The organism is Actinoplanes sp. NPDC051861 (assembly GCF_040681145.1).
Lineage (GTDB): Bacteria > Actinomycetota > Actinomycetes > Mycobacteriales > Micromonosporaceae > Actinoplanes.
The window spans coordinates 1-115,343 of record NZ_JBFAYE010000022.1; the positions used below are offsets into that span (position 1 = coordinate 1).

The window sequence follows — 115,343 nt, forward strand, 5'->3', positions numbered from 1 at the left end:
TTGGTCGACTGCTGTCTTACCGGGAGCCTCGTCCTATGTCGACTCCCGGGCTCTGCCCCTGCCGTGACCTGCACCGTCACGATGAAAAAGGCTCACTATAAACGAGATCGAGATCGAAAACAGGAACGCCCCTGATCCGGCCGAGGGCTGGCCGAGTCGGAAATCGAGATCACTGCGCAAGAACATGCAATCACTCTCGGGCTCCATCGATCGTCTGGCGCGCCGGACCGAGCGGAGCGACGCAGGGAATCCGGTGGTTGAGATATACCACGCCACAGCCGATATGACTCGGCAATTCTTGAGATCCAAGGAGTCGTTGAACGGTTCCACTCCCCCTCAACTGAGGAGCCTGTACACCGGCATCGCCGCGACACTCGTCGGATGCCGCCCCAGTTTGTACGAAATACTGTCGACGGAGTCAGGCGCTCACGGCGAGGTGGCTGACAATCTTTCTGGACGGCGCTCAAGCCGCCTACGGAACCGCGTCGGAAGAGTCTTCGCATCCATCGGGCAAAATGCAGACCCGGTGGACAAAGTAGTGTCCACATTACTCAAGGCCACCGGCGTAGTCATCGCCCTGATAGCCTTTTTCTGGGGCGAATCGCCGCTCGCGGAGTTGTTGGCGCAGTTCAAATGACTCCGGCACCGCCGGAGGCCCGGCGGGGGCCGTCACCGCACGCCTCAGGAGACGCCGAACTCGTCCTGCATGACCTTGGCGAGCGGGGTGTCGGGGCGTTTTCGGGGGACGCCGTCGACGATCACGTCGACCACCTCGTCGAAGAAGGCGACCAGGCCGGTCAGCGGGGACGCCTCGGGAAGTGGGTCCGAGTAGGTCCAGGCCAGGTTCTCGCCCGCCGCGAACGACAGGTAGGTGGCGCGGCCCTTGTACGGGCAGGCCGTCACCATGTCGCTGGGCAGGACCTCCGCTGTGATGTCCTCGCGGGGCAGGTAGAAGCGCGGGTACAGCTTCGTCTCGAACACGAGGGTCGGGCTGTGTGACTCGGCGAGCAGCACGCCGTTTCGCTCGATGCGCACGTGCCGGCTGCTGCGCCGCGCGTCGACGCGGGAGAACGGGTCGCGGGGATGGGAGAACACGGGTTCGTCCTCCTCCGTCCAGTCGAGCGCGCCGAAGTCGAACACGATGTGACCGGCGAGGTCCGCGTCGTCGGGGCGGAACGCGGCGCGCTCGCGGAGGTCGTCGCCGAGGCGCACGTGGTACGACTGTCCGGCCGTGGAGTGCGCGGCGAACGGGATGCCGGGGTGCAGCACCGGTTCGTCGCTGCCCGGGGCCGGCTCGGCGGGCACGAGGTCGGCGAGCACATCGCTGTCCGGCACGGCGTACGTGGGCACTATGCGGCGTGGTTCCCACAGCAGCAGTGCGGCGCGGCTGTCGACGACGAGCCGGCCGCCGAGCCGGCCACGGATCCACTTGTCCGTCGGCTGGTGCCGCAGCATGCCCGACAGCCTCATCATCTCGTCACCGACGTGCAGACTCATGCGGCAAGTCTTACCGCTGTACCCGGGCGAGGTCGCCTTTCATCGGATTCGCGACTGCCGGCGCGCTCAGAGGTCCAGGGTGAGGGAGGGCCCGGCGGCCCGGGAGACACAGATGAACATGGTGTCGTTGGCAGCCTGCTCGTCGGGAGTCAGCAGGGTGTCCCGGTGGTCGACGGCGCCGGCGAGGACCGGGGTCTCGCAGGTGCCGCAGGTGCCCTCGCGGCAGGAGAAGATGACGTCGATGCCGTTGTCCTCGAGGACTTCCAGGATCGACCTGTCCTCCGGGACGGTGAAGACCTCGCCGCTCCGGGCCAGGCGGATCTCAAAGGCGTGCACGTTCGGCGCCCTTCGGTGGGTGGGCGGGGTGGGCGAGCAGCCAGTCCCACATGGCGACCGGGTCATCGGCCTCGGTCTCGGCGCCGCAGCGGCAGCGCCCGCGCAGGCGGTCGGAGCCGGGTATCCAGGTCACTGACGTTCTCATCGCATGCGGGCCATCATCCGGCGTGCGGCCAGGCCGCCCGTGTCGATGTTGATGGAGAGTTCCTGGTAGCCGTCGGGTTCGCCGGCGATCACCCGTTCCAGGGTGTCGAGCGCGGCGACGTCCTGGAGGACGACGGTGCGGTTGCTCTTGGCGAGGTAGTCGCTCACGTCCTCGTCGTCGAGGGCGAAGTCGCGGGCCACCGCCCAGAAGTCGTGGGTGGAGTGCTCGGTCTCGGGCGTGATGGCGTACACGACCTCGACGTGGAAGGCGTCCGGGTCGGTGCCGTCGTCGTTCGGCAGTACGCCGGCCGGCGCGATCCGGCTGTGCAGGAGGTAGAGGCAGGGCGGCGTGAACTCGATGTCCTGCCAGCGGGTGATCCGGCCGGTGATGCCGGTGGAGTTGGCGTAGAACGGCGGGCACGCGGCGTCGGCCATCCGGCGGGAGACGTACACGATGCCGGCGGCCTCGTCGACCTCGGTGGTGATCGGTGTCTCGGCGACCTCGGGCGTGCCGATCCAGCCGCCGTGCAGGTACGTCTCGTGGGACAGGTCCAGCAGGTTGTCGACCAGCAGGCTCGCGCGGGCGGCCAGTGGTTCCATCCCGGAGACCGCGGTCCAGCCGTCCTTGCGGAGCCAGGGTGCGCGGGGGATGCGTACGGTTGCGGCGACGGCCGGATCTCCGATGAACACCCATATGAACGAGTCCTGCTCGACCACCGGATAGGTCCGCAGCCGCGCTGTCCGCGGCACCCGGGTCTGGCCCGGCACCGCGACGCACACGCCGTCGGCGCCGTAGGTGAAGCCGTGATAGCCGCAGACCACGGTGTCGCCGACCAGGTGGCTGGGCTTCTCCGACAGCGGGAAGCGGCGGTGCACGCACCGGTCGGACATCGCGGTCACCGCGCCGTCCGACGTACGCCAGAACAGGATCGACTCCCCGCACACCGTCCGCGAGAACAGGTCCCGCCCGACCTCGGTGCCGTACGCCGCCACGTACCACTGGTTCCGGATGAAAGCCGTCATGCTCCATGGAGTCTGTGACCCGGGTCGCATCCGGGCATCATGGGTTTCCGTCATTCGGAAGGAGCCGCGTATGAAGCGGGCGGTCACCGGTCCCGTTCTCAGCCGGGCCCTGCGGATCTTCGAGGCGTTCGGGCCCGAGCGCTCGGCACTCACCCTCACCGACCTGGCCCGCCGCGCCGGGCTGCCCCTGTCGACCGCGCACCGCCTGGTCGGCGAGCTGCTGACGTGGGGCGCGCTGGAACGGGACGCGGACGGGCGCTACGTCGTGGGGCTGCGGCTGTTCGAGATCGGCTCGCTGGCGCCGCGGGGGCTGGGACTGCGCGAGCGCGCGCTGCCGTACATGGAGGACCTGTCGCAGGTGACCCATGAGAACGTGCAGCTCGCGGTCCGGGAGGGTACCGAGCTGGTGTTCGTCGAGCGGATCGCGGGCAGTCGCGCGGTGCCGGTGCACACGCGGGTCGGCGGGCGGTTCGCGCTGTCGGCCACCGGGGTGGGGCTGGTGCTGCTGGCGCACGCGCCGCACGAGGTGCAGGAGGAGATCGTCGGGTCGGCGATCCGGCGGTTCACGGCCCACACGGTGACCGACCCGAGAGTGCTGCGGCGGATGCTGGCCGACGTGCGGCTCAACGGGTTCGCGGTCAGCGACCGCCAGGTGACCGAGGACGCCCTGTCGGTGGCGGCGCCGATCCGCGACCCGCAGGGAACGGTGATCGCGGCGCTGTCGTTGGTCGTCCGGTACGGGACGTTCTCGCCACACGCCCTGTCACCGCTGGTCCGCGCCAGTGCCCGGGCGATCTCCCGGGCACTGGCGTGAGAAATCAACGCAGCGTGTCGACGTCGATGACGAACCGGTAGCGAACGTCGGACTTGAGCACCCGGTCGTACGCCTCGTTCACCGCGTCGGCGTCGATCACCTCGACCTCGGAAGCGATGCCGTGCTCGGCGCAGAAGTCGAGCATCTCCTGGGTCTCGGCGATGCCGCCGATGCTGGAGCCGGCGAACGAGCGCCGGTTGCCGAACAGCGTGAACACCTGCACCGGCAGCGGCTCCGGCGGCGCGCCCACGGCGACCAGGGTGCCGTCGAGGCGCAGCAGCCGCAGGTAGGACGCCATGTCGACGGGCGCGCTCACGGTGTTGATGATCAGGTCGAAGCTGTTGGCGAGTCTGTCGAACGTGTCCGGGTCGCTGGTCGCGTGATAGTGCGCGGCGCCGAACGCCAGCCCGTCGTCCTTCTTGCCGAGCGTCTGCGACAGCACGGTGACCTCGGCACCCATGGCGGCAGCGATCTTGACCGCCATGTGACCGAGACCGCCCATGCCGACGACGGCGACCTTCTTGCCGGGACCGGCCTGCCAGTGGGCCAGCGGCGAGTACGTGGTGATGCCCGCGCAGAGCAGCGGCGCGGCAGCTTCGAGCGGGATCGAGGCCGGCACCCGCAGCACGAAGTCCTCGTCGACGACGATGTGCGTCGAGTACCCACCCTGGGTGACGGTGCCGTCGCGGTCGACTGCCGCGTACGTCCCGGTGTTGCCGTTCAGGCAGTACTGCTCCTGGCCGGCGCGGCAGTTGTCGCACTCGCGGCAGGAGTTGACCATGCAGCCGACACCGACGCGGTCACCGGCGGCGTGCCGGGTGACCTCGGTGCCGACCTGCGTGACGTGGCCGACGATCTCGTGACCGACGGTGAGCGGGTAGGGCACCCTGCCCCACTCGCCGCGCACCGTGTGGATGTCGGAGTGGCAGATACCGGCGTAACTGATCTCGATGAGGACATCGCGCGGTCCCACCTCGCGCCGCTCGATCGTGGTGCGCACGAGCGGGTCGGTGGTGGACGTGGCGGCGATGGCGTTGACTGTGCTACTCACGGCACCGACGTTACGTCGGAGCACTCCGACCAGGGAGTTACTGTGAGTACCCCCTAGGGCAGCCGCCACGAGCGGATGTCTTGCTTGGAGGTGACGTGGCCGGTGGAGCCGGTGAACCCGATCCAGGCGCGGCCGGTGCCCAGCTCGGCGGCCAGATCGACGGTCGCGTTGAGCGCGGGCTGCCCGTCGAGGTCGACGAGTAGTCCGTTCAGCGGGGCGTCGTAGGCGACGCGTACGGTGAATGGTCTTTTGAAAAGAGGTTTCTGCACGGTGGCGTAAGCGGTGTTGAAGTCCGGGTTGCCCCGCAGGCTCACCGCGACGTGATCGCCGGCCGGGTCGCCCACGTTGTGGTAGTCGTCGAACTCGACGGCGACGCTGGGCCGGATGCCGCGGTAACCGAGGCCGCCACCCCATCCACCGAGCGCCCTGGGCCCGACCGACTGCACGACGAACGCCAGGCCGTCGGCGCCGCGGACGCCGGAGTGCAGGTACACCTCGAAGGTGGTCTCGAACGACTCTGTCACGTCGATCCGCTCGGTCGACCAGACCGAACCGGCCTGCCGGTATCCGCCGCCGGTCAGGCGCAGCACCTCGGCCTTCGACGGCTTCACGGTGTAGGTCTGCGCCGTGCCGTTGAAGGCGAGATCATCGTTGCCGGGCAGGCCGGCCAGCGCAGGGGCCGGCGCGACGGTCACGGCAACCGTGATGGCCAGAGCGGCAGATAGAACACCTTTTAACATGATAAATCCCCCCGATTTGGTCAGGCGCCTATGGGGCGATCCTGCCACCTACCGGTCACTTCCGCGGCGAAGCGGCCGGTGGGGGCTCGTCGTCGGTGCGGTCGCCTGCCGGCAGCCACAGGACGAAGGTGCTGCCCACGCCGAGTTCGGAGAAGGCGGCCACCTGACCGCCGTGCGACTCGACGATCTGCCGCACGATGGCCAGGCCGAGGCCGGTGCGGCGTTCCCGCGAGTCTCCGGCGCCGTTCGCGGCGCGCCAGAACCGGTCGAAGACCCGGGGCAGGTCCTCGGGGGCGATGCCAGGCCCCTGGTCGGCGACGGCGAGCCAGAGCCAGGAGCCGGTCCGGCCGGTCGCGAGGGTCACTGTCGAGTCGGTGGGTGCCAGGCGTACGGCGTTCGACAGCAGATTGCCCGCCGCCCGCCGCAGCCCGTCCGCGTCGCCGATCAGGTGCAGCCCGCCGGTCAGCTCGTTTCGCAGGCGCAACGGGCGTTCCGGCAGGAACGACTCCTCGCCGGCCTCGCGGGCCACCGCGCTCAGGTCGACGTCGGTGTCGATCAGCGCGTCGGCGTCCCGGCGCGCGGTGGCGAGCAGGTCCTCGACCAGCCGGGACATCCGGGTGGTGGCCCGGTCGACGACCGCGGTGGAGCGGCGGCGCTCGTCCTCGGTGGCGTCCGGTGCGTTGAGGGTGGCGTCCAGGTGGGTCCGGATGATCGCGAGGGGGCTGCGCAGTTCGTGTGAGGCGTCGTCGACGAGTTGCCGCTGGGCGCGGAACGCGTCGTCGAGGCGGTCCAGCATGGAGTCGATGGTGTCGGCGAGGTCGCGCAGCTCGTCGCGGGGCCCGTCCAGCCGGATCCGCCGGGTCAGGTCGGTGGCCTGGATGTCGCGTGCCGTCCGCGCGATCGCGCCGACTGGCCGCAGCACCCGCCCGGAGAGCACCCAGCCGATCCCGAGGCTCGCCACGAACAGCGCCGGCAGCGCGATCAGCGTGTAGCGGCGCAGGTCCTGCAGGGTGTTGTAGTTGACCGCCGCCTCGATCTGGCTGACGTCGGCAACGGTCATCGTCCCGACGTACCCCTCGGCGTTGTAGACCTTGGCGGTCCGCTCGGTGACCGGCTGCGGCGAGGTGGCCTGCTCGACGGCGAAATACGTGACCACCAGGGTGACGCCGGCCAGCGCGAACAGCAGGATCGAGTAGATGACGGTGAGCCGGAACCGGATGGACCGGAACACCTCCGGCGCTCTCACGGCGTCACTCCGGCCAGCCGGTACCCCCGGCTGATCAGCGTCTCGATGGAGCCCTCGCCGAGCTTGCGCCGCAGCGTGCCGACGGTGACCCGGACGGTCTGGGTGAACGGGTCGACGTTGGCGTCCCACACGTGCTCGAGGAGCTCCTCGCTGGAGACCACCCGCCCGGGTCGCGACATCAGGTATTCCAGGACGCCGAACTCCTTCGGCGTCAGGCTCACCGGCTCGCCGTGCAGGGTGACGGTGCGCCGGGCGCTGTTCAGCACGAGGCCGCCGACGGTCAGGGTGGCGGTGCCGCCGTTGGTGTCGCGGCGCAGCAGCGCCCGGATCCGCGCCAGGAGCTCGGCCAGGTGGAACGGTTTGACCAGGTAGTCGTCGGCGCCGCCGTCGAGGCCGCGCACCCGGTCGGTGAGGTTGCCACGGGCGGTCAGCATGAGCACCCGCAGCTCGCTGTCGCCGGGCGTGTGCACCTCACCGTCGCGCAGCGCCCGGCACAGCGCGAACCCGTCGCCGTCGGGCAGGTTCACGTCGAGCAGCATCAGGTCGTACTCGTTGACGGTCAGGCGGTCCCACGCCTGGGCCGTGTCGGCGGCCACGTCCACGGCGTAACCGGTGCGGGAGAGCCCGACCCGCAGGCCCTCGGCCAGATCTTCTTCGTCCTCCACCACCAGCAGGCGCATCTGTCGACTATCCACGGCCGATGAGGCCGGCGGCCACCTCGCGGGCGCGGTCGACGGGTACGGCGAACCCGATCCCGATGCTCCCGCCCCCTTCGAGAGTGGCGATCGCCGTGTTCACCCCGATCACCTCACCGCGCGCGTTGATCAGCGGCCCGCCGGAGTTGCCGGGGTTGATCGACGCGTCCGTCTGCACGGCGGATTGCCTGGTGGAGCCGCCGAGACGGACCTGCCGGTCGACCGCGCTGACGATCCCGGCGGTGACCGTCCCGGACAGTCCCAGCGGCGAACCCACCGCCAGGACCGGCTCGCCGACCCGGACGCCGCGGGGGTCGGCGAGCACGAGCGGCTGCAGCGCGGGGCCGGGTGTGACACGGAGAACAGCGATGTCGCTGCCCGGATCGGTGCCGACCACCTCGGCGGTCAGGCGCCGCCCGTCGGAGCCGACGACGCTGACCGAACCGGCGCCGGCCACCACGTGGTGGTTGGTGACGATGTGGCCGCGGTCGTCGAGGACGAAGCCCGACCCGGACGCGCCGCCGGATCCCGTGCGAACCTGCACCGAGACGACTCCCGGCAGGGCTCGTGCGGCGGCCGCGACCAGGTCGGACGGCACCCCGGCTGGCGGCGCCGGAACAGGAGCCGGGGCGGCATCAGAACCGCGGCCGGCCAGAAAACCGGCCGTGCCGCCGGTGACGGCCGAGGCACTGATGCCGAGGAGCCCGGCCAGCGCCAGCAACCGCCAGCGCGGCCCGACAGACTTATCCGATATATCAGGCAAAAGCGGATGAGGTGGCGGCGAGATGAACTCCGGCCCGCGAGGCGAACCACCCAATCCAACGGTCGACATGAGAATCTCCCTCCTACGGCAGCCTGGCGAACCAGAACATCGACGCCAGCGCCGCGATCAGAGCCAGCACCAGCCCGACCCCGATGAACCGCGCCGACACGTCCTGAACCTCGGTCTCATAACCCACCGAGCTGCCGATGTCCGCGTACGCCGCCCGCAGCTCGTCCGCACTCCCGGCCTCGAAGTAGTTGCCCCCGGTCGCCTCGGCGACCGCCTGCAGCGTCTGCCCGTCGACGGGCACCGCCTGCCCGCCCTCGATCGTCCCGGCCGCCGTCCCGAACGAGATCGCGTCCACCGGCACCCCGAGCTCGGTGGCCAGCCGGGCGGCCTCCACCGGGTCCTGCCCGGAGGTGTTGGCGCCGTCGGAGAGCACCACCACCCTCGCCGACGGTGCGTCCTCGCCCCGGAGCAGGTCGAGTGACGTCGCGATCGCGTCACCGATCGCCGTGCCCGCCCGGCCGGCCGCGCCCTCCGACAGCCGGGCGATGCCCGCGTTCACACTGGCCCGGTCGGTCACCGGCGGCACGAACACCGAGGCCGAACCGGCGAACCCGACCAGACCCACATTGAACTGTTCCGGCAGGTCACCGACGAACTCGACGGCCGCCGCCTTGGCCGCGCTCAACCGGTCCGGCGCCACGTCCGAGGCCAGCATCGACCGGGAGACGTCCACCGCGACCAGCACGGTCGCGCGCTCCCGGGGCACCTGCACCTCGGCCTGTGGGCGGGCGAACCCGACGATCAGCAGGCCGAGCATGGCCAGGAACAGTCCGGCCGGGACGTGGCGGCGCCAGCCGGGACGCTTCGGCGCGACCCGGTCGAGCAGTTTCAGATTGGTGAAACGGACGGCGTACCGGCTGCGGCGCCGCTGCGCGATCACGTAGGCGGCGGCGAGGGCGGCGACGGCCAGGAGCAGCCAGAGCCGCTCCGGGGAGAGCCAGGTCATGAGGTCACACCCTTTCGGTGGGCCCGGCCGAGACGGCGCTGGGCGTGCACGTGGCGGACGATGTCGGCGACCCAGTCACGGTCCGTGCGCAGCCTCAGGTGGGCCGCGCCGGCACGCCGGATCGCCCGGGACACGGTGTCCTGCTGCTGACGTGCGGCGGCCGCGTACCTCTCGCGCAGCCTGCGGCTCGCGGTCGGCACCTCGCGGCGCCGCCCGGTCTCCGGATCGACCAGGGTGAGCAGGCCGACGTCGGGAAGTTCGTGTTCGCGCGGGTCACCGACGTGGACGGCGAGGACCTGGTGGCGGGTGGCGAGCCGGCGCAGCGGTTGCTCCCAGGCCGGTGCGCCGGGCCCGAGCCCGTCGTCGTCGAGGCCGTCGAGGAAGTCCGAGACCACGACCATCAGGCCACGCCGGGGAACAGCGCGGTGCATTCCGTCGATCGCGGCGGAGAGCGCGATCGAGTCGGTGGTCACCCTCGCGCGAGGCGCGGCGAGCAACGTTCGCAACATTCCCAGCAAATGTGTACGCCCACCGCGCGCTGGATACCGTCGGACACCGTCCGGAGTCATGAGGTGTGCGCCGAGCCGGTTCCCCGCACCCGCGGTGAGGAAGCCGACCGCCGCCACGGCCGCGATCGCCAGTTCCCGCTTCTCGAACTCGGCCGTACCGAAGTCCATGCTCGCCGTCGAGTCGACCAGCACCCAGGTGGCGAGTTCCCGGTCCGCGTCCACGGTCCGCACGTGCGGCACTGCGGTGCGAGCGGTCACCGCCCAGTCCATCCGGCGCACCTCGTCCTCGCCGGGCCGGTACTCGCGGCTGCCCGACGGCTCACTGCCGGCACCGGGCAGCAGACCGAGGTATGAGCCGTGCAGCAGCCCGTCGAGCCGCCGGGTGATCGTCAGCTCGAGGCGCCGCAGCCGTCGTTCCGGCGCCAGTTCGTTGATCGTCGCGCCGTCGTTCACGCCGCCACTCCCAGCCCGTCACCGGTGTGCTCCTGCGCCGGTGCGATCACCGGCGGGGCGACGATTTCGAGAATCCGGTGCACGATCGACTCGGGCTGAACACCGTCGGCGACCGCGTCGAAGGCGAGCACGAGCCGGTGGGCCAGGACGTCCTCGGCCACACTGACGATGTCGGCGGGCAGGACGTACTCCCGTCCGCGCAACAGTGCGAGAGCCCGAGCGGCCGCGACGAGGCCGAGAGTCGCGCGCGGGCTCGCACCGTACGCCAAAAGCTCTTTGGTCTCCGGCGAGCCGAACCGGCCCGGATCGCGCGTCGCGGCAACCAGCCGGACCACGTACTCGGCCAGCGCGTGATGGACGAAGACGTCACGGGCCTTGGCCTGCAGGGCCGCCAGCCGCACCGGATCAAGCACCGGCGCCGCGTGCGGCCGCACACCGCCCATCCGATAGAGGATGCCCAGCTCGTCCTGGTCGGTGGGATAACCGACGACGACCCGCATGAGGAACCGGTCGCGCTGCGCCTCGGGAAGCTGGTAGACACCCTCGCTCTCGATCGGGTTCTGCGTCGCCAGCACCAGGAACGGCTGCGGCACCGGATAGGTGCGCCCACCGAGCGACACGTGCCCCTCGGCCATCACCTCGAGCAGCGCCGACTGCACCTTCGCCGGCGCCCGGTTGATCTCGTCGGCCAGCACGATGTTGGCCATGACCGGCCCGAGCTCCACGTCGAAACTCTCCCGGCCGGCCCGGTAGATACGGGTGCCGACGATGTCCGACGGCACCAGGTCCGGAGTGAACTGAATACGGTGGAAGGTGCCGCCGACCGCGACCGCGAGCGTCTCCGCAGCCAGCGTCTTCGCGACACCGGGCACCCCTTCCAGCAGGCAGTGCCCACCGGCGAGCAACGCGGTCATCAGCCGCTCGACGAGCCGGTCCTGCCCGACGATGACCTTTTTGACCTCGAACAGCGTCTGTTCCAGCAGCCGTGCGTCAGTCATGAATCTCCCTCGATGGCGTGTACTGCCCAAGAGCGGGCGCCCGGGAGATCGGGGGCAACGCCGAACGCCCGCTCAGGCCACCCATGACACCAACGCCCCCCGAAAACCGGCCGAAGGGTGGGGCGCAGCGGTCTCTCAGAATCGGAGCGGAGGTCGTCCGCGCTCACAGCCGCCACCTCGTCGCACCAACGGCTGCCGGGCTCGTTTGCGCTGCTCGAAGCGGATCGTGGACGCCATCGCCCCGGCCCGGACGACACCCAGGTTCCGGGCCGGAACTACCAGGTCAGCCCCAGCTTGCAACCGGGGCCGCCGGCTATGGTTTGCGGCCGACGGCGCCGTACTGGTCGATGTCGGGGTGGTCGGTCTCGGGGTGCCAGCTGGTGACCGGGACCAGGCCCGGGTCGACGAGTTCGAGGCCCTCGAAGAACCGGGCCAGGCGTGTCCGGCTGCGCAGGTGGTACGGCAGCGCGGCGGACTCGTTCCAGATGCGGGCGGCCTCGACCACCTCGGGTGTGTCGTCGGTGCTGTCGCAGATGGCCAGATAGCTGCCGGGCGGCATCGGGGCCATGGCCGCGCGGGCCAGGTTCTGCGCTGCGGTGTCGTCCTCCACGTGGCCGAGGACGCCCATGAAGAGCACGGCCACCGGCTCGTCGAAGTCCAGGGTGCGGCCGGCCTCGCGCAGGACGAGATCCATGTCGTGCAGGCTGGCGTCGACATAGGCCGTGACGCCGTCCGGGTGGCTGGTCAGCAGCGCGCGGCCCTGGGTGACGACCAGCGGATCGTTGTCGACGTAGACGATGCGGCTGTCCGGAGCCACCGCCTGGGCGACCTCGTGCGTGTTGTCGGCGGTCGGCAGTCCGGCGCCGATGTCGAGGAACTGCCGGATGCCGGCCTCACCGGCCAGGTAACGCACCACCCGGGTGAGGAAGGCGCGGCTGAGCCGGGCGTTCTCCGCCAGCGCGGGCTGGCCGATCAGCACCTGCTCGGCGACCGCCCGGTCGACGGCGAAGTTGTCGGTGCCGCCGAGCAGGTAGTTCCAGATGCGCGCGGTGTGCGGGACGGAAGGCTCGTCACTGGCCACGGCCACAGTCTAATCGATGACATCAAATATCTATCGCGGTCAGGCCGCCGGGGCCGGCGAGGAACACCGCGCCGGGTCCGGCCGCCAGGTCGTGGATGGGTGCGCCGGTGTCCAGCGTACGAGTGGCGGCGCCGGAGAGCGGTTCCCAGATCCGCAGGGTGCCGTCCTGGCCGCCGGAGGCGAGGCGTGCGGGGCTGCCGGGCACGGTCACCAGCGCGTGCATCCGGCCGGTGTGGCCGGAGTCGGGCTCGGCGACGAGGGCTCCGGTCCAGGGGTTCCAGATGCGAACGGCGTTGTCGCCGTTGACGGCCGCGAGCAGGACGGTGCCGTCGTCGGCCGGAAACGCGGTGAGCAGGCTGGGCGCGCCGGTGAACTGGACGGTGAGCCGGGTAGCCGGTACGCGGATCCGGGCGCCGGTGACGCCGTTCCACAGCCGGACGCGGTCCGGGGTGCAGGCCGCGATGAGACCGGGGCCGCACACCGCGATCGCGTGCACGTCCTTGGGCAGGCGGAACCGGACCGGGCGCCCCCAGCGGCGCAGCGCCCTGCCGGTGGTGGCGTCCCAGATCCGTACGGACGACTGGTGGTAGGTGTGCGAGAAGACCGTGGCGAGCAGGCGCCGGCCGTCGCGACCCGTGAACGTGACCGCGTCCCTGGCACGGCCGGGAGCCCGGCCGAGCGGTGCGCGCCCAGGCCACCGCACGGCCTGCCCGGTCCGCGCCGACCAGCGGTGCAGCCCGCCGAGATAGGTGCCACACGCGACACCGGAGTCACCACTCGGTGTGTCGATTTCCGGTGTGTGGATTTCCGGTGCGCAGCGGGGCCGAACTCCACACGGAACGTCTGAGGGCAGGGGAACTCAGGCCAGGCTCGCGTCGACCTTCGAGGTGAGGCGCCGGTCGTTCACCATGATCGGCTCGCCCACCTCCTCGCCGGTGGACTGATCCCACCGGCGGACGGTCTGATCGCCGTTGCCGTAGGTGGCCACCATGTCGGGCGACGCCCGGACCGTGACCCGGCCGCTGTGCCCGGACGGCGGTAGAGCGGTGCCGTCCTCCGGCGGGGTCAGGTCCCAGACGCGAACGGTGTCGTAGTAGCCGGCGGCGAGCATGGGCCTGCCGTCGGGATCGCGAAAGGCCGTAAGCGTCTCAGCGTGTTCGGGCGGGCCGAACAGCGGTTGCCGGGCGGGGCGGCCGGTCGCGAGGTCCACCAGCCGGACCGTGCCGTCATAGCCGCCGGCGGCCAGCCACGGTGTGCCGTCCGGCCCGGCGAACACCTCGACGGCGCCGACGTGGCCCAGGTTCCAGCGCGGGCGGTGCACACTGCCGTCGCGGGTCTCGCACACCTCGACCTCGACCTCGGCGAAGACCAGCCGGACCGCGCCTCTCGCGTCGCTCCACCCGGTGAAGTCCCGCTCGGGCCATCTCGCGGATCTGATCAGGTGCCCCGACGGGAACACCGTTGCGGACGGATCCCAGAGGCCGGCGTTGACGTCGACGATCTCGTCCTCGCCGTCGGACCGCACGGAGAAATGGCTGAACGCCGTCCGGGTGGTTCCGTCGGGCGCGAACACCGTGCGCAGCTCGAACGACGGGGTGTAGCCGTGCGGTTCCCGGACGAGCCTGGCCGGGCCGTCGTCGTCCACTCGCGAGACACGGACGGAACCGTCATGAGCCGCAACGCCCAGCGAAGCGCCGGCAAGCGCGACGATCGAGGACACCCCGCGGCCGTGACCGGTCCGTGGGGCGGCCACCTCGGCGCCGCTCTCGACGTCCCAGATCCGCACGGTGCCGGCCTTGTCACCGACCGCCAGCCGTTCGACTCCAGCGGCGCCGGCCACCGCGGCCAGCGCCGTCGCCCCCTCGACCGGCAGCGGCTCGCCCCACGACCGGCCGCTCAGCGCATCCCAGAGCTGAACAGTCCGCCCGCTTGACGGCGTGGTCGCGAGAACCACCCGCCGATCGGGCAGCGTGATCGCCGCGACCCTCTTGGCCGGGGCGGACCAACTGAGACCGACCTGATTCCGCCGTGACCAACGAACCCGCAACGCGCCACCCGGCCCCTCGACCACAGGGCGCACCAGCCGAGCGCCGCCACCATTCAACACGACGGTCGCCAGGTCCGCCTCGGAGTGGTCCCGACGTAGGCTCGGGGCATGGTGACGTTGCGGGATGTGCGGGACGCGGCCAAGCGGATCGAAGGCGTCGCGCACCGGACGCCGGTGATCCAGTCTCGTACGCTGAATGACCGCGCCGGAGCGCGGGTGTTCCTCAAGGCGGAGAACCTGCAGCGGATGGGCGCCTTCAAGTTCCGCGGCGCCTACAACGCGATCTCCCGGCTCTCCGCCGAGCAACTGACCCGGGGCATTGCGGCGTTCTCGTCCGGCAACCACGCCCAGGCGGTCGCGCTGGCCGCCCGTGAGCTCGGCAGCACCGCGGTGATCGTGATGCCGGCCGACACCCCGGTCTCCAAGCTCGACGCCGTCCGGGAGTACGGCGCGGAGATCGTCACCTACGACCGGTACACCGAGGACCGGGAGGCGATCGCGCGACGGCTCGCCGAGGAGCGCGGGCTGGCGCTGATCCCGCCGTACGACCACCCGGACATCATCGCCGGTCAGGGCACCGCGGCGCTCGAACTCCTGGAGGAGGTGGGCGAGCTGGACGCGATCGTCGTACCCATCAGCGGTGGCGGCCTGATCGCCGGCAGCGCCACCGCGGCGAAGGGGGTCCAGCCGTCCATCCGGGTGGTCGGCGTCGAGCCGGAGGCGGGCGACGACACCCGGCGGTCCCTGGCGGCCGGCGAGCGCGTCCGCATCGACGTGCCCCGCACCATCGCCGACGGCCTGACGGTCTCCACGCCCGGCGAGCTGACCTTCCCGATCAACAGGGCGCTCGTCGACGAGATCGTCCTGGTCAGCGACGATGAGTTGCGCGACGCGATGCGCTTCGCCGTCGACCGCCTCAAGCTGGTGATCGAGCCGAGCGCGGCCACCACCCTGGCGGCGCTGCTCAACCACCGGCTCGATCCGGTACCCGCCCGGATCGGCGTCATCATCTCCGGCGGCAACGTCGGGGCGGCGCGTCTGGCCGAGCTACTGGGATAGGACCGACGCGATCGCGGCGTGCGGGCGGTGCGTGCCGTCGAACGGCCGCTGGTCCCGCTCCACCTCGGTGAAGCCCGCCTCCGCCAGCCGCGCGGAGAACTCGTCGACCGGCCAGAACCAGGCGGTCGTGACCTTGTGGTCGAAGGGTTCCACCGCCTCGCCGTCGAAGAAGCCGGTCACCAGCGTGGCACCGGGTTTCAGAACGCGCCGGAACTCGGCGAGCGCGGAGCCGAGTTCCGGCGGCGGGAGATGGATCAGCGAGTACCAGGACAGGATGCCGTCGGCCGACCCGTCCTCGACGTCGAGGTTCCGCATCGACCCGAGCCGGTAGTCACCGTCCGGGTGCGACGCCCGCGCGTACGCGATGAACTCCGGAACCTGATCGATCCCGGTCGCGTCGGCGCCGCGCGACCGGAGGTAACCGGTGATGTGGCCCGGGCCGCAGCCCAGATCCAGCACCCGGCCCGACAGGTTGCGCCCGATGAACGCCAGGTCACGCGGGTCCACCTGCTCACTCGTGCCGAACAGGCTGATGTAGAGGTCGGCGACGGCGGAGTACGCGTCTCGAACGTTCACCGCGTGACTATACGAAGCGCCGTCAGGCGACCTGCTGCCACCAGGCGTCGATCTCCGGCGGGCAGTCCACGTCGATCCGCTCGCCCGGCTTCGGGATGGCCAGCCGTACGTCGCGGGCCTTCGCCTCGCGCCAGGTGCGCTCGGCCGGCTCGGCCCACCGGTGCGGCGCCAGGTCGAACGTCGCCCAGTGCACCGGGATCATCAGGCCGCCGCGGACGTCGAGGTGGGTGGCGACGCCGTCCTCCGGCTTCATGTGGATGTCGGACCAGTCCTGGCCGTAGGCGCCCACCTGCACCAGCGTCACGTCGAACGGACCGTGCTCCGCACCGATCTCGGCGAAGCCGGGGAAGTAGCCGGTGTCGCCCGAGTAGAACGCCTTGCGGGTCGGTCCGTTGATCACCCAGCTGGCCCAGAGGGTCTCGTCGCGGCTGAACCCGCGGCCGGAGAAATGCCGCGCCGGGGTGGCCACGAGCTCGAGCTCGCCGACCCGGGTGCTCTCGTTCCAGTCCAGCTCGGTGATGCGGTCCTCGGGTACGCCCCAGCGCTCCAGGTGGGCGCCGATGCCGAGCGGCACGACGAACATCGCGTCCTGGTGCTCGCTCAGGTACCGCACGGTCGCCATGTCCAGGTGGTCGTAGTGGTCGTGCGAGATCACCACGACGTCCACCCGCGGCAGGTCGCCGAGTGCGATCGGCGGTTCGTGCAACCGGCGGGGGCCGGCCAGGCGGGACGGCGAGCACCTCTCGCTCCACACCGGGTCGAGCAGCACCCGGTGCCCCTCGATCTCGATCATCGCGGAGGAGTGGCCGAACCAGGTGACGTGCAGTCCCCGCGCGTCACCGGCGATCCCGGCCACCAGCGGGACGGGCTGATGCGGGCGGCGGGCGTCGCCGCCGGTGAACACCTCGGCGGCCACCCGCGGGATGGCGGAGAGGGAGATCCCGGTCGACGTGGGCACGTTGTTGCGGAACTTGCCGCCGGAGAACTGCGGCGAGGCCTCGACCCGGGCCAGACGTGCACCACGAGCCTTCCCGCCCAGCTGAGCCGCGATGCTTCCGGTGGTCGTCACGGTGTTCGTCATGCTCCCAATGTAGGCACTGATAACAATGTAGTCAACGCCTACTATGTGGTCGTCGCTCACATCACTGTAGGGTGGGCCCATGAAGACCCGGCCCTACCACCACGGTGACCTCCGCGCCGCACTGCTCACCCGCGCCGAGCAAACCCTGCGTGAGAAGGGCCCCGCCGAGCTGTCGCTGCGCGAGCTGGCCCGCGAGACCGGGGTCAGCCCCGCCGCGCCGAGCCGGCACTTCCGCAGCAAGCAGGCCCTGCTCGACGCGCTCGCCCTCGAAGGGTTCGATCGGCTGACGACCGCGATGGTTGAGGCTCACGACCGGGCCGGCGAGTCGTTCGCCGACCAGTTCGCCGGGCTCACCCGCACCTACGTGTCCTTCGCCACCGCCAACGCGGCCCTGCTCGAGCTGATGTACGCACGCAAGCACGAGGCCGGCGCCCCCGACGACCTGATCGCCTCCATGCACCGGCTGGCCGACCTGGCCATGAGCCTGATCACGGCCGGTCAGCAGCGCGGCGAGATCCGCGAGGGCCCGGTGGAGCGCCTCGCGGTGCCCCTGTTCGCCATGCTCCAGGGCCTCACCGCCCTGATCCTCAGCGGCGCACTGCAACCGGACCAGGTCGAGGAGAGCCTCGACGAGACGATCGCCCTCCTGCTGCGCGGTTACGCACCCTGACTAGGGTCTTGCCATGCTCAGCCTGATGGAACGCGCCAGCCTCTGGGGGTCCGGTCTCGGCGCGGTCGTGTCGGCCACCGCGCTGGGCCGGGAACCGCTGACGGCCACGCTCTGCATGACGTTCTTCGGAGGCTGCTGCGCGTTCCTGATCTACGAGTCGCGGAGACGGGCCACCGACGAGACGATCAGCGCGGTCGGCGGCTTCCTGCGGGAGCGCCGGCTCGCCCGGCACGACATCGACGGATACCAGCAACTTGTCGAGATCGCGGCGCCTCTGCGCGGCCGGGCGGGCGTCTGGGCACTCACCGAGCTCAGCCACGATCCCCGGCTGATGGACGGCCTGTTCTTCCACGCCCGGCGCCGCGAGATCGCCGGGCTCCCTGAGCCCGGCACCGAGCCGTTGAGCTGGGCGTTGGCCAGCCTTCACCCCAATGGGTACGTGCGTGAGGCCGCGGTTGCCGCGATGGGCCGGGCACCCCGCTTCGAGTTCGTCCCCTTCCTCGTCGAGCGCGCGGTGGAGCGTGTCGACGCGGTGCGATCGGCGGCGCTGGCGGCCCTGCGGCAGATCCCGGCCGGCGCCTCCGCCGAGTCCTTCGCCCGCGTAGCCGCCCGCCGCCACGCCGGCGACCTGGCCGAACTCTGGGCAATCCCGGGCCACGAGGATTCCTGACGAAGGGCGGACGGAATCGGATGAAACGAATCAGTCTTTTGTTGTTTTCGCATGTCGGCGGTGGTTTCTCGCGCCAGATTCCGGAACCAGGTGTGTGCGGTGTCGTGTTCACGGGAGGCGTGCCACCACAGTGCCATCCGGACCGGGGCCGCGCCGGGCGGGGCGGGCACGCTGCTCAACCGGCTGCGCGTCCATCGCCCGGCCGAGTTCGGCTCCCGCACGCCCACCCGGAACGGACTGCTGGGCCCGGTCACGATTCGTCAATGAATTTGACTCTGCGCGACAAGCCTGACAACCTTCCGCGCGTGTCGCTCGTCCGCTCCGCCGGCCTCCAACGGTTCCGCGAGACGGTCGAAGGGCTGGGCGGCGACCCGGTCTCCTTCGCCTGGCAGGCCGGGCTCCCCGTCGACGCCCTCGACAGCCCCGAGCTGCTGATCGAGGACACCGCCCTGGCCGCGGTCCTGGAGATCGCCGCGGTCGGCCTGCGCTGCCCCGACCTCGGCCTACGGGTGGCCGCCGCACAGGACCTCAGCATGCTGGGTCCGCTCGCGGTGGCCATCCAACACTCACCGTCGGTCCGCGACGCGCTCGAGTGCACCTCGCGATACATGTTCGTGCACGCCCGCGACCAGCACATCGTGCTGATCGACGACCCGCGCGGCGCACCCGGGGTCAGGGGCCTGCGCTACGTCTTCGGCGCCGGGGTGCGCCCGCTGCCGCAGGCCACCGACATGGTCGTGCTGTTCCTGCACCGGGCCGTGACGTTCCTGGTCGGCGGTGGATACGGGTTGCGCTCGGTCGACCTGCCGCACGAGCCGGTCGCACCCCGCAGGCGTTATGAGGAGGCGTTCGGCACGACCGTCCGGTTCGGCCGTCCCGAGGCGATGCTCCGCGTGCCCGCGAGTCTGCTGGCCCGCCCCCTGGAGGGTGTCGACGCGACCCTGCGCGGCCTGGCGCTGGCGTTCCTGTCCCGGCAGGCGCCCGGACCGGGCACACCGGCCGCCGCCCGGGTTCGCGCCGTCCTCGCCCAGGCGCTCGGCACCGGCTCCACCGACCTGGCCGGCGTCGCCCGCGCGCTCGCCGTGCATCCACGCACCCTGCAACGGGACCTGGCCGCGGAGGGCAGGTCGTTCGCCGAGATCCTGGACAGCCTGCGCCGGTCGCGCGCCCGCACCTATCTGACCACCACCGACATGCCCGTCGCCCAGGTGAGCCGCCTGCTCGGGTTCGCCGAGCAGGCCGTGCTGACCCGCTGCGCGCGGCGGTGGTGGGGCAGGAGCCCGTCATCCGTACGCCGCGAGGCCCGTCAGCGGTAGGTCAGCAACCGCTGGTCGGCCTCGACGTGGGAGTGCTCGTTGTACGTCGACATCCACAGTCCACGCCGCCCGGAGACCAGCTTCGTGACGCCGGTGTTGACCGCGACCCGGTTCAGCGAGCTCCACACCACCGCCAGCGTCGCCGCGTCGGCCGTCATCCCGGCGGTCAGCATCGCGACGGCCAGGGCGATCGGCCCGCCCGAGCTGACCACGACGATGTCCCGGTGCTCCCGCAGCAGCTCACCGGCCCGTTCCAGCGCGCCGGTGACCCGGTCGCGGAAGGCCGGAAACGACTCGGCGTACTCGGCGTCGAACCCGCCGGACGACCATCTCCCGGTGGCCGCCTCGAAGATCTCCTGGAAGGCGCGGCCCGGCTGCTCGTGACCCGCGATCTCCTCGCGGTAGAGCGGCCGGTGGATCGCCACCACCTGCTGGAAGTCGAACTCGTCCCAGCCGGCGTCGACGGTCACCGGGATGCCCGGTTCGCCGAGCCCGGCGAACAGTCCGGCGACCGTACCCTCGTGGCGGCGAAGTGACCCGCGCAGCACCAGGTCCGGTTTGACGCCGCGCCGCGCGAACGACTCGCCGAGCACCCGCGCCTGTTCGGCGCCGAGCGTGGACAGCGCGTCGTAGTCCTCCGCGCCGAACGACGCCTGACCGTGCCGGACCAGCAGAAGCCGCCCCACCGTCTACCTCCCTGCCCGCGACGAAGCCCGCGACGAAGCCCGCGACGAAGCCCGCGACGAGGCCCGCGACGAAGCCCGGCGGATGATCCGCCGGCATCGCGCCTCGAGCATGAGGCACGCTACCCAGTAGTGCCGGAAGGCCGGGTTGGTGGTCTGCCGGTGGTGGTATCGGTAGTAGATCTGCTGCACGATCACGGCAAGCCGGAACAGCCCGAAGACCTCGTAGAACGCCCACTGCCGATCGGACAGCTGGATGCCGCGGCGGGTGCGGTAGTAGTCGACCACCTCGCGCCGGCTCAGCATGCCGGGCGTGTGCGTGGGCTGGCGGCGGAACGCCCGGAACAGCGGACCGTCGTCGGCCTGCACCCAGTACGCCAGCGCGCCCCCGAGATCCATCAGCGGGTCGCCCGGCGTGGCCATCTCCCAGTCCAGCAGGGCGACCGGCCGGGTCGGGTCGTCCGGGTCGAACACCACGTTGTCGAACCGGAAGTCGTTGTGGATCAGGCAGGTGCCGGAGTCGGCGGGCTGATTCTCGGTCAGCCACGCCATCACCTTCTCGAACGAGCCGACGTTGCGGGTACGCGCCGCCCGGTACCGCCTGCTCCAGCCCTCGACCTGACGGGACACATATCCCGCGCCCCTGCCGAGGTCGTCGAGGCCGGTCGCCGCGGGGTCGACGGAGTGCAGGTCGATGAGCAGGTCGAGGACCCGGGTACACAGCTCCCGGGTCCTTTCCACCGAGAGATCGGCACCGAGCTCCCGCCGCGGAATGCTTCCGGCCACCCGTTCCATCACATAGAACGGCGACCCGATCACCGACTCGTCCGGGCAGTACGCCACCATCTCCGGGACGTAACCGAAGACCGGCTTCAGCGCGGACTGGATGCGGTACTCGCGGCCCATGTCGTGGGCGCTCGCCGCCTTCGTCCCGGCGGGAGGCCGGCGCAGAATCAGGTCGCGGCCGGGGTATCGCAGCAGGTACGTCAGGTTCGACGCGCCACCGGTGAACTGCTCGACCTCGGGAACGCCCTGCACACCGGCGTTCTCCGCGAGCCAGGCCGCGGCGGCCGCAACGTCGAAGGCGTCCTCGGCGCGAACTCTCACACCATCCTCCGCACCGCCGACAGCGGCAGCGCCCGCATCGCCCACCCGATCGGCACCCACGGCCACGCGGGCACGTACGCCTTGATCTTGCGTTTCTCGATCGCCGTGACCATCGCGCGAACACCGGTGGGCGTGTCCACCATGAACGGTGTCTTCTGCGTGACGTGCTCGTTCATCTCCGAGCGGATGTAGCCCGGGAAGATCACCGACACGTCCACACCGCGGATCCGTTCCGACCGGACCCCCTCGGCGATCGCCGCGACGCCCGCCTTGGTCGCCGCGTAGGTGGTCATCGACCGGCGCATGCCCCGCAGCGCCGACATCGACGAGATCAGCACGAGATGCCCGCGCTGCTGCGCCCGGAAAATCTCCAGCGCCGCCTCGGTCTGCGCGAGCGCGCCCACGAAGTTCACCATCGCGGTGGCCCGGTTCGCGTCCCATCGCCCGGAGCCCAGCGGCGCGCCCTTGCCCAGCCCCGCGTTCACGATCACCCGGTCGATACGGCCGAACTCCTCGGCGAACTCCCGGAACACGCCGAACACCGCCTCATCGTCGGTCACGTCCAGTTTGCGAACGCTGACCCTCGTCCCGGTCAGCTCGCTCCGCAGCGCTTCCAGGCGGTCGGTGCGCCGGGCACACAACGCCAGGTCGTAGCCGAGCGCCGCGAACTGCCGCGCCATCTCCTCGCCGAGCCCCGCGCTGGCTCCGGTGATCAGGACGACACCCTTGCTCATCACTTCACCTCGTCCAGCTCGCCGCGGCGGATCTTGGCGCCGAGCGCGAACATCTTGCGGTCATAGAGCGCGCGAGCAAAGCGTTTGGTCCATGCCGCGACGCGGCCTGCTCTGTCGGGCGTTATCAAAAATGTACGGGAATCCAAGCTCTTGATGACGTTGGCAGCGATCTCGTCGGCTCCCAGTGGCGCCTTGTTGATCAGCCGGGCGGCGACCTGCTCCATCATCGGGTCGTCGCCGGACATCGACGCCGCGAGGTTCGTCCGGAAGAACGTCGGGCAGACCACTGACACGTTCACACCCCACGGCCTCAGCTCGTGCCGCAGCGTCTCGGAGAGCGCGACGACCGCCGCCTTGCTCGCGTTGTAGGAGCTCATCGCGGGCGGGTGCAGCAGCCCGGCGGCGGAGGCGACGTTGACCAGGTGGCCACTCCCCTGCTGTTTGAACAGCGGCGTGAAGGTGCGGCACCCGTTGACGACGCCGAGCACGTTGACGCTCAGGACCCGCTGCCAGTGGTCGGCGCTCAACCGGTCGATGCGGCCACCGGCGGCGATGCCCGCGTTGTTGACCAGGACGTCGAGGCCGCCGAGGTCGTCGCGTACCCGGTCCAGCGCCAGCGACCAGTCCTCCTCGGCGGTGGTGTCCAGTCGCTGGAAGACCGCGCCCGCCGGCAGTGACTCCGGCTCCTTCAGGTCGGTGACCAGCACCCGGTCGCCGCGGGCGGCGAAACGGGCGGCGAGGGCGGCGCCGAGGCCCGAGGCGCCGCCGGTGATCAGGACTCGGCTCATCGGGTTGCTCCATGCTGTGCGAGTTCGATCCGCGCGATGACACCTCGGTGCACCTCGTCCGGGCCGTCGGCGAGGCGGATCGCGCGGGCGGCGGTCCAGGCGGCGGCGAGCGGGAAGTCGCTGGAGAGCCCGGCGCCGCCGTGTATCTGCATGGCGAAGTCGATGACCTGCTGAGCGACGTTCGGCGCGGCCACCTTGATCTGGCTCACCTCAGACATCGCGGCTCCCTCGGTGTCGAGCTTCCATGCCGCGTGCAGGATCAGCAGCCGCAGCGAGTTGATCGCAATGCGCGCCTCGGCGATCCGCTCCCGGTTGCCGCCGAGGTTGGCGAGGGGCTTGCCGAACGCGGTCCGCGACAGACCGCGCTCGCAGGCCAGGTGCAGCGCCCGCTCGGCGAGCCCGACCAGGCGCATCGCGTGGTGGACCCGTCCCGGGCCGAGGCGACCCTGCGCGATCTCGAACGCCCGCCCGGGCCCGTCGATCACGTTGCTCAGCGGGACGCGTACGCCGGTGAACGACACCTCGCCGTGCCCGAACGGCTCGTCGAAGAAGCCCATCGTGTCGAGCATGCGCTCCACCCGCACACCGGGGGCGTCGATCGGCACGAGAACCATCGAGTGCCGGGCGTACCGGTGCGCCTCCGGGTCGGTCAGGCCCATCACGATCAGCACCGCGCAGTCCGGGTGGCCGACGCCGGTGGTCCACCACTTGCGCCCGTCCAGCACCACCTCATCACCGTCGACCACGGCGGTGAGCTCCATGTTCGTGGCATCCGACGACGCCACACCCGGCTCGGTCATGGCGAAAGCACTGCGGATCCGCCCGTCCAGCAGCGGATCCAGCCAGCGCTCCCGCTGCTCCTCCGAGCCGTACTTCAGCAGCACCTCGGCGTTGCCGGTGTCGGGGGCGTTGCAGTTGAAGACGTACGGCGCGAGGTGCGACCACCCGGTAGCCTCCGCTACCGGCGCGTAGTCGACGTTCGACATCCCCACGCCGTACCTCTCCTCGTGACCGGGCGGCAGGAAGAGATTCCACAGCCCCCGATCCCGCGCCTTGCGCTGCAACTCACGCACCTCATCGGGTACGCGCCACCGGTCGCCACCGGCCCCCCGCAACTCCCGCTCCACCGGCTCGATCTCGTCACGAACAAACGCCCGCACCGCCTCGGTGACCGCCGCGGCACGCTCGGACAGGCTGAAATCCATACGACCAAGCTAGGCCGTCGGGCCGCCGCCGAATTGATCGCACACGACAGCCATTTGATCCTCGACGACGCCCGACCTGTTCCGGGCCGTCACCCGGCCCGGCGAAGCATCTCGTCCAGCCGCGGATCGGCCATGAGTTCCCGCACCTCCTGAGCGGTACGGCAGCCACCGGCAATCTTGGCCGCCCACTTCAGCGCCTCCTCCCGCGAACCCACCTCGACGACCACCAGCCCGCCGATGACCTCCTTGGTCTCCGGGTAGGGCCCATCCGTGACCACACCGTCCACGCCCACGATGCTTGCCCGCTGCCGCTCCAGCCCACCCGCGAACACGAACACCCCGGCGTCGACGGCCTCCTGGACAGCCGCATGCGCGGTCTCGGCCACATCGGGCAGATCCTCCGCGGAGATGTGATCCATCGCCCCGTCATCGAACGAGATCAGAAAACGCGCCATCCCAGGACTCCCTCATCCCGGCGGCCTCAACGGCCGCCCCTGACCCACTCCACGAACGCCAGTCCCCGAATCCGACACCGGACCGGAACAAATTACCCACCCAGCGCCTCCACTCACCGCACGGCGGCGCTTCTTCCCCGGCAGGGATACTGGCGGGCATGGATACGGCGGCGCTGATGCGGGCGAGACGTGCGGGCGAGGCGCTCGAGTACATTCGCGCGCACGCCGACGACGGTGAGCTCGCATCCGAGCACTGGGTGGCGCGACTCGTGGCCGCCGAAGGTGACCTGCCGCTGCTGACCCGGCTGGCGTCGGCAAGCCCTGTCTCCGCCGCCTATCTGGCGGAACTTCTGGTCGGCAGGTATGGACCCGGCGACGCGGAGACCCGGCTGCGTGCGGCGATGGCCGGCGCGAGCTGGCCCGCGGCCGAGCGGATGGCGCAGGGCTGGCGGGCGCCGCTGGCCAACGGGCTCTACGCCTGCGGCTACCGCGACCGGGCCATGGCGCTGCTGGACGACATCGCCGCCGAAGGGCGGGTGCTGGAGGCGTTCTGGGCGACCGCGCTGTTCCGTGATCGCTGCGTGCAGGACCCCGATCCGGCCATGCTGGACCGGTTCGTAGCGGTGTTCCACGAGCTCGAGGAGTACGCGACCCCGGCGCTCCTGCTCGCCGACTCCGGTGACGTGGCACGACTGCGGCAGATGACGTTCACCGAAGGTCAGGCCGGCTGGTTCGCCGCCGTTGCTCTGCGCGACCTCGTCGGCGACGAGGGCCTCGCCGAACTCGCCGTCCAGGGCAGCGCAGGCGCCGCGACCAAGCTGGTGGAGGACCTCTGGCGCAGGAGGGACGTCGCGGGCCTGGCGCGGCTGAGCGAGGCCGGCGTTCGCGAGGCCGCGGAACGGCTGGAACGGTACGCGAATGAGCAATCGGTACACGGTCCGATCTCCGGGATGCCCACCGAGGCTCTCGAGTGGGTGGCGGTGGCGATCGGCAGTGGTGTTCTGGGCAACGCCGCCTACCAGGGACTGACCGAGCTGGTCACCCGCACCTGGAAACGCCTGCGCCCGGCGGTGCCGGAGGCCGCGCCGGCACCGGCGCCCGCACCCCGGCTGCGCGGCGAGGCGGAGGCGTTCCTGCTGGCCTGCACCGCTGTCCACGACTACTGCGTGCGCAGCGACGCCGCGATCCCCGATTTCGGGACCGTCACCTACGACGCCGTCCACGGCGGCGACGACCGATGGTCGTTCACGATCCGGGAGCGCGCGGGCCGCCGCTTCCAGGTCCGGGTCCCGCCGCTCGCCGGCGACGACACCACCCCCAATGTCGTGATGGTCGCCCTCCGGCGCTAGGCTCGGCGTACGAGTTGATGTCCCAGTCCGACCTGTCTGGCGGCTCGCGGTGTTCTCACCGTCGGAGTTCTCGCCTTGCGTACAGGTCAATTGCTCGGTCTTCCGGGCGCACTGAGGTTCTTCGTTCCCGCCGCTGTCGCCCGCTTCGGTGTGGCCATGAGCGGTCTCGCCGTGTTCTGGGCGGTTCTCGGATCGTCCGGGTCGTTCGCCGGAGCCGGTGCCGCCACCGGCGCGTTCGCCGTCGCTGACGCGGCGGCCGGGCCGCAGGTCGCCCGGCTCGTCGACCGCTGGGGTCAGCGCCGGGTCGTTCCGTTCACCGCCGGCCTGTTCGCCGCCGCGGCGGTCGCGCTGGTCCTGGCCCGCGGGTCGGCCACGGCCGGTGTCCTCCTGGCCGCGCTGCTCGGCGCCACCGCCCCGCCCGTCGGCGCCCTCTCCGCAGCCCGCTGGCGCACGCTGGGCGGCGGTACCGCGGCGCTCTCGCTCGAAGCCGCCCTCAACGAGGTGACGTTCCTCATCGGACCGGTCCTGGTGTCCGCGCTCAGCGCCACGCGAGCCCCGTGGGCCGGCCTCGTCCTGGCCGTCTCCCTGACGGCGCTGGGACTGGCCGGCATGCTCACCGCCAGGGCCACGGAGCCCGCGCCCGGTGGCCGGCCCCGCGGTGCCGTCGTGGACCGCCGTCTGCTGACCCGGCCGATCGCCGTCCTCTTCGCCGTCAACCTCACCCTCGGCTTCTTCTTCGGCGGTATCGGCGTGGCGATCACCGGGTTCGCGCTGGCACACGGCGCCGGCTCGCTCGCCGGTCTGATCACCGGGGCCGGAGGAGTGGTCAGCCTGGTCGCCGGGATCGCCTACGGGAACCTCCGGACCGCGCCGCCGGTGGCGACCGGCGCGAGCCTTCTCATGACGGCCGGATGTGCGGCGCTGGCGTTGACCCCCGGCGTGCCGGCCATGTTCGCCGGCTACGCCGTGGTCGGCGGGTGTGTCGCCCTGGTCCTGATCCCAGCGGCCGTGCTGCTGCAACAGGCCACCCCGGCCGAGGTCTACACCCAGGCGATGACCTGGATGAACTCGGCCAGCGCCCTCGGCATCGCCACCTCCGCGCCGCTGGTCGGTGCCGTCGTCGAGCACCATGGCTGGGCGGCCGGCTTCGTGGTGCTGGCAGCACTCACCGCCGGTCTCCCGCTAGCGTTGCGATATGCAAGATCGTGAGGATGAGGTACGGGACCGGATCCACCGAGGGCTGCTCTACACCGAGTCCGAGGCCTCCTTCCAGAATCCGCTGCGCCGCGCCGATCTGGTCTTCGAGTACAACCAGACCCGCCCCGCCGACACGGAGCGCCGCCGTGAGTTGCTCGAGCAGATCCTCGGGTCGGTGGGTGCCCGGACGGTGCTGCTCTCGCCGTTCCACGCGGGGTTCGGCAGCAACGTGCACATCGGCGACGACTTCTTCGGCAACGTGAACCTGACGTTCGTCGACGACGTCGAGATCCGGATCGGTGACGGTGTGATGATCGCGCCGAGCGTCACGCTGACCACGACCGGGCATCCGATCCACCCGGAGCTGCGTGAGGACTTCCGGCGCTTCTCCGAGCCGATCGTGATCGAGGACCGGGTCTGGATCGGCAGCAACGTGGTGGTGCTGCCGGGCGTGCGGATCGGGTACGGCGCGGTGATCGGCGCCGGCAGTGTCGTCTCCCGGGACGTCCCGCCGATGACCGTCGCCGTCGGGGTGCCGTGCCGGGTGGTCCGGGAGATCACCGACGAGGACCTCAGGACGCGAGTGGCGGGCGCGGCGCGAACGAGCTCTCCGTGAGGAACGCCGCGCTGCCGTCGAACCGGTCCAGCCACAGGTCGTCACCGAGGTGCCGGACGAGGAACCCCGGGTAGTTGTGCGCCTCCAGCAGCACCGACCCGGGAACCGTCCCGGCCCGGGCGCAGAACGTGGCGTCGCGCCGGAACAGCTCGGTCCCGTCGTCCGGGCTCAGCCGCAACTGGAACGACATGTGCCGCAGGTAGCGGCCGTCCGCCGCCCGGAACGTGTAGCAACCCGGCTCGGCGAGCCCGCGGATCACCCGGAACGTGGCCGCCCGGCGCCGTGACACCGGGCCGGCCACGGTGATCGCCCGCAGCGTGCCCGGCTCGTCCGTCACCGTGACGAAGCGGCCGGGCGCGCTCACCGCCTCGAGCGACATCGCCGTGAGAGGAACCGCTGAGAAGCCGGCGACCGGGGGAAGGCTGCCGGCACCGGGGCGCGACGGAACCACGGCCGGCGCCGACCGGTCCCCGGCGCCGGTGCCGGCCGGCACCCAGTGAGCCCCGGCGCCGGGCGGCCGCGACTCGGGTGCCAGACGCGGCACCACAAGGACGACGGCCGCGACGGCCACCCCGGCGGCGAGGACCGCTGCGGCTCTCATCGGCGGCGGTCAGGCGACCCGGACGAGACGCCAGTTGTTGTCGGCGCTGCCGTTGTCGCTCTCCTGGACCACCTGGGTACCCCAGGTGGTGGAGGCGTTCAGCACCGCCAGCACCTTGCCGCTGTTGACGTTGCGGATCCGGTAGGAGCCGTCGCTGTTGGCGACCAGCGTCCAGCGGTGGTCGGCGGTGCCGTTGTCGGCCCACTGCAGGACACGGGCGTTGTCGGCCGTGGACATCTGGTCGACGCCCAGCACCTTGCCGCTGTTGACGTTGCGGAACCGCACGGCGCTGCCGTCGGCGACCTGGACCCACCGGTGGTCGGCGGTGCCGGTGTCACCCCAGACCACGGCCAGTCCGCCGTCCGCGGTGGACATGTCGCGTACGCCGATCACCAGCCCGGAGGCGGCGTTGACCAGCTTGTAGGCGACCTCGGCGGCGCCGGTGTTCCAGTAGACGGCGTAGTTGAAGCCCTGCGCGTCGTGGAACGGCCCGAGGTTCACGGTGGCGCCGTTCGCGGTGGCGGTGAAGGCCAGGCTGCTCGTGCTGGTCCGCGCGATCGACGAGACGGTCAGCGACGGGTTCGCCGACAGCGCCGTGTTGCCGTAGTTGCCGCACAGCACCACCGGCCCGTACGTGATCGCCTGCACCGCGGCGTTGTCGTTCGCCGCCTGCATGATCACGCGCATCGGCAGGCGTACGGTCAGCACGTCCCCCGCCGCCCACGTGCGCGTGAGGGTCGCGTAGCTCCCCGGCGTCGCCGTGACGCTCTGCGCCACCCCGTTGACCGCGAGAGTCGCGCCCGACGTCCAGGACGGGATCCGCACGCGGATGCTCCACGACCCGCTCATCGTCCCCGAGAGCGTCAGCGTCGTCGTGTCGCTGACCGGGTACGACGTGGACTGCGTGACGGTGATGCCGCGCTGGGTCCACGACAGCACCGACGGCGCGAACAGGTTCACCGTCAGCGTGGTGCCGCTGTAGAAGTAGATCGAGTCCATCAGCTTCGTGTTGGTCTCGACTCCGGTGCCCTGGCAGCACCAGAAGCTGTTGTAGTCGGTCGACCAGGTGCCGCCGCCCCACGCCGGCCCGACCCCGCGCCGCCCGCCGGCCCTGAGCGGGGTGAAGTACGTGACGTGTCCGTGGCTGTCGGCGGGGTTCTGCGCGCCGATCAGGTGGTTGATCAGCGCCCGCTCGTAGAAGTCGAAGTACGCCGCCCGGTTCGGATCCGTCAGCCACAGCTCGCGGGTCAGCTTGAGCATGTTGTACGTGTTGCAGTGCTCGCACGTGTCGTTCGTGAGGTACCCGGCGATGGCGTTCGGCGCGCGGAAGTGCTCGGCCTGGCTGTTCCCGCCGATCGCGTACGTGTGCGCGCCGGTCGTGATGTTCCACGCGTTGAGGGCGATGTCCCGGTACCGCGTCGTGCCGGTCGCCTTGTACTCCCGCGCCGCGCCGATCCACTTCGGCACCTGCGTGTTCGCGTGCAGGCCGTTGAGCTGGTCGGAGTTCGAGGCGAGCGGGTTGAACACCGCGGCGTGGTCGAACCGCTGCGCCGCGGTGAGCCACCGGCTGTCCCCGGTCTGCTGGTAGACGTCGGCGAGAACCTCGTTCATGCCGCCGAACTCGGTGCCCAGCATCGCCTGCATCTGGCTGCTAGTCAGCCGCGCGGTGCGGGTGTCGACCCACCCGGCGAGCCGCAGCAGCACGTCACGGGCCTGGGTGTTGCCGATCAGCCGCCACACGTCGAGCAGGCCGGCGAGCGTCTTGTGTACGCAGTAGTACGGCACGTTGCCGTTGGACAGCGTCCGCGCTTCGAGAGCGGTGAAGTCCGACTCGGGGAACCCGGAGAGATATCCGTTCGAGGCCTGGCACTTGGCCAGTTCGGCGACCATGTAGTTCGCCTTGTCGCGGCAGGCGGTGTCGCCGAGCACGGCCCACGCCTGCGCCCACGCGGTGAGGAAGTGTCCCTGCATGTGTGTACGGAACGGGAACGACGGCGCGTCCCAGCCGCCGGTCGCCGCGGCGCCGCCGGTGGACAGGCCGTGGTTGGCCCGGAAGTTGTAGAGCAGCCGGTCGACGTCGACGAAGCGCAGGTAGCTCAGGGTGCGGCTCTGGTTGTCCATCCACCGCCCGGCGCTCAGGCGCACCTGGCCGAGGTCGAACGCGTACGCCGAGACGCCCAGGTCGGCCCGGACCGGCGGCACGACCGCGGCCTCGGCCGCGCCGCCGCTGATCGTCGTGACCGTGGTGGCGAGCGCGCCCGCCCCCGCCGCCTGCAGGAGGAGGCGACGGCTGATCGGATGCGAAGTCATGAAAACCCCTCTGTTAGCGCTAACAATTGATGCGCCGGGCCCGGGCAGGCATTCAGATGCGGCTATGTTGCCAGATCGTTTCGATCAGCTCAAGGGGATGTTTCTCGTCGAAAAATCGGTTATGCGGGCGCGCATCGCGGAGTCTTGTTCACGACCACATGCGCCGTCCCGCGCCAGGTTCCGGAACCGCAGTCACCTGGCCCGGCCACCCTGCCACGTGGTGGACTGGACTCCCCGCTCCGCCCGTCCCCCCGGAGCCGCTCATGAGAACTCGCCGCGGATTTTTCGCGCTCTTCGCCGTACACATCATGGGTTTGATCTTCATCTGGCCCGGACCGGCCGTCGCTGCCCGGACCAGCCTGCGCGCCGCCGACCCCAGCGTCCTGCGTGTCGGCGGCACCTACGTCGGGGTGCAGGCGGTCGGCAGCGGCATCGTGGTCCGGCAGGCGACCTCGCCGGACGGGCTCGCCACCGCGACCACCCGCCAGGTCTGGACGGACACCGGCAACCTGGGCGAGGTCTGGGCGCCGGAGATCCACGTCGACGGTGGGCGCTACTACATCTACTTCACCGCCGGGCGGGGCGCCGCACACCGGATGTACGTGATCAGCTCGGCCACCGCCGCCTCCGGATACACCGCGGCTACCCGGATGGCGCTGCCCGACGACAGGTGGGCCATCGACGGCACGATGTTCGTCCTCGACGGCCGGCGCTGGTTCGTCTGGTCCGGATGGGCCGGCGACACCAACGTGGAGCAGAATCTCTACATCGCCCGGATGAGCAGCCCGACGGCCACCACAGGACCGCGTTTCATCATCTCCCAGCCCCGCGAGAGCTGGGAGCGCGTGGTCGGCAACCCGTTCATCAACGAGGCGCCGGAGGCGATCCGCGACCCGGACGGGCGGCTGCACATCGTGTACTCCGCGAACGGCAGTTGGAGCAACCAGTACTGCCTCGCGGAGCTGCGCCTGCGAGCCGGCGGCGACCCGACGTACGTCTGGGACTGGTACAAGTCGAACGGCTGCCTGTTCGGCTCGAACCGGGCCACGATGATGTCCGGCTGGGACCCGACGCTGTACGCCGACGGGCCCGGGCACCACACGTTCGTGCTGCTCAACGGGGATATCGCGACGAGCCCGCCGGCCGGCCCGCGCTTCCCGTTCATGTACCACGCGGTGGCGAAGGGCACGCCGTACGCCTGGGCGAACCGCTACTGGTACACCGGGACGTTCGTGTGGTGGGGTAACACGGCCTACACGCGGGCGAACGTGCCGGGGCCGACGAGTGACACCGGGTTCAGCCTCAAGTTCCTCGAGTAGGCGCCGATCGGTGTGCGGTGCTCCTCCGCGCCTATGCCATCGCCGCCGGCCTCCTGGTGGCGACGTACCTGGCGTGGCCGTACGACCTGCGGCACTGGCCGTTCCTGATCGTCACGCTCGGGACCCAGGCCGCGGTCGTGGCCGGGCTGCGCCAGGCGCCGCGCGGCGCGCACACCCTGGTGGATCATGTTCGCCGCCATGGTGTCCTACAACATCGGCAACGTGATCTGGATCTGGCTCGTCACCGTCGAGGGCCACGCGACCGGAGACGGGTCCGTCGCCGACGTGTTCCTGAGCGGGGCCGGAGTGCTCGTTCTCGCCGGCGCCGGCACGCTGGTGATCCAGCGCGGCCGGCGCGACGTCGGGGGCCTGATCGACGCGGTGATCACCGGCATCGCCCTGTCCGGGCTGCTCTGGACCGCCGTGCTGCTGCCGGTCCTGGACGCCCGTGACGCGCCGGACAGCCGGAAGTTCGCCGTCTTCCTGAACCTCTTCGTGCTCTCCGGCGCGCTCGGCGCCCTGGTACGCGTGTCGCTGCTGGCCGAGGAGAAACTGGCCTCGGTCCGGCTGATGACCGCCGGCCTCGGTCTGGCGATGCTCGGCAACGTGACGGGCGAGCTGGCACTCGACGCGAACGGCGTCCGCGCCGACTGGACGAACGGCGTCTACCTGGCCGCGTACGCCGCCTTCGGCCTCGCCGCGCTGCACCCGTCGGTGGGCGCGGTGACGACCCGCAGCCGCCACCCCGACGACCACCTGACCCGCGCCCGGCTCGCCTTCCTCGGCCTGATGCTGGCGATCCCGTCCGTGGTCGGTGGCGGTCGCGCCCTGCTGCACCTGCCCGTCGACGGCGTGCTCATCGCCGTCTCGGCGGCCGCCCTCACCCCGCTCGTCATGATCCGCATCGCCCGCCTCTCCGCCGCCCGCCGCGCCGCCGAGCAGGCCCTGCACCGCCTGGCCACCCGGGACGCCCTGACCGGCCTGCCCAACCGGGCCTCCTGCCTGGACCGGCTCGCCGCGGAACTGGCGGCCGGCGCGGACGGCCTGGCGGTCCTCTTCGGCGACCTGGACGGCTTCAAACCGGTCAACGACCGCCTCGGTCACGCGGCCGGCGACGAACTGCTGGTAGCGGTCGCGTCCCGGCTGCGCGGCTGCGTCCGGGAGGGCGATCTGGTGAGCCGCTTCGGCGGGGACGAGTTCGTGATCGTCTGCCGGGGCGCGGACGCCGTGGAGACGGTCGCCGAGCGCATCCGGGAGATGCTCGCCGGCCCGCTGACGGCCGGCGGCGAACAGGTCCGGGTCGGCATGAGCATCGGCGTGGCACGAGCCCGCGCCGGCGTCACGACCGACGAGCTGATCGGTCTCGCCGACGCCGCCATGTACGAGGCGAAGAAGGCGAAGTCGATCGGCGCGCTCAGCCTGGTGTCAGCCGCCTGAGGCGCCCTGCCGCGCTTCGAAGAAACGCCGGACGTCCTCGACGGACTCGCGCCGTACCCGCATGTACTCGTCATCGATGATCGCCCGTACGTCGGCCAGGACATCGGTTCGGGGCGCCGACTCCTCGGAGTTGACCAGGCGGGCACGCGCGACCAGGAAGCGCTGATCGATCTGCAGCAGCGACTCGTAGACCGTCGGGCGGCGGAACGGGAAACTGGCGATCAGCAGGGACGGCATCAGCCAGACGGACGCGAGCAGGAGCAGCAGTGTCAGGTGCACGGCCCCGACCGACCGATATCTCTCGCCGAGTGCCGACAGCGCGCTCAGCCTCGTGAACAGGCTGATGTCCCGGTTGCCGGCCTCGAAAGCCGCGAGGTCGGCGGCCTGCCGGGTGTGAACCTGCTCCAGTTGGGCGCTCGCCGCGTCGAGACGGGTCTGTGCCGCCTCGGTCTGCCGATGGAGCAGGGCCGCACGGGGACCGTATCCGGCTGCCCCGGTCGGGCCGACTCCGGTGATCTCGGCGGCGAGGTCGCGCTGCGCCTGGGCGAGGATGACGTTGCTCTCGTCGAAGTTCTCCGTCGCCTCCACGAGAGCGGGTTCGGCCTGCTGCTTCTGCTGGTACTCGATGCGCTGGGACAGCTGGTTCGCGGCGATCTCGGCGTTGATCTCCGTTGTGAAGACGCGCAGCACCAACGGGGTCGCGACCAGCAGGGCCAGGATCGTTCCGAAGACGATGGCGGGGACGGTGCGCAGGATCCGCGACAGGGGCGACAGTGTCGACGAGACGTTGATGACCTGCAGCCGCTCGAATCCGACGATGAGCGCGGCGAAGGCGACCGCGATCAGCCCGCGCATGACGTTCTGGATCCCGGCGGCGCCCGCCGCTTCGAAGGTGGCGATCCCACCCATCACGCTGGTCAGGAAGATGGCGGCACCGAGCGTCCGGTACCGCAGCTTCTCGCTCCGCGGTGACTGCCGCAGGACGGTCGCGTCGGCGCCCGCCAGCCACCACAGGACACGGCTGAGAACGGACTCCCGGTCACTGCGCGGCGTGTCCGCGGGCCGGCCGGCGTCGTTCGACGGGCCGGGCGGATCCTCGTTGTGCCACACCATCGCGTCGGGCTCAGTCGTGCCCCGGGCCTCAAGCCTGGCGACGAGGGCCGGCGAGCCGCCGAGCAGCCGCACGGCCTCGACGAATTCTCCCGAGATGGGTTCGCGTTCGCTCATGTCCACCCTGCCCTAGTCGTGGCTGTACTGTCGCCAGCCGACCGGGGGCGACCCCAGCGCGTCGACGGATCTGGCGAGGTCGCGAAGTATCTTCTGGACACTGGGATCGCCCAGCTCCGCCTCCGTCAGCGGCGCGTCGATGCACACGCAGCCGGTCAGCCTCCCGCCGCGGTCGTAGATCGGGAACGCCGTGATCCCGGCATAGTTCTCGGTCCTTATGAGCTCACCCCACGACAGCCCGAACCGCTCGTCGGCGGGTAGCGCGGTCCAGGCCCGCTCGCCAAGCCGTAACGCGTCGTCGAAGGTGGTCGTCCAGTGCACGGTGCGGCCCTGCCGCTGTTTGACCGCCATGCCGACGACACCCTTGCCGGGCTTCCACGACGGATTCACCATCGACGGCACCGAGCCGATCCGGATACCGCCGATGTTCGTCAGGCGCCGCCACCGCCAGAACCCGCGAAGCTGGAAAGCGTGCGCGCCGACGCGTTCCCACGGCGGGCTGTACTTTCTGACGAGGATGATCAGCGCGGCGCTGAGAACAGCCCGCATCTCCCCTTCATAAGCACGTATCTTCCGCAGCTGCACCAGGCCCACTGTGGCGCGAACGGACTCATCCACCGCGACCAGGGCCAGCAGGAGAACCGCGCCGTAGAGGACGAGTGGCGCCTCGTCCCAGGTCTTCTTGTCGGGAAGATCGAGCTGGGCAAGGGTCACCGCGGCCACCGCCGCGGAGACGGCCAGCGGCCGTATCAGTCTCGCAGCCAGGAGCACCACGTCATCCTGGCGTGCGCGATCGTCTCCGGCCAGTGGCTTCTCCGCCTATAGAGGGAAGCTGATCGGTCAATGATCCCGGCGCCTCACCACCGTCACCGCGAGCGCGATCGAGACGGCGGCCCACACGGCGTAGACGGTCCATCCGCCGGCGGGGGTCCACGGGTAGGGCTGGTCTCCGAATTGGATGTCGGCGATGCGCAGCCACGCGCGGTAGGGGGTCGCGTGGGAGAGCAGCGCGGTGGCGTAGAGGTCCTCGCCGAGGGCGAGCGGCAGCAGCATGAAGGCCAGGACGAAGGCGGTCAGTGTGCCGATGCTGTGGCGTACGAGGATGCCGAACGCCATGGCGACCAGCGCGGTCAGCGGCGCCAGCAGGACGGTGGCGAGGACTTGCTCCGGCACGCCTGGGTCGGACAGCTCCAGGCCGGCACCCTTGCCGTCGAGGATCGTCTGGGTGGCGAGGAAGGAGCCGACGCCGACGATCAGGCCGTATCCCGTCGTGACGGCGAGCAGGACGAGGAGTTTCGCCGCGATCACGGCGGCCCGGGAGGGCACCGCCACGAAGGTGGTGCGGATCAGGCCGGTGCTGTACTCGCCGACCACGACGCCGGCGCCCAGAGCACCGATGGCCAGCATGAGCGCCAAACAGGACGAGGGGGTGAAGGCGTCGGACATCGCGTACCTCGTGAAGTCCGCGCGGGCGTCGGCCGAGAACCTCTCGAAGTTGGTGAGGTCGTTGTAGGCGGACCAGCAGTTGACGGTGAGAATCGTGAGCGCGCTCAGCAGCAGCGTCCAGGTGGTCGAGCGCAGCGACCACCATTTCATCCACTCGGCGACGAGAAGGTCACGGAAGTGCGCGGTCACGGATTCTCTCCTGTCGCTCGCATGAAGGCGTCCTCCAGGGAGGCGGTCAGCGGGGACAGCCGGTGCAGCGGGACGGAACTCGCGAACGCCAGGTCGCCGATCTCCTCGGCGCTCATCCCGCTCACCGACAGCTCGCCGTCGTCGCGACGCCGCACGGTCCCGCCGGCCCCGATCAACACCTCGGCCAGCGTGCCGGGGTCGGGCGTGCGCACGGTGACGGACGAACGTGTGCCGCGAAACCGCTCCAGCGTCTCGGCCGCGATCAGGCGTCCCCGGCCGATGACGATCAGGTCGGTCGCGGTGTGCTCCATCTCGGACATCAGATGGCTGGAGACGAACACGGTGCGCCCCTCGGCCGCCATCCGGTGGAAGAGCCCGCGCACCCACTTCACGCCCTCGGGGTCGAGACCGTTCAGAGGCTCGTCGAACAGCAGCACGGGCGGGTCACCGAGCAGCGCGCCGGCTATCCCGAGCCGCTGCCGCATCCCCAGCGAGAAACCCTGGACGCGCCGCTTCGCGACATCGCCCAGCCCCACCTCGTCAAGAAGATCGCGTACGCGAGTCGCGCCGATGCCGTTGGTGCGGGCCAGCGCGGTGAGGTGGTCGAGGGCACTGCGTCCCCCGTGCACGTCGCGCGCGTCCAGCAGCGCGCCGGCGTGCCGCAGCCCGCGGGGAAGCTCCCGGTAGCGCCGGCCGCCGATCGTCGCCGTGCCGCTGCCCGGCTCGCACAGACCCAGGAGGATCCGCAGGGTCGTGGTCTTCCCGGCACCGTTGGGACCGAGAAAGCCGGTCACCCGCCCGGGTCGCACCGTGAACGTCAGGTCGTCGACCGCCACGGCGTCCCCGTAGCGCTTCGACAGCTTCCTCACCTCGATCATGTGACGAATTCTCGGGATCGGGGCGGCACGGCGCGTCCAGCCAGGGTTGTACAACCGTGGGTTGATGCCGCGCGGGTGGTCGCCGACTAGATTCCAGTCGTGCTGTTCCTTCCCGGGTTCGTGACGGTCGCGAGTTGGCTCGCGACGGCGTACCCATGGGCCTGGTTCCTCTCCGACCAGGTGGGTGACCGGCAGTCGGCGCTGTTCCCACCGGATGTCCTCGGCTCCGGGCAGGGTCGCGCCGTCCTGGCGGTGGCGGCCGTGTCCGCGCTGGCCGGCGGCATCCTGTTGCGGCGCCGGCCGGCGCTCGCGTTCGCCCTCGTCCTGTCGAGCGTCATGATCCCTCCGCTGGCGTGGCAGCGCCCGGAGATCTGGTCACCGCAGATCATTCCGGTCGGCGTCGCCCTGGCGTCCCTCGCGCTGACCGCCACACGCCGCGTCGTCCTGGCCGCGGCCGGTCTCACCGTGTGCGTGCTCGCCGGTTTCCTGATCGCCCGGTTGACGCTGTCCGGCGAGGGAGGCACGCCGTCGGAGCCGTTCATGGCGGTGAGCACGTGCACGGCCGTGCTCGCGGGCCTGGTGATCCGCCAGTCCCGGGCGCAGGCCGCCGCCGCGCACCAGCGGGCCACCGCGGAGGCGATCACCGAGGAACGCCTGCGGATCGCCCGCGACCTGCACGACATGGTCGCCCACAACCTCGGAGCCATCGCGTTGCAGGCGGGCGCGGCGGGCCGCGTGATGCAGTCCCAGCCGGAGGCCGCGCGGGAGGCCGTCGGCAGCATCGAGAGGATCGGCCGAGAGACCCTCTCGGGCGTGCGCCGGGTGGTCTCCGGTCTGCGCCTCTGCTCGCTGTCCGGTCTCGACCAGCTCATCGCCACGACGCGCGCGGCCGGCATAGCTGTCGACCTGCGGTGGGAGGGCCGGTCCCGCTCCCTGCCGATGGAGATCGACGCGGCGGCCTTCCGCATCGTCCAGGAGGCCGTCGCCAACGTGATCCACCACGCGGGCACGCCTGCCTGCCGCATCCTGATCAGCTGCCGCGAGTCCGAGCTGTTCGTCGAGGTCCTCGACGACGGCCGCGGCGCGGGCTCCCGTCTAGGCGCCGGCTTCGGCCTGACCGGCATGCGCGAACGCGTCGAACTCCTGCGCGGCACGATCACCACCGGGACACGCCCGGAAGGCGGCTTCCGGGTCGCGGCCCGCCTGCCCCTCCCGGCGGACGCCCCATGACCATCCGCCTGCTCGTCGCCGACGATCAGCCGCTGGTTCGATCGGCCCTACGGATGGTCGTCGCGGAGACCGACGACATCGAGCTCGTCGGCGAGGCGGCCACCGGCGACGAGGCGATCCACGTCACCGAGGCCCTGCGCCCCGACGTCGTCCTCATGGACCTCCGCATGCCCGGGACCGACGGCATCGAGGCCACCCGCCACATCACCGGCTCCTCACCCTCGACCCACGTCCTGGTCCTGACCACCTTCGACGACGACGAGCACCTTCACGGCGCCCTGCAAGCCGGAGCCGCCGGCTTCCTCGTCAAGGACATGGACCTGGACGACATCCTCGACGCCATCCGAACCGTCGCCGACGGCAACGGCCTGCTCGCCCCCAGCATCACCCGCCGCCTGATCTCATCGTTCGTCGAGTCCCGCGCGGGCTCCACCACGACCCGGCGCCCACTGACCGGCATCACCGACCGCGAACGCGAGGTGCTCACCCTCGTCGGCCGGGGCCTGTCGAACACAGAGATCGCCGCCGACCTGTTCCTGAGCCACGCGACAGTGAAGACCTACGTGACGCGGCTGCTGAGCAAGCTGAACGCCAGAGACCGGGTGCAGCTGGTCATCGCCGCCTACGAGGCAGGCCTGGTCGCCGTCACCTGACCAGCCGCCGGCTCGCATCTCCCGCCGGCGGCTCGTTGGTCTGGGCGGGGGGTGTCCATCATGATCGGTGGGTGGTTCAGCTGATCGTGTTTGTCGGGGTGTTGCCGTTCTGGTGGTTGGTGGCGCGGCCGGGACGGGACCGGTGGGCCGGTCTCGGGGTGCTGGGTGGGTGGGCGGCGGGGTCGGCGGTGCTGGCCGCTGCCTATCCGCGGGTCAGCTGGGAGCTGGCGTTCGCCGCACTGCCGGTGTCGGTGCTGATCGTGGCGCGGCTGCGGGATCCCGAACGCCCGCGGTCGTGGCCGTTTCGCGTGCTGGTCGTTCTGACGGTGGTGCTCGGCCTCGTCTCCGTGCCGCTGCTGCTCTCCGAGCAGAACCCGGCTGAGCCGCCGGCCGGGGTGGTGCTGCCGCTGCCGGAGGGGCTGGTGGCGACCGAGGGCTACGGCGGCGGGGACTGTGGGACGGACGTGTGCAGCACGTTCGTGGCGGTGGGCGGGCGACCGGGGCAGACACCCGACGATCTGCTGGCGGAGACGCGGCGGCATCTGAGTGGGCGGGGCTTCGCCGAGGAGTGCCGGCGGACGGGGCTGTTGCTGGACCGGCGGGAGTTGTGTGCGCTGGCCACGATGCACGAGGACCAGGTGCTGATCAGGCTGCAGTCGGTGCGCGGCGAAGGTTTCTGACCGGTAAACACACTGTTGAATTGGGAGCGCTCCCATGTAACGATGACGGTCACTTTCCTGGCGAGGAAGCGGCAAAGTCATGATGAAGAAACTCCTCACCACCCTGTCGGCCGTCGCGCTCGGTGCCGGCCTGCTCTGGGTGGCGTCCCCATCGGATGCGGCAGCGGCGCCGCCCTACAGTTACGGCGAGGCGCTGCAGAAGTCGCTCCTCTTCTACGAGGCTCAGATCTCCGGCAAGAAGCCGAGCTGGAACCGGGTGTCCTGGCGGGGTGACTCGGCGATGCGGGACGGCTCGGACGCGGGGCTCGATCTGACCGGCGGGTGGTATGACGCGGGCGACCACGTCAAGTTCGGCCTGCCGATGGCGTTCACGACGACGATGCTGGCGTGGGGCGCGGTGGAGAACCGGGCGGCCTACAGCAGCAGCGGGCAGCTGACCCACCTGCTGAACAACCTGCGCGTGCCGAACGACTACTTCATCAAGGCTCACCCGTCGGCGGACGTGCTCTACGGCCAGGTGGGCAAGGGCGACGACGACCACAAGTGGTGGGGACCGGCCGAGGTGATGCCGATGGCGCGCCCCGCGTACAAAATCGATGCGACCTGTGGCGGCAGCGAGCTGGCGGCGGAGACGGCGGCCGCGATGGCAGCAAGCTCGCTGGTCTTCCGCCCGACCGACCCGGGCTATGCCGACACCCTGCTCACGCACGCCAAGCAGCTGTATTCGTTCGCGGACCGGGTCCGCAAGATGTACCACGAGTGCATCACGGACGCGACGTCGTTCTACAGGTCGTGGAGCGGTTACGCCGACGAGCTGGTGTGGGGCGCGATCTGGCTGCACCGGGCGACCGGCGACGCGTCCTATCTGGCGAAGGCCGAGGCCGGGTACGACGCGCAGGGCAACGAGAACCAGACCACGACCAAGATGTACAAGTGGACGATCAGCTGGGACAACAAGCAGTACGGAAACTATGTCCTGCTGGCACAGCTGACCGGCAAGCAGAAGTACCTGGACGACGCGAACCGCTGGCTCGACTGGTTCACCGTGGGCGTCAACGGGGAGAAGGTGCGCACCTCGCCGGGCGGCATGGTGGTGGTCGACTCCTGGGGCGCGCTGCGCTATGCGGCGAACACGGCGTTCGTCGCGCTCGTCCACAGTGATCATCTGAGCGACGCGACGCGCAAGCAGCGCTACCACGACTTCGCGGTCCGGCAGATCAATTACGCCCTGGGCGACAACCCGCGCAGCTCCAGCTATGTGATCGGGTTCGGCGCCAATTCACCCAAGAACCCCCATCACCGTACGGCGCACGGCAGCTGGTGGGACAGCCAGCAGGTGCCGGAGCAGACCCGCCATGTTCTGTACGGTGCTCTGGTCGGCGGCCCGTCCTCGCCCAATGACGCGTACACCGACAGTCGTGGCGACTATGTGATGAACGAGGTGGCCACCGATTACAACGCCGGGTTCACGTCCGCTGTGGCGCGACTCTACGGCGAGTTCGGCGGCGCTCCCCTGGCCGGCTTCCCGGTCGCGGAGAAGCCCGACATTTCGGAAATGTCGGTCGAAACGACGATTATGCAGAATGAGACCCGTTCGACCGGTGTCAAGGTGATCGTCTACAACAAGTCGGCGTTCCCGGCGCGGGCGCTGACCAGCGGGAAGTTCCGCTACTACTTCACCCGCGACGACAGCTCGGCCCTGCAGGTGAGCTCGCCGTACACGCAGGGCTGCCCGGGCCCGACGAGCGCGAGTCAGTACTCGGGCAACATCTGGTATGTCGAGGTGAACTGCACCGGCTACACGATCGCGCCGGCCGGGCAGTCGGCGCACCGGATGGAGGTCCAGCTCAAGATCGGTGTCGCCGAGGGCGGTACGTGGAACCCGGCCAACGACCCGTCCTACCAGGTGGCGGCCGGCGCCAACGCCGGTGTGCCGCTCTGGGACGGCGCGAACCTCGTGTGGGGCGCGGAACCGAACGGCGCGTCACCGTCCCCGTCGACGTCCGTCTCCCCGTCGGCGTCCGTCTCCCCGTCGGCCTCGGTGTCCCCGTCGGCCTCGGTCTCGCCGTCGGTGTCGGTCTCGCCGTCGGGCTCGGTGTCGCCGTCGGTGTCGCCTTCGCCGTCGCAGCCGGCCACCGGTTGCCGGGTCGGGTACTCGGTCAACGGCTGGAGCACCGGCTTCACCGCCACGGTCACCATCACCAACGGCTCCACGGCCGTGAACGGGTGGACGCTGACCTTTCCCTACACAGCGGGTCAGAAGGTCACCCAGGGCTGGTCGGCGAACGTCACCCAGTCCGGAACCCAGGTGACCGCCACGAACACCTCGTGGAACGGCAGTCTGGCAGCCGGCGCGACCGTGAGCTTCGGCTTCAACGGCACCCACACCGGCTCCAACCCGGCACCCACGTCGTTCACCCTGAACGGCACCGCCTGCACGATCGGATAGCCGACACCGCCGGGCCGGCGTTCGCCGGCCCGGCGCTCCCGACCAGATCTCATGACCCGGCGGCGGCGCGCACGTCGGCGCCGCACCCGGATCCCCGCCCCGCTCTCGAACACTTGCCATTGCTCGTACAAAAAAGAAAGCGCGAGCGAACCACCCGGATCAACCACAGCGAATGCGTTGGAGCCTCCTGCTACGTTGAGGGTCCACAATCGAGAGTCCGGTGGTGAGCATGTCCGAAAGCGCGGGCCGGGTGCTGCCCGTCTACCTGGTGGCCGACGAATCCCGATCGATGTCCCCGGTCGTGGATGAGCTCAATGCGGGGCTGCGGTCGCTGCATGACGCGCTGCTGCGAGAACCGCTCGCCGCCGCCAAGGTGCGCTTCTCGATCGTGGGCTTCTCCGAGGACGTGATCGTGCACTCGGCGCTGGCTGACCTGCGTAACGAGTCTTCGCTACCGCTGCTGTCGGTGCGGACGGGCACGGCATACGGTGTCGCGTTCACGCTGCTGCTCGATCGGATCCCGGCGGACGTGCGGGCGCTCAAGCGGGAGGGATTCGCGGTGCACCGGCCGGCGGTGTTCTTCCTGAGCGACGGGCAGCCGACGGACGTCGGGCAGTGGGAGTCCGTTTACGATCAGCTGGTCGACCGGGAGCGCACGCCGACCGCGCCGAACATCATCGCCTGCGGCATCGGCGAGGCCCGCGCGGAGACGATCCTGCACGTGGCGACGCGGCCGGAGTTCGCGTTCGTGGCGACGCCGGGTGTCGAGGTGGGGCTGGCGATCGCCGAGTTCTGCACGGCCCTCACCCGCAGCGTGATCAAGAGCGGTCAGGCGGTCGGCGGCAACGACGCGGAGCTGGTCGTGGAGCGGCCGGACAGCTTCCGGATGGCCGTGGACGTGGTGTGAGCGAGAGCTTCGACTGGGCGTCCCCGTCGGTCGGTGAGGCCGCGCCGGCGTCGCCGGTGCTGGCGCCGGCGACCCAGCCCTACCGTCCGGACACGGTGATCGACGGCTGGGCGGCCGAGGGGTTCGAGGTGCGGGCGGCGTCGGTGCGCGGCGCCGGGCACCGGGCGTCCGGTGAGCCGCGGCAGGACGAGCTCGCGGTCGCCACGCACGAGGGCTCGCTGATCGCGGTGGTCGCGGACGGGGTGTCCAACGCGCCGCTGTCGCACCTCGGAGCCACGATGGTGTGCCGGACCGTGGTCGACTATCTGCAGCATGCCGAGGCCGAGATCGACTGGCACGACCTGCTGCGCTGCGCCGGTTGGTCCCTCGTGGAGTTCGCCGCCCGCCAGTCCGGCGGCGAGCCGGACCCGCAGCGTGCCGAGGCGCAGCTGGCCAGCACGGTGGTGGTGGCGCTGATCCGGCCGGCGGAGCCGGGGCGGGCGGTCGCGCACCTGGTCCGGGTCGGCGACTCGGACGCCTGGCGGCTGCGCGACGGCAAGTGGACACCGCTGTTCGAGTCGCTGACCCAGCCGGAGGACGAGCTGCTGCCCGACGGTGTGTCCGCGCTCCCCCGCGTGCCGTCGTCGGTGACGCCGGTCGAGGTTCCGCTGAGCACCGGGGACGTCCTGGTGCTGGGCACCGACGGGTTCGCCGAACCGCTCGGTGACGGCGGCGGCGAGGTGGGCCGGCTGTTCGGTGACGGGCTCGCCGATCCTCCGCCGCTGGCACGGCTGGCCTGGATGCTCGACTTCACCGGCGGGCCCTACGACGACGACCGCACCGTCCTGGCGATCTGGCCGACATGAGCGACCCACCCGTGCTCGAGGTGAACCTCGCCGATCTGGGACCGCGGACCCGGATCGGTGTCGGCGGGCAGGGCACGGTCTACGCGCTGACGGAACAGCCCGACGTGGTCTACAAGGAGTACGCGACACGGTTCGTCGACGACGTCGACGTGACCACGCTGAACCGGATGGTCCAGCTGGTGAGCTCGGCCGGTGACGACGCCGAGTCGCTGCTCAACCTGGCCGCGTGGCCGACCGCGGTGGTACGCAAGGAGGGCGTGGTCCGCGGCTTCCTGATGCCGCGGGTGCCGGGGCAGTTCACCGCGGAGATCGCGCTGCCGAGCGGGCGGTCGACCGTGCTCGCGCAGGCCCAGTTCCTGCTCAACAGCGGCGACTACCTGCGGGCCCGCGGCCTGCCGATCGACGACCGGCTGCGCCTGGAGTTCCTGCGCGACACCGGCGAGGCCCTGGCGCTGCTGCACCGGCTGGGAGTCGTCGTCGGTGACTTCTCGCCGAACAACCTGCTGTTCAGCCTGACCAGCCGGCCGCGCTGCTACTTCCTGGACTGCGACGCCATGCGGGTGGACGGCGACTCGGTGCTGGCGCAGGCCGAGACGCCGGAGTGGCACGTGCCGCTCGACGAGGAACTGGCCACGCCGGAGAGCGACGCGTTCAAGTTCGGGCTGCTGGCGGTCCGGCTGTTCGCCGGGGACCAGCAGGTGCGGGACCCGTCCGCGGCCCGGCGGCGGATGCGCACGGGGGTTTATCGCCTGGCGTCCCGGAGCCTGAGCGAGGATCCGGCGACACGGCCGAGCCCGGCGCAGTGGTTCGAGCAGCTGGACCGGGCGATCACCAGGACGCCGTCCTCGCCGCCCCCTCCTCCCCCGCCTCCCCCGCCGCCTCCCGAACCTCCTCGCCGGGCCGTCCCGGTCGTCACCCCGGCACCGCGGGCAGCGGTGGTACGGCGCTGGCTGCCCTGGGTCTTCCCGGCACTGATCGTCGTCTCGATCATCACCGGCATCTTCAACGGGGACGACGGCAGCCCCGCGCCGTACACCGGCACCGTGCCCCGTTACACCCTGCCGACCCTCGACATACCGCGCCTCGGTGAACCCGTGGGTGGCTCGACCGCCCGGCCGGGACTGGGCCTGCCGAGCGGCTATCCGTGGCTGAGCTTCCCGGCCTTCCCGCCGCCGGTCACCTTCGACTCGTCAAGGCTGCCGTCGGTCCTCTGCCTGCTCCCGAAGATCACGGTCGCCTCGGGGATCAACTCCCAGAGCGCCCGGGTGAAGCGGGCGTCCGACGAGGTCGGCGGCTTCCTCTGCGCGATCAACAACGAGAGCACCGACACCGCGCTGGCCGCGCTGCCGAACAAGACCCAGCGCGGCCGCCTGCAGAAGCTGATCTCGGCGGGGCCGTTCCGGGCCGCGAAGATCATTGGGGTACGCGGAAACCCGGCTCAGGTCAACGTGGTGTTCGTCCCGACCGGCGAGGACCCCTCGGCCTGCTGGCGTTCGCGGCTGACGCTGGCCAAGGAGGAGGATGTCGCGTCGATCACCGCGCCGGAACGGTACTCCTGCCCGTAACCGCTGGCGCCCTTGTGCAGCAGATCGTTGATCGCGTCGGCGGTCGCGGCGTCCAGCGCGTGACCCTCCTCGATCGGGAAGCCGAGCTCGGTGACCAGGTGGCGGTGATGCAGGTCCACGGTCGCCTCGACGACGTCGGCGAACAGGGCCGACGCGTTGCGTGCCCGCCACCAGGTGAGCAGGCCGATGCCGAGGGCCAGCGGCGCGGCGGGCCACCACCAGCCGGCCAGCCCGAGGTAGAGCACCGCCCAGCCGCCCATCGTCGCGGCCCGGTCGAAGCGGTCCCTCGCCTGCGTCACGGGAGTGCGGTGGTCGGGGCTGATCAGCAGCCAGAGGCGCGGCCAGATGAGGCCGAGGCGCAGGTTGTACTGCGCGGCGACGCGGTCGTCGGCCAGCCTGATCCGGTCGGCGATCCAGGTCGGCCGGGCCGGCAGATAGACGGCGGGGACCACACGCTGCTCCGCCCGCAGCTTCCGCTCCGCCCGCGCGCGGCGCCGTGCGGTCAGCGCCTGCCCGCCGGGCCAGTTCCCCAGCCATCCGAATCGGACAGCGGCGCCGGCCGCCTGAGCCGTGACGGCGGCCGCGGCGGCGACGGCCACGATCAGGACCGCGCAGACGATCGCGAGGCTGAGCCGGTCCTTGAGCCTGTCCATCGCGTCGGCCGCCGCGAGTGCGGCACCGCGTACGTCAAGCACGCCGTGCCGGCCCGGCAGCACGGCGAACGCCGCCACCGCGCACCACAGCAGACCGGGACCGAGCGCCCGGGTCAGCCACCGATCGGTCAGCCGGCGGCCGACCTCACCCAGCAGGACGTCGATCATTGGCCGGACCGGTACGTCATCGGTGCCTCGGCCAGCGCGCACACCGGGACACGCCCGCGGTCGTCGCGCTGCGCACGCCGCGAGCACCGGTTGCGCGGGCACCGGTAGGCGCCGTCCAGGACCACCTCGCCGATGCCGGCCAGGTGCGCGCCCTCGACACCGGGCAGCGCCGGCGCGTTCTCCGCGTTGCGCTGATCGTCCACCTCGCCGACCAGCCCGAGCCGCCGGCACACCTCCACGACCGGCTCTCCGGCGGCCAGGTCACCGACCATCTCGTCGAGCTCGTCGGACCAGAGGCCCTCCTCGGCCCGCTCACGCAGCAACGGCAACGCCGCGCACAGCGATGCCAGCAGGCGACGGTCCCGTTTGTCCTCCACTCACGACACTCCCGTCTGTTGACGTCGCGGCCGGATTTGAATGTACTGAACTCGTGCCTGTCGCGGTGGACGAGATGATCGCGGCCTATGACAACAACGGCGACCTGAGCATCCTGACCGCGGCGGAGCGGGTGCTGCGCTCGCTCCCGCCGACGGTGGACACCCAGGTCTCGCTCTCGGTCGTGCTGCTGCGGCGGGGACGGGCGACCGGCGAGATCGGCTACCTCGAGGACGCCCTGGCCGAGGCGCGCAGCGCGAGCGCGATGGCACCCCCGGGCGATCCGCTGTGGGCGGTCGTACAGGGCCAGATCTCGTGGGCGCTGTCCACCCGCTACGAGTTCGACCGCCGGGAGGCGGACCTGACGGCGGCGATGCGGTACGCGGCGAGCGCGATCGAAACCCTCGACGAGGAGGATCCCGCACTTCCGGACCTGGTGGTGCGGTGCGTCAACGCGTACCGGCTCGGCTTCGAGCGCTTCGGCCGGCTCGCGGACATCGACACCGCGGTCCGGCTGGCCCGGTTGCTCGGCCGGTCCACCACCGACCCGGACCAGATCCTCGGCGCCCGGCAGTCCTTGGCGGCCTGCCTCGCGCTGCGTTTCGCGCGCACCGGCGACCACGCCGACATCGACGAGGCGGCCCGCCACTGCCGGGACGCGATGGACACCGTGCCGCGCCGGCACATCGACCGGATCGCGCTGGCCAGCACCATGACGTACGTGCTGATGCAGCGCTGGGTCCGCGGCGAGGGCGGTGAACAGGACCTCCGGGAGGCGATCCAGATCAGCCGGGAGATCGTCACCGACCTGCCGAAGGGGGAGGCGTTCCGGGCGCAGCTGCTGGCCAACCACGCCAGTCTGCTGTTCATCCAGGCGCTCGAGGGCGAGTCGTCGACGCACCTGGAAGAGGCGGTCCGGCGGGCCAGGGAGGCGGTCGACGCGCAGTCCGGCGGCGCGAACCGGGCCGGTCATCTGGCCAACCTGGCCAACCTCCTGCTCGTGCAGGCCCGGCTCGGCAGCGACCCGGCCGGCGTACGGGCGGCGGTCGAGATGGGCAAGGCCGCGCTGGCCGGGCTCTCACCGGGCAACCCGGACCGGGCCCGCGCCCTGAACATCCTCGGCTCGGCCCTGCGCATCCAGCACCTCGTCGACCACGACCCGGCCGACCTGGACGCCGCGGTCGGCATGTGGCGCTCGGCGGCCGGCTCGCGGGTCGGGCCGGTCGAGTTCCGGATGGCCGCGGCACGCAACCTGGCGCGGGCCGGCGGCGAGATCGGAGACGTCGCGCTGGCGCTGGAAGCGCACAGCACGGCCATCGGGCTGCTGCCGCTGCTGGCATGGCGCGGGCTGGACCGTTCGGTGCAGGAGAAACGGCTCACCGAGACGGCCGGGCTGGCCGGTGACGCCGCGGCCTGGGCGCTCGCGGCGGGACAGCCGGAACGTGCTGTCGAGCTCCTGGAGCAGGGTCGTCAGGTGTTGTGGTCGCAGGCCGTACAGACCCGCAGCGACCTGTCCCTGCTGTCGGTGGTGGCGCCGGAGCTGGCCGCCGAACTGGATCAGGTCCGGCGGGAGCTGGACGGGGCGGAGGCGGCGCCTACCGTACGCATCCCGGCCGGGCCCGGCGACCAGCGCGTCTGGCAGATCGGCAACGAGCTGCTCACCAGCGCGATCGGCGGCCCCACCCGGTCCGACACCGCCGACGCGGGCCACCAGCGGCGCCTCGCGGAGCGCTGGGAGGAACTGGTCGCCGCCGCGCGCCTGCAGCCGGGCCTCGCCGGCTTCCTGGCCACACTGTCGCTCGACGACCTGCGCCCGGCCGCCGCCGGCGGCGCGGTGGTGCTGGTCAACACATCGGTACGGCGCAGCGACGCCCTCATCGTCACCACCACCGGCGTCCACCCGGTGCCACTACCGTGGCTGACGAGCGAGGCGGCCCAGAAACGCGCGGCGGCACTGCTCTCCGCCCAGCGCGAGGCCGAGTCGCGCGGCGGCGGCGCGGTGGCGCGGGCGGCGCTGCGCCAGACCCTCGTCTCGATCCAGCGCTGGCTCTGGGACACCGTCGCCGAGCCGGTCTGCACCGCCCTGGCGACGATCGCCCCGGCCGGCCCCGACGGGCGCCACCGGGTGTGGTGGTGCCCCACCGGCCCGTTGACGATGCTGCCGCTGCACGCCGCCGGCCGGTTCGGCTCCGCCCTGACGGCCAGGAGACGGCTATCGGTGGCGGCCCGGTGCGTCTCGTCCTACACACCCAGCCTGTCGGCACTGTCCCGGGCACGCTCGGCCCCCGCCCTGCCCGGCCCACCCCGGGCGTTCGCGGTCGGACTCGGGTCGCTGCCCGGCCAGGCCCCGCTGCCCGCGGTCAACGACGAGCTGCGAGCGGTCAGCTCCCACGTACCGGGCCTGCGCATCCTGAGCGGCCGCAGCGCGACGGTCGCCTCGGTGCTGGCAGCGCTGGAGGACCACACCTGGGCACACTTCGCCTGCCACGGCGAACAGGACTTCGAGAAGCCGAGCGCGGGCGCCCTGCGCCTCGTGGACGGCCGCCTGAGCGTCCTCGACCTGGCGGGAACGGCCCGGGACCGGGGCGCGGCACTGGCCGACCTGGCCTATCTGTCGGCGTGCCGGACGGCGGCGGGCGGCCGGGACCTGCCGGACGAGGCGATCCATCTGACGGCGGCGCTGCAACTGGCGGGGTTCCGGCATGTGATCGGGAGTCAGTGGGCGGTCTCGGACCGGGTGGCGGCGCAGGTGGCGGGCGATGTCTACGCGACGCTGGCCTCGGACGGCCGGTTGGACGCGACCCGGGCGGCATATGCGCTGGACGCGGCCATCGAGCGGGTCAGACAGGAACAGCCGGACCGGCCGGATCTGTGGGCGGCACTGATCCACACGGGCCCGTGACGCCGCGCGTCACGCGGTCAGCCGCCAGACACGAACGCGCCCGTCCGTCCAGCCCACGGCGAGCCTCCCACTGTCCGGGCTGAACGCCAAGCTGTTGATCTCGGCGAGGTCGAGATCGAAGTTCACGGTGTTCCTCCACCGGTCCGCGTTCCACACCCTCAGCCGCCTGGTGTTGTCCTCGAGGCCGGTGCCCCAGACGGTCGCAAGGCGGCTGCCGTCCGGGCTGAACTCGGCATAACGGATGCGGTCACTCGGCCGGGCCAGGTCACCCGACTTCGCCCGGGACGCCAATCCGTCGGCGAACAGCGTGCCGGGCAACTGGATGTCACCGGAGAAGTCCTTGTACCCCGGTGTCCCTGAGACGACCATGGTCCAATCCGGCGCCAGCGCCTGAATCGTGCGCACGTCGGGCAGGGCGTGCCGGCTGACCCGCTTCCCCGACGGAACACTCTCGACGATCAGCGTGTTGCTCCGGCTCATCGTGGCAGCCTCCGTGCTGTCACGGCTGAAGACGGGTGGGAACGCCCACTCGACGGCGAGGGTGCGCACGAAGGACCGCCGAGCCACGTTCCACAGGTTGACCCGATCGCCACCCGCGGTCGCGATCAGCCGGCCGTCCGGGCTGAGGTGGATGTGACGACCGCCGCTGGACGACTGCGACGTCCAGGGAGAGAGGATCCGGGGACCGGTCCGGAAGGGCGCCTCCCAGATTCCGACCTCCCCGGCTTCCTCGAACAGTGCCACCACAGTCCGCTGGTCGGACGCCAGCTGGATCGAGGTGGCGTCGATGCCGACAGCGAGCGACCTCGCGGTCGTGCCCGTCGCCAGGTCGATCCAATGAAGCCACTGCTGGTCCATGGAGATCAGGCTTCGGCCGTCCGGAGTGAACGCCAGTGCCGTACCCCGAACCCGTTTGACCTGCCTGCCCGTACCGGTATCGACGATGACGGTGGTATCCGCTCCGCTTGCCGCGAGCAGGGATCCGTCTCGGCTGAACACCAGGTTCTCGGGAAGCGACGGCGGAACGATCGTCAGATGGTCCGGCTGCGCCCTCGCCAGCGGCACCGCGAGAGCCGCGGACAGTCCGAGCACGGCGACCACGACCGCCGCCACAGCAGGGCGGCGGGCGAGCCTTCGCCGGTGTCCGGCCGGTCGCGCCCGCTGCCCGGTGGCCATCTGGTCCTGAACCTCGGCGTGCCGGAACTGATAGACCGATCCGGCCTGACGGAGGACTTGGCGGCGGTGCGCGAGGTCAAGCACGTCCAGCAGCCGTGGCCGACGAGACAGGCCACGGGCCGTTACCTCGACGAATCGGAGGATTCCCGGCGGACTGGCGATCCACACCGCATAGGCGAAGAACCACCCGACGGCTACGCCGAGAGCGAGTCCCGGAACGGCGCCCGCCGTCAGCGCGACGGGGAACGCGGTTCCGGCGGCGGCGAGAGCTCCCAACCCGCCACAGGCCTGAAGTGAAGAGCGCCGGCTCTCGGCGAAGGTGGATCGGGGGCTCGCCGCTGTCGCGCGATCCGCGGGGACGGCCCAGAGGTCGTACAAACCCAGAGCTACACCGATCGGCAGGCCCACCACGGCAAGGGTCAACAGGAACACACGAACGGCGGCGTCATATCCCACCGAGAGGAAGCTCATGAGGCCGGGCCCGTCGACCACGCCGTGCCGATAGGTGGCCCAGAGCGCATCGCCAAGCCTGGTCATGAGCGCACCGACGAGGCCGACAGTGGCAGCGGTGATCGACACTGTCCCTAGGAGACGGGCGATCTCGCGGCGGCCCGGAACGCTGGGGCGGAGAGTCTTCGGGCCGACAAGACGATCTGAGGCTCTCCCTCCGATCATCCACCCGGTGACCCAGACAAGCAGCATCATGCCGGGAACGAGCCGCGCCCAGTAGGCGGTCAAGAAGTCTCCGGCCGGCAACCCGGATCCGGTCCTGAACCACATGTTCGCCGCCAGAAGCAGCAGCAGGGTCAGGGCCGAGGCGACCGCCCCCGTGCGGAGGGCCGTCGAGACGACAAGTCGCGAGCGCGGCAGCGACGATGACAGCCGCCACCAGGCGATATCCCGATTGTCACCCAGGTTGCGGGCGATCCATCCCAGGAACCGGCCGGCCCGCTCCCGGTTGCGGGCGTCAGGGTACGCCTGGTCCATCAACCGTTCGATGAGGTGCGCGCGGACGGCCGCCGGTGTGGGGAACAATGCGGTGTCGACAAGTGCGACGGGATCGGAGTACCGGTAGGTGTCCCGGGCCAGGGTGAGTGTCAGCGGGTTGTTCAACGCCTGCGTGGCGGCACTCAGGGGATGCGAACGCAGGTAGGCTCCCACCACACGCCAGCGTTCTCGTTGCACGCCGACCTGGTCCCTGCCGAGATATCGGGCCGCCGTGGACGGCTTGACGGGCTGCAGCTCGACGACCGCGGCACCGTGGAGGCGGCCGGTCTCCAGGGCCTCGCGGTACTCGTCACGCCGACTGGTCAGAACAATGCGAATGTGGGTCGGCGTCTCGTCGATCCGGCGCAGCGCCGCTCCCCGCGACGCCGGCGGCATCTCGTCCAGCCCGTCCAGATATAAGGCTGCGCGCCCGCTGTTCACCAGCTCAGCGGCCGTTCGCGGCGAGAGATCTCGCGCCACGGTCTCGATCGCCCAGTCCGTGAGCGAGGTCGACACCGGATCCCAGCCGCCCATGGTGAGCCACACCGGGACCGGAATCTCCCGCGACGCGGGTTCCGGCACCCACCCCCGGTGTTCCAGTGCCGCGATCAGCAGCAGGATCATCGCTGCGGTCTTACCGGCGCCCGGCCGGCCGAGCAGCACCAGGCGACCGTGGGAAAGGCGTGCGTAAACCTCGTCGTGGAGGCGGTTCACCGTTCCCGAAGTCAGGGGCCCCGCTCCCTTGGTCGCTGCGACATCGGCTGGATCGGCGGCGACGTCGGTTTCACCCCACCTCCATCGGACCGTCGCCGGGGCGGGGGTCGCGATGCCACGCGCCGTCGCTTCTCCTCGCCACTGCTCGTTGACCATCTGCGCCAGCTTGCGGCAGGCCGTGTCCAGGTCCGTCCATGGCGGCGCCACGCCCTGGAAGGTGTTGTACTGGGTGTTGTGCGAGCCGACCTGCGCACCGTGCACCACGGCCGCACCGGAGTGAGCCGGGTCTGGACGCCGATCCGCCCCCATAACCGTCGACTGTGGTAGCAGCCGGCCCCGTGAGCGCCGTTCAGTCGGGAACGTGACCGCCTGTGCCGGTCAGGGTTGGGTGGTGTGGCGTAGGTCGTCGAGGCTGGTCCGCATGTCGAGGACGGTCTTGTGGGCCGGGCCGAGGACCGGTACGGCTTCGGTCAGGGCCCTCTCGTATTCGTCGATCGCCTCGGTTACGCGCCCGGCCGCCTGGCAGGCGTAGGCGACGTTCCGCCAGGACGCGAAGGTGTCCGGGTGGTCGTCGCCCAGCACGCGGCGCCGTTGTACCAGCACCGTTCGGTACTCGGCGATCGCCTCGTCGGTCCGGCCCTGCCACAGGTAGGCGCCGGCGAGGTTGTTGCGCACGGTCAGCGTGTCGGGGTGTTCCTCGCCGAGCACCCGCCGGCTGTCCGTCAGCGCCTTCTCGCACTCGTCGGTGGCCGCCTCGATCCGGCCGGCCGCCTGGTAGGCGGAGGCCAGGTTGATCCGCGACACGAGCGTGTCCGGATGGTCCTCGCCCAGTACTCGCCGCCGGTCCGCCAGGATCCGCTCGAACTCGTCGATCGCCTCGTCGACCCGGCCGACGAGCGTGTAGAGGTCCGCCACGTTGTTCCGTGACAACAGGGTGAAACGGTGGTCCTCGCCCAGCAGACGGCGGATGTCGGCCAGCGCCTTCTCGCACACGTCGATCGCCGCGTCGATCCGGCCGGCCGAGCGGTAGGCGAAGGCGAGGTTGCTCCGCGACACAAGGGCGTTCAGCTCGTCGGCGGGCAACACCCGCCGCTGATCCGCGACCAGCTTCTCCAGCTCCTCGACCGCCGCCTCCACCCGTCCGGCCGACTGATAGGCGTAGGCGAGATTGTTGCGGGCCGTGAGCGTGGTCGGATGATCCGCGCCGAGCAGCCGCTGCAGGTCGGACAGGACCCGCTCGAAGTCCTCGACCGCCCGCTTGGTCTGTCCCTGGTGCTGCCGGTAGGTGGCCGCGCGGTCGACGACGAACAGCATGTCATCGGACTCGTGGTCCTCGGGGAGACCTCGGTAGACGCTGTCGACGTGGTGCAGCAGGACGGTCCATCGCGGCCAGCCGCTGACGTTGCTGATCGGATCGGGCGGTATGGCGCGCTTGAGCAGGTCGGCCGCAAGGTCCTGCATCTTCGCCGTGGTGTCCGCCGTCTGCGCGTTGCGGGTGACGGCCTGCACCAGCCGGTGCACGCTCACCATCCCGGCCGCCCAGTTGATCATGCTGTAGGAGGCCAGCAGCGCCAGCGCGTCCGTGACGTCGACCGGTTCCTCCGCGAGCGGCGCGAGCACGTCGTCCGGCAGATCGTCCGGGGCCAGGCACGACAGCACGTCCAGGACCAGGCCGGCGAGCGCGTCCTGGCTCAGGATCGTGTCCATCGTGACCGACCACACCGCGGCCACGCTGCGGTCGGCCGCCCCACCGTATCCGGCGTTGCCCGCCGCCCGAGCGAACTGTGCGGTGACCAGGGCCCGGTAGTCGTCGAAGCTCGTCCCGCTGTGCTGACCGATGTAGGCGGCGGCCTGTTCCAGCGCCAGCGGCAGATCGCCGAGTTCGGCGGCGAGGCGGTCCGCGCCGTCGCGGTCGGTGTGGCCGGTCAGCCGGAGCAGGAGGTCGGCGCTGGCTTCGCGGTCGAGGACGCCCAGGCGCAGGGGTGCCAGGCCGAGCTTCGCCCAGATCGCCACGCCCAGGTCCCGCCGGGTCGTCACGATGACCTGTCCGCGGCCGCTGATCCTGCCCAGCAGGGCGGTGATGTCGGTGACGTCCTCGACGTTGTCCAGGACCAGCAGCCATCCTGAGTTGTCCTGCAGCCAGCCGGTCGCCCACGCCTCGGCGTCGGCGAGTGTCGCCACCGGATGAAGCTGGCGGGTCAGCGCCGCGAGTCCCAGGCCGAGGCTCTCGGGGCCGTCGGCGGTGATCCACCACACCAGGGAGTGGCGGGACAGACGGGCTCGGGCGTACTGGTTGACCAGTTCGCTCTTGCCGATGCCGCCCAGGCCGTGCACGGCCGCCTGGCCGACCACGACGCCGGTTTCGCCGTTCAGCCGGCCGGCTAGTTCCTCGAGGTCGCGGCCGACGAAGACCTTGGACTCGGGCGGCAGGTTGTGGACCACCGACCCGGCGCGGGGGGATTGTGGTGAGGGCAGACTCGCGGCGTCCACCCCCACGTTCACCTGCCGGTTGCCCGAGCCGATCTGCACGCCACTGCTGTGGCTGACCCGGGCCTCCGGCTCGCTCACCTGGTGATCACTCCTGGCAGAGAAGTCACATCGGACGACTACCAGGATTCCGTACGGGTGCGGGCCGCGCCACACCCGGCCGATCGAGCGTCAGGACGGGTGAACCTGGCGGACGTCGAGGTTGCGGAAGCGCGGGGGGCCGGTGCAGAGCTCGGCCATCTTGCGGGCGAAGGCGTCGGTGTCGGGGCGTTCGCTGTTCTCCATGGCGGTCTCGTAGGAGGGGAACTCGACGATCGTCACGTAGCGGTTCGGGTGGTCGCGGTCCTGGGTGATGGTGAGGCGGAAGCCGGGCGGCACCGTGTTCCCGGCCTCGGCCATGCGGGCGTCGCCCAGAGCCCGCATCTCTTCGGGGCGGTCGGTTTCGTACTCGATGATCTGGATAAATCCCATGATATCCCCACCCTGTCGCTGGTGACCGGAAAGTTAGCAGCTCAGGGGTGGTCCGTTCGGGTGACGAGGGCGGATCGGACCCCATCGGATGACGGCCGTCGCGGGCGGCGTCGCCCGGCGGAGCGGTCCGGCTGAGGCACAATTGAGACGTGGGGGACCTTCTGGACATCCGGCGGATCTATCTGGAGCCGGCCGCGGCGGAGCTGCCCCGGGGGCGGGAGATCCTGAGCCGATACCCGGACGCGACGATCGTCGAGGTGGAGAGCCACCAGCGGATCCCGGAACTGTACGGCGACGAGACGAACGTGCGGCGGTGGGTGCGGATCAAGCGGGAGGCCCTCGTCGTCGGGATCAAGAAGACGATGACCGCGCGGCCGAACGGGCGGTCGGCCGATTTCATCGCGCCTTCCACGTCGAACGGGTGCGCGATGGCCTGCGCCTACTGCTATGTGCCGCGGCACAAGGGGTACAGCAATCCGATCACGGTCTTCGCGAACATCGAGCGCGTTTGCGCGTACGTGAAAAGGCACGCGGCCCGGCAGGGCACCAAGCCGGAACCGAACCACTGTGATCCGGCCGATTGGGTCTATGACATCGGGGAGAACTCGGACTGCTCGGTGGACGCGCTGATCAGCGACAACGTGCGGGATCTGGTCGAACTGTTCCGCGAGACGCCAAACGCGAAGGCCAGTTTCGCCACGAAGTACGTGAATCGCGAAATGCTCGGCTGGGAACCGCGCGGGCGCACACGGATACGGTTCTCGCTGATGCCGCCGGCCGACGCGAAAGTGCTCGACATCCGCACCAGCGGAATCGCGGAACGCATCGCCGCGATCGACGATTTCGTGGCCGCCGGGTACGAGGTGCACGTCAACCTCAGCCCCGTTGTGGTACGCGAGGGATGGCTCGCCGACTGGGCCGGCCTGCTCGACCACCTGGACGCCGGAATCGGCCCCGAGGCGAAGAAACAGATCGCGGCCGAGGTCATCTTCCTCACCCACAATCGCGGCCTGCACGAGGTCAATCTCGGCTGGCACCCGCGCGCCGAGGAGCTCATCTGGCGCCCGGACCTGCAACAGCCCAAACGGTCCCAGAACGGCGATCTGAACGTCCGCTATCGCACCGGGTCGAAGGGTGAGTATGTCCGCGCCCTCTCCGGCCTGATCGCCGAGCGGGCGCCGTATCTACGGATTCGATACGCCTTCTGACCGGACCGGCGTGAGAGGGTGGGGCGGTGAGCGTCTTCGATGAGGTGGCCGCCGAGTACGACAACGTCGGTGTGGATTTCGTGGGGCCGATGGGTGTGGCCCTCGCCTCCGCGGCCGGTATCCGGGCCGGGGATCGGGTGCTCGATGTGGGGTGCGGGCGCGGCGCGGTGCTCTTCCCCGCGGCGGAGGCGGTCGGGCCAACGGGACACGTGACCGGGATTGATCTGGCGCCCGCGATGATCGAGCTGACCCGGAAGGATGTCGCGCACCTGCCCCAGGTGCGGGTCGCGGTCGGGGACGCGCAGACGCCTGACTTTCCCGCCGAGAGCTTCGACGTGGTGACGGCGGGGCTGCTGCTCTTCTTCCTGCCCGATCCGGCGGGTGCGCTCTCGGCGTACCGTAAGCTCCTGCGACCTGGTGGAACGCTTGCCTTGAGCAGTTTCGCCCAGATTGACCCGAGCTATCGGGCGGCGATGCAGGCGGTGGCGCGGCACGCGATCGACCCACCACCGGCGCCGGTGCTCGCGGGGATGTTCGACGACGCGGACCGGTTGCGCGAGGCGGTCGAAAGAGCCGGCTTCAACGGTACGAAAATCGAGCGCTTGACCGTGAAGAGTCAGTTCCGCGATCTGGATCATTTCATCACCTGGGTCGGATCGCATGCCGGCCGTGGCGTGCTGAACCGGGTCCCGGGAGAGCGGCTCCCCGGACTGAAGGACGAGCTCGCGACGATCCTGCCGGAACCGCCGGAGATCAGCACGACGATCTTCGTGACGGTGGCGCACCGGATTCGAAACGCCTTCTGAGCCGGCGCACAGCTTCCGCACAAGCCGGTGCCTTTCTCTTGTCCCCATGACCGAGATTGTCCTGTCGCGCCGCGCGTTCGGCGCCGCCCTCGCCGGCGTATTCGGAGTGGCACTGCTGGGCGCGTGCGGCGATGACAAGAAAAGCGCCGCGCTGTTCGACGACAGCGCGGTGCACGACATCGGGGTCGCCTTCGAGAAGGCCGACTACGACGCGATGATCGCCACGTATCTGGACAAGGGTGACAAGGACTGGATCGAGGCCACGGTCACGATCGACGGCAGCGCCTACGCGAAAGCGGGGCTGCGGCTGAAAGGCAATTCTTCGCTGCGGGAGGTGAGCAAGGACTCCGACGCGCGGGATCTGCCCTGGCTCGTACGCCTGGACAAATACACCGAAGGGCAGTCGCATCAGGGGTATGCCGAGTTCGTGGTGCGCTCGAACCGGTCGCAGTCGGCGCTGAACGAGGCGGTCGCGCTGGATCTGCTCGGAGTGGCCGGGCTCGCGACCCAGAAGGCAGTACCGGCGCGGTTCGGGGTGAACGGCGGTGACGACGTGCTGCGGCTGGTCATCGAGAACCCGGGCGACAAATGGGATGCCGACCATTTCCCCTCCCCCGGCATCCTCTACAAGGCCGAGGCGGACGGTGACTACAGCTATCGGGGTGCGGACGCGGCGAGTTATGCGGACGTGTTCGATCAGGAGACCGGTGGTGATTCGCCGAACCTGGCGCCGCTGATCGCGTTCCTCCAGTTCATCAACTCCTCGGATGACGCCACGTTCGGCGCCGATCTCGGGAAGCACCTCGATGTGGCGGCGTTCGCGACGTATCTGGCGTTCGAGGAACTGGTGGCGAACAGCGACGACATCGACGGGCCGGGGAACAACTCGTATCTGCGGTACACCACTGATTCGGGGATCTTCACGGTTGTCGCGTGGGATCACAATCTGGCGTTCGGAGGGATGGGTGGAGGAGGTGGGCCGGGTGGGCCCGGCGGCGGGGCGCCCGGCGTCGCACCCAGCGGCGCTGCCCGCGTCGCACCCAGCGGCGCGCCCGATGGGGCGGAGGGTCAGGGCGCCGGGAGGGGTGGCCGGAACGGCGGGCCCGGCGGGCGCAGCAACATCCTCGTCCAGCGTTTTCAGGCCGACACGACCTTCAAGGCCGCCTACGAGAAGGCCCGGACCGATCTGAAGGCCGAGCTCTACACGAGCGGCCGTGCCGCCACTCTGCTCTCCGCCCGCGCCGAGACCCTCAAGGACCAGGCATCCGACCTGGTCAGCACCGACACCGTCACCGACGAGGCCGCAAAGATCGAGACCTACTTCTCCCAGGGCTGACGGACAGGAAGAGCCCGGCGGGGTCACCGCCGGGCTCCCCTGTGGGGTCGGGTGGAAAGAATCAGGCGAATCGGTCGGCGATCCAGTCGGCGACCAGCTCGATGGACTCGAAGACGGCGCCGTCGTGGTTGGCGCCCTCGATCGGTACGAACGTCACCGGCTGGTTGTAGTCCTCCTCGAGCTGCGGCACCAGCATCTCGTCGGAGAGGAAGAACGGGACGGCCTCGTCCTCGGTGCCGTGGACGATCAGCACGGGCGCGCTCGGCGAGGTCTGGCCGGGGTTGGCGTAGACGCGCAGCCGGTTGGTCACCGAGGGCGGCACGACACCGCCGACGACCAGCTGCGAGGCGGTGAGCGACTCGTAGGCGGCGAGGATCTCGAAGAGGCACCCGCTCTGCAGCACGGCGGTACGGGAGCGGGCGGGACCAGCCAGAACGGCGTTCGGGTTGAAGGTCGGGTCGACAGCCTGGAGTCCGTAAAGGGCCATCACGAGGTAACCCTGGCCGGGCGTGCCGGGGATCAGCGGTGCCAGGAAGTCGGCGTTGGAGAGCGGGGCGAGGCTGGACGTGCCGCGCAGCACCAGGTTGCCGTCGTAGGCCGGCGCCAGCTGACTCGCGAAGAGCGCTCCCTGACCGCCCTGGGAGTGGCCGTCGACGACGTACTGGGTGGTGAGGGCGGCGTCGAGGTTGCGGGCCGCCTTGACGCTGTCGATGATCGAGCGGCCCTCGCTCGCACCGACCAGGTACGGGTGCGCCTGCGGGGTGCCGAGCCCGGGATAGTCGGGTGCCGCCACGGTCCAGCCGCGGTCGAGCAGCTCCGCGATGGCCTCACGTGCCTCTTGCCAGAAGACGGGAAGATTGTTCGACGGCGCGCACTGGTCGGCCAGACCGGTCGTGCCGTGCGCCCACGCGACGGTCTTGTTCTTCTTGTTGTTCTTTGGCGTAATGATCAAACCGGTCGCGGTGATCAATCCACCATTGATGTTCGTGGTGACGTATTGTACGCGCTTCCCCGTGGCCAGCGCGGTCAACTCGGGCGGCAGAGTCGCGGTGGTCGAACTCAGCACGAAGCCTGGCAACGACGCCGCGTTCGCAGCGGTGCTGGTGGCAGCCACTGTGCCGGCCACGGTCAGCAGCACGGCCAGTAACACCCTCGAGATCGTTTTCACTGGCACCCCTTTTTCGATGGTGATCGTCGTGGGGGTCAGCCTAAAACTGATCGCGACTCTGCGTATCCGTATCCAGGTACACAGATGCGTGGCCACCAATCCGATGTGCACTCACCGTTTGCGCCAAAAAGAAGATCCAATTAATGGACCCTTTATTCAGACTCCACTGGGGAAGGTCTCCGGCTCGCGGAGGTTGACGCGCAGTGTGTGGAGTGGACGCACGGGGTGGCTCTGCTCGAACCAGAGGAGCGCGTCGTACCGCCGGCCCACGATGGACGGCACGTAGTTGGCCCACCGCTCGCGGTCCGGCCGGTACACGACACCGACCGCCCGGTGCGGCAGCTCGGTGGTGAGCAGGTCCGGCCCGTCCGGCCCGGCCGGGAAGACCATCAGCGCGCACTCCGGCGCGGTGAACCGCAGGATCTCCTCGAGCGAGCCGCCTCGGGCCGGCGGCACCGCCATCACCTCCATCGGCGCACCCCAGGACGGCCCGGCGACCACACTGCCCCGGTACGTGGCGAAACCGACCAGCAGCACCTCGTCGTCACCGAACCGCTCCCGGGCCAGCTGTCCGAGGGTGATCTCGCCGTAATCGGTCATGTCGGTCGCGCGGGCGTCACCGACATGCGTGTTGTGTGCCCAGACGACGGCTTTCGAGCCGGGGCCGTACCGGTCGAGCAGGCGCGCCAAGGTCTGGTCCATGTGCCGGTCGCGGATGTTCCAGGCGTCCGGCCCGCCGCGCACCATGTTCCGGTAATAGCCCTCGGCACCGGCCACCGCCTCGGCGTTCTGCCACACACCGAAGTCGCTGTCCTTCACCGCGGCCACCATGGCCGTCACCCTGTCCTGGCACGCGCCGGGGCCCAGCTGAGTGGCCCATCCGTACGCGTTCGGGTCCTCGGCGTAGGGCTCGAAGCATTTGTAGGCGTCCAGCGCGGCCGGCACCAGCTCGGGTTCGTGCTCGCGCAGCCAGGTGAGGATCTCCCGCATCGACTCCCAGAGCGAGTACACGTCGAGCCCGTGGAAGCCGGCCGGGCGGTCCCGTCCGGCGTTGTACCCGGCCAGCCAGCGCGTGAAGTCGACGGTCTCCTCGTTCGCCCACATCCAGGTGGGCCAACGGTCGTAACGGACCAGCGCGTCACGCGGGTCGGTCGCGCCCCGGACCGCGCTGTCGACGCGCTGGCAGTCGGGCCAGTCGCCCTCGACCGCGACGAAGTCGAAGCCCCGCTCGGCGAGGAGCCGCCGGGTCAACCGGTCACGCCAGTGGTAGAACTCGTGCGTACCGTGAGTGGCCTCGCCGATCAGAACAACGCGCGCGCCGGCTGCCCGGTCCAGGAGGATCTCCAGGTCACCGGGGTCCCGCAGCGGCCGCGCGAGGGATGCCACCTCGTCCCCGTAGCGGATCATCCTGCTCTGGTACCCGGGGTGGGTTGCCCCATACGTCAGACTTCGAGTATGGGACGACCTTCTCTGTTCGAAGCGGCCGGCGGCGCACCGGCGATGCTGGCGCTGGCGGCGGACTTCCACCGGCGGTGCCTCGAGGATCCGGTGCTGGAGCATCCGTTCTCGCACACCGGGAATCCGGATCATGTGCAGCGGCTGGCTGATTACTGGGGTGAGGTGTGGGGCGGGCCGCCGGTCTACTCGTCGTCGTTCGGCGGGCACGGGGCGATGCTGCGGATACACGCGAATCAGATGGACGAGGAGGATCCGTTCTCGCCCCGGTTCATCTCGTGCTTCAACGAGGCAGTTGCTGCCACTTTGCCGGATATTCCGGATTTGCGCCGGGCGCTTGACGCTTACATTCGGGCGGCGACGAACGAAGTATCCGGATATTTTCCGTTGAAGGCGGTGGTTCCGGTCAATCCGTCGATGCCGCGGTGGGGATGGGAAGGAGCTCCAGCGTCGCCGCCAGCTGAGAGTGCACCGGCGCCGGCAGATCCCCGGGACTGAACCACCCGAGCTCGTCGAACTTGTGCGGCTCCCCGATCCGCGCCGCCTCCGGATCGACACGGACGGCGAAGACGATAGCCACCCAGTGCGACTCCGGCCGGATGACGTTCCGTACGCCCAGCTGTGTGATCTCCCGGGGCGTCACCGAATACTCCTCCGCCACCTCACGGCGGACCGCGTCCTCGAAACTCTCCCCGAACTCGAGCGCCCCCGCACCGCAGTCCCACGCACCCGGCTCGTCCCGCGCCGCCCGAGAGCGCCGCGCGAGCAGGATCCGCCCCGCACCGTCATGACACACGAACACGCACGAGACCGACGGCTTCCTCACACGCGAAATGCTACTGTCGGCCAATCCATCGATGCGCTTCGATTGGAGAAGCCGTGAAGCGACGTGTCTTCATGACCGCCCCCGCCGTGGCCACGCTGGCACCCTCCCTCGACACCCCGCCCGCGTTCGAGGGCCCATCGGTCGTGGAGGGCAACCTGCCCGTCTTCGCCCCGGCCCTGCGCGACGAGCTCGACTTCCCCCTGGCGTGGCGCGGACAGCACGGCGGCTTCGGCGTCTGGAGACAGCGCGCCCGGTCGAAGGTGCTGGAGTCGCTGCTGCAACCGGCCGACCGTACCCCGTTCCAGGTCGAGGTGATCGACACACAGCCCGGCCCGTCCTTCGACCGCCGGCAGATCGTCTTCAACGTCACGCGGCACAGCCGGGTTCGCGCGCTTCTGCTCGTACCCCATGGCCCCGGACCCTTCCCCGCCGCGCTGCTCCTGCACGACCACGGCGCGAAGTACGACATCGGCAAGGAGAAACTGATCTCCCCCTGGTACGACCCGGCCCGCCTGGAGTCGGCCACCGCCTGGTCCACCCGCTACTTCGGCGGTCGCTTCCTCGGCGACTCCCTGGCAGCCCGCGGATACGTGGTGCTGGCGGTCGACGCCCTGGGCTGGGGAGACCGGGGCGGCCTGACCTATGAGGCGCAGCAGGCCCTGGCCTCCAACATGCTCCACCTGGGTTCCTCACTGTCCGGCCTGATGGCCCACGAGGACGTACGAGCCGCCGCGATGCTGGCCGCCCGCCCCGAGGTGGACCGTAGCCGGGTGGCGGCAGTCGGCTTCTCCATGGGCGGCTATCGCGCCTGGCAGGTGGCCGCCCTCTCCGACCACATCGCCGCCACCGTCTCGGTCTGCTGGATGACCGGCCTGCGCGAGATGATGGTCCCGGGCAACAACACGCTCCGCGGCCAGTCCGCGTTCTACATGATGCATCCAGGCCTTTACCGCCACCTGGACATCCCGGACGTGGCTTCGATAGCGGCCCCGCGCCCCATGATGGTCCTGAACGGCGAGACGGATCCGCTGTTCACTCCGGCTGGGACAGCGGCAGCCCACGCCCGCATGCGCACCGTGTGGAACTCCCAGCACGCCGGCCATCGCCTGCACACCCGGATCTGGCCGGGCCTGGGCCACACCTTCACCCCGGAGCAACAGGACGCCGCCTTCTCCTGGCTGGACGGATGGCTGTCGCGTCGTTGACCGAGCCGGCGCTCCGATCGGCCACAATGTGCTGGTGGACGAACGCGTCGACCCGCACGCCGACATAGACCTGCGGAATGCCCAGGGCGTCATCGTCGGCGACCACGCCACGATGCATCTCCATCTCGACGGCCGGCGCCCCGGGTGGTGGACCCGTTCGGGATACATCAAACAGGTCACGGCCATCGCTCCCGGCGGCGGCGAGCCGGGCGCCCTGCGAGAGCGCGACGCCGAGCTGGCGGAGCTGGCCTCCTTCTGCGCGGGCGAGGGCAAGTACCTCTGGTGGATGGCGGCGCCCTGGGCGGGCAAGTCCGCGCTGCTGTCGACATTCGTCCTGCATCCGCCGCCGAACGTGGAGGTCGTCTCCTTCTTCATCACCGCGCGGCTCGCGCACCAGTCCGACAGCACCGCGTTCACCGAGATGCTCATCGACCAGCTGTCGGCGATCCTCGGCGAGAGCGTTCCGGGCTCACTGACGCCCGCCCGCGCCGACACGTACCGGCACGCGTTGCTGACCGCCGCGGCGAAAAAGGTCCGGGAGGAGGGGCGGCGGCTGTTGCTGGTCGTCGACGGGCTGGACGAGGACCGCAGCCACCAGTCAGCCACCGAGATCCCGAGTATCGCGTCGTTACTCCCCCGGATCTGCGAGTACGGGATGCAGGTCGTGGTGGCCAGCCGCCCCGGTCCCGAGCTCCCGTCTGACGTGCCCGCCGGTCACCCGTTGCGGGCAGGCTGTCAGATCCGGAAGCTGACCACCTCGCCGTACGCGGTCGAGGTCGCCGAGCGCGCCCAGCAGGAGCTGCTCGTCCTGCTGAACGGGGACAAGCTGCACCGGCAGACGCTCGGTCTGATCACGGCGTGCGGCGGCGGCCTCACCCTGGCCGAGCTTGAGGAGCTCACCCGTAAGCCGCCGTACCGGCTGAAGCGGTTGCTCGGCGGCGTGTTCGGCCGCACCGTGATCGAGCGGGCCGACGGCGAGGAGCGGCGGTTGTACCTGTTCGCCCACGAGACATTGCGGGAGTCGGCCACCGCGAGCCTGGGCAACTCCCTGGACGCCTTTCGCGTCCGTATCCACGACTGGGCGGACAGCTACCGGCCCGCCTGGCCGAAGAACACCCCGCAATACCTCCTGCGCGGTTACGTCCGCATGCTCGCCGACGAGGGTGACACCGACCGGCTCACCGTCCTCGCCATCGACGCCGTCCGGCACGACCGGATGCTCAACCTGTCGGGCGGGGACGCCGCCGCGCTCTCCGAGATCCGCACCTGCCAGGGCCTGATCCTCGCCCGGGAGGACATCGGCGACCGCGACCTGTACCGGCTGCTCCAACTCTCCTATCACCGTGATCAGCTGGAGAGCCGGAACAGCAACATCCCCGCCGACCTGCCGGTCGTCTGGGCCGAGCTGGGGCAGCCGACCCGGGCCGAGGCTCTGGCCCGGAGCATCACCGACGAGTCCCAGCAGGTGCGGGCGCTCGCCGGCCTGGCCGGTGTGGCGGCCGGCGCCGGCGATCTGCAGCAGGCGATGACCGTCGCCGGCGGCATCACCGACGTCTCCGCTCGGGCGGCCGTCGTGACAGATCTCGTCCACGCCGCAGCGGCCGCCGGAGACCTGCGGTGGGCGGCGGACACGGCGGCCGGCGCCGACCCGCCCCTGCCGGCGAGCACGCTGACCGAGCTGGTCCGCGCCGCCGCGGCAACCGGCGATCTCCAACTGGCCCTGGTGATCACCCACAGCATCACCGACGCCTACCGGCGCACGGAAAGCCTCACCGATCTCGTCCACACCGCCGTCTCGCTCGGTGACACCGTTCGCGCGACCGAACTCGCCGAGGCGGCCCTGCACACCGCCACCGGCATCCTCGAACTGCCCTTGCGGGCACAGAAACTCGCCGACCTGGTGCGCGCGGTCGGGCGTACCGGTGACGCACGACAGGTGACAGCTTGCGCCGATGCCGCCGAAGGCGCCGCGAAGGGTATTCCGGATAAACCGGACCAGGACAAGTCCCGGGCGGCGATCGCACGCGCGGTGGCGGCGGCCGGCCAGAAGGGGCGCGCCGAACAGATCGCGCTGAGCATCGAGGACGAGGAAGTGCGGGAACAGACCCGGTCCCACCTCGCGGGCGAGGGCACCGGGGCCGACGAACGGACAACGACCGGCCGGCAGGCCGCCCTGCGGCTCGCCCGGGACATCAAGGATCCCCGGTTGCGGGCCCGGGTGCTCCACCCGCACCAGAACCTGCCGATGGCCACCGGGCATGTCCCACCGCCCGCCCCTACGGCCACGCAGACGGCGGCCAGGACTGTCGAGATCCTCCTGCGACCGGTGTCGGCCCTGGCCGAGGCCGCCGTCCTGGTGGCCGACGCCATCCTGGACACGGCCCGGCACCCCGAGTTGGCTCGCGTCACCGGCCGGTTGACCGGTGCCGCAGCGGCGATCGACAGCGGCCACATCATGAGTCCGGCGTTCGCCGCGCCGCTCGCCGCGAACGCTGCCAACGATCCGTCGCGGCAGGCGCGGACACTGACCGATCTGGTCCGCGCCCTGCTGGGCGCCGACGTGTTGCGACCGGCCCGGGCGCTCGCCGTGGCCGCGCGGCGCATCGCCCGGCTGGTGAGTCACCCGGACCGGCCGTCGCTGGAGCTGGAACAACAGGCAACCGCGCTGCGTGCGGCGGCGACCTCGCTCCAGACCGCCGCGGATCGATGGCGGGCCGCGGACTTCACCGAGGCCGCCGAGCGGGCCATCGCCGGGATCAAGGAACCGGTGGAGCGGACCGGGACATTGACCGCCACGGCACGTGCGCTGGCCATCGCCGGCGACCGCCGGCAGGCCCTGGGCCTGACCGCCGCGGCCAGGACCGCGGCGGCAACCGTCCCCGACTTCGACAAGAGGGAGACCGCGCTGGCCGGGGTCGCGTCCGCGATCGCCGACATGGGCGACCTCGCCGGGGCGGTGGAGATCGCTCGGGAGATCACTCAATGGCGGACGCGGGACGCCGCACTGGCCGGCCTGGCATCCCGTGCGGCGGCCGCCGACGACCTGGATCTGGCCGTGCGGGCGGCACAGGCCATGAGCGAGCCGGCACGCCGCACTCAGACACTGGCCACGCTCGCCCAGAACGCGGGCGACTCGGGGGAACGCGACCGGGCCGTCCGGATCGCGCAGGACATCGACGACCCGTCACGCGTCGCCGAGGTCCTGACCGGTCTGGCCGGTGCCGCGGCACGTGACGGTGACATGAAACAGGGCGTCGAGCTCGCCGGCGCCGCCGAGCAGACGGCGCGCAGCATCGTCGACCGGTTCCGGGAGGCGCGGGCCTTCACCGGCCTGGCTCGCGCGACGGCGGCCGCTGGTGACCGCCACCGCGCCGCCGATCTGGCCGACCTCGCCGAACAGACGGCATGCGCGATCGCGGACCCGTACCGGCAGGCAGCGGCACTCACCGCACTTTCCCTGGCAATGGCCGAGACCGGCGACCTCGAACGGGCCACACGGGTGGCAGAGGCCATCGCCCAGCAGTCGGAGCAGGCGCTGGCGCTGACCGAGCTGGCCCGGGACGTCGCGACGGACGGCGACCCGGAGCGTGCCGAGCGGATCGCGCTCGGCATCACCGACACGCGCCGCCGCGAGGAGACACTGGCCAGGCTGGCGACCGCGGTGGCCACCGGCGGCGACATGCCGAGCGCCGTCCGGATCGCCGGCGGGATCACCGAACCGGCTCGGCACGCGTCGACGCTGACCGACCTGGCCGGCATCGCGGCCCTCCGGGGCGACCCCGGCCAGGCCGCCGCGCTGTTCGACGCCACGGTCCACCTCGCTCGCCACATCACCGACGCCTACCGGCAGACGCAGATGCTCGCCATGCTGGCGGGCGCGGTTGCGGGCTCGGGTGACACCGAGCGTGCGGTACGCATCGCCGACGCCATGACCGACGCCTCACGGCGAGCACACACGCTCCGGGACTTCGCCCACTTCGAGGCCGTCGCCGGTGACATGGAACGCGCCGTGCTGATCGCGGCCGGCATTCCCGATCCCTCGCGCCGGGCGCAGACGCTGGTCGACCTGGCACGAATCCTTACGGCCGCCGGCCGGCCGGACCGCGCCGAGCAGATCGCCCGCGACCTTTCCGACGGGAACCTGCGCACGCAGACCCTTGCCGAGATCGCCAGTGCGCGGTCACGGCCGACGTCCTTCGCCGGATCCGCCGAGCAGACGGCCCGCGGCATCACGGACCGCCAGCTGCAGAAGTGCGCGCTGGCCGGCCTGGCCGTGAAGGTGGCCGGTGCCGGCGACCTGGCGCACGCCTCCGACATCGCGCAGCGGATCAACGATCCCATGGCGCGGAGCCGAGCTCTGGCCGATCTGGCACGCCGGGTGGCCGACGACGGCGACCTGCACGCGGCGGCGCAGTTCGCGGCGCGGATCAGCGACGTCACGCGGCAGAGCGAGGAACTGGCTCAGCTGGCGCACCGCGTGGCCGGTTCCGGCGACGTGCCGGGAGCCGCGCGGATCGCGGCCCGGATCGACGACCGGGTACGGCAGGGCCGGGAGGTCACCGACCTCGCGCAGCGCGAGCTGGACGCCGGCCGGCTGGACCAGGCGGTGACCATCGCGGCCTGCGCCGCCGACCCGGACCGGCAGGCCAGCGCGCTCACCGGGCTGGCCGCGACCGCCGGAAATGTGGAGCAGGCAGTGCGTATCACCGACCGCATCCCCGATCCGGCCCGTCGCGCGACGGCGCTGATCGAGCTGGCCGGCGGCCGGCCCGCCTTCCTGGCCGCCGCCGAGCGGGCTGCCGCGTCCATCGAGGAAGCTTCCGACAAGGCACTCTGCCTCGCGAGCCTGGCGGGCCGTCTCGCGGCGAACGGCGACGCGCGGGCCCCGATGGTGGCCGCAACGGCCAGGCGGGTTGCCGACGACATCGCCGACGCGTCGGAACAGGCGCGGACGCTGGCCGCGATGGCGCAGGTGCCCGGTCTGCCGAACGCCGCCCGGTTGATCGGCGACGCGCTGGTCATGGCGTCGTGGCAGGTCTCGTTGCCGGCGCTCGCGACCGCTTACCCGAAGCTCCTGCGCGAGTTCGCGAACCACGGCGTGACGTCACGCTGAGAGGTCACGACGCGGCGGCCACGACATCCGGAACTCGACGGGAGCAGCAGGCCATGATGTCCGACGGGCGCGCTGCCAATATGCACGTGTCGTCGTCCGGGTTGGAGCGTCTCAACCGCCCCAGCAACTCCGCCAGCGGCTGCTCCGGCGCCGCCCGCACCGCCGCGTCCACCGTGGCCATCACCGCGTCCATCCCCACGTCCAGGCTCCGCCGCCGATGCTCCACCAGCCCATCGGTGTAGAGCAGGAGCACATCCCCCGGACGAAACGTCGTCACCGCGTCCGCATACGTCGCGTCGTCCACCACTCCCAGCATCGGGCCCGCCGGGCGCACGAGTGGAGCCGTCCGCCCGCCCCGGCTCATCAACGGCGGCGGATGCCCAGCCTGCGCCCACAGCAGTTCACCGCGCTGCGGATCGAACCGGGCGATCACCGCCGTGGCCGACAGCTCCGGCTTCTCCCTCTCCAGCTCGCACGTCAGCCGGTTCAGATGCTTCAACAGGGTGCTCGGATCGCTGGTCAACGTCGTCAACGCCCGCAGCGCGTGCCGCAACTGCGCCATCGTCGTCGCCGCCTGAATGCCGTGCCCGGCCACATCCCCGACGGCCAGGAGCACCGAGCCGTCCCGCAGAGCCGCCGCGTGATACCAGTCCCCGCCGACGAACGCGTCGTCCCCCGCCGGCAGATACCGGACCGCCGCCTTCAAACCGGGCAGGTCCAGCGGCCGGTCCGGGATCGGCAGGATGATCCGCTGCAGGCGTGCCGCCTGGTCGTGCTCAGCGGCCAGGTTGCGCTCCACCTCGGCCAGTCGCTCCGCGCCGGCCTGCTGTTCGGTGACGTCCTGCACGATGCCGTAGATCCGCAGCGGGCGCCCCTCCGCGTCACGAACCGCGTCGGCCACCGTACGCAAATGCTTCACCCGCCCGCTGATCCGGACCCGGGTGACCAGGTCCACGCGTTCGGCGCGCCGGAAGGCCTCGGTCGCGGCCGCCCGCAGCGGCTGGTCGTCCGCGATCGCGATCTCCTCGGCCTCGTCCTGGCCGATCGGGCCGAGGGACGGGTCGCGCTCGTATATCCGGTACAGCTGCGGCGACCAGTAGATCTCGCCGCTGACCAGGTCCCACTCACCCCAGCCGAGCCGGCCCAGCTCCTCCATCCCGTCGAGCCGGTCGAGTCGGCGCTCGGGGTCGTCGCGGCGTTCCCAGGTGAACAGCAGGCCGGCGCCGAGCGGCCGGGCCCGGATGATGAACTCGCCCTCACCGGACCGCACCGGGCCCAGGTCGGCGGGCTCGCCGGTGTCCAGCACGCGCTGATAGACCTGCCAGCGTTCCGCGGTGAGGACCTCGGGATAGTGGCGGCTGACCGGGTGCCCGATGAGCCGGCTGCCACGCTTGCCGTCCGGGGTGACCGCCGACGGGCTCGCCGCCGCCCACACCAGATCGGTCAGCCGCCCGGACGTATCCCGCTCGACCGTGAAATATCCGGCCATGCCGGGAATCGCGTCGAGGACACGCTGGACGGTGACCAGCCACGGGCTCAGCTCCGGCCCGGCGGAGTCGCCCTCGGCGAGCGCGGAGGCCACCAACTGCGGCAGTGTCTCGGTCGGACCGTCGGCGCTCTCCAGGAACCGGATGACGCGCCGGGCCACGTCGGTGACGTCACGCTCCTGCGCGGTCGCCATCTTCAGCAGGTGCCGGTGCGCGTCGGTGAGCCGGCAGCGGGCCTGCCCGGCGAGCAGCCCGACGGCACGGTCCACAGTCGCGCGTGCGGCGTACGCCGGCTCCTCGTCCACACCGGGCCGCATGCTGCTCAGCGCCTGCGTGTGAGCCTGACCTGACACCAGCGACCTCCCCGAGTCCTTCCCGGGTTCCTGCTTACGCCAGCCCACACCGGTGCGACATCCCCCGTTCATCCGGGCAGGCGCCCTGCCTGCGGTGTCACCCGGCGCGGGTCACCCGGTAGGGCGTCAGACTTTCGGGGAGCGGTCAGAGCTCGAAGAGGTCGCGGACGGCGTCGGTGAGCCGGGCCATGCTCGCGCCGGTGACCATTCCGATCCGCTCGGCACCGGTCGAGGCGGGCAGCCGCCGCATCCGGTTGACCACGACCACGCCGGTGATCGGGTCCTGCTCGGTCAGCGCGACCGCGTACGGCGGCAACTCGGTCACCCCGCGCTGCCGCACGATGGGCGCGCAGATCGGCGAGGCGTTGCCGCGTTCGTTGTAGCTGTCCGCCGAGAGCACGAGAACGCGGTACCGCAGGTCGGCCCGGTCGCCGATGGTCCAGATCTCCCCGCGCCGCATCAGCACGATCCGGAGGTGGAAGCTGTCCCGGTCGGCATGGCACGAAGCGTACCGTTGCGCGGATCTACGCCGTGGCCGCCCCGCCCGCGCGTCGCGTGGGAGGCTGGGCCAGAAAGCTCACCACGTGGACATGATCGAACTCCCGGGCCGCGTATCCCGTAGAAATGACCGCGGGGCCCGTAACGGGTCGGTAACGAGGAAGGACGTACGAATGTCGCAGAAGGCGCAGATCGGTGTCACCGGCCTGGCGGTGATGGGCCGTAACCTGGCTCGCAACTTCGCCCGGCACGGACACACCGTCGCGTTGCACAACCGGTCCTACGGCCGCACCAAGGAGCTGGTCGAGGAGTTCGGTCACGAGGGCACGTTCCTGCCCGCCGAGACCCCCGAGCAGTTCGTGGCGAGCCTGGAGCGCCCGCGCCGTGTGGTCATCATGGTCAAGGCCGGCCCGGCCACCGACGCCGTGATCGACGAGTTCGCCCCGCTGCTCGAAGAGGGCGACATGCTGATCGACGCCGGCAACGCACACTACGCGGACACGCGGCGCCGGGAGGCCGCGCTCAAGGCGAAGGGCCTGCACTTCGTCGGCGCCGGCGTCTCCGGCGGTGAGGAGGGCGCGCTGCACGGCCCGAGCATCATGCCCGGCGGCCCGAAGGAGTCCTACGACGCGCTCGGCCCGCTGCTGGAGGACATCGCCGCCAAGGTCGACGGGGAGCCGTGCTGCGTGCACGTCGGCCCGGACGGCGCGGGTCACTTCGTGAAGATGGTGCACAACGGCATCGAGTACGCCGACATGCAGCTCATCGCCGAGGCCTACGACCTGCTGCGCCACGTCGGCGGTCACGAGCCGGCCGCGATCGCCGACATCTTCAAGGGCTGGAACGAGGGCCGCCTCGGGTCGTACCTCATCGAGATCACCGCCGAGGTCCTCAAGCAGGTCGACGCCGCCACCGGCAAGCCGTTCGTGGACGTCGTGGTCGACCAGGCCGAGCAGAAGGGCACCGGCCGCTGGACCGTCCAGGCCGCCCTCGACCTGGGCGTCCCGGTCTCCGGCATCGCCGAGTCGGTCTTCGCCCGCGCTCTCTCCGGCGGCGCCGACGTCCGCAAGGCCGCCGCCGACGCGGGCCTGCCGGGCCCGTCTGCCACCGGAGCCGCGCACGCCGGCGACCTGGTCGCCGACGTCGAGCAGGCCCTGTTCGCCTCCAAGATCGTGGCCTACGCGCAGGGCTTCCAGCAGATCCAGGCGGCCAGCGCGGAATACGGCTGGGACATCGACCCGGGCGCGATGGCCAAGATCTGGCGGGCCGGCTGCATCATCCGGGCCAAGTTCCTGGACTTCATCAAGCAGGCCTACGACAAGCAGCCCGCGCTGCCCACGCTGCTGGTGGACCAGTACTTCCTGGACGCCGTCAGCGGCGCGCAGGACGCCTGGCGCCGGGTCGTCGTGACGGCCACCCAGCAGGGCATTCCCGCGCCCGGCTTCACGTCGGCGCTGGCCTACTACGACGGCCTGCGCGCGAAGCGTCTCCCCGCCGCCCTCATCCAGGGCCAGCGTGACTTCTTCGGCGCGCACACGTACCACCGGGTGGACAAGGACGGTTCCTTCCACACCCTCTGGGCCACCGACGACCGCAACGAGATCGACGCCTGACAGCCGCCGAGAGACCGCCTGCCGGGTCAAGGCAGGCGGTCTCCTCAAGCTTCTTATTTCGTACGCGCACCGCCAGGTCCCGTGGCTACCCCGCGACCCGGCCGCCACTCCCGGCCCGTGCCGCGACCGCCGGGCGTGAGTGCGCCCCACAGCGTGTGACTTTCAGCCTCTCTCCGCACCCGAAAGCCACACGCAAACTTCAGCGGTTCGCGAGCGCCTTGAGCAGCGCCTCGGCCGCAGCCGCACCGGAGGACGGGTTCTGACCGGTGATCAGGTTGCCGTCGGTCACCACGAACGACTGCCAGGCCGGACCCGACTCGTATACCGCCCCCGCGCCGCGCAGCCGCTTCTCCAGCAGCCACGGCGCGTTCGCCGCCAGCCCGACCTGCTCCTCCTCGGCATCGGTAAACGCGGTCAGGCGCCGCCCCGCGAACAGCCACTTCTCCGCGTCACCGGCCGCCAGGAAGGCAGCCGGCCCGTGGCACAACGACGCCACGATCTTGCGGTCGTCCGGGAGCATCCGGCCGAGGATCCGGGCGATGTCGGGGTTGACCGCGAGATCCTGCATCGGGCCGTGGCCGCCGGGGATCAGCACGGCGTCGTAGTCCTCCGGGTCGACGTCCTCGAGCCGCACCGGCCGCTCCAGCAGGCCCTTGACCTCCTCGAGGTACGCACGGAAGCCGGCCGCGGTCGCCTCGTCGATGCCGCTCCGCGGGTCCAGGCTGAGCTCGTCGGCCACCGGCACCCGGCCCCCGGGCGTGGCGACAGTGATGTCCAGCCCGGCCGCGGCGAGGATCCGGTGCGGTACGACGAATTCCTCAGCCCAGAACCCGGTCGGGCGCTGCGTGCCGTCCAGCTGACTCCAGAAGCGCGCTCCCGATAGCACCAACAGCAGCTTGCTCATTTCGTTCTCCTCGCATGTTCGGCGATTGCCGTGGTCGAAGTTATTCGCAAACACACTTTGCTGCAAACTCCTGAGGGCTTCGTCACGAGGCTGGGCAGACCGCTCAGTCGTGGGTACCGTTGCGCGTGAAGCGAGATCACCAATAACTCGGGGAGGCGCCGTGTCGGCTGAGTGCGCGACGTCCGACCTGCTGCTGGCACTGGTCAACACCCGTCCCAGCGACAACGGGCGGGTCGAGCGGTTCGACGGCGTGCCCGGTCTCCAGGCGTGGCTCACCGACGTGGGCCTGGCCGTGGCGGAGCCGGTCACGGGTGCCGACGTGGTCGCGGCCCGCGAGCTGCGTGACGCGTTCTCGTCCCTCTTCCGCGCACACTGCGGCTGCGAGGACGCCCCGGTCGAGACGGCCGAGCGCTACCTGCACGCCGTCGCCGCGCGATACCCGCTGGTCCTGCGCGTGACGGCCGAAGGCGTGACCGCCGAGGCGTCACAGACCGGCGTGCCCGGCGCGTTCGGCACGCTGCTGGCCGCCGCCGCCGATCTCTCCGCCCGAGGTGCCTGGCCGAGGCTCAAGCTGTGCAAGAACCCGTCGTGCTACGCCGGCTTCTTCGACAAGACCAAGAACCAGTCCGGTCAGTTCTGCGGCTCCGCCTGCGGCTCCCAGGTCTCCATGCGCGCCTACCGAAGCCGGCAGCGCACCACGCCCACCCCGACCACCCCGACCACCGTGTGAAGTTCAGCCTCCATACGCACCCCAACTCCACACTCGTCAGGCGGGTGTCTCCGCCTCTCTGGGGTCCGCCTCCGACTCGGGGGTGGACTCGGCCAAGCGGTTGCTCAGGCGGCGGTAGGGGGCGCTGACCAATGCGACGCCGGTGGCGACCACGCCGATGATCCCGGTGATGACGAAGACCAGGGCCATCCCCCGGTCCGCGCCCGTGCCGAACCACGGGCCGATGACCCGCGCGCCCGCGCCGTCGGTCATGAACGGGATGAAGAAGAACTGGGTGATCGGCGAGATCAGGAACGCGGTCAGCGGGGACGCCGCCTGTTCCGCGCTCTGGGCGAGGCCGAAGACCCGGCCCTGCCGCTCGTACGGCACCACGCGCTGCAGGATCGTCTGCTCGGTCGCCTCCGCGTACGGCATCAGCACCATGTAGAGGTACATGCCGACGGCCATCGGGACGATCGACGCCCACAGCGGGAACACGATGATGACCACCCAGAGCACCACGTTGATCAGCAGGAGCAGGCGGACCGGTTTGCTGCCGAGGCCGGTGCGCGACACCAGGAGGCCGCCGACGATGAAGCCGGTGCTCAGCACGCCCCACAGCAGTCCCCACGCCTGCACCGACACGAGCGACAGCCCGTACGCGTCGGCGAGTGCCATGAACACGCCGCCGAGGAAGTTGTTGAACGTGCTGAACAGGATCAGCGCCGTCAGGCCGGGCACGCCCGCGATGATTCGCAGCGTCCCGCGAAGGTCGACGCCGGGTACGCCGCCCTCCTCGGTGTGCACGATCTCGCGTTCCGGGATGTCGACCATCGCCAGGTGGACGAGGGCGAGCCCGAGCACGACGAGCGCCAGCAGCAGCACCGAGCGCATCCCGTCGAACGCCACCAGCACACCGCTGATCACCGAGGTGACCAGGAAGGTGGTGCCGGAGACCGTGCCCACGAGACCGTTGGCCCGGTCCCGGGTGTCCGCCTCGATCAGCAGCGTGACGAGCGTGGGCAGCGCGATGGTGCGGATGTTGCCGGCGATCACACCGAACATCAGCAACAGCACGAACGCCCAGAGCAGCGCGCTGGACGGGTTGTGGAACTCGTCGCCGGGCACGGCCAGGTAGAGCGCGAAGGCCGCCGCGTACAGCACCAGCGAGGCGAACGCCGATCCCTGCAGGGCGGCCTTCTTGCGGTGCCCGTCGACGATGCTGCCGAACCAGATGCCGGTGAGCGCGGTCAGCACCAGGAAGATGCCCGAGATCACACCGGTGGCGAACACCGAGCGGGTCTGCAGGAACACCCAGAACGTGACCGCGAACCACACCGTGAAGTTGATGACCGACACCAGCAGGGTGTTACCGAGCAGCTGATAGAAGGTGCGCACGTTACCCCGTATGACGGACATGCCGGCCACCGTACGACCTCAACGGCTCTTGAGGTCCACCCGTTTTCCAGGAATCAGGGCAGGCGGACCGGGTGCCAGTCGGCGTCGTTGCAGCGCTGCCAGCCCGAACTGGTGGAGCCGCTGTAGTACACGGGTCTTGATCTCGGTCGCGATCGTGCCGCTGGCGATGTGCGTGTACCAGCCGCTCTGATGAACGAGGCCTGGTCCCAGATGTTGCTGATGCCGTAGCAGTAGGTGTACGCCTGAGCCGGCGCGGCGGCCACCGAACAGCAGTGAATCTACAGTGGACGGCGAGTGGCCGACCGGCGAATTACGCGGCGCGAACCGGGTCCGCGGCCATCAGGGCGCCGCACTCGTCGGCGGGCAGCGGCTTGGCCATGAAGAAGCCCTGGCCGTACCGGTAGCCCATGTGCCGCAGCCGGTCCACCTGCTCCTGGCTCTCGATGCCCTCGGCGACCGCCTTGAGCTGCAGGTGCTCGGCCAGCTGGGCAACCGCCGCGGCGACCGCGAGACGGCCCCGGTCGGCGCCGTCGGCGATGCCGTCGACGAACGACTTGTCCAGCTTGAGGACGTCGACGGGGAACGCGCGCAGCAGGCTCAGCGACGACTGGCCGGTGCCGAAGTCGTCCAGGGCCAGGGCGACGCCCATCTCGTGCAGCGCCTGCAGCGTGTCGCGGACCTGCCAGCCGTCGACCACCGACGACTCGGTGACCTCGAGGATCAGGTTGCGCGGGGTCAGCCCGGTGTCGCTGAGCACGGCCGCGACCTCGTCGACGAAGCCGGCCTCGCGCAGCTGGCGGACGGCGACGTTGACGTTGACCGCCTCGATCGCGCCGTCACCATAGGCAGCGTGCCATCGAGCCAGCTGCTCGCAGGCCTCCCGCAGCACCCACGCGCCGAGCGGCACGATCAGGCCGGAGCGCTCGGCGACCGGGATGAACTCGCCCGGCGAGACGAACCCGCGGGTCGGGTGCTGCCAGCGTACGAGAGCCTCGGCGCCGTGCAGGCGGCCGGTGACCAGGTCGAACACGGGCTGGTACTGCAGGCGCAGCTCACCGCGGATGATGCCGTTCTGCAGCTCGCTGGCGAGCCGCGCGTGGTTGACCATGTCCTGGCGCATCCGCGGCTCGAACCGGACCCAGGACGCCTTGCCGGACTCCTTCGCCGCGTACATGGCGATGTCCGCGTTGCGCATGACCTCGTCCGCACTCTCGCCGGTGGCGGCCAGGGCGATACCGGCGCTGGCGTGCACGAGAAGCGTCTGGTCGGCGACCCGGAACGGGTCGGCGAGCGCGAGCAGCAGTCGCGCGGCGGCCGCCTCGGCGGCCTCCGGCTCGTCCACCGGCAGCAGGACGGCGAACTCGTCACCACCGAGCCGGGCCGGCATCTCCCCCGGCTCGCAGCGCTCCCGCAGCCGCTGCGCGACCTGGAAGAGCAGCTGATCACCGGCGGAGGGGCCGAGCGTGTCGTTGATCATCTTGAAGTCGTCGACGTCGATCAGCATCGCGCTGGCCGCGTGGTGCGCGCCGATCCGCTCGGCCAGCACCGCGCCGAAGCGGGCCCGGTTGGGCAGCCCGGTCAGCGAGTCGCTCAGCGCCAGCCGCTCCAGCTCCGCCTGCTGGGCGCGGATGCCGCGCAGCGCGACCGAGTTCTCCCGCAGGCTGAGCAGCTGGCGGGCGACCACGAAGCCGGCGATCAGCACCGCGCCGATGATCACCGTACGCTGCTTGCTGGTCATCTCCTGGGCGCTGACCGTGACCACGAGCCCGGCGGTCGCGGTGACCGCCACGAACGGCAGCAGGTTGAACAGCGACCGGTGGGTGAGCGCTGCCGCCTCGGCGTGCTCGGCGGCGGTCAGCGCCCGCCGCTGCAGGTACGCGCCGAGGCTCATGGCGAACCCGACCAGCGGCAGGGCGAGCGTGGAGAGCGCCAGCCGGCTCCAGTCGTTGCCCGCGATCAGCAGGATGTTGCCGATGATCGCGATGACCGGCGCGATGGTGAGCACGCGCAGCGCGCCCGGGTGCACCATCGACTCCGGCCGGGCCGCCGCCTTGCCGATCACCACGAGCAGCAGGGTGGCGCCGACGCCCACCACGGCCGCGGTGACCCGGCCGCTCAGCGCGGTGCCGGCGGGCGCCAGGTCCAGGACCGCGTACCAGAAGATCAGACCGCTGGCGACCGCCACGGTGCCGGCGTCGAGCATCGCGCGGACCCAGGCGACCGGGGTGCGCTTCGGTGCGGGCAGCGACACGAACGCGAAGAGCAGCAGCAGGACGCCGGCGAACATCGGGACCGCCACCCACAGCGACAGCCCGGTGTTGTTGTTGGCGCGGATAGTGGCGATCACGGAGGAGATGAGCAGGCAGATTCCCGCGCGTTCCATGTGCCGCCAGAACGAGCGGACCGGCCGTGGCAGCTGGACGACCCGGGCGATCCGCTGGCTCGCGAACACACCGGCGGCCATCGCGATCGGGCCGCCGGCGTACCCGAGGTACAGCATCGACGGGTCGGCCAGCAGCCACACGAGAACCGCAACCGTGACGGCGACGGCCACCACCGCGGGCGCGAGCCCGCCGGCACGATGCCGGGTACCGGCGGTCTCAGCTGCGCTCATCGGCTTCGTACGGCTCCTCGCCTGCGGGGATGTATCCCTTGCGGCTTTACCTGTCGGCGGAACCGTGCCGAATCTGAGAAGAACCCGGTCAGCTACCGAGTGCGGCGGACACCACTCCGCGGGCCTCCTCCTGGATCCGGGCCAGGTGATCCGGGCCGTGGAAAGACTCGGCGTAGATCTTGTAGACGTCCTCGGTGCCGGACGGCCGGGCCGCGAACCAGCCGGAACCGGTCACCACCTTGAGGCCACCGATCGCCGCGTTGTTGGCCGGCGCGCTGGTCAGCACGGCCGTGATCGGCTCACCGGCCAGCTCCTTCGCGGTCACCTGCTCCGGCGAGAGCTTGCCGAGAATCGCCTTCTGCTCGCGGGTGGCGGGCGCGTCGATCCGCGCGTAGGCGGGCTCCCCGAAGCGCGCCACCAGGGAGCGGTAGTGCTCGCTCGGCGTCTTCCCCGTCGTCGCGATGATCTCGGAGGCGAGCAGGTCGAGCAGGATGCCGTCCTTGTCGGTGCTCCACACGCTGCCGTCGCGGCGCAGGAAGGAGGCGCCCGCGCTCTCCTCACCGCCGAAGCCGATCGAGGCGTCCAGCAGGCCCGGCACGAACCACTTGAAGCCGACCGGCACCTCGTCGAGGCGGCGGCCCAGGTCCTCGGCAACCCGGTCGATCATCGAGGAGGAGACCAGGGTCTTGCCGATCCCCGCTGTCGACGGCCAGTCGGTGCGGGCCCGGAACAGGTAGCCGATCGCCACCGCCAGGTAGTGGTTCGGGTTCATCAGACCGCCGTCGGGCGTCACGATCCCGTGGCGGTCGGCGTCCGCGTCGTTCCCGGTGGCGATCTGGAAACGGTCCTTTTGTTCAATCAAGGACGCCATAGCGTACGGGGATGAGCAGTCCATCCTGACCTTGCCGTCCCAGTCCAGCGTCATGAACCCGAACCGCGGGTCGACAGCCGGGTTGACCACGGTCAGGTCCAGTCCGTGCCGCTCGGCGATCGCACCCCAGTAGTCCACGCTCGCCCCGCCCAGCGGGTCCGCGCCGATGCGCACCCCGGCACGCCGGATCGCCTCGATGTCGATCACCGAGGGCAGGTCGTCGACGTAGGTGGCCAGATAGTCGTACCCGGAGACGGTCGCCGACTCCCGCGCCCGCGCCGCGCTCACCCGCCGCACGTCCTTGAGCCCACCGGCGATCAGCGCGTTCGCCCGGTCCTGGATCCACCTGGTGGCGTCGGTGTCGGCCGGGCCACCGTTCGGCGGGTTGTACTTGAAGCCGCCGTCGTCCGGCGGGTTGTGCGACGGGGTGACCACCACGCCGTCCGCCTTCTTCGCCGACGAGCGGTTGAACGTCAGGATCGCGTGCGACAGCGCCGGCGTGGGCGTGTATCCGTCCCGGCTGTCGATCAGCACGGTGACGTCGTTGGCGGCGAACACCTCGAGCGCGGTGATCATCGCCGGCTCGCTGAGCGCGTGCGTGTCCCGGCCCAGGAAGAGCGGGCCGGAGACGCCCTGGTCCCGGCGGTACTCCACGATCGCCTGGCTGGTCGCGGCGATGTGATCCTCGTTGAACGCGGAACGCAGGCTGGAACCCCGGTGACCGGACGTGCCGAACGCGACCCGCTGCCCCGCCTGCTCGGGGTCCGGGTGCTCGGTGTAGTAACGCGAGATGACCTTTGGCACGTCGATCAGGTCGGCCGCTTCGGCGGGCCGGCCGGCGCGGGGGTGGACAGACATCAAGGCCTCCTCGGGAGCGTGGACCTGTGCCGAAGCGTATCCAGTTCGCCGCCGCTTGAACCTTTCGCCGCCCACTTCCGAACTACCTGGAGTGACGAGGGTTCGCAACACCGCACTCCTGTTCCTGTTCGTGCTGCTCGGAACGGTGCTGACCCCCGCCTCCCCGGCCTCGGCCCACGCCGCGCCGATCGGCTCCACGCCGGCCGCCGGCAGCGTCATCGGCGCCTCGCCCACCGAGGTCACCGTCACCTTCAGCGAGCCGGTCAGCCCGGTCGCCGGCCGGATCCAGGTCGTCGCTCCGGACGGCGAGCGCGTCTCCGGCAAGGCCACCGTCGAGGGCAACGTCCTGCGCATCCCGGTTCGCCAGGCCGGGCGTCCCCTCGGCACCTACCTGATCAGCTTCCGGGTGATCTCCGCGGACAGCCATCCGGTCGGCGGCGCGATCACGTTCTCGGTCGGCGCTCCGTCAGCGCGGCCCGAGGCCGCGACCTCCACCGGGCCGCACGCATCGGTTGCGGCAGCGGTCCCCACGCTGCGATTTCTTGGGTACGCGGGACTGACGCTGATCACCGGGCCCGCCCTGTTCCTCGCGTTCCTGTGGCCCCGGCGGCGGTCGCGCCGCGGCCCCCTGCTGATGATCCGCGCCGGGATCGTGCTGACCGCGTTCGCCACCGCGGGAGCGCTCGGCACCCAGGCGCAGCAGGGCAGCGGCGCGGCTCTCTGGCAGGTGTCCGCGTCCGAACTCGGTGAGGTGCTGACCAGCCAATTCGGGCTGCTTCTGCTGGCCCGGCTCGCCATTCTGGCGGCGCTGGCCGTGCTGCTCCCGCCGATGCTGCGCGGCTCACGGCGTACCCCTGGCGCTTTTGACGCGGAACGAAAGCCGGCGCCGGACCGCGAGCTGGTGACCGCCGGGGGTTCCGCTCTCACCCTGGTCTCCACCGACGTGGTCGCGGTGCCCGCCCGTCCGGAACCGATCCCCCGCCCGCGCGTCTCGCGCGCCCGCGTCGCCGCCGTCCTCGCGCTCGCGGTCGCCGGCCTGGCCACCTGGCCGATGACCGGCCACGCGATCGCCGCGCCGATGCCCGCCGTCACCGTCACCGTCGGAGTGCTGCACATGGCCGCCATGGCCGTCTGGATCGGCGGGCTGATCACCCTGACCGGATTCCTGCTGCGCGGCACCGACCAGCGCGTCCTCGGCGTGGTCCTCCCGGTCTGGTCCCGGTGGGCGGCCCTCTCCGTGCTCTGGCTCGCCATCGCCGGCGCGGTCCAGTCGGTGGTCCAGCTGGGTTCGGTGCCGGCGCTCTGGCAGACCGGGTACGGCAGGCTGCTCCTCGCCAAGCTCGGCGTCCTGGCCGTGGTCCTGGCGCTCGCGGCCGCCGCCCGCCGCTTCGTGAACACCGCCCGCAACGGTCGCGGGCTGCGCCGCACGGTCGGCATCGAGGTGGTCGCCACGGCGGTCATCCTGGCCATCAGCGCCGTGCTGGTGCAGGTCGACCCGGGCCGCACGGCCGCCGCCAACCAGGCCGCGATCACGAACGACGGGCTGTCGGAGACGCTGAACAGCTCGATCTACACGCTGCAGTTCAACATCTTCCCGGTGCAGGTGGGCGAGTACAACACGGTGCACGCGTTCCTCTACACCCCCGCGGGCGCGCCGCTGCCGGCCGAGGAGTGGGAGGTCTCCACGAAGTTCCTCGACCAGGACCTGGAGGCGGTCCGGGCACCACTGGCCCCGCTCAACCCGGTGCACCACGCGCTCGGTTCGGTGACGTTCCCGCTGCCCGGGACGTACGAAATCGCCTTCACGATCCGGATCAACGAGCTCGACCGGGCCACGGTGAAGACGACGGTGACTGTGCCACTGTCTGGAAAGAGGTGACACGGCGAGGGATTCTGGGCAGAAGGGGTCACCAGTCAAGGAGGTCCCCTCATGCATGTCTCCCTCACCGAGTTCCCGCAAGCCGTCGTGGTCACCGTGCGCGGCAACCTGGACCTGGACAGCGCGCCCGGCCTGGCCACGTGTCTCGACCAGGCGCTGTCCCGCCCCTCGCCATGCGTCGTCGTCGACCTGTCGGGGGTCGAGTTCTGTGACTCGATCGGCCTGAGCACGTTCGTGGTCGGGCACAACCGGGCGCGGGGCGCGGGCGGCTGGTTACGGCTGGCGTCCCCGAACGAGTTCCTCGAACGGCTCCTGGACACGGTCGGGCTGGCCACCCGAATAGGGGTGTATCCGACAGTCGGGGACGCCCTCGCCAATCGCCCCGACGGCGGGACCTGACATTTCGGGCGTCCGCGCCGCCCCGCGCCGCCCCCGCGCCGTCGTGCGCTGTCGTGCCGCCCCCGCTGTCGTGCCGCCCCGCGCTGTCGTGCCGCCCCGCGCCGTCGTGCCGCGCGCGGGTTGCTCAGGGGCGGCGGCTAGTCTCGCCGCGTGCTCATCCTGCTCCCGCCCTCCGAGGGGAAGACGCCGGCTGCCGCTGGTGAACCCGTCGACCCGGCCGCTCTCTGGCTGCCCAAGCTCGCCACCGCCCGGGCCCGGGTGCTCAACCGCCTGATCGCGCTCTGCCGCCGCACCAGCGAGCGCTCGATCGCGGACTCGCTCGCCACCCTGGGCCTCAGCGCCGGCCAGCGGGACGAGATCACCCGCAACGCCGCCCTGGCCACGGCGCCCGCCGCACCGGCCGCTTCGGTGTACACCGGTGTGCTCTATGAGGCGCTCTCCCCGGCCACCCTCGAACCCGCCGCGCGCGACTGGCTCGACCGGACGGCGGTCGTCTTCTCCGGGCTCTGGGGCGTGGTCCGGCTCGGCGACCGGATCCCGGCCTACCGCTGTTCGGTCGGCGTCACCCTCCCCGCGGTCGGCGGCCTGACCGCGCACTGGAAGAAGGCACTCCGGCCGGCCCTCGACGCCGCCACCAAGGGTGTGCCGGTGCTGGACCTGCGCTCGGGCGCCTACGCGGCGATGTGGGCACCGCCGTCACCGGGCGACACCGCCTCCCTGCGGGTCCTCCACGAGCGCGTCGTCGACGGCGTGGCGAGACGTTCCGTGGTCTCCCACTTCAACAAGGCGACAAAGGGCCGCCTGGTCCGCGCGCTCGCCGAGAACCAGGTCACCCCCACCTCGATCGACGACCTCGTGACAGCCCTGCGCGACCTCAAGTTCACCGTCGAGGACTCCCCCGCCGCCCCCGGCCGCCCCCGCCCTCTCGACGTCATAGTCACCGACCTCTGACCACCACCCAGCCGACGCACACTCAACCTTCGCCGCGCGAAGAGCTGCATGGACGCCAGCTCGCGGAAGGGCGGCGGGGCGGAGACACGGGAAAGGGCGGAGCGGGGACGGGGGTGAGGGGACGCCTGGGCGCGTGAGGCGCCGGGCGGCCGCGAGGGTGCAGGTGGTCGCGGGTCTGGAGGAGGCAGAGCGCGAGTCGCGTACCTCTGGAAAAGCGTGAGAAGACCGCTCAGCCGGACCGAAAACGACTACTTCGCGTCGAGGATGTCCACGACGAAGCGGAGGTCGCCCTGCTGGGGGCCGTAAGCGAGGGCGGCCGGGATGTCCAGCTGGATGCGGCTGCCCACCTTCTGGCCCGGAATCGCCTGGTCCCAGCCCTTGATCAGACGGCCGACGCCGATCGGGGTGGAGAACGGCTCCTTGCCCCACGACGAGTCGATCAAATCACCGGTCGCGTACTGGATGACCTTGTAGTTGACCGTGATGGTCTGACCGCTCTTGACCTTCGGGCCCGTTCCCGGCACCAGCTCGGTGATCGCGATCTTGCTGACCGCGCCCTCGCCGGCCTTGACCTCGGGCTCCTGGGAGAGCGGATCCCCGGACGCGGCCGAGGGAGCGGCGGACGGTGCAGCGGCGTTGGGGGCATCGGTGGAGGGGGCGGCGGGCTTGGCGGCCGAGGCGGCGGAGGGTGCGGCCGGCTCGGTGTCGTCGTTCGCGCGGACCAGGAAGAACGTCACGGTGAGTGCCACGAAGACCAGCACGCCGGTGAGCACGCCGGCGACGGCCTGGCCGCGGCGCTTGCTGTTCGAGCCGGTCTGGTCACTCATCGCGGAAACCCCTGTCGCTGTCTGTCGGAAACTCCGGACACGGTACTCGGCATCGGGCATCGCGCTACGAACAACCTCCCCCGAATCGCTGATGGGGATGATCACCCGTAAGTCCCCGACCGGCCACCCCCTCTTCTCAGTCGGCGGACAAGATGAGATCGTTTCATGGCCTTGCGGCCGTAAAGCCGCGGGCGCCCCCCGAGAACTTGAGACCGATCTGGAGGGTCCGCGTGCCCGATCAGCCGCCCGGGTCTGGTCACACACGGCGTTCCGAGCTGGTGCCGTACCGCAGGGCCGGACTGCCCGCGCGGCGCCGGTCCGCGCCTTCCGTGCTGCTCGAACGCGGCTGGGACCGCTGGCAGGAGCATCTCGCGCCGGCCGCGGTGATCCTGCTGGGTGTGCTCGCGGTGATCTCGTTCGGCCTGGTCGTCCGCGCCCGCACCAGCGAGCCGGACCCCTCGGTGGCCAACCTGCCCGTGGCACCGACGGCCGCGCAGGTGCCGATCCCGCTGCCGAGTGCGAGCCCGTCGCCGACCGTCCGCCCGGTCAACTCGATCACGTTCGAACGCGGATCGGTCCCCGAGGTGGTAGATCTGCCGGCGGAGGGTAGTTCTGACTGGGTGCACTGGGGTGAGCAGGGAAAATACGCACTCGAACGCAAAACCGACGGCGGTTTCGCGATCCTCGAGGGCACGCCGGACGACCCGCGTACGCGAGACGACTCCAGCCCCGAACGCTACCGCTGGAGCGGCGGCAGCCCACTGGCCGACGCCAAGGGCGTGACCAGCGGCATCCGGCTGTGCGGCGAGGGTGACGGCTTCACGCTGAACGCACCGGCCGGGACGGTCGGCAGCACGCTCAAGCTGTTCGTCGGTGTCGGAGCCGGTCAGGGCCTGCTTCAGTTGCGCCTGTCCACCGGCGGGGACGTCGTGACCGACCGCATCACCGAGCGTGGCAGCGGAATCACGACGGCTTCCTACACCGTGAACTACCGCGCCACCGGTACTGGCAAGATCTCGGTCAAGTGGATCACCGAGGAGTCGTACGGCGGGGCTTGCGGCGGGGTCGTCCTGTACGCCGCCACGCTGAGCTGAACTGCGTAAAACCCTAGGAAGGGGCGTCTGTGTTTTCGGGCTGGGGATCGCGGGTCGCACGGCTCCGATGGTCGGTGCTGACCGTCGCGCTCGTCGCGGTGATCAGCGCCGGGGTGTGGGGCTTCGGCGTGTTCGATCGGCTCTCGGAGGGCGGGTACAACGACCCGAACAGTGAGAGCGCGCGGGCGGCTGATGTGGTCGCGACGGCCCTGGGGGGCCAGAGCGGTGACGTCATCGCGATCTACACACCCGACCAGGGGACCATCGACGACGCCGCGCTGACCAAGCGGATCCGGGAGCGGCTCGACGCGCTGCCCGAGTCGGCGGTCACCGCGCACAGCTCGTACTGGGACAAAAAAGCCGCACGCCTGGCAGCCGAGGACAAGTCGAGCGCGGTCGCGGTGATCACCCTGGCCGGCGGCGACGACGCCGAGAAGATGGAAGCGTACGGGGAGATCGCCGACTCCTTCACGGTCCCCGGCGCCCACGTGCAGCTGGCCGGTGGCGTTCCCCTGGGACACGCCTCGTCCGCCCGCTCCACCGACGATCTGGCGTTCGCCGAGCTGATCTCGCTGCCGATCGTGCTGATACTGCTCCTGCTCATCTTCGGCTCGCTGGTGGCGGCGTCGCTCCCGGTGCTGGTCGGTGGCTGCGCGGTGCTCGGTGCGCTCGGCGTCCTGAACGCGGTCGCGCTGTCGCACGAGGTCAACTCGTTCGCGGTCAACGTGGCGAGCCTGCTCGGTCTGGGCATGGCGATCGACTACGGCCTGTTCATGGTGGGGCGGTTCCGGGAGGAGCAGCTGCACCACCCCACGGCTGAGGCGGTCCGGCGGACGGTGGCTACGGCTGGGCGTACGGTCGTCTTCTCGGCCACGCTCCTGATGACCGCGCTCGCCGGGTTGCTGCTGTTCCCGCAGGGGTTCCTGAAGTCGCTGGCTTACGGTGGTCTCGCGGCTGTCTTCCTGGCGATGCTGCTCTCGTTGACGCTGCTGCCCGCGATCCTGGCGATCCTGGGCCCGAAGGTCGACAAGATCCCGATCCGGCTGCCCTCCCGCCGCCGCAGTTCCGATATTTCCGAAAAATCGGGTTGGGAGCGGCTTGCGGGATTTGTTCTTCGTCGTCCGGTCGTCGTGGCCGTCCCGATCCTGGCGGTCCTCGTCCTCCTCGCGTTCCCGATCACGGACGCCCGCTTCGGCGAGAACGACGAGCGCGTCCTGCCCGCCGGTGACCCGTCCCGCGTGGCGATCGAGACCCTGAAGGCGGATTATCCGCAGTTCAGCACGGACGGTGTGCAGGTCGTCGTCCGCGGCACCAACGGCAAACGGCCGGACGTGAAGGCGTTCACCGAGGCCGCCGGCAAGATCGACGGCGTCACCCAGGTGGCGGCGTCCGGCACCAGCAAGGACGTGGTCGTCCTCAACGCCGCGCTGCGGACCGGCGACGAGTTCAGCGCCGAGGCCCGCGATGTCGTCGAGTCGTTGCGTGCTCTTCCCGTACCCAAGAACGCCGAAGTCCTCGTCGGCGGCGCCACCGCACGCAACGTGGACAGCCTCGAGGCCACCGCCGCGAAACTCCCTCTGATGATCGCGATGCTGGCCGGCGCCACGCTCATCCTGATGTTCCTGGCGTTCGGCTCCGTCCTGCTGCCGATCAAGGCCGTACTGATGAGCGCCCTGAGCCTCTGCGCGACCTTCGGCATCCTGGTCTGGATCTTCCAGGACGGCCACGGCGCCGGCCTGCTCAACGTGACGCCCGCACCGCTGGAAGCCGGCATCGTCGTCCTCATGGCCGCCGTGGTCTTCGGCCTCTCCACCGACTACGAGGTCTTCCTGCTGTCCCGCATGGTCGAGGCCCGCACGAAGGGCGCCTCCACCGTCCAGGCCGTCACGATCGGCCTCACCCGCACCGGCCGCGTCATCAGCGCCGCCGCCCTCCTCCTCATCGTCGTGACCGGCGCCTTCGCCCTCTCCTCGGTCACCACGATGCGCTTCGTCGGCGTCGGCATGATCATCGCTCTGGTGCTGGACGCCACGGTGGTCCGGATGCTCCTGGTACCCGCCGTCCTGGCCCTCCTCGGCGACGCCGCATGGTGGGCACCGGGCCCGCTGCGGCGCCTCCAGGAACGGGCCGGCCTCTCCGAACACGCGGGCGAGGAGGAGGCGGGCGGCCGCCACTCGATCGACTCGACCGCCGTGATCACGGGGACGTGGGCTCTCCCGGCCGGGACGCCGGCGGCGGCCCTTCCGTCGGGGTCGGTGTCCGAGACCGTCGTGCTGGATTACAACGCGGTGCTCGACTACCTGGCCGAGAAGGAGCAGGCGTCGGCCGGGCTGGGTGGGCTAGCTCCAGGCGAGGTGACGGCAAGGCTGCCATTAATGCGCAAGGGTACGGAAGAAGCACCCCTCCCCGCACCGGATCCGAACTCGACACAGGTCCCGGCGGACTCACCTGATTCGCCGGACGCACTCATTTCTCCGGACGCACTGCTTTCCCCGGACACGTCCAACACGTCCAACACGTCCGACACACTCAACACGGTCAACACGGTCAACACGGTCAACACGTCCGGCACGGTCAACACACTCAACACGTCCGACACGGTCAACACGTCCGGCACGGTCAACACGTCCGGCACAGTCAACACGTCCGGCACAGTCAATACGTCCGGCACAGTCAACACGTCCGACACGGTCAACACGTCCGACACGGTCAACACGTCCGACACGGTCAACACGTCCGACACGGTCAACTCCGGCACCTCCGAGGCTCGCAGCGTGCTCGACTCCCTCGACTCGTCGGACTCCGTTCAGTCCCTTGATTTCCGCGACGCCCTCGAGTCCCGCGACGCCTTCGAGTCCCTCGACGAGCCCGTTTCGGCGGTGCCGGACTCCGAGGTCTCGGCCTCCCCGTTCCCCGAAGCCGAATCCCTCACCGAGTCCACCCCTCAGGCCGACGCCCTCGAAGCCCTCCCGGCGTCGCTCAACGAGCCGATCTCCCCCGAGCTCACCGAGCCAAGCGAGGAAGTCCAACCGATCCTCGCCGAGGTAGAACTCCAAATCGCCGCAGCCGCCGAACCCGCCCCGATCCTCGCCGAGGTAGAGGCCCAGATGGCAGCCACAACCGACCCCGACCCCACCGACACCCCAGACTCCACGCAGTCGGCGGACGCCCCGGAACCCACCCCCGTCACGGACGCAACAGAACCCACCCCCGCCGTGTCCGAATCTGACCTGGCGCCCACCGCAGAAGCCCCACCCACCCAGACCGAAACCGACCACCCCACCACCACCGAGCCTGAGCCCGAATCCCACCCCGAGCTCGACCTCGAATCCCAGAACGAGCTCGAGTCCCAGCCCGCGTTCGAATCCCGGCCCGCGTTCGAATCCCAGCCCGCGTTCGAATCCCAGCCCGCGTTCGAATCCCAGCCCGAGGCCCAGCCCGAGTTCGAGGTCGAGCCGGAGATCGAGGTCGAGCCGGAGATCGAGGTCGAGCCTGAGTTCACCTCTGAGGCGGCATCCGCGGAGCAGCTCTCCCCGGAGCCGGCATTCTCAGACTTCACCGAAGCCGACCCGAACGCTGAGACCGACCCGGACCCCGAGGTCGGCTCGGCCGACGAAGCTGTCGGCATCCCCGAAGAGTCCTGGTTCACCACTCCGCAGGCCCCGTGGCAGCAGGCGACGCCGATGCCCGAGGCGGTACTCCCCTACCCGATCCCCGAACGCGCCCCCGGCTACCGCCCGGAGACCCTCGGCGATTGGCTGGGCACCGCTTCCACCACCCCGGTCTCCCCCGCCCAAGCCCCGAACCGCCCCCGAACCCTCGACGACTGGCTGACTACCTCCGGCCCCGAGTCCAAGCGACCAGCGCACCTCGACCCCCTCGACGAGAAGCCGGAACCGCCCGCAGACCTCGAGTCACTCCCAGCCGAACCCGAAACAGCCGAGCCGGTTGCAGCCGAACCGGAAACAGCCGACACATTGGCAGCCAAGCCAGTGTCGGCCGAACCGGTCGCGGCCGAGCCCGTAGCAGCCGAACCGGTCGCGGTCGAACCGGTGTCGGCCGAACCGGTCGCAGCCGAGCCCGTCGCGACCGAGCCAGTCGCAGCCGAGCCGGAAGCAACGGAGCCCGTGGCAGCCGACTCCGAAGCACCCGAGCAGGCACCGGCGGCGCTGAAAGCGGCGGAGCCAGAAGCGGCGAAGCCGGAGGCAGCGGAGCCGGAAGCAGCCGAGCCGGCACCACACGCCATCGAAGCGATCACCGAGGTGACCGCTAGCGAGGTGACGGCAAGCGCGGCGACGGACGACGAAGCGGTCTCCGACGACAGTGAGCCCGCAACCAGCCCAACCTCCGAAACCACCCCCGCCGAGCCGGACGACGAGCCTGCCCCCGAACGTGGCCGGGCCCGCGGTGTCGCACCCGTCAGTTCGGGCGCATCCCCTTATATCCGTCGCCCGCAAACCCTCGACGAGTGGCTCAGCGGCGGACCCGCCACCCCCCAGCGCCCGCAAAGCTTGGAGGACGCCCCCGTCTCCGCCGCTCCCGCCCCCGGGATCCGGCGCCCGAAGACGCTGGACGACTGGCTGAGCGGAGCTACCCCCGAACACCAGGCGAACCGCCCGGCCACCCTCGCCGACGACCCCGACCAGGGACGGACCCGGCGCACCGGCAACGGCCGCTCCCAGTCATGGAACAGTGGGACGGCCGAGAATCCGCACGTGCACCCCTACGATCGGCCCAGCCGGCGCCCCGCGTCGCTGGCCGACCACCCAGGGCCCGCGAACAAGCCCAACCGCCGGCCGGCCGGCGAACCAGACCCCGACCCCGCCCCGCAGCCGTAAGCCCCACGCCGGCGCAGGACAAAGCCCGGATCAGGAAAGCCCGGAGCAGGACAAAGCCCGGATCAGGACAAAGCCCGGCGCAGGACAAACCCGGCGCCGGCCCAAAAGCCCACAGACCAGACAAATAGCAGCGCCGGCCAACCGCAACGCCAAGGGCACCCGGCCAAGCTGTCCACAAACCGGACCAGCCAAGCGGCACCCCGGTTTCACCGCCCCGTCCCAAGGGTGACCCATGCCCCTTGCCGACGGGCAGCCGCGGCCGATAGTACGGCGAGGTAAGTACAGTGCCAGCGGTGGAAACAGAGGGGGATCTGGAATGAGCGAGGCCGTAGGCGTGGATCCGGAGCGCCTTGAGGCCTGTCTCGCCGTGCTGGCCGAGGTCGAGGCTCTGCCCGTCGAGCATCCGGACGCCGTTCGGGTGCGGCGGGCGGTGGGTGGCCTGTTCAAGACGGCGAAAGTGCAGCGCCGCCGGGATCGCCGGGAGGCGGTGCTGGCCAATGACCGGGCGGTGACCGAGGCGACGGCGACCGGGGCGCCCGGGCGGATCGACGACGAGACGGCAGGGATTCCGCTGCGGAGTTCGGTGCGCGGCGCGTCAGCCGGCGTGCTGAAGCAGGCGCGCGGCTGTTACGTGTGCAAGCAGCGTTACACCGTGGTCGACGCGTTCTATCACCAGCTCTGCCCGGCGTGTGCCGAGCTGAATCACTCCCGGCGGGATGCTCGCACCGATCTGACCGGTCGCCGCGCGCTGCTGACCGGTGGGCGCGCGAAGATCGGGATGTACATCGCGTTGCGGCTGTTGCGCGACGGTGCGGATCTGACGATCACGACGCGGTTCCCGCATGACGCGGTCCGCCGCTTCGCGGCGATGCCGGACAGTGCGGACTGGTTGCACCGGCTGCGGGTGGTGGGGATCGATCTGCGGGACCCGGCGCAGGTGGTGGGTCTGGCCGAGTCGGTGGCGGCACGCGGGCCGGTGGACATTCTGATCAACAACGCAGCCCAAACGGTACGCCGAACCGCCGGCGCCTATGCGGAGCTCGTCGCCGCGGAATCCGCTCCGCTGCCCGACGGCAAGCTTCCCGAGCTGGAGTACTTCGGTGGTTCCGCGACTCTCGGCGCGGCGTCTCCGGCGGCGGTGCTGACCGCGGCCGGCAACCTGTCCGCGCACGAGGTGACCGCTCTGGCGCTGACCGCCCGGTCGACCGCGATCGACGCGGGTGGTCTGGTGCCGGACACGACCTCGACCAACAGCTGGAGCGACCGGGTGCACGAGGTGGACCCGCTCGAGCTGCTCGAAGTCCAGCTCTGCAACGTGACAGCACCGTTCATCCTGGTCAGCCGGTTGCGCACGGCGATGCTCGCCTCGTCGTTCCCCCGCCGCTACGTGGTGAACGTGTCCGCGATGGAGGGCATCTTCGCCCGCGGCTACAAGGGTGCGGGCCACCCGCACACCAACATGGCGAAGGCCTCGCTGAACATGCTGACCCGCACCAGCGCCGTGGACATGTTCGCCGACGGCATCCTGATGACCAGCGTCGACACCGGATGGATCACCGACGAGCGGCCGCACCCGACGAAGATGCGGCTGCACGAGGAGGGTTTCCACGCCCCGCTCGACCTGGTCGACGGCGCGGCCCGGGTGTACGACCCGATCGTCCGTGGCGAGCTGGGCGAGGACGTGTACGGCTGCTTCCTGAAGGACTACGCACCGGTCGCGTGGTGACCTGACACGACAGCGGGCCGCGCCGTGATGGCGCGGCCCACATGTCGCGGGGCGAGGCGGGACGTCAGTCCTCGTACTCCTTGACCAGCGCGCTCGAGTAGTCCTTGACCTTGTCCTCGTAGGTCTTGACCGTCGAGCTCACGTAGTCGCCGTAGTTCTTGTAGTCCCCGTAGTCCTTGGACTTGTAGTCGCTGTAGTCGTGGTAGTCGCCGTAGTCCTTGGACTTGTAGTCGCTGTAGTCGTGGTAGTCGCCGTAGTCCTTGGACTTGTAGTGCTTGTTCTTGTAGTGCCCGTACGGCCCGCTGATCACCTTGACCTTGTACGGCCAGCTGTTGTCAAAGACACCGCTGAAGTCGTCCCACTGCCAGTAGTCCTGCTTGACCTCGAGGTACCAGCCCTTGCCGTGACCCGGCTTCCAGCCCCAGAAGCAGTGGAAGCGGTCGAAGGCGCCGAGCTTCTTGCCGATGATGCCGAACTTCTTGCACTGGCCGGGACCGCGGAACGGGCCGATCACGTAGTCGTCGTCGTAGTCCCAGGTCTGCACGCTGTTGCCGGAGGCGGACCCGGCCGGCGAGCTCACCGACGGGGCAGCCTGGGCCGCGCCCGTGCCGAGCATCGCACCGGCGGCCACACTCGCACCGGCGAGGGCCAGGAAACGCATTGCTTTGTTCATGTCACACCTTTTCAGGACATAACTGCCATGACGGAGTTAGCCCATCACGGCCCGCAACCCGTTCTCCGGCAAATCCGGCAAAGGTAACCGTTTGGACGATCCACCCGGTGTCCATTAAGCCCACCCCGTTAGCGGTACGAGCCCGCTGGCCCAGCAGGGCCAGCGGGCTCGCGTCTCACCGCCCTGATCGGACGGACCGTTGCCGCCGCCGATCCGGTTTCGCACCGACCTTCGGTGCCGCGACCGTTCGCCGGACCGGCGCCGGAGGCGGCTCCGAGGACACCACCGGCGGCGGGTATTTCCGCAGGATCCAGGCCTGCTGCCCGATCGCGAAAACGTTCTGTACCAGCCAGTACAGGACCACGCCGATCGGGAAGAACACACCGGAGATCAGCAGCGAGAGCGGGAACCCGTACAGCATGAGGCGCTGTACGAGACGGCCCTGCTGGTCCTGCGCCGGGCCGGTCCTGCGGATCATCTGCCGGTTGGTGAGGTAGGTGGTCGCCGCCATCACCACGATCAGCACCCCCGCGACCAGTTTGACCGTGAGGTCCGCCGTGGAGTTGAATCCGGCGACGATCGGTGCCCCGAACAGTTCGGCGTGCACCGCGCTGTCGAACTGGGTGAGCGTCCAGCCGTACAGGGTGCGCGACGACTCGCTGGTGATCTCGGGCCGCAGGTGGCGCAGCACGTGCAGCAGGCCGATGAGGATCGGCATCTGCACCAGCATCGGCAGGAAGGCGGCGAACGGGCTGACCTTCTCGGTCTGGTAGAGCTTGACCAGTTCGGCCTGCATGGTCTCCGGGTCACCGCGGTGCTTCTCCCGCAGCTCCTTCATCCGCGGTTGCAGCCGCTGAATCGCGCGCTGCGACTTGATCTGGCGGGTGACCAGCGGGAACAGTGCCATGCGAACGGTCAGGACGAGGAAGACGATGCCGAGCACCCAGGACCACGAGGTGCCGAGCGCGCCGGCGGTGCCGAGCACGCTGTGCCAGACGGCGTGCCAGAACAGCAGGATGGCGGAGATGACGGTGTAGACGACGTCCATCAGCGGACGTCCTTGTGGACAGACATGGGAACCCCTGAAGGCGAGACGGGACGAGGAAAGCCTTCAGCGGCCGGCGAGCAGGGCAGTCGCGTCCCCGCGGAACAACGCGGATCACGCCGGACAGGGGCGGATCACGCGAATCGAGGGCGGGGTTGCGGTGAGGAAGCGCTCAGGCGGCCGCGAGGGCCGCCGTGGGTCCTCGGGGCCTGGTCCGCCCGTCGGCGTCAGGGTCGCGATAGCGCGGAATCCCGGTGCGCCGCGCCCGCTCACGCAGGATCCGGCGGCTCACGCCGGGGGTGAACACGGCCGCACGCCCGCCGAGCAGCACGCTCGCGGTCAGGACGGTCACCAGCAGCACACCGGCGACCGCACCGGCGCCGAGCAGGAGACCGGTCGGGCCGGACTCGGTCAGCAGCACGCCGACCAAGCGCCACAACGCCTCCACCCAGATCACAGCACCACCCTAGCTCGGGTCCGCAAGGTCGTCGGGCAACGCACGGTACGCCGGGCGCAGCACCTCGTTGATCGGCCGGCCGTGGTGGCTGAGCGCGGGAGGGTCCAGCTGATCCAGGAGCGCGTCCGCGCGTACCCCCGAAGGTTTTTCGAAAGCCGGCGGCGGCGTCCCCCAGAATGACCCTGGATCGGCCGGGTCCACGAGTGCGACCGGTGGCGGAGGCGGTGGAGCCGGTGGACCGGTCGCCGTGTCCACCGCGACCGACTCGCGCAGCCGGCGCAACCGCATGAGCAGCTCGTCGCGGGACCGGCCGCGCCAGGTGAAGACCTCGAACGGGTCGGTCTCGAACGTCCGGGCAAGCGCGTAGCAGGTCGCGGCGAGGTGCACGCACGGCATCGGCCAGCGCTCGCAGGTGCAGTCCATCGCGACCTCGTCGAGCGAGAGCGGCAGCACCGCCAGCCCGGCGTCGGCGAAGACCGCCTCGATGCCGTCCGGCATCCGGCCGTCTAGCAGCGCGGCAACGTAACGCGCCTCGCTGACCAGGGCTTTCTCGACACGTGACCAGTCCGAGGCGCCGAACGCGCGCACCGCGACCCGGGACCGGAAGGCGGCCGGCTCGTCGGGGCCGCGGACCAGCGCGACGGCCAGGCTGCCGGAGACGGTGAGGCTGCGCACGTGACCGGCCCGCTCGTCACGGCGGCCGCGGGCGAAGGTCGGCCCCATCCGCAGGGACTCGAACATGCCGAGGAAGGCGAGGGGGAAGTGGGTCTGCTCAGTCAACGATCGCCTCCGGTGCCAGGGCGATCAGGTCGCGCAGCTCCTGGGTGGACAGTGCGCTCAGCCAGCTCTCGCCGGTGCCGACCACCCGCTCGGCGAGCACGCCCTTGTCCGCGACCAGCTGGTCGATGCGCTCCTCCAGGGTGCCGAGGCAGACCAGGTTGTGCACGTGCACGTCGCGGCGCTGCCCGATCCGGAACGCCCGGTCGGACGCCTGTGTCTCGGCGGCCGGGTTCCACCAGCGGTCCACGTGCACGACGTGGTTGGCGGCGGTCAGGTTGACCCCGGTGCCGCCCGCTTTCAGCGACAGCACGAAGATCCCGGGCTCCCCGGCCTGCTGGAACTCGGCGATCATCGTGTCGCGGGCGCCGCGCGGCGTGCCGCCGTGCAGGAACCGCACGGGCACACCGAAGCGGGCCGCCAGGTGCGGCTGCAGCATCGCGCCGAACCGCGCGAACTGGGTGAAGCACAACACGCTCTCGCCAGCGCCGAGCGCGTGGTCGAGGATCTCCTCCAGCCGGTCGATCTTGCCGGAGCGGCCGGGCAGCGGCGAACCGTCCTTGAGCAGCAGCGCCGGGTGCACGCAGACCTGTTTCAGCTTGGTCATCGCGGCCAGCACCAGGCCCTTGCGCGCCTTGTCACCCGGCTCGTCGAGGCGCTGCTTGAGGTCGTCGAGCACCGCACGGTAGAGGCTCACCTGCTCGGTCGTCATCCCGCACAGGTGCCGCACGTGCCGCTTGGACGGCAGCTCGCCGGCGATCACCGGGTCCTGCTTGGTGCGCCGCAGCAGGAACGGCCGGGTCGCCTGGCGCAGCCGGAACGCCGCGTCCTCCTCGCCGTAGCGCTCGATCGGCACGGCGAACCGGGCCCGGAACGTGTGCGCGGAGGCCAGCACGCCCGGATTGAGGAAGTCCAGGATGGACCAGAGCTCGGAGAGCCTGTTCTCCACCGGGGTGCCGGTCAGCGCGATCCGGTTGCGGGCCGGGAAGCGCCGCACCGCCTTGGCCGCACCGCTCCCGCTGTTCTTGATGTGCTGCGCCTCGTCCAGCACCACCCGGTCCCAGCTGATCGCGGCGAGCGCGTCCGCGTCGTGCACCGCCGTCGCATAGGTCGTCAGCACCAGGTCCGCGCCGTCGGCGAGCTCGGCGGGATCGTCACGGCCGGCACCGTGCAGCACCCGCACGGTCAGCGACGGCGCGAAGCGCCGCACCTCGCGCTGCCAGTTGCCCAGCACCGAGAGCGGGCAGATCAGCAGGGCGGGGCCGGCACGGTGGTGCAGCAGCAGCGCCAGCAACTGCACCGTCTTGCCAAGACCCATGTCGTCGGCCAGGCAGGCGCCCAGCCCGAGCTGGTCGAGGAAGGCCAGCCAGGAGAAACCCCTTTTTTGGTACGGCCGGAGCTCCCCGAAAAGGCCCGGCGGCGCCTCCAGCAGCTCGAGCCGCTGGTCGAGCTGCCCGGTGAGCAGGTCCGCCAGCCATCCCTCGCCCCGCGCGTCGGTCACCGGCAGCGGCAGCTCCTCGGGCGGAAGCAGCCGCATCGTCTTCAGCGCGTCACCCGCGGTCATCCGGCCGCCGCCGCGACTCAGGAAGTCCAGCCCGGCGGCGAGCCGCTGCCGGTCCAGGAACACCCACCGGCCGCGCAACCTGACCAGCGGCACCTTGGCCCGGGTCAGGTCGGACAGCTCGTCCTCGGTGAGCGTGCGCCCGCCGAGCGCCAGCCCCCACCGGTAGTCGACCATCTCCCGCAACCCGACCGCGTGGTCGCGCAGAATCGTCGAGACCGGGTCACGCCCGCGCACCTCCAGCGACAGCCCGAGGCTCGGCCGCCGCCGCCACCAGGCCGGCAGCAACACGCCGTAACCCGCCTCGTCGAGCAGCGCGGCGTGACTCAGGAAACGGTGTGCGCCCTCGGTGTCGAGCAGCATCTCGGCCGGCCGGGCCTGGCGCAGCGCCTCGCCCAGCTCCGGATAGAGCCGCGCCGCACGGCCGAGCCCGGCGAGCAGCCGCTCCTGCGGGTGCGAGGTCCAGCGGCTCAGCGGTGCATACTGATCGCGCCACACGTCGGCCGCGCTGACCAGCACACTCGGCTCGTCGGCGGCCTGCAGCAGGAACTGCAGGCGCCAGGCGTCCTCGGGCAGCGGCACGTCGTCGGGCATCACCGGCTCGTGCTCGCGCGGGTCGCTCAGCCGGAAGCAGACCCGCACCTCGGCACCGCGCGCCGCCTGCGCGAACCACGCGTCGAGCCGCCCGATCAGCTCGTCGGTGAGAGCGGGGGTGGCATCGAACTCGGGCTCACCGGTGAGCGCGGCCAGCCACCCGTAATCGCCCAGTGTCACGTCGCTCTCCGCCAGCCGGACCCGAACCAGCCCGTCGACGAGCCGGTCGAGCGCCTCGGCCATCAGATCACCGGCCCGCTCCCCCGCCACCGCGACGGCCGAGCCGGACGGCTGCTCTGCGCGGCAGGCCGGTGGCATCCGGTCGCGCAGGGCGGCGTGCCGGACCGCGTCGGAGCCGACCAGCACCGGCCGCCACCAGGCCGACGGCCGCGGGCCGGTCACCCGCACTCCCGGCAGCACCCGCCCGCGCCGGACCAGGCTCGCGGCGAACGCGCAGAGCTCGACCAACCAGGTCACCGACGGCGCGACCCGCCCGTCGAACTCGGCGACCACGTCGGCGTCGAGAAACGGCACGGTCACAGCGGGAACCAGCCACGTCCGCGGCCGGACCGTCCCGCGGCGCGGCGGAAGCCCGAGCTGCGGCGACGACAGCGGGCCCGCGCTGGTCGACGGGAGCACCAGGGAGGCCGGCGAGCGCGCCTCCCCCACCGGCAGAGCGCCGGCCGGCACGGCGAAAGGATGTTCCCGGGCCGTCCGCCGGCGTGACAGGGCCGCCTCGTCGGTCTCGGCCCACAGGCAGATCGCGCCGCCGGCGCCGAGGAAGCCGTGGAGCACCCGGACCCCGGCCGTCTCGACCGCGGCGACGGCGGCCGGAGGCGACAGAGGTTCTTTCAGCACGCCGCCGACTCTAGGCCGACCCCCCGACACTTTCTCGTCAGGCCTCGAGCGTCCAGATCAAATCGGGTGGGCGGACCCGCGCGCAGCGCGGGCCGCCATCGGCGTCGGTGAGGCCGAGGCGGGCGACCAGGACGCCCTCGCCGGCGGCCGCCCGGCGCAGCAGGTCGCCGGGGACGTCGCCGAACATCAGCTTGGCGCGGCGGAACATCGCGAACGCGTCACCGTCGACAGCGCCCCAGCTCAGGTAGAGGAACCGGGCACCCGGCCGGCCGTGCACCCACGGGCCGCCGACGTCGAGGAAGCCGTCCACCTCGCGGGTGTCGACGTCGAGGTCCCAGACGGCGCGGTCCTCGTGCACCGGCACCCGGCCGACGACCTCGCTCTTGCGCTGGACGCCCACGTGCACCCCGCCCAGCCGCAACTGCTCGCCCTGCGGGGCGCCGGGCCGCCCCGGCAGGTCGTGACCCTCGATCCTGATGCGCACGCGATCGACCCTAAGCCCTGCCCCAGATGTCGTGCGGGTGGCGGCCGGGGCGGAAACCGTACGCCTCCGCCATCGCGACCGCGTCGCGGAAGCCGTGCCCGACCGCCTCCGGCAGGTGCGCGTCGCTGCCGAACGTCACCGCGTCCCCGCCCGCGTCCCGCCACCAGCCCAGGATCGTCGCGTGCAGCGGCAGCCGCGTGTTGATCTCCAGGGCACGGCCGGAGCGGGCGGTGGCTCGCAGGGCTTCGCGGAACTCGTCCTCGAACGCCGCCGGGTCGAAGTCCCCGCCGGGCCAGAACCGCACCGCGTAGTCGATGTGCGCCAGCACCGCGAAGTTGTCGGTCGCCGAGACCAGCCGCACCACCTCGGCGAGGTACTCGCGCAGCACCGAGGCCGGGTCCCGGTACGGAAAGATCTCCCACGGCTCGGCCAGCACACCACCGTCGCGCAGGCAGTGCAGCGAGCCCAGCACCCGGTCGAACGGCCCCGCCGCCAGGATCGCGGCGAAGGTCTCCGCGTTCCAGTGCGGCTGTCCCATCTCCAGCCCGCTGAGGATCCGCAGCTCCGGGAACCGGTCGCGGCACCGCTCGATCGACTCCAGATACCCCCGCACGTCGAACGGAGGCGGCGTGAAGATCTTCTCCGGGCCGGCCAGCGCGCTGATCCGCTCGTCGGCGTACGGCCCCTCGGTCGCGATCCGCCACGACGAGTGGTCGAGGTGCTCGGTGAACGCGACCGCCGGCAGGCCGATCTCGACCGCCCGTGCGCAGGTCCGCTCCATCGAGCCCAGCGGCGCGTCCCAGGACCACTCGCTGTGCACATGACTGTCCACCGGCAGGGTCATACGTTGATCCTCGCATCAGACACGGCGGGCGGATCAATGCCGGGTTAGGGTTCGTCCATGGAGGCTGCGGAGGGGGCGCGCTGGGAGAACGGCGCGCTTCTTTTCCGGTACGCGGACCGCGCTCGCGACCTCACCGGAGTCCGTGTCCTGGCCTCCACCTTCAAGGACGACCTCAGCCTCCACGACCGCATCTGGGAGCTCCGCCGCGAGCGGCCACCCGTGCAGCGCGTCGAGTACCGGTTCGAGCTGACCCACCGCGACGGCACCCGGGAGACCGTCTGCGACCCCGCCAACCCGCACCGGGCCCCCGGCGGCTTCGGCGAATCGTCGGTCCTGGAGCACCCGGACTACCGGCCGCCGGACTGGTTCGGGCTGCCCGCCGACGGCGGCAAGTGGCAGTCCGGGGATCTGCCGGTGCGCAGGCTGGGCACGACGCTCGACATCCGCGTCTGGTCGCCCGGCACCGAGACCGGCCGGGTGCTGGTCGCGCACGACGGCCCCGACTACGACCGGTTCGGCGGGCTGGGCCACTACACCGCCGCCATGGTCGAGGCCGGGCGCGTCCCCCCGTACCATCTGGTTCTTCTGCCGGCGGGTGACCGCCTGGAGTGGTATTCGGCGGACCCGGCCTACTCGCTCGCCCTGGCCGGGGAGATCGTGCCGCATCTGCGCGCCGAACTCGGCGCCGACCGTGTCGTCGGCGCCGGTGCCAGCCTGGGCGCGCTCGCCATGCTGCACGCGCAGCGCCGCCACCCGGCCGGGTTCGCCGGCCTGTTCCTGCAGTCCGGCAGCTACTTCCAGCCGCGACACGACAGCCAGGAGTCCGGGTTCGAGCACTGGGCGCGAATCATCCGGTTCACCTCCCGCACGCTCAAGGCCCGCCGCGGCCCGGCCGTCCCGGTCGCGCTGACCTGCGGCGCGGGTGAGGAGAACCTGGCCAACAACCGCGACATGGCGGATGCCCTGGACGACCAGGGGTATGCGGTGACCTTCGCCGAGAACCCGGACGCGCACACCTGGGTGGGCTGGCGGGACACCTTCGACCCGCATCTGACCGGACTCCTGCGACGGGTGTGGCCGGACTGACGACGACGTAGTGAAGGGGAGGCGGCCGTGGCCGACGTCGAGCACACCATCGGACTGTTGCTGGGCACCGAGGACGACTGGCCGCGTGCCTACGAGTCGCTGCTGCGGCGGCTCGGCACCGTCTCCGGTCCGGACGGGCGCAGCCACCGGGCGCGGTCGGTACGCGTCACCATCGAGCCGTTCAACCTGCGCGACAAGCCCCGCCACGACCTGGTCATCGACCGGCTGGCGCACTGGTACTACCACCCTCGCGAGTGGCTCAAGAAGATCGCGCTGATGGACGACGTCTACCTGCTGAACAGCCCGTTCACGTTCCAGTCGATGGAGAAGCACGCGGCGTACTGCGCGATGATGCGGCTCGGGCTCAAGGTGCCGGAGACGGTGCTGGTGCCGTACAAGAACCCCCTGGACAACTCGCGGTGGGCGTACACGGCCGCGCGGTACAACCGGCCGTTCGACCTGGAGGCGACCGCGGCGGGGGTGGGGTATCCGCTGTACATGAAGCCGTACGACGGCGGAGCGTGGGTGGGTGTCTCGCGGATCCGCAACGAGCACGAGCTGCACTCGGCGTACGACGCGTCGGGTGAGCGGCTGATGCACCTGCAGGCGTCGGTGGAGGGATACGACGTGTTCGCGCGCAGCCTGAGCATCGGCCCGGAGACCATGGTGATGAAGTTCCGCCCGGACCAGCCGATGCACGCGCGGTACGAGGTCGACCACAACTTCCTCTCCGAGTCCGCCGGAGACGAGGTGGTGACCGTGTCCCGGCTGGTCAACGCGTTCTTCCGGTGGGAGTTCAACTCCTGCGAGTCGCTGGTACGCGGCACCGACGTGCACCCGATCGACTACGCCAACGCCTGCCCGGACGTCGCGCTCACCTCGCTGCACTACTACTTCCCCTGGGCGATGACCGCCCTGCTGCGCTGGACCGTGTTCTGCGTGGTCACCGGGCGCAAGCCGCGTCTGGATACCGACACGGCCGACTACTTCACGATCGCCGACGACCCCGGCCTCTCGTACGCCGACAAACTCGCCGGTTACCGCCGCCTCGCCGACGCCTACTTCGAGGTCGACCGCTACCGGGAGTTCTGTGACCAGCACCTGAGCACCGTCGACGAGATCGTCTACGACTGGGTGACCTCCGAGGAGTTCCGCTCGCTGACGCGCGAGACGGTCCGCGCGATGTACCCCGTGCACGAGCACGAGAAGTTCCTCGCCCACTTCGGCGGCCTGATCGACGCGTGGATCCGCGACCAGGGGCGTTGACTGGGCAACACGCCTGCAATAAACATGTCTCCATGTCTCTATGGGAGCGCTCCCGGATCATCGGCATATCTGCCGTACTACTGACGCTCGGCGCAGCCGCGCCGGCACAGGCCGACGAGGTCGAACAGGTCGTCAACGGTGGCTTCGACGGCACCGCCGACCCGTTCTGGACCAACGCCGGCATGACCATCGACATCTCCAGCGGCGCGGCCTGCGTCGACGTGCCCGGCGGGACCACCAACCGCTGGGACGCCGCTGTCGGGCAGAACGACATCGACCTGGTCGCCGGCGAGACCTACCGGTTCAGCTTCGACGCGAGCGGAGACGCGGGCCACGTGGTCCGCGCGATCACCGGCCTGTCCGTCGCGCCGTACGACACCTACTTCGAGCAGTCGCCCGTCCTCGGCGCCACGCAGCACTACGAGTACACGTTCACAGTCGGTGCCTCCACCGCGCAGGGCCAGGTCGCCTTCCAGGTCGGCGGCAGCCCCGACCCGTGGCGGTTCTGCGTGGACAACGTCTCCCTGGTCGGCGGCGTCCCGCCCGAGGTCTACGTGCCGGACACCGGCCCGCGGGTCCGGGTCAACCAGGTCGCCTACATCCCGGACGGCCCGAAGGCCGCCACGCTCGTCACCGACAAGACCACCGCGGTGCCGTGGGAGCTCAAGGACGCCACCGGCCGGGTCCTCAAGAAGGGCCAGACCAAACCGTACGGTGTCGACGTCTCCTCCGGTCAGAACGTGCACACCATCGACTTCGGCGGGTACCGGCGAGTTGCGGCAGGGCTCACCGTCACCGCGGACGGCGAGACGTCACGGCCGTTCGACATCGGCGGGAACGCGTACGAGAAACTGCGTACCGACGCCCTGAAGCTCTACTACACGCAGCGCTCGGGCATCGAGATCCGCGACGACCTGCGCCCCGGGTACGCCCGCCCGGCCGGTCACGTCGACGTCGCCCCGAACCTGGGTGACGGCAACGTGCCCTGCCAGCCCGGCGTCTGCGACTACAACCTGGACGTGACCGGCGGCTGGTACGACGCCGGTGACCACGGCAAGTACGTCGTCAACGGCGGCATCTCGGTGTGGGGCCTGCTCAGCGAGTACGAGCACAACCGCGGCGCCCGCAAGCTGAACCTCACGATCCCGGAGAGCGGCAACCGCACCCCGGACATCCTGGACGAGGCACGGTGGGAGCTCGACTTCCTGCTGAGCATGCAGGTGCCGTCGGGTCACCCGTACGCCGGAATGGCTCACCACAAGATCCACGACGCTGCCTGGACCGGTCTCCCGCTGCTGCCGCACCTGGACCCCCAGCTGCGCGAGCTGCACCCGGTCTCCACCGCCGCGACGCTGAATCTCGCCGCGACAGCGGCGCAGGCCGCGCGCCTCTACAAGCCGTTCGACGCGGCCTTCGCGAAGCGCGCGCTGGCCGCCGCGAAGACCGCCTACACCGCGGCCAAGGCCAACCCGGCCCTGCTCGCACCGGTCACCGACGGCACGGGTGGCGGCGCCTACAACGACGACAAGGTGACCGACGACTTCTACTGGGCGGCCGCCGAGCTGTTCCTGACCACCGGTGAGAAGACGTACGCCACCGACATCCTGGCCTCGCCGGAGCACAACGCCGACTCGTTCGGCCCGGTCGCCTTCGACTGGGCGGCCACCGGAGCGGCCGGCAAGATCGACCTGGCGCTCGTTCCGAACAAGCTGCCCGGCCGCGCGAAGGTGCAGGCCCAGGTGGTCGCGGGTGCCGACAAGTACCTGGCGCTCCAGCGCGCCCACGCCTACGGCGTCGGTTACGCGCCGACCAACAACGTGTGGGACTGGGGCTCGGCGAGCATCATCGCGAACAACCTGGTGGTGGTCGCGGCCGGGCACAAGCTGACCGGCAAGGACCGCTACCGCGACGGCGTGCTGACCGGCCTCGACTGGTTCTTCGGCCGCAACGCGCTGAACATCTCCTACGTCACCGGGTACGGCGAGGTCTCCGCGCAGAACCAGCACAGCCGCTGGTACGCCGCGCAGCTCGACCCGAACCTGCCCCACCCGCCGGCCGGCACCCTGGCCGGTGGTCCCAACTCGTCCATCCAGGACCCGCTCGCGCAGCAGAAGCTGACCGGCTGCGTCGGCCAGTTCTGCTACATCGACGACATCCAGTCGTGGTCCACAAACGAGTTGACGATCAACTGGAACGCGGCGATCGCGTGGGTCAGCGCGTACGTCTCTGAGATCAGCTGACATCGGGCCGGGCGGGGTCTCCCCCGCCCGGCCTCTCAGGCCGCCAGCGCCGGGTAGTCCGTGTAGCCCCGGTGATCGCCACCGAACGCCGTCCGCAGGTCCGGCGTGTTGAACGGGCCGCCCGCCGCCAGCCGGGCGGGCAGGTCCGGATTGGCCAGGAACGCCGCACCGAACGTGATCACGTCGGCGGTGCCGTCCTCGATCAGCGCGAGCGCCTCCGGCCCGGTCCGTTCCGGGTGGGTGTTCGGGTTGAGCAGCAGCGCCGACGGCCAGGCCGCGCGCAGCCTGAGCGTCAGCTCCCGGTCCCAGCTCTCTCCCACGTGCAGGTACGCCAGCCCGAGCGGCGCCAGCCGGGCCACCAGCGCGGGATAGAGCTCCTCGACCTGCTCCTCGGCGATGTCGTTGTAGGTGTTGCCGGGCGAGATCCGGATGCCGGTCCGCTCGGGACCGATCGCCTCGGACACCGCGGTCGCGACCGCCACACCGAACCGGATGCGCCCCTCGATCGAGCCGCCCCAGCCGTCCGTGCGCAGGTTGACGTTGCTGGAGAGGAACTGCTGCACCAGGTAGCCGTTCGCGCCGTGGATCTCCACGCCGTCGAACCCGGCCGCGATCGCGTTGCGAGCCGCCGCAGCGAAGTCGTCGATCGTCTGAAGGATCTCCTCCTCGGTCAGCGCCTTGGGCACCACGAAGTCGAGCAGGCCCTCGCCGGTGTACAACTGGCCGGCCGCGCGGACCGCCGACGGCGCCACCGGGATCAGGCCGTCCGGCAGCAGACTCGGGTGGCCGATCCGCCCGGCGTGCATCAGCTGGGCGAAGATCACGCCGCCCTCGGCGTGCACCGCCTCGGTCACCCCGCGCCAGGCGGCGACCTGGTCGGCGGAGTGCAGGCCGGGCGTGTTCGTGTAGCCCTGCCCCACCACCGAGGGCTGGGTACCCTCCGTGATGATCAACCCCGCACCGGCACGCTGCGCGTAGTAGGTCGCGGCCAGGTCGGTCGGTGTGGCACCCGGGCCATAGGCCCGGCTTCGCGTCATCGGGGCCATCGCGATGCGGTTGGCCAGCTTGGTGCCGCTGAGATCGTACGAGTCGAAGGCTGTCGCCACGTCGTGGTCCTCTCTGGATGCGATCTAGGCGGGAGTGAGGCGGATGACCGGCAGGACCCGGTCGGTCTTCTCCTGGTACTCGCCGAAGCGCGGCGCGTCCCCGGTGATCCGACGCCAGGCGCGCTCGCGGTCCGGGTCGTGCAGCTGCTCGGCGGTGACGTCGACGGTGTGCCCACCGCTGAGCACCCGCACCTGGCCGGGGTTGGCGGCGAGGTTGTGATACCAGGCCGGGTTGCCGGCCGAGCCCGCGCTGGACGCGACGATCAGCCAGCCGCCGCCCTTCTCCGGGAAGCCGCGGACCGGGGTCTGCCGTTCCGCGCCGGTGCGGCGGCCGACCGTGATCAGGACGATGGTGTCGCCGGTGCCACCCTTGCGGGCGCGCCGGACCACCCGCCGGTTGAACCACGCCAGGAACCATCCCTTGGGCTGACGGGCGCCCCTGGTGCCGGCCCGGGTGTCGAAGCTCATCCCAACCTCCATGACGTACCGAATAAGTTCGCGCCGCGAACCAAACTAGTTCGTGGCGCGAACTTGTGCAAGGTATGCTGACGCTGTGATCCACGACCAGGGTTTCGGGTTCCGTCTGGTCGGCTTCTCCGCGCTCGTGCAACGCCGGCACGCGCAGATCTGCGCCGACCACGACCTCACCCCGGCGCAGGCCCAGCTGCTCTGCATGCTCAGGGACCAGCCGCGCGGCATGTCCGAGCTGGCCGGACTGCTCGGCCTCGCCAAGCCCGGCCTCAGTGGCCTGGTCGACCGCACCGAGCGCCGCGGCCTGGTCCGGCGCGAGACGCCCAGCCACGACCGGCGGGCGGTGCTGCTGCACACCACGCCGCAGGGTAGGGAGACCGTCGAGGCGCTGTGGACCGACGTCGGTGCCCGCCTGCCCGACATGTTCCTCGGCCTTCCCGCCGCGGACCGGGCGGACTTCGAGCGCATCGTCACGGCGATCGTCATGCACCCGGGGTCCTGCGGCCCCTGCTGACCGGGAGGTCGTCATGAAGGCTGTGCGATTCGCCGCGGCGCTCTACACGCGGCGCCTGGACACCCTCTTTCACGGGTACGTCCGACGCGATCCGATGGCGCTGCTGCGACTCGCTCCCGGGCGCCGGGACCCGTACTCGATCTATCGCCAGATACGTGCCGGCGGCGATCTCGTCCACACCCGCCTCGGCAACTACGTGACGGCGAGCCACCCGGTCTGCAACGCGGTTCTGCGGGACCGGCGGTTCGGGGTCCGGGCGGCCGAACTGACCGGGCGGGCCACACCGGACCAGCAGGTGGACATGTCGTTCCTGGACCGGGACCCGCCCGACCACACCCGGCTGCGGCGCCTCGCCCAGCCCGCGTTCAGCCCGCGCCAGATGACCGGGTACCGCGCACGGATCGAACAGCGCGCCGGCGAACTGCTCGACCGGACCGGCGCTTTCGACCTGGTCAGCGCGTACGCGGCACCGCTGCCGATCGCCGTGATCACCGACCTGCTGGGCGTGCCGGACGCGGACGCCGACCGGTTCTCCCGGCACGGCGCCACGATCGGCGGCGCTCTCGACGGGATCCGCTCACTGCGGCACGGCGCCCGGCTCAAGGCCGCCGGCGACGAACTCGACGACGTCTTCGCCAAGCTGTTCGTGCTGCGCCGCACCGAGCCCACCGACGACCTGGTGAGCCGCATCCTCGCCGCCGAGGGCGATCAGATCCGCTCGGCGGAGCTGCTGCCGATGTGCCGGCTGCTGCTCGTGGCCGGATTCGAGACCACCGTCAACCTGATCGGGAACGCGGTCAACGCGCTGCTCGACCACCCGGAACAGTGGGAGGCACTCTGCGCGGACCCGGCCGGACTGGCCGAGGCGGCGGTCGAGGAGACGCTGCGGTGGGACCCGCCGGTGCAGCGGACCGCGCGGTGCGCGCTCGAGGACGTCGAGGTCGCCGGGCGTACGGTTCGGCGCGGCCAGTTCGTGGTGACCCTCCTCGCGGCGGCCAACCGCGACCCGGCCGTCTTCGCCGACCCGGACCGCTTCGACATCCACCGCACGCCGGAGGCCGACCACCTCGCGTTCTCCAGCGGCATCCACTACTGCGTGGGCGCGCCGCTGGCCCGCCTGGAAGCGGCGACCGCGCTGCGGGTCCTGGCCGAGCGGATGCCGGGACTGCGGCGGGCCGGTGCCGTCCAGCGCCGCAACGCCGGCATCATCCGCGGCCCGATCCACTTCCCGGTCGACGCCGGTCAGCCGGTGCTCAGCCGTGCGTCCGCAGACCGAGCAGATCGCTGAGACCGGTGACCCGCAACTGCCGGTCCACGAAGTCGCTCGGGTTGCGCACGGTGAACCGGCAGCCGATGTTCCGGGCCGCCTCGTGGCCGGCGATCAGCGCGCCGATGCCCATCGAGTCCATGAACGTCACGAACGTCAGGTCCACGATCATCTGACGGGGCCGGCCGCGCTGCAGGGCGCCGAGCAGTGAGCTGCGCACCCCGGCCACGGTGGCGGCGTCCAGGCTGCCGCGCACCTCGACGACGATCGCGCCGTCCGCCTGCCGTCGTGTCGTCATCGCGGCCTCGCCCATGAGCCCTCCGGACTTCGGCAACTGCCCGTTTTGTCCACCGTACAACTCCCCCAGCACACCCCGCAGGCTGCCGCGCGGCGCGGCGATCAGAGCGCACAACGCGTACGCCTCATGGGGTTTTCATCCACGGAAGGTCCGCCGCGGCAACTCGGGTGACCGGATTCGGCGCATCGCGCCGATCATCTTGCGGCGCCGCACGAGCCTCGGCGAACGTGACAGAACGGCGGCGACGCGGCCGCCTTTGGGGGGAGGCGCGGCCATGGCAGCATCCGGCATCTTCGCAACCCGCGACGTCGGCTCGCTGATCACCGAGACCAGCGAAGAGGGCACCACACTCAAACGCGCGGTCAGCGCGAACCAGCTCACCGCCATGGGCGTCGGCGCGATCATCGGCACCGGCATCTTCGTGGTGATCGGCGAGGGCTCGTCGATCGCCGGCCCAGCGGTGATCCTTTCCTTCGTGCTCGCGGCCGTTGCCTGCGCGTTCTCCGCTCTGTCCTACGCCGAGCTGGCCTCGTCGATCCCGGTCTCCGGCAGCGCGTACACCTACGCCTACGCCACCCTCGGCGAACTCGTCGCCTGGATCATCGGCTGGGACCTCATCCTCGAGTACGGCGTATCGGTCGCGGCCATCGCGGTCGGCTGGGGCGGCAACCTCAACGCGTTCCTCGACGCCGCCTTCGGCTTCGCACTGCCGGACGCCATCGCCACCTCACCCGAGGACGGCGGCGTGTTCAACCTGCCGGCCGTCTTCATCGTCCTCGCGATCACGCTGCTGCTGGTCCGCGGCGTGACCGAGAGCGTACGCGTCAACCTCATCATGGTCGTGATCAAGCTGACCGTGCTGGTCTTCTTCATCGTGGTGGCGTTCGCCAACTTCAGCACCGGCAACTTCAGCCCGTTCGCCCCGGCCGGCGTGGACGGCATAACCGCGGCCGCGGCGATCATCTTCTTCGCCTACATCGGCTTCGACGCGGTCTCCACCGGCAGCGAGGAGGCGCGCAACCCGGCCAAGGACCTGCCCATCGCCATCCTCGGCTCGCTGATCATCTGCACGATCTTCTACGTGCTCACCGTGGTCGGCGCGATCGGCATCGCCACCCCCGAGCAGATGTCCGGCAGCGACGCACCGCTCGCCACCGCACTCGACGAGGGCGCCGGCCTGGGCTGGGCGGCCGCGATCCTGGCCCTCGGCGCGGTCGTCGCCATCACCAGCGTCGTCCTGGTCATCTTCTACGGACAGACCCGCATCTTCTTCGCCATGTGCCGCGACGGCCTGCTGCCGCGCCGCCTGGCCGCGGTCAACCAGAGGTACGGGACTCCCGCACGCCTCACCATCATCCTCGGCGTGCTCATCGCGATCCTGGCCGCGCTCGTGCCTCTCGGCACCATCGTGGAGCTGGTCAACATCGGCACGCTCTTCGCCTTCGTCCTGGTCAACATCGGGGTGATCGTGCTGCGCCGCACGCGCCCGGACATGCCCCGACCGTACCGGGTGCCGTGGTCGCCGGTGCTGCCGATCATCGGCATCGCGTTCGCGGTGTACCTGATGTCGGACCTGCCCTGGGACACCTGGATCCGGTTCATCGCGTGGCTCGTGGTCGGGCTGCTGATCTACGCGGTCTACGGATACCGGAACTCGCGCCTGCGCCGCGGGGATGTGGATTCTCCGGGCCCAGGGCCTCGTAAGGACGGTGACGAGTCATGACCGGGCCGGTGATCGTCGGAGCCGACGACAGCGCGACCACCGGTGATGCCCTCGCTCTGGGCCAGTGGGCCGCCACCACGCTGGACGTCCCGCTGATCGTGGCCGTGGTGCATCCCGCGCCGTCAGCCATCGGCTCCGGCCGCGTGGACGCCGAGTGGATCGCCGACCGCCACCAGGCCGCCGAGCGTGTCCTGGCTTCGGCACGGGCCACTCTGGGCGATCCGCCGAACGTCGACTACCGCGTCGTCGCCTCCTCCTCCGCCGCGCACGGCCTGCACGACCTGGCCGAACACGAGAACGCGGTGCTCCTGGTTGTCGGCTCCCGCTCCACCGGCCCGGTGGCTCGCCTCTTCGCCGGCAGCACAGCCGAGCGCCTCCTGGCCGGCAGCGTCTGCTCGGTCGCCGTCGCGCCCGCGGGCATGACCATCGCACCCGGCAGCCACGGGCGGATCGGCGTGGCCTACGTCGACACCCCCGACGGCCGCGCCGCCCTGGCCACCGCCGCCCGCCTGGCCCGCCGCACCCACAGCCCGCTGCTGCTGGTCACCGTCGTGGCCCGCGCCGACGCCGCCGTTCCCTTCATGCTCGGCACCGACGCCGAACGCGCCTTCCTCGACACGGCCCGCGAGTCCTACGAAGACGCCCTGCGCAAGGCCGCCGACTCGGTTCCCGACGTTGACGTCAGCTGGGAACTGCGCTCCGGTGACGTCGTCGAGACCCTCGCCGACCTGGCCGACGTGGACGTCTTGATCTGCGGCTCGCGGGGTTACGGCCCGGCCCGGCGCGTCCTGCTCGGCGGCGTCTCCACCCGCCTGCTGCGCCGAGCCTGCCGCCCCCTCATAGTCGTCCCCCGAGCCGACTAACCTCCGTGTGAAGTTCCGCCCCACTCCGCACCCCAACTCCACACACCCTTGCGTGTGAAGTACGGCCCACCACCACACCCCAACTCCACACGCAAGGAGGTTCATGCGCGGTGGCGGCCGGCGCGTTCGCGGGGGCGGGTGGGCAGGCCGTCCGCGTACGGGGCCGCCGACGTCGGAGCGTTGGCGGCTCGCTCCGTCCACGGCGAGAGTGTGGACGGCCGCGGCGGGCGTGGCTCCAGGTCCATCAGCGGGACGTAGACCCGGGCGTCCACCGCCTCCGCCAGCAACAGCGCTGCGACCAGGGCCGTTGGTCGATCGGCCGGGTCCTTGGCCAGGCAGCGGGAGCACAGGTCGAGGACTTCGGGAGCCAGGCCGTCGATGTGCGGGAGGGGTTCGGGCTCCTCGAAGCGCTGCAGGACGACGAGTTCGGTGTTGGTGCGGGCGCTCCACGGCAGGCGGCCGGAGAGGCAGTGGTAGAGCAGGGTGCCGAGCGCGAACATGTCGGTCGCCGGAGTGGCCGGCATGCCCTCGAAGCGTTCCGGGGCGATGTAGGCGGGTGTGCCCATCACCGGGCCGTCGGGATCGGGGTCGGGGGAACCGGCCACAGCGGCGATGCCGAAGTCGAGAACCTTGGCGCCGGCGGGCGTGAGCATGATGTTGGCCGGCTTGATGTCGCGGTGGATTACCTGCTCGGCGTGTGCGGCGGCCAGCGCGGCGGCGACCTCGGCGCAGACGCGTACGCCGATGCGCCAGTCGAGGCGCCCGGCGGCCAGGTGCTCGCTGAGGGTCTGGCCCTCGACCAGTTCCATGACGATGTACGGCACGTCGCGCCCGGAGCCGGGTGAGGTGCCGAAGTCGTGGACGCCGGCGACGTTGGGATGTGCCAGCCGAGCGGCCGAGCGCGCCTCGGTGCGGACCAGCTCGACGCCGACCTCGCCGAGGGTGCCCTCGACGGCCGGGGTCATGATCTTCACGGCCACCGGGCGGTCGAGGACGCGGTCGTGGCCACGCCAGACCTCGGACATGCCGCCGAGCCCGATACGGTTCACTAGTTGATACCGGCCACCCAGCGTTCGCATCGCCTCTCGTTACCCCGGCCGCTGATACGCAAACGCGCCGCGTGTCCGTATTGGGACACCGCCATTCGAATTGGCGACACAAAAATGGCGAAGCCGATCCTTGTGGGTCCGGCTCCGCCATTTCACGCGCGGTTCGTTGTCCGTGCACCCGAGACGCTAGGGGACACCGTTTCCGGCGCCCGGAGCGGCCCTACCGAGAGTGATGGTGCTTACGTCAGGCCAACTCGCTCCGGAGGTCGTGGGCGCCGTCCTCGCGGGTCGCCTCGTAGTAGAGCCGCTGACGGCCGTCCGGCAGCGCGGCCAGGCTGAGGTAGCGCAGCCCGTTCGGCTTGTGCGGGCTGCCGACCGGCTCCCGGTCCTCGGCCGTGAGCGGCCCGAACGAGCCGCCGGGAAGGCGTACGCCCCGAGCCACTCCGGTGCGCTCCTCCCAGTTCTCCCCCGCGGTGGCCCGGCCGTCGTAGGAGGCGGTGATCGAGTCGCCCTCGACGCGAACCGAGGAGACCCGTACGCCCCGCGCGTCCCACTCCCCGGGCCGGCCGGCAAGCGCGGTTCCCTGCCAGGTCCAGTCCACGCCGTCCGGGCTGGTCGCGTACTCGGTCGTCATCCGGTCGGCGTCGTCCCAGCTCTCCAGGGGGTGCACCGAGGCCCAGAGGTGCCAGCCGTACTCGTCGTGGTGCAGGACCGGGTCCTTGACGCCGACGGTCTCGTCACCGGCGAGCACGGTCCGGGCCGGCGCGCTGGAGAGTTCCTCCACTGTCTCGGCCTCCACCAGGTCGACCCGCCAGTGCTTGGTGCCCGGGGTGGCCGCGCTGACGTAGAGGCGCCAGCGTCCCTCCGGGGTGCGCACCAGGGCCGGCCGTTCGAGGGACTCGGCGCCGAACTGGTCCTTGCCGACCTCGGCCACGACCTCGAAGTTCAGGCCGTCCGCCGAGCGGGCGACCACGTTGGCGATACCGCGCCCGGCCCCGATGGGCAGGCGCAGGCGGTACGCGAGGTAGACGTAGCCGTCCGCCACGACCGTGCTGGGCGCACCCGACCAGGCGCCGGGTTCGGCGCCGGGCGGCTCCACCACCACGGTGGAGTCGTCCCAGTTCGGCAGTGGCAGGGCCGTGATTCCAATGCTCAAGGCGGCTCCCCGGGGGTTACGGCGACGGAACCCGTCAAGTGTGCATCATCTATCGGGAAAGTGGGGTTTAGCGAACCCGGGCGTGTCGGTCCAGGCTCAGCCAGTCGTCGTACGACTCGCCCGTGACCTGCTGGAGCAGGGCGATGTCGTCGGCGAAATACGGCAGCAGGGCGGCCCGCTCCTCCGGCGTGGTGACCGGACGGTTGCCCCGCTTGCGGTGCAGCAGGGTGAGCAGCGGGCCTCGGGCGGCGAGCCGCAGCGGGACCGGGAACCGGTGCCCGAAGTCGCCTCCTGCCCGGAGCATGCCGCGCAGCACCCGGTTGACCGCGTTGTCCTCGACGAAGTGCCGGTTCACGTTCTCCTTCGGGATCGAGGTGAGCACACCGGTCCGAACGCCGAGGAAGGCGCAGACCCGGTCGAGAGTCTCGGCCGGACTGTCCTTGAGATCGCGGTAGCGTAGCAGAAGTACCTGCTCACGGCGGAAACGCGAATACAGGTGCTCGAGCTGGGAGCCGTACAGGCCGAGGCTGATGTAGTGCCAGAAGTCGGCCCACCGCGCCCGCTTGCGCGCCTCCTCGGCGTGGCAGGCGGCCAGGAAGTCGGCCTCCTCCTCCAGGCCGGCCACCCACAGGTGCGTCCAGTTCGAGTGGGCGCGGTCCACCGGGTCACGCAGCAGGATGATCAGCTTGACGTCCGGGACCAGCGCCTGGATCCGGTCGTGCGACTTCAGGTCGTACAGGTAGAACGGCGTCGCCTCGCCGCGCAGCGTGCCCGGCGGCGCCGGGTCGAAGAGTGCCTCGTATTCGTCGCGGCGCCACACGTGCTCCTGGTACGTCTGCACGTCACCGGGCCCGCCCACGCTGGGCGGCGGCCCGTCGGAGAGGAAGAACTTCGGTTCCTTCACCGACGGCAGGTACAGCTCGGGGTGCCCCACCAGGGCGGCGTGCAGCGCCGTGGTGCCGGCCTTGGGAACACCGGCGATGAGGAAGTCGGGCAGAGACATGAAGTCCCCCTCGGGGTGCGAAGCTCGCTCAAATTTAGAGTTAGCCTACAGATCCACTAGGATTTCGCAGCCCTTGCCCATCCCCCGGACGCCGATCACCTGTCCATTAGACGCCGCAGCCACCCGCCCCGCACGCGGAAGCGCGGGCACAGGGAACACAGGGCGCACTCGGTGCCGGCTCGGTAGTGCTCGTGCGCGCGGCGCTCGTGACCGCAGACGCACAGGTCAGCCTGGTTCTTTCCCACGCGGTGAGGGTAACAACGCCCACGCAGCGTCAGGACGCCCCCGAGGCGGATCACTATCCGTAATGTCGCCCTTATGGTGATAAAGCATCGACGTCCGACTCTTCCGGCATATCCTACGGAGATGGTCATCGACCGCTACCGTGCGTAGCCGTCGCCCGGAAGACCTATCCGAAAGTCCTACCAATCTCAGTACCTAACAGGCACCTTTCCCGGTGCAGTGATCTCAACGTTTCTCCGCAGCTGTTGACCCTGCGTAATCCCTTGCTAGTTTGGCCCCCTGAAGCGAGCGGCCGTTCGATCCCCTCCCCGGAAATCGTTCGACGAGTCGCATTGCCGCCCCCGGAAGGGACCGACATGGAGCCTTCGCACGTGAATCCGAGCACCGACGGTAGTCGTCCGCAGTCACCGACCGTGAGCGTCGTGATCCCCACCCTGAACGAAGAGCGGAACCTCCCGCACGTGTTCGCCAAGCTCCCATCGATGATCGACGAGGTGATCATCGTCGACGGTGGTTCGGTGGACCGGACGGTGGAGGTGGCGCGCGAGCTGCGGCCGGACGCGGTGATCGTCCAGCAGACCCGCATCGGCAAGGGCAACGCGCTGGCCTGCGGCTTCGCGGCCTGCACGAGCGACATCATCGTGATGATCGACGCCGACGGCTCGACCGACCCGGCCGAGATCCCGCTCTTCGTCGACAAGCTGATCAACGGCGACCACTTCGTGAAGGGCTCGCGGTTCAGCCACGGCGGGCACAGCCACGACATCACGCGGCTGCGCAAGCTCGGCAACGACGGGCTCAACATGGTGGTGAACGTGCTGTTCCGTACGCACTTCACCGACCTGTGCTACGGCTACAACGCCTTCTGGCGCTCGGTCGTGCCGGCTCTCGACCTGCCCGACATCGCGCTGCCCCGCCCCGCGGACGGCAGCAAGCTGTGGGGCGACGGCTTCGAGATCGAGACGATGATCAACATCCGCGCGGTGGCGGAGAAGCTCAAGGTCGGCGAGGTCGGCAGCACCGAGCACGAGCGGATCTTCGGCGAGAGCAACCTCAACACCTTCCGCGACGGCTTCCGCGTCCTGCGCACGATCTTCAGCGAGTTCGGGCGGATGCGCGGGCGGCGCCGGGCCCGGATCGCCCCGTTTGCCGAGAACCTCAAGATCAAGGTCGCGCCGGCGCCCAGGGCGGCCGAGACGCACAACATCCAGCAGGTCGTGAAGCAGGCCGACAAGGTCGTGCGCACCACCGGCCCGCGGCCCACCCAGGACCTGCGCGCCATGCGGGCACGGGCGATGGACGACCTCGGCAAGCTGCCCACCCAGGACGTCAACAAGATCCGCAGCCGCGCCTCGCTCGACGACTGAGCCTGTTCAGGAGCCCTCCCCCCGTGAACAACACCACGATCGTCATCCCCACGTACTCCGAGGCGCGCTGGGACTACCTGACGCGGACACTGGCGTCGGCGCGCTCGCAGACACACACCCCCGCCGAGATCGTCGTCGTCGTCGACCACAACCCGGCGATGTTCGAGCGGATCCAGCGGGAGCTGCCGGGCGTCACGGTGCTGCGGAACGCGTACGCCCAAGGGGTGTCCGGAAACCGCAACACCGGTGCCTTCCACGCGAAGACGCCGCTGGTCGCGTTCCTGGACGACGACATCATCGCCGACCGCAACTGGCTCGCCCGGCAGATCGAGCCGTTCACCGACCCGGACGTGGTCGGCACCGGCGGCGCGATCGAACCCGCGTGGGAGGGCCCGGCACCGCGCTGGATGCCGGCCGAGTTCCTCTGGGCGGTCGGCGGCTCGTACGCCGGCATGCCCACCGAGACCGCGCCGATCCGCAACGTCTGGTCCGCCAACATGATCGTGCGCAAGGACGTGTTCGAGGCGGCCGGCGGATTCCGGGTCGGCTTCGGCAAGCTCGGCTCCCGCAACCGGCCCGAGGACACCGACCTCTGCCTGCGGATGAGCGAGGTCAGCGGCGGCCGCTGGATGTACGTGCCGAGCGCCGTCATCC

Annotated in this window: 97 protein-coding genes (1 of these 97 running past the window's edge); 41 read left to right on the plus strand and 56 right to left on the minus strand. The window is 70.7% G+C overall.

The window, feature by feature from the left end:
* Positions 1 to 681: 681 nt before the first annotated feature.
* From AB0M02_RS37500 to AB0M02_RS37515, 4 genes are all read right to left on the minus strand, one after another.
* A complete protein-coding gene (locus AB0M02_RS37500; protein WP_364236008.1) occupies positions 682 to 1,497 on the minus strand; it encodes a DUF427 domain-containing protein in 816 nt (271 codons plus the stop codon).
* 66 nt (positions 1,498 to 1,563) lie between these two features.
* Positions 1,564 to 1,833 carry a 2Fe-2S iron-sulfur cluster binding domain-containing protein gene (locus tag AB0M02_RS37505; RefSeq protein WP_364236011.1) on the minus strand — a complete coding sequence of 90 codons (270 nt, stop codon included), beginning with the start codon at positions 1,831 to 1,833 and terminating at the stop codon, positions 1,564 to 1,566.
* Positions 1,820 to 1,966: a hypothetical protein gene (locus AB0M02_RS37510; RefSeq protein WP_364236014.1), complete on the minus strand. Its 147-nt coding sequence runs from the start codon at positions 1,964 to 1,966 to the stop codon at positions 1,820 to 1,822. Before AB0M02_RS37510 ends, AB0M02_RS37505 begins: the two co-directional genes overlap by 14 nt.
* Positions 1,967 to 1,974: 8 nt before the next feature.
* Positions 1,975 to 3,000, minus strand: coding sequence for an aromatic ring-hydroxylating dioxygenase subunit alpha (locus AB0M02_RS37515; RefSeq protein WP_364236016.1), 1,026 nt, complete (start codon positions 2,998 to 3,000; stop codon positions 1,975 to 1,977).
* Between the two features lie 70 nt (positions 3,001 to 3,070).
* Here AB0M02_RS37515 and AB0M02_RS37520 point away from each other — a divergent pair, with 70 nt between their 5' ends.
* A complete protein-coding gene (locus tag AB0M02_RS37520) occupies positions 3,071 to 3,814 on the plus strand; it encodes an IclR family transcriptional regulator (RefSeq protein ID WP_364236019.1) in 744 nt (247 codons plus the stop codon).
* 4 nt (positions 3,815 to 3,818) lie between these two features.
* Here the strand turns inward: AB0M02_RS37520 and AB0M02_RS37525 are convergent, their stop codons facing one another.
* The 11 genes from AB0M02_RS37525 to AB0M02_RS37575 all read right to left on the minus strand — a co-directional run bounded on the left by AB0M02_RS37525 (position 3,819) and on the right by AB0M02_RS37575 (position 14,319).
* A complete protein-coding gene (locus tag AB0M02_RS37525) occupies positions 3,819 to 4,865 on the minus strand; it encodes an NAD(P)-dependent alcohol dehydrogenase (RefSeq protein WP_364236021.1) in 1,047 nt (348 codons plus the stop codon).
* Positions 4,866 to 4,918: 53 nt separating this feature from the next.
* Complete coding sequence (locus AB0M02_RS37530; protein WP_364236024.1) at positions 4,919 to 5,560, minus strand: L-type lectin-domain containing protein; 642 nt, start codon at positions 5,558 to 5,560, stop codon at positions 4,919 to 4,921.
* A 100-nt stretch (positions 5,561 to 5,660) separates the two neighbouring features.
* Entirely contained in the window at positions 5,661 to 6,851 is a 1,191-nt protein-coding gene (locus AB0M02_RS37535; protein ID WP_364236027.1) for a HAMP domain-containing sensor histidine kinase, read from the minus strand.
* A complete protein-coding gene (locus AB0M02_RS37540; protein ID WP_364236028.1) occupies positions 6,848 to 7,531 on the minus strand; it encodes a response regulator transcription factor in 684 nt (227 codons plus the stop codon). Before AB0M02_RS37540 ends, AB0M02_RS37535 begins: the two co-directional genes overlap by 4 nt.
* 7 nt (positions 7,532 to 7,538) lie before the next feature.
* Positions 7,539 to 8,378 carry a trypsin-like peptidase domain-containing protein gene (locus tag AB0M02_RS37545; RefSeq protein WP_364236031.1) on the minus strand — a complete coding sequence of 280 codons (840 nt, stop codon included), beginning with the start codon at positions 8,376 to 8,378 and terminating at the stop codon, positions 7,539 to 7,541.
* A 13-nt stretch (positions 8,379 to 8,391) separates the two neighbouring features.
* Positions 8,392 to 9,324 carry a VWA domain-containing protein gene (locus tag AB0M02_RS37550; protein WP_364236034.1) on the minus strand — a complete coding sequence of 311 codons (933 nt, stop codon included), beginning with the start codon at positions 9,322 to 9,324 and terminating at the stop codon, positions 8,392 to 8,394.
* On the minus strand, positions 9,321 to 10,286 hold the full coding sequence (locus tag AB0M02_RS37555; RefSeq protein WP_364236036.1) for a DUF58 domain-containing protein: 966 nt from the start codon (positions 10,284 to 10,286) through the stop codon (positions 9,321 to 9,323). The genes AB0M02_RS37550 and AB0M02_RS37555 overlap by 4 nt, the downstream gene beginning before the upstream one ends.
* Positions 10,283 to 11,284: a MoxR family ATPase gene (locus AB0M02_RS37560; protein ID WP_364236039.1), complete on the minus strand. Its 1,002-nt coding sequence runs from the start codon at positions 11,282 to 11,284 to the stop codon at positions 10,283 to 10,285. The genes AB0M02_RS37555 and AB0M02_RS37560 overlap by 4 nt, the downstream gene beginning before the upstream one ends.
* A gap of 313 nt (positions 11,285 to 11,597) precedes the next feature.
* A complete protein-coding gene (locus AB0M02_RS37565; protein WP_364236041.1) occupies positions 11,598 to 12,371 on the minus strand; it encodes an SAM-dependent methyltransferase in 774 nt (257 codons plus the stop codon).
* A gap of 16 nt (positions 12,372 to 12,387) precedes the next feature.
* Positions 12,388 to 13,068 (minus strand): hypothetical protein, encoded by a 681-nt coding sequence (locus AB0M02_RS37570; RefSeq protein WP_364236043.1) that lies wholly within the window; start codon positions 13,066 to 13,068, stop codon positions 12,388 to 12,390.
* A gap of 156 nt (positions 13,069 to 13,224) precedes the next feature.
* Complete coding sequence (locus AB0M02_RS37575) at positions 13,225 to 14,319, minus strand: hypothetical protein (protein WP_364236045.1); 1,095 nt, start codon at positions 14,317 to 14,319, stop codon at positions 13,225 to 13,227.
* Positions 14,320 to 14,520: 201 nt separating this feature from the next.
* On the opposite strand from AB0M02_RS37575, the gene AB0M02_RS37580 reads away from it, so the two are divergent.
* Complete coding sequence (locus tag AB0M02_RS37580; RefSeq protein WP_364236046.1) at positions 14,521 to 15,471, plus strand: threo-3-hydroxy-L-aspartate ammonia-lyase; 951 nt, start codon at positions 14,521 to 14,523, stop codon at positions 15,469 to 15,471.
* Here AB0M02_RS37580 and AB0M02_RS37585 read toward each other — a convergent pair.
* Both AB0M02_RS37585 and AB0M02_RS37590 read right to left on the minus strand, forming a co-directional pair.
* Positions 15,460 to 16,047 carry a class I SAM-dependent methyltransferase gene (locus AB0M02_RS37585; RefSeq protein ID WP_364236049.1) on the minus strand — a complete coding sequence of 196 codons (588 nt, stop codon included), beginning with the start codon at positions 16,045 to 16,047 and terminating at the stop codon, positions 15,460 to 15,462. The two genes, AB0M02_RS37580 and AB0M02_RS37585, sit on opposite strands and share 12 nt — an antisense overlap.
* A gap of 22 nt (positions 16,048 to 16,069) precedes the next feature.
* Positions 16,070 to 17,128, minus strand: a complete 1,059-nt coding sequence (locus AB0M02_RS37590) for an MBL fold metallo-hydrolase (protein ID WP_364236051.1) — start codon at positions 17,126 to 17,128, stop codon at positions 16,070 to 16,072.
* Between the two features lie 79 nt (positions 17,129 to 17,207).
* Between AB0M02_RS37590 and AB0M02_RS37595 the strand changes: the two genes are divergently transcribed.
* The 3 genes from AB0M02_RS37595 to AB0M02_RS37605 all read left to right on the plus strand — a co-directional run bounded on the left by AB0M02_RS37595 (position 17,208) and on the right by AB0M02_RS37605 (position 19,784).
* Complete coding sequence (locus AB0M02_RS37595; protein WP_364236054.1) at positions 17,208 to 17,798, plus strand: TetR/AcrR family transcriptional regulator; 591 nt, start codon at positions 17,208 to 17,210, stop codon at positions 17,796 to 17,798.
* A gap of 13 nt (positions 17,799 to 17,811) precedes the next feature.
* The gene (locus AB0M02_RS37600) at positions 17,812 to 18,468 is read left to right on the plus strand and encodes a hypothetical protein (protein WP_364236056.1); all 657 of its coding nucleotides are present in this window, start codon (positions 17,812 to 17,814) and stop codon (positions 18,466 to 18,468) included.
* A gap of 263 nt (positions 18,469 to 18,731) precedes the next feature.
* The gene (locus AB0M02_RS37605; RefSeq protein WP_364236058.1) at positions 18,732 to 19,784 is read left to right on the plus strand and encodes an AraC family transcriptional regulator; all 1,053 of its coding nucleotides are present in this window, start codon (positions 18,732 to 18,734) and stop codon (positions 19,782 to 19,784) included.
* On the opposite strand, the gene AB0M02_RS37610 is transcribed toward AB0M02_RS37605, so the two are convergent.
* From AB0M02_RS37610 to AB0M02_RS37635, 6 genes are all read right to left on the minus strand, one after another.
* A complete protein-coding gene (locus AB0M02_RS37610; RefSeq protein WP_364236060.1) occupies positions 19,775 to 20,470 on the minus strand; it encodes a histidine phosphatase family protein in 696 nt (231 codons plus the stop codon). The two genes, AB0M02_RS37605 and AB0M02_RS37610, sit on opposite strands and share 10 nt — an antisense overlap.
* 3 nt (positions 20,471 to 20,473) lie before the next feature.
* Entirely contained in the window at positions 20,474 to 21,574 is a 1,101-nt protein-coding gene (locus tag AB0M02_RS37615) for a phosphotransferase family protein (RefSeq protein ID WP_364236062.1), read from the minus strand.
* On the minus strand, positions 21,571 to 22,308 hold the full coding sequence (locus AB0M02_RS37620; RefSeq protein ID WP_364236064.1) for an SDR family oxidoreductase: 738 nt from the start codon (positions 22,306 to 22,308) through the stop codon (positions 21,571 to 21,573). The genes AB0M02_RS37615 and AB0M02_RS37620 overlap by 4 nt, the downstream gene beginning before the upstream one ends.
* The gene (locus AB0M02_RS37625; RefSeq protein ID WP_364236066.1) at positions 22,308 to 23,096 is read right to left on the minus strand and encodes an SDR family NAD(P)-dependent oxidoreductase; all 789 of its coding nucleotides are present in this window, start codon (positions 23,094 to 23,096) and stop codon (positions 22,308 to 22,310) included. Before AB0M02_RS37625 ends, AB0M02_RS37620 begins: the two co-directional genes overlap by 1 nt.
* Positions 23,093 to 24,301, minus strand: coding sequence for an acyl-CoA dehydrogenase family protein (locus tag AB0M02_RS37630; RefSeq protein WP_364236068.1), 1,209 nt, complete (start codon positions 24,299 to 24,301; stop codon positions 23,093 to 23,095). Before AB0M02_RS37630 ends, AB0M02_RS37625 begins: the two co-directional genes overlap by 4 nt.
* Before the next feature lie 89 nt (positions 24,302 to 24,390).
* Positions 24,391 to 24,756, minus strand: coding sequence for a YciI family protein (locus tag AB0M02_RS37635; RefSeq protein ID WP_364236070.1), 366 nt, complete (start codon positions 24,754 to 24,756; stop codon positions 24,391 to 24,393).
* A gap of 158 nt (positions 24,757 to 24,914) precedes the next feature.
* Between AB0M02_RS37635 and AB0M02_RS37640 the strand changes: the two genes are divergently transcribed.
* From AB0M02_RS37640 to AB0M02_RS37650, 3 genes are all read left to right on the plus strand, one after another.
* Complete coding sequence (locus AB0M02_RS37640) at positions 24,915 to 26,105, plus strand: hypothetical protein (protein WP_364236072.1); 1,191 nt, start codon at positions 24,915 to 24,917, stop codon at positions 26,103 to 26,105.
* 90 nt (positions 26,106 to 26,195) lie between these two features.
* The gene (locus AB0M02_RS37645; RefSeq protein ID WP_364236347.1) at positions 26,196 to 27,314 is read left to right on the plus strand and encodes an MFS transporter; all 1,119 of its coding nucleotides are present in this window, start codon (positions 26,196 to 26,198) and stop codon (positions 27,312 to 27,314) included.
* A complete protein-coding gene (locus tag AB0M02_RS37650) occupies positions 27,301 to 27,918 on the plus strand; it encodes a sugar O-acetyltransferase (RefSeq protein ID WP_364236073.1) in 618 nt (205 codons plus the stop codon). Before AB0M02_RS37645 ends, AB0M02_RS37650 begins: the two co-directional genes overlap by 14 nt.
* Here the strand turns inward: AB0M02_RS37650 and AB0M02_RS37655 are convergent.
* Together AB0M02_RS37655 and AB0M02_RS37660 are read right to left on the minus strand one after the other, a co-directional pair.
* On the minus strand, positions 27,875 to 28,519 hold the full coding sequence (locus tag AB0M02_RS37655) for an AbfB domain-containing protein (protein ID WP_364236075.1): 645 nt from the start codon (positions 28,517 to 28,519) through the stop codon (positions 27,875 to 27,877). The genes AB0M02_RS37650 and AB0M02_RS37655 overlap by 44 nt on opposite strands.
* Before the next feature lie 9 nt (positions 28,520 to 28,528).
* Positions 28,529 to 30,829, minus strand: coding sequence for a beta-L-arabinofuranosidase domain-containing protein (locus AB0M02_RS37660; RefSeq protein WP_364236078.1), 2,301 nt, complete (start codon positions 30,827 to 30,829; stop codon positions 28,529 to 28,531).
* Between the two features lie 263 nt (positions 30,830 to 31,092).
* Here AB0M02_RS37660 and AB0M02_RS37665 point away from each other — a divergent pair, with 263 nt between their 5' ends.
* Both AB0M02_RS37665 and AB0M02_RS37670 read left to right on the plus strand, forming a co-directional pair.
* Positions 31,093 to 32,148, plus strand: coding sequence for a glycoside hydrolase family 43 protein (locus AB0M02_RS37665; RefSeq protein WP_364236080.1), 1,056 nt, complete (start codon positions 31,093 to 31,095; stop codon positions 32,146 to 32,148).
* Between the two features lie 186 nt (positions 32,149 to 32,334).
* The gene (locus AB0M02_RS37670) at positions 32,335 to 33,585 is read left to right on the plus strand and encodes a GGDEF domain-containing protein (RefSeq protein ID WP_364236083.1); all 1,251 of its coding nucleotides are present in this window, start codon (positions 32,335 to 32,337) and stop codon (positions 33,583 to 33,585) included.
* Here AB0M02_RS37670 and AB0M02_RS37675 read toward each other — a convergent pair.
* The 4 genes from AB0M02_RS37675 to AB0M02_RS37690 form a co-directional block, all read right to left on the minus strand.
* Complete coding sequence (locus AB0M02_RS37675; RefSeq protein ID WP_364236086.1) at positions 33,574 to 34,812, minus strand: DUF4407 domain-containing protein; 1,239 nt, start codon at positions 34,810 to 34,812, stop codon at positions 33,574 to 33,576. The two genes, AB0M02_RS37670 and AB0M02_RS37675, sit on opposite strands and share 12 nt — an antisense overlap.
* Positions 34,813 to 34,824: 12 nt before the next feature.
* The gene (locus AB0M02_RS37680; protein WP_364236089.1) at positions 34,825 to 35,535 is read right to left on the minus strand and encodes a hypothetical protein; all 711 of its coding nucleotides are present in this window, start codon (positions 35,533 to 35,535) and stop codon (positions 34,825 to 34,827) included.
* 117 nt (positions 35,536 to 35,652) lie between these two features.
* Positions 35,653 to 36,447, minus strand: a complete 795-nt coding sequence (locus AB0M02_RS37685) for an ABC transporter permease (protein WP_364236091.1) — start codon at positions 36,445 to 36,447, stop codon at positions 35,653 to 35,655.
* Complete coding sequence (locus AB0M02_RS37690; RefSeq protein WP_364236094.1) at positions 36,444 to 37,325, minus strand: ATP-binding cassette domain-containing protein; 882 nt, start codon at positions 37,323 to 37,325, stop codon at positions 36,444 to 36,446. Before AB0M02_RS37690 ends, AB0M02_RS37685 begins: the two co-directional genes overlap by 4 nt.
* A gap of 99 nt (positions 37,326 to 37,424) precedes the next feature.
* Between AB0M02_RS37690 and AB0M02_RS37695 the strand changes: the two genes are divergently transcribed.
* The 7 genes from AB0M02_RS37695 (at position 37,425) to AB0M02_RS37725 (ending at position 45,654) form a co-directional block, all read left to right on the plus strand.
* The gene (locus AB0M02_RS37695) at positions 37,425 to 38,555 is read left to right on the plus strand and encodes a sensor histidine kinase (RefSeq protein WP_364236096.1); all 1,131 of its coding nucleotides are present in this window, start codon (positions 37,425 to 37,427) and stop codon (positions 38,553 to 38,555) included.
* Positions 38,552 to 39,208: a response regulator transcription factor gene (locus AB0M02_RS37700; RefSeq protein WP_364236099.1), complete on the plus strand. Its 657-nt coding sequence runs from the start codon at positions 38,552 to 38,554 to the stop codon at positions 39,206 to 39,208. The genes AB0M02_RS37695 and AB0M02_RS37700 overlap by 4 nt, the downstream gene beginning before the upstream one ends.
* Before the next feature lie 71 nt (positions 39,209 to 39,279).
* Entirely contained in the window at positions 39,280 to 39,888 is a 609-nt protein-coding gene (locus AB0M02_RS37705; RefSeq protein WP_364236102.1) for a hypothetical protein, read from the plus strand.
* An 82-nt stretch (positions 39,889 to 39,970) separates the two neighbouring features.
* A complete protein-coding gene (locus AB0M02_RS37710) occupies positions 39,971 to 42,337 on the plus strand; it encodes a glycoside hydrolase family 9 protein (RefSeq protein ID WP_364236350.1) in 2,367 nt (788 codons plus the stop codon).
* A 229-nt stretch (positions 42,338 to 42,566) separates the two neighbouring features.
* Complete coding sequence (locus AB0M02_RS37715; protein ID WP_364236352.1) at positions 42,567 to 43,244, plus strand: hypothetical protein; 678 nt, start codon at positions 42,567 to 42,569, stop codon at positions 43,242 to 43,244.
* Entirely contained in the window at positions 43,241 to 44,089 is an 849-nt protein-coding gene (locus AB0M02_RS37720) for a protein phosphatase 2C domain-containing protein (RefSeq protein WP_364236103.1), read from the plus strand. The genes AB0M02_RS37715 and AB0M02_RS37720 overlap by 4 nt, the downstream gene beginning before the upstream one ends.
* Entirely contained in the window at positions 44,086 to 45,654 is a 1,569-nt protein-coding gene (locus AB0M02_RS37725) for a hypothetical protein (protein WP_364236104.1), read from the plus strand. Before AB0M02_RS37720 ends, AB0M02_RS37725 begins: the two co-directional genes overlap by 4 nt.
* Before the next feature lie 817 nt (positions 45,655 to 46,471).
* Here AB0M02_RS37725 and AB0M02_RS37730 read toward each other — a convergent pair.
* A complete protein-coding gene (locus AB0M02_RS37730; protein WP_364236106.1) occupies positions 46,472 to 46,852 on the minus strand; it encodes a hypothetical protein in 381 nt (126 codons plus the stop codon).
* A 53-nt stretch (positions 46,853 to 46,905) separates the two neighbouring features.
* Here AB0M02_RS37730 and AB0M02_RS37735 point away from each other — a divergent pair, with 53 nt between their 5' ends.
* Positions 46,906 to 49,752, plus strand: a complete 2,847-nt coding sequence (locus AB0M02_RS37735) for a CHAT domain-containing protein (RefSeq protein WP_364236108.1) — start codon at positions 46,906 to 46,908, stop codon at positions 49,750 to 49,752.
* 9 nt (positions 49,753 to 49,761) lie between these two features.
* On the opposite strand, the gene AB0M02_RS37740 is transcribed toward AB0M02_RS37735, so the two are convergent.
* The 3 genes from AB0M02_RS37740 to AB0M02_RS37750 all read right to left on the minus strand — a co-directional run bounded on the left by AB0M02_RS37740 (position 49,762) and on the right by AB0M02_RS37750 (position 55,587).
* Entirely contained in the window at positions 49,762 to 52,893 is a 3,132-nt protein-coding gene (locus AB0M02_RS37740) for a hypothetical protein (protein ID WP_364236111.1), read from the minus strand.
* A 114-nt stretch (positions 52,894 to 53,007) separates the two neighbouring features.
* A complete protein-coding gene (locus AB0M02_RS37745; RefSeq protein WP_364236113.1) occupies positions 53,008 to 55,197 on the minus strand; it encodes a tetratricopeptide repeat protein in 2,190 nt (729 codons plus the stop codon).
* Between the two features lie 90 nt (positions 55,198 to 55,287).
* Positions 55,288 to 55,587, minus strand: coding sequence for a hypothetical protein (locus AB0M02_RS37750; protein WP_364236114.1), 300 nt, complete (start codon positions 55,585 to 55,587; stop codon positions 55,288 to 55,290).
* A gap of 149 nt (positions 55,588 to 55,736) precedes the next feature.
* Between AB0M02_RS37750 and AB0M02_RS37755 the strand changes: the two genes are divergently transcribed.
* From AB0M02_RS37755 to AB0M02_RS37765, 3 genes are read left to right on the plus strand one after another with little or no spacing between them, the layout of a single operon-like run.
* On the plus strand, positions 55,737 to 56,795 hold the full coding sequence (locus tag AB0M02_RS37755; RefSeq protein ID WP_364236115.1) for a spore photoproduct lyase family protein: 1,059 nt from the start codon (positions 55,737 to 55,739) through the stop codon (positions 56,793 to 56,795).
* A gap of 44 nt (positions 56,796 to 56,839) precedes the next feature.
* Entirely contained in the window at positions 56,840 to 57,601 is a 762-nt protein-coding gene (locus AB0M02_RS37760) for a methyltransferase domain-containing protein (RefSeq protein ID WP_364236117.1), read from the plus strand.
* Positions 57,602 to 57,647: 46 nt separating this feature from the next.
* Positions 57,648 to 58,937: a CotH kinase family protein gene (locus tag AB0M02_RS37765; protein ID WP_364236120.1), complete on the plus strand. Its 1,290-nt coding sequence runs from the start codon at positions 57,648 to 57,650 to the stop codon at positions 58,935 to 58,937.
* 61 nt (positions 58,938 to 58,998) lie between these two features.
* Here the strand turns inward: AB0M02_RS37765 and AB0M02_RS37770 are convergent, their stop codons facing one another.
* Positions 58,999 to 60,087: an alpha/beta fold hydrolase gene (locus tag AB0M02_RS37770; RefSeq protein WP_364236122.1), complete on the minus strand. Its 1,089-nt coding sequence runs from the start codon at positions 60,085 to 60,087 to the stop codon at positions 58,999 to 59,001.
* Positions 60,088 to 60,261: 174 nt separating this feature from the next.
* Positions 60,262 to 61,512 (minus strand): erythromycin esterase family protein, encoded by a 1,251-nt coding sequence (locus AB0M02_RS37775; RefSeq protein ID WP_364236124.1) that lies wholly within the window; start codon positions 61,510 to 61,512, stop codon positions 60,262 to 60,264.
* A 48-nt stretch (positions 61,513 to 61,560) separates the two neighbouring features.
* On the opposite strand from AB0M02_RS37775, the gene AB0M02_RS37780 reads away from it, so the two are divergent.
* Complete coding sequence (locus AB0M02_RS37780) at positions 61,561 to 62,058, plus strand: oxidoreductase (RefSeq protein WP_364236126.1); 498 nt, start codon at positions 61,561 to 61,563, stop codon at positions 62,056 to 62,058.
* Here AB0M02_RS37780 and AB0M02_RS37785 read toward each other — a convergent pair.
* Complete coding sequence (locus tag AB0M02_RS37785; RefSeq protein ID WP_364236128.1) at positions 61,967 to 62,386, minus strand: NUDIX domain-containing protein; 420 nt, start codon at positions 62,384 to 62,386, stop codon at positions 61,967 to 61,969. The two genes, AB0M02_RS37780 and AB0M02_RS37785, sit on opposite strands and share 92 nt — an antisense overlap.
* A gap of 53 nt (positions 62,387 to 62,439) precedes the next feature.
* Between AB0M02_RS37785 and AB0M02_RS37790 the strand changes: the two genes are divergently transcribed.
* The gene (locus AB0M02_RS37790) at positions 62,440 to 63,591 is read left to right on the plus strand and encodes a dienelactone hydrolase family protein (protein WP_364236130.1); all 1,152 of its coding nucleotides are present in this window, start codon (positions 62,440 to 62,442) and stop codon (positions 63,589 to 63,591) included.
* Between the two features lie 34 nt (positions 63,592 to 63,625).
* Positions 63,626 to 68,704, plus strand: a complete 5,079-nt coding sequence (locus AB0M02_RS37795) for a hypothetical protein (RefSeq protein ID WP_364236133.1) — start codon at positions 63,626 to 63,628, stop codon at positions 68,702 to 68,704.
* A 4-nt stretch (positions 68,705 to 68,708) separates the two neighbouring features.
* Here the strand turns inward: AB0M02_RS37795 and AB0M02_RS37800 are convergent, their stop codons facing one another.
* Positions 68,709 to 70,544 (minus strand): SpoIIE family protein phosphatase, encoded by a 1,836-nt coding sequence (locus tag AB0M02_RS37800; RefSeq protein ID WP_364236135.1) that lies wholly within the window; start codon positions 70,542 to 70,544, stop codon positions 68,709 to 68,711.
* Between the two features lie 145 nt (positions 70,545 to 70,689).
* Positions 70,690 to 71,004, minus strand: coding sequence for a type II toxin-antitoxin system PemK/MazF family toxin (locus AB0M02_RS37805; RefSeq protein ID WP_364236355.1), 315 nt, complete (start codon positions 71,002 to 71,004; stop codon positions 70,690 to 70,692).
* 211 nt (positions 71,005 to 71,215) lie between these two features.
* Here AB0M02_RS37805 and gndA point away from each other — a divergent pair, with 211 nt between their 5' ends.
* Positions 71,216 to 72,655 (plus strand): NADP-dependent phosphogluconate dehydrogenase, encoded by a 1,440-nt coding sequence (gene gndA / locus AB0M02_RS37810; protein WP_364236137.1) that lies wholly within the window; start codon positions 71,216 to 71,218, stop codon positions 72,653 to 72,655.
* A 199-nt stretch (positions 72,656 to 72,854) separates the two neighbouring features.
* Here gndA and AB0M02_RS37815 read toward each other — a convergent pair whose 3' ends face one another.
* Positions 72,855 to 73,559: a type 1 glutamine amidotransferase domain-containing protein gene (locus tag AB0M02_RS37815; protein WP_364236138.1), complete on the minus strand. Its 705-nt coding sequence runs from the start codon at positions 73,557 to 73,559 to the stop codon at positions 72,855 to 72,857.
* 160 nt (positions 73,560 to 73,719) lie between these two features.
* On the opposite strand from AB0M02_RS37815, the gene AB0M02_RS37820 reads away from it, so the two are divergent.
* Positions 73,720 to 74,289: a CGNR zinc finger domain-containing protein gene (locus AB0M02_RS37820; RefSeq protein ID WP_364236140.1), complete on the plus strand. Its 570-nt coding sequence runs from the start codon at positions 73,720 to 73,722 to the stop codon at positions 74,287 to 74,289.
* Positions 74,290 to 74,325: 36 nt separating this feature from the next.
* On the opposite strand, the gene AB0M02_RS37825 is transcribed toward AB0M02_RS37820, so the two are convergent.
* From AB0M02_RS37825 to pgm, 3 genes are all read right to left on the minus strand, one after another.
* Positions 74,326 to 75,687 (minus strand): MFS transporter, encoded by a 1,362-nt coding sequence (locus AB0M02_RS37825; protein ID WP_364236142.1) that lies wholly within the window; start codon positions 75,685 to 75,687, stop codon positions 74,326 to 74,328.
* 310 nt (positions 75,688 to 75,997) lie between these two features.
* Positions 75,998 to 78,301 (minus strand): EAL domain-containing protein, encoded by a 2,304-nt coding sequence (locus tag AB0M02_RS37830; protein ID WP_364236145.1) that lies wholly within the window; start codon positions 78,299 to 78,301, stop codon positions 75,998 to 76,000.
* 88 nt (positions 78,302 to 78,389) lie between these two features.
* Entirely contained in the window at positions 78,390 to 80,030 is a 1,641-nt protein-coding gene (gene pgm / locus AB0M02_RS37835; RefSeq protein WP_364236148.1) for a phosphoglucomutase (alpha-D-glucose-1,6-bisphosphate-dependent), read from the minus strand.
* A gap of 91 nt (positions 80,031 to 80,121) precedes the next feature.
* On the opposite strand from pgm, the gene AB0M02_RS37840 reads away from it, so the two are divergent.
* The 3 genes from AB0M02_RS37840 (at position 80,122) to yaaA (ending at position 83,259) form a co-directional block, all read left to right on the plus strand.
* The gene (locus tag AB0M02_RS37840; protein ID WP_364236150.1) at positions 80,122 to 81,909 is read left to right on the plus strand and encodes a copper resistance protein CopC; all 1,788 of its coding nucleotides are present in this window, start codon (positions 80,122 to 80,124) and stop codon (positions 81,907 to 81,909) included.
* 51 nt (positions 81,910 to 81,960) lie between these two features.
* Positions 81,961 to 82,308, plus strand: coding sequence for an STAS domain-containing protein (locus AB0M02_RS37845; RefSeq protein ID WP_364236153.1), 348 nt, complete (start codon positions 81,961 to 81,963; stop codon positions 82,306 to 82,308).
* 150 nt (positions 82,309 to 82,458) lie between these two features.
* Positions 82,459 to 83,259, plus strand: a complete 801-nt coding sequence (gene yaaA / locus AB0M02_RS37850; protein ID WP_364236156.1) for a peroxide stress protein YaaA — start codon at positions 82,459 to 82,461, stop codon at positions 83,257 to 83,259.
* 248 nt (positions 83,260 to 83,507) lie between these two features.
* Here yaaA and AB0M02_RS37855 read toward each other — a convergent pair whose 3' ends face one another.
* Positions 83,508 to 84,086, minus strand: a complete 579-nt coding sequence (locus AB0M02_RS37855; protein WP_364236158.1) for an FKBP-type peptidyl-prolyl cis-trans isomerase — start codon at positions 84,084 to 84,086, stop codon at positions 83,508 to 83,510.
* A 278-nt stretch (positions 84,087 to 84,364) separates the two neighbouring features.
* Between AB0M02_RS37855 and AB0M02_RS37860 the strand changes: the two genes are divergently transcribed.
* From AB0M02_RS37860 to AB0M02_RS37870, 3 genes are all read left to right on the plus strand, one after another.
* Complete coding sequence (locus AB0M02_RS37860; RefSeq protein WP_364236160.1) at positions 84,365 to 85,180, plus strand: hypothetical protein; 816 nt, start codon at positions 84,365 to 84,367, stop codon at positions 85,178 to 85,180.
* A 29-nt stretch (positions 85,181 to 85,209) separates the two neighbouring features.
* The gene (locus AB0M02_RS37865) at positions 85,210 to 90,018 is read left to right on the plus strand and encodes an MMPL family transporter (protein ID WP_364236162.1); all 4,809 of its coding nucleotides are present in this window, start codon (positions 85,210 to 85,212) and stop codon (positions 90,016 to 90,018) included.
* Between the two features lie 316 nt (positions 90,019 to 90,334).
* Complete coding sequence (locus tag AB0M02_RS37870; protein WP_364236163.1) at positions 90,335 to 91,744, plus strand: SDR family NAD(P)-dependent oxidoreductase; 1,410 nt, start codon at positions 90,335 to 90,337, stop codon at positions 91,742 to 91,744.
* A 64-nt stretch (positions 91,745 to 91,808) separates the two neighbouring features.
* Here AB0M02_RS37870 and AB0M02_RS37875 read toward each other — a convergent pair whose 3' ends face one another.
* From AB0M02_RS37875 to AB0M02_RS37905, 7 genes are all read right to left on the minus strand, one after another.
* Positions 91,809 to 92,417: a hypothetical protein gene (locus AB0M02_RS37875; protein WP_364236166.1), complete on the minus strand. Its 609-nt coding sequence runs from the start codon at positions 92,415 to 92,417 to the stop codon at positions 91,809 to 91,811.
* 175 nt (positions 92,418 to 92,592) lie between these two features.
* Complete coding sequence (gene yidC, locus AB0M02_RS37880; protein WP_364236168.1) at positions 92,593 to 93,465, minus strand: membrane protein insertase YidC; 873 nt, start codon at positions 93,463 to 93,465, stop codon at positions 92,593 to 92,595.
* A 169-nt stretch (positions 93,466 to 93,634) separates the two neighbouring features.
* Positions 93,635 to 93,919, minus strand: coding sequence for a DUF6412 domain-containing protein (locus tag AB0M02_RS37885; RefSeq protein WP_364236170.1), 285 nt, complete (start codon positions 93,917 to 93,919; stop codon positions 93,635 to 93,637).
* A gap of 9 nt (positions 93,920 to 93,928) precedes the next feature.
* Positions 93,929 to 94,699, minus strand: a complete 771-nt coding sequence (locus AB0M02_RS37890) for a hypothetical protein (RefSeq protein WP_364236172.1) — start codon at positions 94,697 to 94,699, stop codon at positions 93,929 to 93,931.
* Positions 94,692 to 97,709, minus strand: coding sequence for a DEAD/DEAH box helicase (locus tag AB0M02_RS37895; RefSeq protein WP_364236174.1), 3,018 nt, complete (start codon positions 97,707 to 97,709; stop codon positions 94,692 to 94,694). Before AB0M02_RS37895 ends, AB0M02_RS37890 begins: the two co-directional genes overlap by 8 nt.
* 37 nt (positions 97,710 to 97,746) lie before the next feature.
* Positions 97,747 to 98,193, minus strand: a complete 447-nt coding sequence (locus AB0M02_RS37900; protein ID WP_364236177.1) for a DUF5990 family protein — start codon at positions 98,191 to 98,193, stop codon at positions 97,747 to 97,749.
* A 10-nt stretch (positions 98,194 to 98,203) separates the two neighbouring features.
* On the minus strand, positions 98,204 to 99,037 hold the full coding sequence (locus AB0M02_RS37905) for a PHP domain-containing protein (RefSeq protein ID WP_364236179.1): 834 nt from the start codon (positions 99,035 to 99,037) through the stop codon (positions 98,204 to 98,206).
* Positions 99,038 to 99,094: 57 nt separating this feature from the next.
* Between AB0M02_RS37905 and AB0M02_RS37910 the strand changes: the two genes are divergently transcribed.
* From AB0M02_RS37910 to AB0M02_RS37920, 3 genes are read left to right on the plus strand one after another with little or no spacing between them, the layout of a single operon-like run.
* Positions 99,095 to 100,123: an alpha/beta hydrolase-fold protein gene (locus AB0M02_RS37910; RefSeq protein ID WP_364236182.1), complete on the plus strand. Its 1,029-nt coding sequence runs from the start codon at positions 99,095 to 99,097 to the stop codon at positions 100,121 to 100,123.
* Between the two features lie 27 nt (positions 100,124 to 100,150).
* Positions 100,151 to 101,389: a hypothetical protein gene (locus tag AB0M02_RS37915; protein WP_364236184.1), complete on the plus strand. Its 1,239-nt coding sequence runs from the start codon at positions 100,151 to 100,153 to the stop codon at positions 101,387 to 101,389.
* 32 nt (positions 101,390 to 101,421) lie between these two features.
* Entirely contained in the window at positions 101,422 to 103,629 is a 2,208-nt protein-coding gene (locus AB0M02_RS37920; protein ID WP_364236186.1) for a glycoside hydrolase family 9 protein, read from the plus strand.
* 35 nt (positions 103,630 to 103,664) lie between these two features.
* Here AB0M02_RS37920 and AB0M02_RS37925 read toward each other — a convergent pair whose 3' ends face one another.
* Positions 103,665 to 104,735 carry an alkene reductase gene (locus AB0M02_RS37925; RefSeq protein ID WP_364236188.1) on the minus strand — a complete coding sequence of 357 codons (1,071 nt, stop codon included), beginning with the start codon at positions 104,733 to 104,735 and terminating at the stop codon, positions 103,665 to 103,667.
* A 24-nt stretch (positions 104,736 to 104,759) separates the two neighbouring features.
* Complete coding sequence (locus tag AB0M02_RS37930; protein ID WP_364236190.1) at positions 104,760 to 105,203, minus strand: nitroreductase/quinone reductase family protein; 444 nt, start codon at positions 105,201 to 105,203, stop codon at positions 104,760 to 104,762.
* An 85-nt stretch (positions 105,204 to 105,288) separates the two neighbouring features.
* Here AB0M02_RS37930 and AB0M02_RS37935 point away from each other — a divergent pair, with 85 nt between their 5' ends.
* Positions 105,289 to 105,720: a MarR family transcriptional regulator gene (locus AB0M02_RS37935; RefSeq protein WP_364236193.1), complete on the plus strand. Its 432-nt coding sequence runs from the start codon at positions 105,289 to 105,291 to the stop codon at positions 105,718 to 105,720.
* A gap of 13 nt (positions 105,721 to 105,733) precedes the next feature.
* Positions 105,734 to 107,008 (plus strand): cytochrome P450, encoded by a 1,275-nt coding sequence (locus tag AB0M02_RS37940; protein ID WP_364236195.1) that lies wholly within the window; start codon positions 105,734 to 105,736, stop codon positions 107,006 to 107,008.
* Here the strand turns inward: AB0M02_RS37940 and AB0M02_RS37945 are convergent.
* Positions 106,974 to 107,399, minus strand: coding sequence for an STAS domain-containing protein (locus tag AB0M02_RS37945; RefSeq protein ID WP_364236198.1), 426 nt, complete (start codon positions 107,397 to 107,399; stop codon positions 106,974 to 106,976). The two genes, AB0M02_RS37940 and AB0M02_RS37945, sit on opposite strands and share 35 nt — an antisense overlap.
* Before the next feature lie 160 nt (positions 107,400 to 107,559).
* Here AB0M02_RS37945 and AB0M02_RS37950 point away from each other — a divergent pair, with 160 nt between their 5' ends.
* Positions 107,560 to 109,008, plus strand: a complete 1,449-nt coding sequence (locus tag AB0M02_RS37950) for an amino acid permease (protein ID WP_364236201.1) — start codon at positions 107,560 to 107,562, stop codon at positions 109,006 to 109,008.
* Entirely contained in the window at positions 109,005 to 109,871 is an 867-nt protein-coding gene (locus AB0M02_RS37955; protein WP_364236203.1) for a universal stress protein, read from the plus strand. The genes AB0M02_RS37950 and AB0M02_RS37955 overlap by 4 nt, the downstream gene beginning before the upstream one ends.
* 101 nt (positions 109,872 to 109,972) lie before the next feature.
* Here the strand turns inward: AB0M02_RS37955 and AB0M02_RS37960 are convergent, their stop codons facing one another.
* From AB0M02_RS37960 to AB0M02_RS37970, 3 genes are all read right to left on the minus strand, one after another.
* Positions 109,973 to 110,950 (minus strand): serine/threonine-protein kinase, encoded by a 978-nt coding sequence (locus tag AB0M02_RS37960; protein ID WP_364236205.1) that lies wholly within the window; start codon positions 110,948 to 110,950, stop codon positions 109,973 to 109,975.
* A gap of 214 nt (positions 110,951 to 111,164) precedes the next feature.
* Positions 111,165 to 112,076 carry a hypothetical protein gene (locus AB0M02_RS37965; RefSeq protein ID WP_364236207.1) on the minus strand — a complete coding sequence of 304 codons (912 nt, stop codon included), beginning with the start codon at positions 112,074 to 112,076 and terminating at the stop codon, positions 111,165 to 111,167.
* A gap of 67 nt (positions 112,077 to 112,143) precedes the next feature.
* A complete protein-coding gene (locus AB0M02_RS37970) occupies positions 112,144 to 113,079 on the minus strand; it encodes a sulfotransferase domain-containing protein (protein ID WP_364236209.1) in 936 nt (311 codons plus the stop codon).
* 665 nt (positions 113,080 to 113,744) lie between these two features.
* Here AB0M02_RS37970 and AB0M02_RS37975 point away from each other — a divergent pair.
* Positions 113,745 to 114,689 (plus strand): glycosyltransferase family 2 protein, encoded by a 945-nt coding sequence (locus tag AB0M02_RS37975; protein WP_364236212.1) that lies wholly within the window; start codon positions 113,745 to 113,747, stop codon positions 114,687 to 114,689.
* A gap of 23 nt (positions 114,690 to 114,712) precedes the next feature.
* Positions 114,713 to 115,343 carry the 5' portion of a glycosyltransferase family 2 protein gene (locus AB0M02_RS37980; RefSeq protein ID WP_364236214.1) on the plus strand. It continues 293 nt past the right edge of the window, so only the first 631 of its 924 coding nucleotides appear in the window; the start codon lies at positions 114,713 to 114,715; its stop codon lies off the right edge, out of view.

Excerpts from the sequence above, each read along its gene's own strand:
- AB0M02_RS37500 (WP_364236008.1), bottom strand. The coding sequence starts at position 1,497 with ATGAGTCTGCACGTCGGTGACGAGATGATGAGGCTGTCGGGCATGCTG.
- AB0M02_RS37515 (WP_364236016.1), bottom strand. The coding sequence starts at position 3,000 with ATGACGGCTTTCATCCGGAACCAGTGGTACGTGGCGGCGTACGGCACC.
- AB0M02_RS37520 (WP_364236019.1), top strand. The coding sequence starts at position 3,071 with ATGAAGCGGGCGGTCACCGGTCCCGTTCTCAGCCGGGCCCTGCGGATC.
- AB0M02_RS37540 (WP_364236028.1), bottom strand. The coding sequence starts at position 7,531 with ATGCGCCTGCTGGTGGTGGAGGACGAAGAAGATCTGGCCGAGGGCCTG.
- AB0M02_RS37545 (WP_364236031.1), bottom strand. The coding sequence starts at position 8,378 with ATGTCGACCGTTGGATTGGGTGGTTCGCCTCGCGGGCCGGAGTTCATC.
- AB0M02_RS37550 (WP_364236034.1), bottom strand. The coding sequence starts at position 9,324 with ATGACCTGGCTCTCCCCGGAGCGGCTCTGGCTGCTCCTGGCCGTCGCC.
- AB0M02_RS37560 (WP_364236039.1), bottom strand. The coding sequence starts at position 11,284 with ATGACTGACGCACGGCTGCTGGAACAGACGCTGTTCGAGGTCAAAAAG.
- AB0M02_RS37580 (WP_364236046.1), top strand. The coding sequence starts at position 14,521 with ATGGTGACGTTGCGGGATGTGCGGGACGCGGCCAAGCGGATCGAAGGC.
- AB0M02_RS37590 (WP_364236051.1), bottom strand. The coding sequence starts at position 17,128 with ATGACGAACACCGTGACGACCACCGGAAGCATCGCGGCTCAGCTGGGC.
- AB0M02_RS37595 (WP_364236054.1), top strand. The coding sequence starts at position 17,208 with ATGAAGACCCGGCCCTACCACCACGGTGACCTCCGCGCCGCACTGCTC.
- AB0M02_RS37600 (WP_364236056.1), top strand. The coding sequence starts at position 17,812 with ATGCTCAGCCTGATGGAACGCGCCAGCCTCTGGGGGTCCGGTCTCGGC.
- AB0M02_RS37605 (WP_364236058.1), top strand. The coding sequence starts at position 18,732 with ATGAATTTGACTCTGCGCGACAAGCCTGACAACCTTCCGCGCGTGTCG.
- AB0M02_RS37620 (WP_364236064.1), bottom strand. The coding sequence starts at position 22,308 with ATGAGCAAGGGTGTCGTCCTGATCACCGGAGCCAGCGCGGGGCTCGGC.
- AB0M02_RS37625 (WP_364236066.1), bottom strand. The coding sequence starts at position 23,096 with ATGAGCCGAGTCCTGATCACCGGCGGCGCCTCGGGCCTCGGCGCCGCC.
- AB0M02_RS37630 (WP_364236068.1), bottom strand. The coding sequence starts at position 24,301 with ATGGATTTCAGCCTGTCCGAGCGTGCCGCGGCGGTCACCGAGGCGGTG.
- AB0M02_RS37635 (WP_364236070.1), bottom strand. The coding sequence starts at position 24,756 with ATGGCGCGTTTTCTGATCTCGTTCGATGACGGGGCGATGGATCACATC.
- AB0M02_RS37640 (WP_364236072.1), top strand. The coding sequence starts at position 24,915 with ATGGATACGGCGGCGCTGATGCGGGCGAGACGTGCGGGCGAGGCGCTC.
- AB0M02_RS37650 (WP_364236073.1), top strand. The coding sequence starts at position 27,301 with ATGCAAGATCGTGAGGATGAGGTACGGGACCGGATCCACCGAGGGCTG.
- AB0M02_RS37655 (WP_364236075.1), bottom strand. The coding sequence starts at position 28,519 with ATGAGAGCCGCAGCGGTCCTCGCCGCCGGGGTGGCCGTCGCGGCCGTC.
- AB0M02_RS37660 (WP_364236078.1), bottom strand. The coding sequence starts at position 30,829 with ATGACTTCGCATCCGATCAGCCGTCGCCTCCTCCTGCAGGCGGCGGGG.
- AB0M02_RS37665 (WP_364236080.1), top strand. The coding sequence starts at position 31,093 with ATGAGAACTCGCCGCGGATTTTTCGCGCTCTTCGCCGTACACATCATG.
- AB0M02_RS37670 (WP_364236083.1), top strand. The coding sequence starts at position 32,335 with ATGTTCGCCGCCATGGTGTCCTACAACATCGGCAACGTGATCTGGATC.
- AB0M02_RS37675 (WP_364236086.1), bottom strand. The coding sequence starts at position 34,812 with ATGAGCGAACGCGAACCCATCTCGGGAGAATTCGTCGAGGCCGTGCGG.
- AB0M02_RS37690 (WP_364236094.1), bottom strand. The coding sequence starts at position 37,325 with ATGATCGAGGTGAGGAAGCTGTCGAAGCGCTACGGGGACGCCGTGGCG.
- AB0M02_RS37700 (WP_364236099.1), top strand. The coding sequence starts at position 38,552 with ATGACCATCCGCCTGCTCGTCGCCGACGATCAGCCGCTGGTTCGATCG.
- AB0M02_RS37710 (WP_364236350.1), top strand. The coding sequence starts at position 39,971 with ATGAAGAAACTCCTCACCACCCTGTCGGCCGTCGCGCTCGGTGCCGGC.
- AB0M02_RS37715 (WP_364236352.1), top strand. The coding sequence starts at position 42,567 with ATGTCCGAAAGCGCGGGCCGGGTGCTGCCCGTCTACCTGGTGGCCGAC.
- AB0M02_RS37725 (WP_364236104.1), top strand. The coding sequence starts at position 44,086 with ATGAGCGACCCACCCGTGCTCGAGGTGAACCTCGCCGATCTGGGACCG.
- AB0M02_RS37750 (WP_364236114.1), bottom strand. The coding sequence starts at position 55,587 with ATGGGATTTATCCAGATCATCGAGTACGAAACCGACCGCCCCGAAGAG.
- AB0M02_RS37765 (WP_364236120.1), top strand. The coding sequence starts at position 57,648 with ATGACCGAGATTGTCCTGTCGCGCCGCGCGTTCGGCGCCGCCCTCGCC.
- AB0M02_RS37775 (WP_364236124.1), bottom strand. The coding sequence starts at position 61,512 with ATGATCCGCTACGGGGACGAGGTGGCATCCCTCGCGCGGCCGCTGCGG.
- AB0M02_RS37780 (WP_364236126.1), top strand. The coding sequence starts at position 61,561 with ATGGGACGACCTTCTCTGTTCGAAGCGGCCGGCGGCGCACCGGCGATG.
- AB0M02_RS37805 (WP_364236355.1), bottom strand. The coding sequence starts at position 71,004 with ATGCGGCGCGGGGAGATCTGGACCATCGGCGACCGGGCCGACCTGCGG.
- gndA (WP_364236137.1), top strand. The coding sequence starts at position 71,216 with ATGTCGCAGAAGGCGCAGATCGGTGTCACCGGCCTGGCGGTGATGGGC.
- AB0M02_RS37815 (WP_364236138.1), bottom strand. The coding sequence starts at position 73,559 with ATGAGCAAGCTGCTGTTGGTGCTATCGGGAGCGCGCTTCTGGAGTCAG.
- AB0M02_RS37825 (WP_364236142.1), bottom strand. The coding sequence starts at position 75,687 with ATGTCCGTCATACGGGGTAACGTGCGCACCTTCTATCAGCTGCTCGGT.
- AB0M02_RS37830 (WP_364236145.1), bottom strand. The coding sequence starts at position 78,301 with ATGAGCGCAGCTGAGACCGCCGGTACCCGGCATCGTGCCGGCGGGCTC.
- pgm (WP_364236148.1), bottom strand. The coding sequence starts at position 80,030 with ATGTCTGTCCACCCCCGCGCCGGCCGGCCCGCCGAAGCGGCCGACCTG.
- AB0M02_RS37845 (WP_364236153.1), top strand. The coding sequence starts at position 81,961 with ATGCATGTCTCCCTCACCGAGTTCCCGCAAGCCGTCGTGGTCACCGTG.
- AB0M02_RS37855 (WP_364236158.1), bottom strand. The coding sequence starts at position 84,086 with ATGAGTGACCAGACCGGCTCGAACAGCAAGCGCCGCGGCCAGGCCGTC.
- AB0M02_RS37870 (WP_364236163.1), top strand. The coding sequence starts at position 90,335 with ATGAGCGAGGCCGTAGGCGTGGATCCGGAGCGCCTTGAGGCCTGTCTC.
- AB0M02_RS37875 (WP_364236166.1), bottom strand. The coding sequence starts at position 92,417 with ATGAACAAAGCAATGCGTTTCCTGGCCCTCGCCGGTGCGAGTGTGGCC.
- yidC (WP_364236168.1), bottom strand. The coding sequence starts at position 93,465 with ATGGACGTCGTCTACACCGTCATCTCCGCCATCCTGCTGTTCTGGCAC.
- AB0M02_RS37905 (WP_364236179.1), bottom strand. The coding sequence starts at position 99,037 with ATGACCCTGCCGGTGGACAGTCATGTGCACAGCGAGTGGTCCTGGGAC.
- AB0M02_RS37910 (WP_364236182.1), top strand. The coding sequence starts at position 99,095 with ATGGAGGCTGCGGAGGGGGCGCGCTGGGAGAACGGCGCGCTTCTTTTC.
- AB0M02_RS37920 (WP_364236186.1), top strand. The coding sequence starts at position 101,422 with ATGTCTCTATGGGAGCGCTCCCGGATCATCGGCATATCTGCCGTACTA.
- AB0M02_RS37930 (WP_364236190.1), bottom strand. The coding sequence starts at position 105,203 with ATGAGCTTCGACACCCGGGCCGGCACCAGGGGCGCCCGTCAGCCCAAG.
- AB0M02_RS37940 (WP_364236195.1), top strand. The coding sequence starts at position 105,734 with ATGAAGGCTGTGCGATTCGCCGCGGCGCTCTACACGCGGCGCCTGGAC.
- AB0M02_RS37950 (WP_364236201.1), top strand. The coding sequence starts at position 107,560 with ATGGCAGCATCCGGCATCTTCGCAACCCGCGACGTCGGCTCGCTGATC.
- AB0M02_RS37955 (WP_364236203.1), top strand. The coding sequence starts at position 109,005 with ATGACCGGGCCGGTGATCGTCGGAGCCGACGACAGCGCGACCACCGGT.
- AB0M02_RS37960 (WP_364236205.1), bottom strand. The coding sequence starts at position 110,950 with ATGCGAACGCTGGGTGGCCGGTATCAACTAGTGAACCGTATCGGGCTC.
- AB0M02_RS37970 (WP_364236209.1), bottom strand. The coding sequence starts at position 113,079 with ATGTCTCTGCCCGACTTCCTCATCGCCGGTGTTCCCAAGGCCGGCACC.